The 102,926-nt window shown below is 70.6% G+C and carries 103 protein-coding genes, 4 tRNA genes and 1 pseudogene (1 of these 108 cut by a window edge); 59 read left to right on the top strand and 49 right to left on the bottom strand.

The window, feature by feature from the left end; genetic code table 11:
* Both D466_RS0108005 and greB read left to right on the top strand, forming a co-directional pair.
* Positions 1-487 (top strand): branched-chain amino acid ABC transporter substrate-binding protein (locus tag D466_RS0108005; RefSeq protein WP_018913195.1); only part of this gene is annotated, 487 nt, incomplete at its 5' end.
* Positions 488-600: 113 nt separating this feature from the next.
* Complete coding sequence (gene greB / locus D466_RS0108000) at positions 601-1,167, top strand: transcription elongation factor GreB (protein ID WP_018913194.1); 567 nt, start codon at positions 601-603, stop codon at positions 1,165-1,167.
* Between the two features lie 12 nt (positions 1,168-1,179).
* On the opposite strand, the gene D466_RS0107995 is transcribed toward greB, so the two are convergent.
* The 4 genes from D466_RS0107995 to D466_RS0107980 all read right to left on the bottom strand — a co-directional run bounded on the left by D466_RS0107995 (position 1,180) and on the right by D466_RS0107980 (position 5,431).
* A complete protein-coding gene (locus D466_RS0107995; protein ID WP_018913193.1) occupies positions 1,180-3,474 on the bottom strand; it encodes a bifunctional (p)ppGpp synthetase/guanosine-3',5'-bis(diphosphate) 3'-pyrophosphohydrolase in 2,295 nt (764 codons plus the stop codon).
* 83 nt (positions 3,475-3,557) lie between these two features.
* On the bottom strand, positions 3,558-3,761 hold the full coding sequence (rpoZ, locus tag D466_RS0107990) for a DNA-directed RNA polymerase subunit omega (RefSeq protein WP_018913192.1): 204 nt from the start codon (positions 3,759-3,761) through the stop codon (positions 3,558-3,560).
* A 10-nt stretch (positions 3,762-3,771) separates the two neighbouring features.
* Entirely contained in the window at positions 3,772-4,416 is a 645-nt protein-coding gene (gene gmk / locus D466_RS0107985) for a guanylate kinase (protein WP_018913191.1), read from the bottom strand.
* A gap of 55 nt (positions 4,417-4,471) precedes the next feature.
* Positions 4,472-5,431 carry a LysR family transcriptional regulator gene (locus D466_RS0107980; RefSeq protein WP_018913190.1) on the bottom strand — a complete coding sequence of 320 codons (960 nt, stop codon included), beginning with the start codon at positions 5,429-5,431 and terminating at the stop codon, positions 4,472-4,474.
* Positions 5,432-5,513: 82 nt separating this feature from the next.
* On the opposite strand from D466_RS0107980, the gene D466_RS0107975 reads away from it, so the two are divergent.
* Entirely contained in the window at positions 5,514-5,867 is a 354-nt protein-coding gene (locus tag D466_RS0107975) for a hypothetical protein (protein WP_018913189.1), read from the top strand.
* Between the two features lie 63 nt (positions 5,868-5,930).
* Positions 5,931-6,830: an MBL fold metallo-hydrolase gene (locus D466_RS0107970; protein ID WP_026285023.1), complete on the top strand. Its 900-nt coding sequence runs from the start codon at positions 5,931-5,933 to the stop codon at positions 6,828-6,830.
* 140 nt (positions 6,831-6,970) lie between these two features.
* Here D466_RS0107970 and D466_RS0107965 read toward each other — a convergent pair whose 3' ends face one another.
* On the bottom strand, positions 6,971-7,891 hold the full coding sequence (locus tag D466_RS0107965; protein ID WP_018913187.1) for a LysR family transcriptional regulator: 921 nt from the start codon (positions 7,889-7,891) through the stop codon (positions 6,971-6,973).
* Positions 7,892-8,048: 157 nt separating this feature from the next.
* Here D466_RS0107965 and D466_RS0107960 point away from each other — a divergent pair, with 157 nt between their 5' ends.
* Complete coding sequence (locus D466_RS0107960) at positions 8,049-8,873, top strand: alpha/beta fold hydrolase (RefSeq protein ID WP_018913186.1); 825 nt, start codon at positions 8,049-8,051, stop codon at positions 8,871-8,873.
* Between the two features lie 30 nt (positions 8,874-8,903).
* Positions 8,904-9,704, top strand: a complete 801-nt coding sequence (locus tag D466_RS0107955) for an MBL fold metallo-hydrolase (RefSeq protein ID WP_018913185.1) — start codon at positions 8,904-8,906, stop codon at positions 9,702-9,704.
* A 141-nt stretch (positions 9,705-9,845) separates the two neighbouring features.
* On the opposite strand, the gene D466_RS0107950 is transcribed toward D466_RS0107955, so the two are convergent.
* Positions 9,846-10,727 (bottom strand): YicC/YloC family endoribonuclease, encoded by an 882-nt coding sequence (locus D466_RS0107950; RefSeq protein ID WP_018913184.1) that lies wholly within the window; start codon positions 10,725-10,727, stop codon positions 9,846-9,848.
* Between the two features lie 109 nt (positions 10,728-10,836).
* Between D466_RS0107950 and D466_RS0107945 the strand changes: the two genes are divergently transcribed.
* The 8 genes from D466_RS0107945 (at position 10,837) to D466_RS0107910 (ending at position 16,517) form a co-directional block, all read left to right on the top strand.
* The gene (locus D466_RS0107945; protein WP_018913183.1) at positions 10,837-11,862 is read left to right on the top strand and encodes a serine/threonine-protein kinase; all 1,026 of its coding nucleotides are present in this window, start codon (positions 10,837-10,839) and stop codon (positions 11,860-11,862) included.
* 28 nt (positions 11,863-11,890) lie between these two features.
* The gene (locus D466_RS0107940; protein ID WP_018913182.1) at positions 11,891-12,817 is read left to right on the top strand and encodes a PP2C family serine/threonine-protein phosphatase; all 927 of its coding nucleotides are present in this window, start codon (positions 11,891-11,893) and stop codon (positions 12,815-12,817) included.
* Positions 12,818-12,834: 17 nt separating this feature from the next.
* On the top strand, positions 12,835-13,566 hold the full coding sequence (gene rph / locus D466_RS0107935) for a ribonuclease PH (protein ID WP_018913181.1): 732 nt from the start codon (positions 12,835-12,837) through the stop codon (positions 13,564-13,566).
* An 8-nt stretch (positions 13,567-13,574) separates the two neighbouring features.
* Positions 13,575-14,225, top strand: coding sequence for an RdgB/HAM1 family non-canonical purine NTP pyrophosphatase (gene rdgB / locus D466_RS0107930; protein ID WP_018913180.1), 651 nt, complete (start codon positions 13,575-13,577; stop codon positions 14,223-14,225).
* Positions 14,225-15,517, top strand: a complete 1,293-nt coding sequence (hemW, locus tag D466_RS0107925; protein ID WP_018913179.1) for a radical SAM family heme chaperone HemW — start codon at positions 14,225-14,227, stop codon at positions 15,515-15,517. Before rdgB ends, hemW begins: the two co-directional genes overlap by 1 nt.
* A 15-nt stretch (positions 15,518-15,532) precedes the next feature.
* Positions 15,533-15,620: transfer RNA gene (locus D466_RS0107920), tRNA-Ser, on the top strand.
* Positions 15,621-15,913: 293 nt separating this feature from the next.
* Entirely contained in the window at positions 15,914-16,210 is a 297-nt protein-coding gene (locus tag D466_RS0107915; RefSeq protein WP_018913178.1) for a DNA-binding protein, read from the top strand.
* A gap of 1 nt (position 16,211) precedes the next feature.
* Complete coding sequence (locus D466_RS0107910; RefSeq protein ID WP_018913177.1) at positions 16,212-16,517, top strand: DNA-binding transcriptional regulator; 306 nt, start codon at positions 16,212-16,214, stop codon at positions 16,515-16,517.
* 272 nt (positions 16,518-16,789) lie between these two features.
* On the opposite strand, the gene D466_RS0107905 is transcribed toward D466_RS0107910, so the two are convergent.
* The 7 genes from D466_RS0107905 to D466_RS0107880 form a co-directional block, all read right to left on the bottom strand.
* Positions 16,790-17,533, bottom strand: coding sequence for an SDR family NAD(P)-dependent oxidoreductase (locus D466_RS0107905; RefSeq protein WP_018913176.1), 744 nt, complete (start codon positions 17,531-17,533; stop codon positions 16,790-16,792).
* A gap of 195 nt (positions 17,534-17,728) precedes the next feature.
* The gene (locus D466_RS24735; RefSeq protein ID WP_231385676.1) at positions 17,729-17,986 is read right to left on the bottom strand and encodes a hypothetical protein; all 258 of its coding nucleotides are present in this window, start codon (positions 17,984-17,986) and stop codon (positions 17,729-17,731) included.
* Positions 17,987-18,028: 42 nt separating this feature from the next.
* Positions 18,029-20,095 carry an EAL domain-containing protein gene (locus D466_RS21065; RefSeq protein ID WP_018913175.1) on the bottom strand — a complete coding sequence of 689 codons (2,067 nt, stop codon included), beginning with the start codon at positions 20,093-20,095 and terminating at the stop codon, positions 18,029-18,031.
* 465 nt (positions 20,096-20,560) lie between these two features.
* Positions 20,561-21,031 (bottom strand): carboxymuconolactone decarboxylase family protein, encoded by a 471-nt coding sequence (locus D466_RS0107895; RefSeq protein ID WP_018913174.1) that lies wholly within the window; start codon positions 21,029-21,031, stop codon positions 20,561-20,563.
* Between the two features lie 37 nt (positions 21,032-21,068).
* Complete coding sequence (locus D466_RS0107890; protein ID WP_018913173.1) at positions 21,069-21,608, bottom strand: DinB family protein; 540 nt, start codon at positions 21,606-21,608, stop codon at positions 21,069-21,071.
* Between the two features lie 167 nt (positions 21,609-21,775).
* On the bottom strand, positions 21,776-25,036 hold the full coding sequence (locus tag D466_RS21060) for an EAL domain-containing protein (RefSeq protein WP_018913172.1): 3,261 nt from the start codon (positions 25,034-25,036) through the stop codon (positions 21,776-21,778).
* Positions 25,037-25,161: 125 nt separating this feature from the next.
* A complete protein-coding gene (locus D466_RS0107880) occupies positions 25,162-25,398 on the bottom strand; it encodes a hypothetical protein (protein WP_156004109.1) in 237 nt (78 codons plus the stop codon).
* 479 nt (positions 25,399-25,877) lie between these two features.
* Between D466_RS0107880 and infA the strand changes: the two genes are divergently transcribed.
* From infA to D466_RS0107845, 7 genes are all read left to right on the top strand, one after another.
* A complete protein-coding gene (gene infA, locus D466_RS0107875; RefSeq protein WP_018913170.1) occupies positions 25,878-26,144 on the top strand; it encodes a translation initiation factor IF-1 in 267 nt (88 codons plus the stop codon).
* Between the two features lie 82 nt (positions 26,145-26,226).
* On the top strand, positions 26,227-26,415 hold the full coding sequence (locus D466_RS0107870) for a hypothetical protein (RefSeq protein ID WP_018913169.1): 189 nt from the start codon (positions 26,227-26,229) through the stop codon (positions 26,413-26,415).
* Between the two features lie 100 nt (positions 26,416-26,515).
* Positions 26,516-28,570 carry an EAL domain-containing protein gene (locus D466_RS21055; RefSeq protein WP_018913168.1) on the top strand — a complete coding sequence of 685 codons (2,055 nt, stop codon included), beginning with the start codon at positions 26,516-26,518 and terminating at the stop codon, positions 28,568-28,570.
* A gap of 125 nt (positions 28,571-28,695) precedes the next feature.
* Positions 28,696-29,235, top strand: coding sequence for a hypothetical protein (locus tag D466_RS0107860; RefSeq protein WP_018913167.1), 540 nt, complete (start codon positions 28,696-28,698; stop codon positions 29,233-29,235).
* Positions 29,236-29,439: 204 nt separating this feature from the next.
* Positions 29,440-30,678 carry a molybdopterin-dependent oxidoreductase gene (locus D466_RS0107855; RefSeq protein WP_018913166.1) on the top strand — a complete coding sequence of 413 codons (1,239 nt, stop codon included), beginning with the start codon at positions 29,440-29,442 and terminating at the stop codon, positions 30,676-30,678.
* A 13-nt stretch (positions 30,679-30,691) separates the two neighbouring features.
* Positions 30,692-31,039 (top strand): cytochrome c, encoded by a 348-nt coding sequence (locus D466_RS0107850; RefSeq protein WP_018913165.1) that lies wholly within the window; start codon positions 30,692-30,694, stop codon positions 31,037-31,039.
* Positions 31,040-31,122: 83 nt separating this feature from the next.
* Positions 31,123-31,425: a hypothetical protein gene (locus D466_RS0107845; protein ID WP_018913164.1), complete on the top strand. Its 303-nt coding sequence runs from the start codon at positions 31,123-31,125 to the stop codon at positions 31,423-31,425.
* Between the two features lie 25 nt (positions 31,426-31,450).
* Here the strand turns inward: D466_RS0107845 and D466_RS0107840 are convergent, their stop codons facing one another.
* From D466_RS0107840 to D466_RS0107805, 8 genes and pseudogenes are all read right to left on the bottom strand, one after another.
* The gene (locus D466_RS0107840) at positions 31,451-32,242 is read right to left on the bottom strand and encodes a hypothetical protein (RefSeq protein ID WP_026285022.1); all 792 of its coding nucleotides are present in this window, start codon (positions 32,240-32,242) and stop codon (positions 31,451-31,453) included.
* A gap of 191 nt (positions 32,243-32,433) precedes the next feature.
* Positions 32,434-33,942, bottom strand: a complete 1,509-nt coding sequence (locus tag D466_RS0107835; RefSeq protein ID WP_018913162.1) for an amidase — start codon at positions 33,940-33,942, stop codon at positions 32,434-32,436.
* A gap of 16 nt (positions 33,943-33,958) precedes the next feature.
* Positions 33,959-34,606: pseudogene (locus tag D466_RS21050) on the bottom strand (FABP family protein).
* Positions 34,607-34,650: 44 nt separating this feature from the next.
* Entirely contained in the window at positions 34,651-34,947 is a 297-nt protein-coding gene (locus D466_RS21045) for a hypothetical protein (protein ID WP_018913159.1), read from the bottom strand.
* A 22-nt stretch (positions 34,948-34,969) separates the two neighbouring features.
* Positions 34,970-35,290 (bottom strand): YbjQ family protein, encoded by a 321-nt coding sequence (locus tag D466_RS0107820; protein WP_018913158.1) that lies wholly within the window; start codon positions 35,288-35,290, stop codon positions 34,970-34,972.
* 137 nt (positions 35,291-35,427) lie between these two features.
* Positions 35,428-37,155, bottom strand: a complete 1,728-nt coding sequence (locus D466_RS0107815; protein ID WP_156004107.1) for a hypothetical protein — start codon at positions 37,153-37,155, stop codon at positions 35,428-35,430.
* 97 nt (positions 37,156-37,252) lie between these two features.
* On the bottom strand, positions 37,253-38,473 hold the full coding sequence (locus tag D466_RS22735) for a diguanylate cyclase (RefSeq protein ID WP_018913156.1): 1,221 nt from the start codon (positions 38,471-38,473) through the stop codon (positions 37,253-37,255).
* 153 nt (positions 38,474-38,626) lie between these two features.
* Complete coding sequence (locus D466_RS0107805; RefSeq protein ID WP_026285019.1) at positions 38,627-39,655, bottom strand: LLM class flavin-dependent oxidoreductase; 1,029 nt, start codon at positions 39,653-39,655, stop codon at positions 38,627-38,629.
* Positions 39,656-39,761: 106 nt separating this feature from the next.
* On the opposite strand from D466_RS0107805, the gene D466_RS0107800 reads away from it, so the two are divergent.
* From D466_RS0107800 to D466_RS0107780, 5 genes are all read left to right on the top strand, one after another.
* Positions 39,762-40,598 carry a lipopolysaccharide assembly protein LapB gene (locus tag D466_RS0107800; protein WP_018913154.1) on the top strand — a complete coding sequence of 279 codons (837 nt, stop codon included), beginning with the start codon at positions 39,762-39,764 and terminating at the stop codon, positions 40,596-40,598.
* 256 nt (positions 40,599-40,854) lie between these two features.
* Complete coding sequence (ctaD, locus tag D466_RS0107795) at positions 40,855-42,483, top strand: cytochrome c oxidase subunit I (RefSeq protein WP_018913153.1); 1,629 nt, start codon at positions 40,855-40,857, stop codon at positions 42,481-42,483.
* A gap of 185 nt (positions 42,484-42,668) precedes the next feature.
* On the top strand, positions 42,669-43,907 hold the full coding sequence (locus D466_RS0107790; protein WP_081629878.1) for a patatin-like phospholipase family protein: 1,239 nt from the start codon (positions 42,669-42,671) through the stop codon (positions 43,905-43,907).
* Positions 43,904-44,644, top strand: coding sequence for an acetoacetate decarboxylase (locus D466_RS0107785; RefSeq protein ID WP_018913151.1), 741 nt, complete (start codon positions 43,904-43,906; stop codon positions 44,642-44,644). Before D466_RS0107790 ends, D466_RS0107785 begins: the two co-directional genes overlap by 4 nt.
* 56 nt (positions 44,645-44,700) lie before the next feature.
* Positions 44,701-45,483 (top strand): 3-hydroxybutyrate dehydrogenase, encoded by a 783-nt coding sequence (locus tag D466_RS0107780; RefSeq protein ID WP_018913150.1) that lies wholly within the window; start codon positions 44,701-44,703, stop codon positions 45,481-45,483.
* A 69-nt stretch (positions 45,484-45,552) separates the two neighbouring features.
* On the opposite strand, the gene D466_RS0107775 is transcribed toward D466_RS0107780, so the two are convergent.
* Positions 45,553-46,080, bottom strand: a complete 528-nt coding sequence (locus D466_RS0107775; protein ID WP_081629877.1) for a disulfide bond formation protein B — start codon at positions 46,078-46,080, stop codon at positions 45,553-45,555.
* Between the two features lie 57 nt (positions 46,081-46,137).
* Between D466_RS0107775 and D466_RS0107770 the strand changes: the two genes are divergently transcribed.
* A tRNA-Pro gene (locus tag D466_RS0107770) sits at positions 46,138-46,214 on the top strand.
* A 77-nt stretch (positions 46,215-46,291) separates the two neighbouring features.
* On the opposite strand, the gene D466_RS21035 is transcribed toward D466_RS0107770, so the two are convergent.
* On the bottom strand, positions 46,292-46,486 hold the full coding sequence (locus D466_RS21035; protein ID WP_196803444.1) for a CopG family antitoxin: 195 nt from the start codon (positions 46,484-46,486) through the stop codon (positions 46,292-46,294).
* Between the two features lie 299 nt (positions 46,487-46,785).
* Between D466_RS21035 and D466_RS0107755 the strand changes: the two genes are divergently transcribed.
* Positions 46,786-47,571, top strand: a complete 786-nt coding sequence (locus D466_RS0107755) for a thioesterase family protein (protein ID WP_018913146.1) — start codon at positions 46,786-46,788, stop codon at positions 47,569-47,571.
* Here D466_RS0107755 and D466_RS0107750 read toward each other — a convergent pair.
* Positions 47,555-48,727, bottom strand: a complete 1,173-nt coding sequence (locus D466_RS0107750) for a hypothetical protein (RefSeq protein WP_018913145.1) — start codon at positions 48,725-48,727, stop codon at positions 47,555-47,557. The two genes, D466_RS0107755 and D466_RS0107750, sit on opposite strands and share 17 nt — an antisense overlap.
* A 119-nt stretch (positions 48,728-48,846) precedes the next feature.
* On the opposite strand from D466_RS0107750, the gene D466_RS0107745 reads away from it, so the two are divergent.
* Entirely contained in the window at positions 48,847-49,467 is a 621-nt protein-coding gene (locus D466_RS0107745) for a YbhB/YbcL family Raf kinase inhibitor-like protein (RefSeq protein WP_081629876.1), read from the top strand.
* A gap of 53 nt (positions 49,468-49,520) precedes the next feature.
* Here D466_RS0107745 and panD read toward each other — a convergent pair whose 3' ends face one another.
* A complete protein-coding gene (gene panD, locus D466_RS0107740) occupies positions 49,521-49,868 on the bottom strand; it encodes an aspartate 1-decarboxylase (RefSeq protein ID WP_018913143.1) in 348 nt (115 codons plus the stop codon).
* A 185-nt stretch (positions 49,869-50,053) separates the two neighbouring features.
* On the opposite strand from panD, the gene D466_RS23230 reads away from it, so the two are divergent.
* From D466_RS23230 to D466_RS22730, 5 genes are all read left to right on the top strand, one after another.
* Complete coding sequence (locus D466_RS23230) at positions 50,054-50,320, top strand: DUF4404 family protein (RefSeq protein WP_026285017.1); 267 nt, start codon at positions 50,054-50,056, stop codon at positions 50,318-50,320.
* A 29-nt stretch (positions 50,321-50,349) separates the two neighbouring features.
* The gene (locus tag D466_RS0107730; RefSeq protein WP_018913141.1) at positions 50,350-51,480 is read left to right on the top strand and encodes an MBL fold metallo-hydrolase; all 1,131 of its coding nucleotides are present in this window, start codon (positions 50,350-50,352) and stop codon (positions 51,478-51,480) included.
* A gap of 69 nt (positions 51,481-51,549) precedes the next feature.
* Positions 51,550-51,626: transfer RNA gene (locus D466_RS0107725), tRNA-Arg, on the top strand.
* 316 nt (positions 51,627-51,942) lie between these two features.
* On the top strand, positions 51,943-52,170 hold the full coding sequence (locus tag D466_RS0107720) for a type II toxin-antitoxin system HigB family toxin (RefSeq protein ID WP_018913140.1): 228 nt from the start codon (positions 51,943-51,945) through the stop codon (positions 52,168-52,170).
* Positions 52,167-52,760, top strand: a complete 594-nt coding sequence (locus D466_RS22730; protein ID WP_018913139.1) for a type II toxin-antitoxin system HigA family antitoxin — start codon at positions 52,167-52,169, stop codon at positions 52,758-52,760. Before D466_RS0107720 ends, D466_RS22730 begins: the two co-directional genes overlap by 4 nt.
* 260 nt (positions 52,761-53,020) lie before the next feature.
* On the opposite strand, the gene D466_RS25115 is transcribed toward D466_RS22730, so the two are convergent.
* Positions 53,021-53,344: a 2-keto-3-deoxygluconate permease gene (locus D466_RS25115; protein WP_196803443.1), complete on the bottom strand. Its 324-nt coding sequence runs from the start codon at positions 53,342-53,344 to the stop codon at positions 53,021-53,023.
* On the opposite strand from D466_RS25115, the gene D466_RS24730 reads away from it, so the two are divergent.
* Positions 53,232-53,543 carry a LysR substrate-binding domain-containing protein gene (locus D466_RS24730; RefSeq protein ID WP_018913138.1) on the top strand — a complete coding sequence of 104 codons (312 nt, stop codon included), beginning with the start codon at positions 53,232-53,234 and terminating at the stop codon, positions 53,541-53,543. The genes D466_RS25115 and D466_RS24730 overlap by 113 nt on opposite strands.
* A gap of 26 nt (positions 53,544-53,569) precedes the next feature.
* On the opposite strand, the gene serA is transcribed toward D466_RS24730, so the two are convergent.
* Positions 53,570-54,841 carry a phosphoglycerate dehydrogenase gene (gene serA / locus D466_RS0107705; protein ID WP_018913137.1) on the bottom strand — a complete coding sequence of 424 codons (1,272 nt, stop codon included), beginning with the start codon at positions 54,839-54,841 and terminating at the stop codon, positions 53,570-53,572.
* 185 nt (positions 54,842-55,026) lie between these two features.
* Here serA and sufB point away from each other — a divergent pair, with 185 nt between their 5' ends.
* Genes sufB through fdxA form a run of 7 tightly spaced genes read left to right on the top strand, consistent with a single transcriptional unit; the run spans position 55,027 to position 61,164 of the window.
* Positions 55,027-56,472 (top strand): Fe-S cluster assembly protein SufB, encoded by a 1,446-nt coding sequence (gene sufB / locus D466_RS0107700; RefSeq protein ID WP_018913136.1) that lies wholly within the window; start codon positions 55,027-55,029, stop codon positions 56,470-56,472.
* Entirely contained in the window at positions 56,469-57,239 is a 771-nt protein-coding gene (gene sufC / locus D466_RS0107695) for a Fe-S cluster assembly ATPase SufC (RefSeq protein WP_018913135.1), read from the top strand. Before sufB ends, sufC begins: the two co-directional genes overlap by 4 nt.
* A 7-nt stretch (positions 57,240-57,246) precedes the next feature.
* On the top strand, positions 57,247-58,557 hold the full coding sequence (locus tag D466_RS0107690; RefSeq protein WP_018913134.1) for a SufD family Fe-S cluster assembly protein: 1,311 nt from the start codon (positions 57,247-57,249) through the stop codon (positions 58,555-58,557).
* Entirely contained in the window at positions 58,554-59,789 is a 1,236-nt protein-coding gene (locus tag D466_RS0107685) for an aminotransferase class V-fold PLP-dependent enzyme (RefSeq protein ID WP_018913133.1), read from the top strand. Before D466_RS0107690 ends, D466_RS0107685 begins: the two co-directional genes overlap by 4 nt.
* Positions 59,786-60,262 (top strand): Fe-S cluster assembly sulfur transfer protein SufU, encoded by a 477-nt coding sequence (gene sufU / locus D466_RS0107680; protein WP_018913132.1) that lies wholly within the window; start codon positions 59,786-59,788, stop codon positions 60,260-60,262. The genes D466_RS0107685 and sufU overlap by 4 nt, the downstream gene beginning before the upstream one ends.
* On the top strand, positions 60,243-60,794 hold the full coding sequence (gene sufT / locus D466_RS0107675; RefSeq protein ID WP_018913131.1) for a putative Fe-S cluster assembly protein SufT: 552 nt from the start codon (positions 60,243-60,245) through the stop codon (positions 60,792-60,794). The genes sufU and sufT overlap by 20 nt, the downstream gene beginning before the upstream one ends.
* A gap of 46 nt (positions 60,795-60,840) precedes the next feature.
* Positions 60,841-61,164, top strand: coding sequence for a ferredoxin FdxA (gene fdxA, locus D466_RS0107670; RefSeq protein WP_018913130.1), 324 nt, complete (start codon positions 60,841-60,843; stop codon positions 61,162-61,164).
* Between the two features lie 54 nt (positions 61,165-61,218).
* Here the strand turns inward: fdxA and D466_RS0107665 are convergent, their stop codons facing one another.
* Positions 61,219-62,424: an NnrS family protein gene (locus tag D466_RS0107665; RefSeq protein WP_026285013.1), complete on the bottom strand. Its 1,206-nt coding sequence runs from the start codon at positions 62,422-62,424 to the stop codon at positions 61,219-61,221.
* Between the two features lie 165 nt (positions 62,425-62,589).
* On the opposite strand from D466_RS0107665, the gene D466_RS0107660 reads away from it, so the two are divergent.
* Positions 62,590-63,111 carry an Rrf2 family transcriptional regulator gene (locus tag D466_RS0107660; protein ID WP_018913128.1) on the top strand — a complete coding sequence of 174 codons (522 nt, stop codon included), beginning with the start codon at positions 62,590-62,592 and terminating at the stop codon, positions 63,109-63,111.
* Positions 63,112-63,152: 41 nt separating this feature from the next.
* On the opposite strand, the gene D466_RS21025 is transcribed toward D466_RS0107660, so the two are convergent.
* The 4 genes from D466_RS21025 to D466_RS21015 all read right to left on the bottom strand — a co-directional run bounded on the left by D466_RS21025 (position 63,153) and on the right by D466_RS21015 (position 67,599).
* On the bottom strand, positions 63,153-64,805 hold the full coding sequence (locus D466_RS21025) for a methyl-accepting chemotaxis protein (protein ID WP_018913127.1): 1,653 nt from the start codon (positions 64,803-64,805) through the stop codon (positions 63,153-63,155).
* A gap of 150 nt (positions 64,806-64,955) precedes the next feature.
* Entirely contained in the window at positions 64,956-65,849 is an 894-nt protein-coding gene (locus D466_RS21020) for a crotonase/enoyl-CoA hydratase family protein (RefSeq protein ID WP_018913126.1), read from the bottom strand.
* A gap of 252 nt (positions 65,850-66,101) precedes the next feature.
* Complete coding sequence (locus D466_RS0107645; protein WP_018913125.1) at positions 66,102-67,322, bottom strand: beta-ketoacyl synthase; 1,221 nt, start codon at positions 67,320-67,322, stop codon at positions 66,102-66,104.
* Entirely contained in the window at positions 67,315-67,599 is a 285-nt protein-coding gene (locus D466_RS21015; protein ID WP_081629872.1) for an acyl carrier protein, read from the bottom strand. The genes D466_RS0107645 and D466_RS21015 overlap by 8 nt, the downstream gene beginning before the upstream one ends.
* Positions 67,600-67,790: 191 nt before the next feature.
* Between D466_RS21015 and D466_RS0107635 the strand changes: the two genes are divergently transcribed.
* A complete protein-coding gene (locus D466_RS0107635; RefSeq protein ID WP_026285012.1) occupies positions 67,791-68,846 on the top strand; it encodes an HD domain-containing phosphohydrolase in 1,056 nt (351 codons plus the stop codon).
* Positions 68,847-68,874: 28 nt separating this feature from the next.
* The gene (locus D466_RS0107630; protein WP_018913122.1) at positions 68,875-71,007 is read left to right on the top strand and encodes an ATP-binding protein; all 2,133 of its coding nucleotides are present in this window, start codon (positions 68,875-68,877) and stop codon (positions 71,005-71,007) included.
* Positions 71,008-71,041: 34 nt separating this feature from the next.
* Here the strand turns inward: D466_RS0107630 and D466_RS0107625 are convergent, their stop codons facing one another.
* The 4 genes from D466_RS0107625 to D466_RS21005 all read right to left on the bottom strand — a co-directional run bounded on the left by D466_RS0107625 (position 71,042) and on the right by D466_RS21005 (position 76,534).
* Entirely contained in the window at positions 71,042-71,995 is a 954-nt protein-coding gene (locus D466_RS0107625; protein ID WP_018913121.1) for an HDOD domain-containing protein, read from the bottom strand.
* Between the two features lie 96 nt (positions 71,996-72,091).
* Positions 72,092-74,071, bottom strand: coding sequence for an MASE4 domain-containing protein (locus tag D466_RS0107620; protein WP_018913120.1), 1,980 nt, complete (start codon positions 74,069-74,071; stop codon positions 72,092-72,094).
* 118 nt (positions 74,072-74,189) lie between these two features.
* Entirely contained in the window at positions 74,190-75,056 is an 867-nt protein-coding gene (locus D466_RS22725) for a hypothetical protein (RefSeq protein ID WP_156004105.1), read from the bottom strand.
* 35 nt (positions 75,057-75,091) lie between these two features.
* Positions 75,092-76,534, bottom strand: a complete 1,443-nt coding sequence (locus D466_RS21005) for a PLP-dependent aminotransferase family protein (RefSeq protein ID WP_018913119.1) — start codon at positions 76,532-76,534, stop codon at positions 75,092-75,094.
* 289 nt (positions 76,535-76,823) lie between these two features.
* On the opposite strand from D466_RS21005, the gene ahpC reads away from it, so the two are divergent.
* The 9 genes from ahpC (at position 76,824) to D466_RS0107565 (ending at position 89,958) form a co-directional block, all read left to right on the top strand.
* The gene (gene ahpC, locus D466_RS0107605) at positions 76,824-77,387 is read left to right on the top strand and encodes an alkyl hydroperoxide reductase subunit C (RefSeq protein ID WP_018913118.1); all 564 of its coding nucleotides are present in this window, start codon (positions 76,824-76,826) and stop codon (positions 77,385-77,387) included.
* 64 nt (positions 77,388-77,451) lie between these two features.
* Entirely contained in the window at positions 77,452-79,056 is a 1,605-nt protein-coding gene (gene ahpF, locus D466_RS0107600) for an alkyl hydroperoxide reductase subunit F (RefSeq protein WP_018913117.1), read from the top strand.
* A gap of 149 nt (positions 79,057-79,205) precedes the next feature.
* Positions 79,206-80,342, top strand: a complete 1,137-nt coding sequence (locus D466_RS0107595; RefSeq protein ID WP_018913116.1) for an acyl-CoA dehydrogenase family protein — start codon at positions 79,206-79,208, stop codon at positions 80,340-80,342.
* Positions 80,343-80,347: 5 nt separating this feature from the next.
* Complete coding sequence (locus D466_RS0107590; protein ID WP_018913115.1) at positions 80,348-81,502, top strand: CaiB/BaiF CoA-transferase family protein; 1,155 nt, start codon at positions 80,348-80,350, stop codon at positions 81,500-81,502.
* 77 nt (positions 81,503-81,579) lie between these two features.
* Positions 81,580-83,256, top strand: a complete 1,677-nt coding sequence (locus D466_RS0107585; RefSeq protein WP_026285011.1) for an electron transfer flavoprotein-ubiquinone oxidoreductase — start codon at positions 81,580-81,582, stop codon at positions 83,254-83,256.
* Positions 83,257-83,544: 288 nt separating this feature from the next.
* Positions 83,545-85,155: a CHAD domain-containing protein gene (locus D466_RS0107580; RefSeq protein WP_018913113.1), complete on the top strand. Its 1,611-nt coding sequence runs from the start codon at positions 83,545-83,547 to the stop codon at positions 85,153-85,155.
* 126 nt (positions 85,156-85,281) lie between these two features.
* Entirely contained in the window at positions 85,282-86,904 is a 1,623-nt protein-coding gene (locus D466_RS0107575; RefSeq protein WP_018913112.1) for a peptide chain release factor 3, read from the top strand.
* Positions 86,905-86,920: 16 nt separating this feature from the next.
* Positions 86,921-89,437: an ABC transporter permease gene (locus D466_RS0107570; RefSeq protein WP_018913111.1), complete on the top strand. Its 2,517-nt coding sequence runs from the start codon at positions 86,921-86,923 to the stop codon at positions 89,435-89,437.
* Positions 89,438-89,535: 98 nt separating this feature from the next.
* Positions 89,536-89,958: a group II truncated hemoglobin gene (locus D466_RS0107565; protein WP_038165658.1), complete on the top strand. Its 423-nt coding sequence runs from the start codon at positions 89,536-89,538 to the stop codon at positions 89,956-89,958.
* 21 nt (positions 89,959-89,979) lie between these two features.
* Here the strand turns inward: D466_RS0107565 and kynA are convergent, their stop codons facing one another.
* The 5 genes from kynA to radC all read right to left on the bottom strand — a co-directional run bounded on the left by kynA (position 89,980) and on the right by radC (position 94,586).
* Positions 89,980-90,849: a tryptophan 2,3-dioxygenase gene (gene kynA / locus D466_RS0107560; protein WP_018913109.1), complete on the bottom strand. Its 870-nt coding sequence runs from the start codon at positions 90,847-90,849 to the stop codon at positions 89,980-89,982.
* A 25-nt stretch (positions 90,850-90,874) separates the two neighbouring features.
* Complete coding sequence (gene kynU / locus D466_RS0107555) at positions 90,875-92,179, bottom strand: kynureninase (RefSeq protein WP_018913108.1); 1,305 nt, start codon at positions 92,177-92,179, stop codon at positions 90,875-90,877.
* A gap of 31 nt (positions 92,180-92,210) precedes the next feature.
* A complete protein-coding gene (gene kynB / locus D466_RS0107550; RefSeq protein WP_018913107.1) occupies positions 92,211-92,840 on the bottom strand; it encodes an arylformamidase in 630 nt (209 codons plus the stop codon).
* Positions 92,841-93,185: 345 nt separating this feature from the next.
* A complete protein-coding gene (locus tag D466_RS21000; RefSeq protein ID WP_018913106.1) occupies positions 93,186-93,893 on the bottom strand; it encodes a Smr/MutS family protein in 708 nt (235 codons plus the stop codon).
* 12 nt (positions 93,894-93,905) lie between these two features.
* A complete protein-coding gene (radC, locus tag D466_RS0107540; protein ID WP_018913105.1) occupies positions 93,906-94,586 on the bottom strand; it encodes a DNA repair protein RadC in 681 nt (226 codons plus the stop codon).
* A 58-nt stretch (positions 94,587-94,644) separates the two neighbouring features.
* Here radC and D466_RS23870 point away from each other — a divergent pair, with 58 nt between their 5' ends.
* The 4 genes from D466_RS23870 (at position 94,645) to D466_RS0107520 (ending at position 97,691) form a co-directional block, all read left to right on the top strand.
* On the top strand, positions 94,645-95,094 hold the full coding sequence (locus D466_RS23870; RefSeq protein WP_018913104.1) for a peptidylprolyl isomerase: 450 nt from the start codon (positions 94,645-94,647) through the stop codon (positions 95,092-95,094).
* Complete coding sequence (gene ispH / locus D466_RS0107530) at positions 95,091-96,068, top strand: 4-hydroxy-3-methylbut-2-enyl diphosphate reductase (protein WP_018913103.1); 978 nt, start codon at positions 95,091-95,093, stop codon at positions 96,066-96,068. Before D466_RS23870 ends, ispH begins: the two co-directional genes overlap by 4 nt.
* Before the next feature lie 124 nt (positions 96,069-96,192).
* Entirely contained in the window at positions 96,193-97,488 is a 1,296-nt protein-coding gene (gene serS, locus D466_RS0107525) for a serine--tRNA ligase (RefSeq protein WP_018913102.1), read from the top strand.
* 112 nt (positions 97,489-97,600) lie between these two features.
* Positions 97,601-97,691, top strand: a tRNA-Ser gene (locus tag D466_RS0107520).
* Between the two features lie 437 nt (positions 97,692-98,128).
* Here D466_RS0107520 and D466_RS23210 read toward each other — a convergent pair.
* Positions 98,129-98,419 (bottom strand): BrnA antitoxin family protein, encoded by a 291-nt coding sequence (locus D466_RS23210; protein WP_081629870.1) that lies wholly within the window; start codon positions 98,417-98,419, stop codon positions 98,129-98,131.
* Positions 98,397-98,675, bottom strand: coding sequence for a BrnT family toxin (locus D466_RS23205; protein ID WP_081629869.1), 279 nt, complete (start codon positions 98,673-98,675; stop codon positions 98,397-98,399). The genes D466_RS23210 and D466_RS23205 overlap by 23 nt, the downstream gene beginning before the upstream one ends.
* Before the next feature lie 134 nt (positions 98,676-98,809).
* On the opposite strand from D466_RS23205, the gene D466_RS0107515 reads away from it, so the two are divergent.
* Complete coding sequence (locus D466_RS0107515) at positions 98,810-99,415, top strand: bifunctional 2-polyprenyl-6-hydroxyphenol methylase/3-demethylubiquinol 3-O-methyltransferase UbiG (RefSeq protein WP_018913101.1); 606 nt, start codon at positions 98,810-98,812, stop codon at positions 99,413-99,415.
* A gap of 14 nt (positions 99,416-99,429) precedes the next feature.
* On the opposite strand, the gene D466_RS0107510 is transcribed toward D466_RS0107515, so the two are convergent.
* The 6 genes from D466_RS0107510 to D466_RS0107485 all read right to left on the bottom strand — a co-directional run.
* Positions 99,430-100,221 (bottom strand): gamma-glutamyl-gamma-aminobutyrate hydrolase family protein, encoded by a 792-nt coding sequence (locus D466_RS0107510; RefSeq protein WP_018913100.1) that lies wholly within the window; start codon positions 100,219-100,221, stop codon positions 99,430-99,432.
* A gap of 144 nt (positions 100,222-100,365) precedes the next feature.
* Positions 100,366-100,764, bottom strand: coding sequence for a YchJ family protein (locus D466_RS0107505; protein ID WP_026285008.1), 399 nt, complete (start codon positions 100,762-100,764; stop codon positions 100,366-100,368).
* A gap of 37 nt (positions 100,765-100,801) precedes the next feature.
* Entirely contained in the window at positions 100,802-101,593 is a 792-nt protein-coding gene (locus tag D466_RS0107500) for an SDR family NAD(P)-dependent oxidoreductase (protein WP_018913098.1), read from the bottom strand.
* 73 nt (positions 101,594-101,666) lie between these two features.
* Positions 101,667-102,074 carry a DUF4087 domain-containing protein gene (locus D466_RS0107495; RefSeq protein WP_018913097.1) on the bottom strand — a complete coding sequence of 136 codons (408 nt, stop codon included), beginning with the start codon at positions 102,072-102,074 and terminating at the stop codon, positions 101,667-101,669.
* Positions 102,071-102,805 (bottom strand): ABC transporter ATP-binding protein, encoded by a 735-nt coding sequence (locus tag D466_RS0107490; protein WP_018913096.1) that lies wholly within the window; start codon positions 102,803-102,805, stop codon positions 102,071-102,073. Before D466_RS0107490 ends, D466_RS0107495 begins: the two co-directional genes overlap by 4 nt.
* Positions 102,798-102,926, bottom strand: the 3' end of a protein-coding gene (locus D466_RS0107485; RefSeq protein ID WP_018913095.1) for an FtsX-like permease family protein. It continues 1,074 nt past the right edge of the window; the window shows 129 of its 1,203 coding nt (coding positions 1,075-1,203); the start codon falls outside the window, past its right edge; the stop codon is at positions 102,798-102,800. Before D466_RS0107485 ends, D466_RS0107490 begins: the two co-directional genes overlap by 8 nt.

The raw sequence follows: 102,926 nt of genomic DNA, 5'->3' as shown, positions 1-102,926 counted from the left end.
CAAGCCGGACGTGATTTTCTACGGCGGCATGTACAGCCAGGCCGGCCCGATGCTGCGCCAGATCCAGCAGCTGGGCATCAAGGCGCACTTCATGGGCGGCGACGGCATTTGCGCGCCCGAGCTGGCCAAGCTGGCCGGCGACGCGGCCGACATCACGATCTGCGCGGAAGGCGGCTCGCCGATCGCGCAGATGCCGGGTGGCGAAGCGTGGAAGAAGCGTTACGACGCCGAGTTCGGCGCGGCGGCCTTCCAGATCTACTCGCCGTACTCCTACGACGCGACCATGGTGCTGGCCAAGGCGATGGAGAAGGCTGGTTCGGTGGAGCCGGCGAAGTACCTGAAGTTCGTTCAGAAGATCGACTACAGCGGCGTGACCAAGAAGGACATCCACTTCGAGAAGAACGGCAACCTGGCCGATCCGACCATCACCCTGTCGGCCTTCGACCACGGCGCCAAGAAGGTGGTGGCTGTCGAACAGGTCAAGTAAATCTCGGGCTTCCCGAGGCTACGAGCCTGGGGCGCGCCGCTGCCGGAAGATCCCGGAAGCGGCGCGCCGAACCAACGCCCGCAAGCGGGCGTTTTTTTATTCCCGGTGCACGCATGAGCAAGGCATTCGTTTCCGAACGCGAGTCCGACGACGACGACGACGAGGAGGGCGCGCGCCTGCCCGAGTTGCCTGCCGGAACGCGTAACTACATCACCCCGGCCGGCTATGCCAGGCTGCGCGACGAGCTGCGCGAGCTGCTCGACGTCGAGCGCCCCAAGGTGGTCGAGGTCGTCTCCTGGGCCGCCTCCAACGGCGACCGCTCCGAGAACGGGGACTACCTCTACGGCAAGAAGCGCCTGCGCGAGATCGACCGCCGCATCCGCTTCCTGGGCAAGCGCCTGGACAAGGCCGAGGTGGTCGACCCCAGCGCCCAGTTCGGCAACGAAAGGGTGTACTTCGGCGCCACGGTGAGCTATGCCGAGGCCGACGGAACCGAGCGCGAAGTGACCATCGTGGGCATCGACGAGGTCGAGCCCGAGCACGGGCGCATCAGCTGGATCTCCCCGGTGGCGCGCGCGCTGCTCAAGTCCACCGTGGGCGACGTCGTGACCCTGCCCACGCCGGGCGGAGTGCGCAGGCTCGAGGTGCTGGAAGTGCGCTACCCCGAGCCCCGGCCCTGAGCAGGCCCGGCCTCAGGCGCGCGGCTTGATGCGCGCGGCGCGAGAGACGAACTTGTGCGCGCGCACCGCGCGCAGCACGTCGGCCAGGTGCTTGCGGTCGCGTACCGCGAGAATGAAACGCAGCTCGATCGTGGGCTGGCCGGCGTCGTCGTCCATGCGCACGTGGATGATGTCGGCGTCGTGTTCGCTGATGGCGGAGGCCAGCTTGGCCAGCACGCCCTTGCCGTTGGTGACCACCACCGACATGCCGACCTGGTACAGCCCGCTCACCGAGGGCGACCAGCTCAGGTCGATCCAGCTGCGCGGGTGCTTCACGAACAGACGCCGCGCCTGCGGACAGTCCTGCTGGTGCACGGTGAGGCCTTCGCCCTTGCCCAGGTAGCCCAGCACCGCGTCGCCGGGGATCGGGTGGCAGCAGTCGGCGTAATGCACCGAGGCGCCTTCGCTGCCGTCGAGTTGCAGCGAGCCGCGCGCGGCCGCTTCCGAACCGGGCGCGGCCGGCTCCTCGAGCGAGCGCTGGTCCAGCGCCGCGCGCTGCATCTGCACCCGCTTGGACACGATCTCGGCCACGCGCTTGCCCAGCCCGATGTCGGCGTACAGTTCTTCCTGGGTCTTGTTGCCGCTCCAGTGAAGCAGCCGGCTCCACTGCGTGCTGTCCAGGTCCTCCAGGCGCAGCTCGAGCTGCTGCAGCGCGCGCACCAGCAGGCGCCGGCCCAGGGCCTGCGACTCGGCCTGCTGCGAGACCTTGAGTTCGTGGCGGATCTTCGAGCGCGCGCGCCCGGTACGCACGAAACTCAGCCAGTTCGGGTTGGGGCGCGAATGCGGCGCGGTGACGATTTCGATCACGTCTCCGCTGAGCAGTTCGGTGCGCAGCGGCACCAGTTCACCGTTGACCTTGGCCGCCACCGTCTGATTGCCCAGGTCCGTGTGCACGGCATAGGCGAAGTCCACCGGAGTGGCGCCGCGGGGCAGGGCCAGGATGCGCGACTTGGGCGTGAACACGTACACCGCGTCGGGCGCCAGGTCGACCTTCACGGTCTCGATGAACTCCGCGGCGTCGCGGTTCTCGTTCTGGATGTCCAGCAGCGACTGCAGCCAGGCGGCGGTGGTGACCTGCGCGATCGCGTCGGCGCTTTCCCCGGCCTTGTACAGCCAGTGCGCGGCCACGCCGCTTTCCGCCACGCGGTGCATGGCCTCGGTGCGGATCTGGAACTCCACCGGCACCCCGGTCGGGCCGATCAGCGTGGTGTGCAGCGACTGGTAGCCGTTGAGCTTCGGGATGGCGATGAAGTCCTCGAACTTGCCCGGCATCGGCTTGTACTGGGCGTGCAGCACGCCCAGGGCGCGGTAGCAGTCCAGCACCTCCGGCACGATCACGCGAAAGCCGAACACGTCCTGCACATGGGCGAAGGAACGGTGCTTGCGCTGCATCTTGCGGTAGATCGAGTACAGGGTCTTCTCGCGCCCGTACAACTGCGCCTGGATGCCCGCGTCGCCCAGCGACTTGGTGGTGGCCGCCAGGATGCGGTCCACCAGGTCGCGGCGGTTGCCCCGGGCCACGCGCACGGCCTCGCTGAGCACCGCGTAGCGCATCGGGTGGCTGTGCTGGAAACCCAGGTCCTGCAGTTCGCGGTAGACCTGGTTGAGCCCCAGCCGGTAGGCGATGGGCGCGTAGATGTCCATGGTCTCGTCGGCGATGCGACGGCGCTTTTCCGGGATCATCGCGCCCAGGGTGCGCATGTTGTGCAGGCGGTCGGCCAGCTTGACCAGGATGACCCGGATGTCCCGCGCCATCGCCAGCAGCATCTTGCGGAAGCTCTCGGCCTGGTTTTCCTCGCGGTTGGAGAACTGGATCTTGTCCAGCTTGGTCAGGCCGTCCACCAGCATCGCCACCGTCGAGCCGAAATGCTCGACCAGTTCGGCCTGGGTGATGCCCTTGTCCTCGGCGGTGTCGTGCAGCAGCGCCGCCATCAGCGCCTGGGTGTCGAGCTTCCACTCGGCGCAGATCTCCGCCACCGCCACCGGGTGGGAGATATAGGGTTCGCCGCTGGCGCGGTACTGGCCCAGGTGCGCGGCGTCGGCGAAGCGATAGGCCCCGCGGATCAGTTGCAGGTCGGCTTCGGGCAGGTAACCGGACAGGCGCTCGAGCAGCCCGGCCAGGCTGACCGCCGCCGCGCGCTCCGGTGTCGCGGGCGCCACGCCCTCGGCCAGCGCGGCCTGCGCAGCGCGTTGCTGCGGCCGGCGGTGAACCGCGGGCCGCTTGCGTGCGGTGGGGGTGGATCCCGAGGGAGTGGGGCGGCTTTGCATGGAGCTGGGCAGGTCGGGAACGTGCCGGGCCGCCCCGGGAAAAGCCGCCCGCGCCCGGGCGCTGCGGCCGGGCGCGGCAAGACTCAGGCCGGTACGCGCTTGAGCATTTCCAGGCCGACCTGACCGGCGGCGATCTCACGCAGCGCGGTCACCACCGGCTTGTCGCGGGTCTCGATCTTCGGAGAGTGACCTTGCGCCAGCATGCGTGCGCGATAGGTCGCGGCAAGCACGAGCTGGAAGCGGTTGGGCACCTTCTCCAGGCAATCTTCGACGGTGATACGGGCCATGGTGGTTCCTTCAGTTGCGTTGCGCCGGGGCCGCCGCATCGATGCCGAGTGCCTCGAAGACCTCCGGGTGCACGCGGCGTTGGGCCGCGAGCCGCAGGCGCTGCGAGACCACGATCGACTCCAGCTCGCGCAGCGCCTCGTGAAAATGTCTATTGACGATTATAAAGTCGAAGTTCGGAGCCTGGGCGATTTCCACCCGGGCCTCGGCCAGGCGCCGCACGATGGAGGCGTCGCTGTCCTCCCCGCGCCGGCGCAGCCGGGCCTCCAGTTCCTCGTAGGAAGGCGGCAGGATGAAGATGCCGACGGAATTCGAGAAATGTCGCCGCACCTGCGAAGCGCCTTGCCAGTCGATTTCCAGCAGCACGTCCACGCCCTCGGCCATGCGGTGCTCCAGCCAGGCGCGCGAGGTGCCGTACAGGTTGCCGTGCACCTCCGCCCATTCCAGGAATTCGCCGTCGCGCACGCGACGCTCGAATTCCGAGCGGCTGACGAAACAGTACTCGCGGCCGTCTTCCTCCTGGCCGCGCGGCGCCCGCGTCGTGGTGGACACCGACAGGCGCAATCCCGGATCGCGCGAGAGCAATTCGCCCACCAGGCTGGATTTGCCGGCCCCGCTGGGCGCGGCCACGACGAACAGGTTCCCGGGAAAATCCATCGTTCGGAGTCTGATTCAGGCACGCGAACCCTGCCGCGCGGTGCGCGAGAGTCTATCAGCCGGGTCCACGGAGCCGGCGGCGGGTGCTGTTTGGCGATCGCGAGGCCATCAACTCCACGAAGGAACGAACCTTGGCAGTGCGGAAACGCGCTGCGGGAAATACGGCGTGAATGCCGCCGGATGGGAGGGTCCAATCGGGCAGGACCTCGATGAGCCGGCCCGAAGCGAGGTCGTCCGCGGCGGCGTAGTCCGGCAGCACGGACAAGCCTGTACCTTGGCAAACGGCCTCGCGAACCGCCAGGGTGGCGTCCAGGAAGATGGCCGGGTGGAAGTTCACCTCGCGCTGCTCCGAATCGCCGCGCGCGAATTGCCATTGCGCCGGATGGCGCAACGCGGTGTTGGCCACGAACGGCAGATCGCCGAGTTCTTCCGGGCCCGCCAGGCGCCGCACCTGTCGACGCCAGCCGGGCGCGGCGACCAGCACTTGCCGGAACGTCCCGATCTGGCGCGCCTGCACATGAAGCTCGGTCAACCATCCGACTCTCAGCGCCAATTCGACCTGTCCCGACATCAGGTCGAGGGATTGGTCCGTGAATGCCGCCTCCACCTTGCACTTCGGATATCGCCGGATGAATTCCGCGATGGCCGGCACCACGGCAATGATCCCGTAGTCGATTGGCGCAGTCAGCCGCAGCGTGCCCGATGGCTCGCCGGCAACGTCCGCCAGTTCGTCGAAGGCCTCGCCGGCCTCGCGCAGGATCGAGGCGCAGCGCTGGTAGAACGCCTTGCCGGCCTCGGTCGGAAGCACCGAGCGCGTGCTGCGCGTCAACAGCGTCGTCTGGAAATCCCGTTCCAGCCGGGCCACCTGCTGGCTCACCACGGCCTTGGTGATGCCCAGGCGATCCGCAGCGGCCGTGAACGTCCCCGCTTCGATCACCGCGGCGAAGTAGGCCAGGCGTTTGAGGTTGGCGAAATCGCCAAGACCCGGCCCTGACTCATTGTTTGCTTTTGCCATACAGAGTTTCTACATCATCGGCATTTATCTTTCAATCTTGCCTTCCTACGATGGCAGCACTGAACGACGACCGGAATCGCTGATGCGCAAGACCCTGTACTACGTGTTCGACCCGCTCTGCGGCTGGTGCTACGGGGCCAGCGGCACCGTGTCGGCGGCAGCCTCGGCCGACATCGACCTGCGCCTGCTGCCCAGCGGGCTGTTTTCGGTCGAGAAGGGCCTCGCCGAGCCGGGTGCCCGCCTGCACCGGCCGGATGCGGCACTGCGCATGGCCAACGACGCACGCGTCGCCGAGGCGCGAGCCTTGTTGCAGGCCTTCGATGCGCGCGGTGTGCCGAGCTTCATCGTCGAACGGAACGGTCGACGACACCTGCTGCAGGCCAGCACCGCCTCTTCCGATCCGCAAGCATTCCTCGACCAATTCGCCGCTGCGTAGCAGGGCGATCGTGCGCCCCTGACTCGCTTTCCCTCCACCTGCCACGACCCGACAAGGAAGACCATGATGACCCGCAGGGACTTCATCCAGACCGCCGCAGCCGCCGGCACGACCGCCGCGCTGGGCGGTGTCAGCCTGGGCGCACAGGCCGCCTCGCCGCTGGAGTGGAAACACTTCCCGGCCGGCGAGCACGGCTTCTACCGGGCGCCGGTGTTGCTGTCCGGTGCCAAGGAGGCGATCCTGATCGACGGCGGGTTCAGCCTGCCCGACGGGCGCGCGGTTGCCGAGGCCATCAAGGCCTCGGGCAAGACGCTCACCACCATCTACATCAGCAAGAGCGACCCCGACTACTACTTCAGCCTCGGCCCGATCAAGGCCGCCTTCCCGTCCGCCAAGGTCGTTGCCGCCTCGGCCACCATCGCCGCGATCAAGGCCAGCGTCGAGAAGAAGCTCGCGATCTGGGGCCCGCAGTTGAAGGAGAACGGCCCGCAGTCGCTGGCCGACATCGTGATGCCCGAGGCCTTCGACGGTCAGTCGCTGAGCCTGGAAGGCCACGCCGTCGACATCGTCGCGCCCGCGGGCTCGGCCGACCGCCGCTACGTCTGGGTGCCGTCGCTGCAGGCCGCATTCGGTGGCGTGATGGTGTTCTCCGGCCTGCATGTGTGGACAGCCGACACCGCCACCACCGCGTCGCGCGCCAGCTGGATCAAGGACCTGGAAACGCTCGCGGCCCGCAAGCCGGCCGTGGTGGTGCCCGGCCACATGGCAGAAAACGCGCCGCTGGGCCTGGCCGCAGTGACCTACACGCGGGACTACCTGTTGGCCTTCGAGCAGGAAGCGGCCCAAGCCGCCGACAGCACCGCCTTGATCGCCGCGATGACACGGCGCTACCCGAACGCGGGCCTGCCGGTGGCATTGCAGCTGGGCGCCAAGGTGGTCAAGGGCGAGATGAAGTGGGGGTGAGCGCCACGGCGAGCACGAACCTCGAGATGGAGCAAGTCGTGGACAGCCGATCAGTAGGCTGGCTTCGTGTATGAGGAGTGCGCGCCGGACAAAGGGCGGCCGCTTTCGAACCCGGCATCGGATACCCGCTGATCACAGGCTCATGATCCCCGCCTGAACCGATCCCAGGACGGTTCGTCCCCGAACATGCTGGCCAGCCGTTCCACCAGCAGCCGTACCTTGAGCGGCACGTGGCGAGCACTCGGGTAGACCGCCTGGATCGTCAGCTCGGACGGCCGATATGCAGGAAGCACTTCGACGAGGTCTGCCTGCGCGATGCGCTCGCCGAACACGAAGGTCGGCCCGTAGGCGATGCCTGCGCCGGCAAGGGCCGCGGCGAGCAGCATCTGCGTGTTGTTCGCGGTCATGCGCGTCGGGCCCTCGATGACGTGGGGGCGGCCGCGGCGGTCGACCAGTGTCCAGTCGCCGGCCGAGATGGCCTGACTGAACGCCAGCCGCTGCGCGCCGCGCAAGTCCTCGATCGTGCGCGGCGTTCCGTGTCGCTCCAGATAGGCCGGCGCGGCACAGACAACCATGCGACACGGTGCAACGCGCCGGGCCACCAAGCTGGAGTCGGTAAGCCGTCCGATGCGAATCGCCACGTCGATGCCGGCGGCCAACAGGTCCGTGTAGCGGTCATCGAGCGTCACCTCGACGTTGACCTGCGGATTTTCCTCGAGATATCGCGAAACGACGCTGCCCAGGTGCATGGCGCCAAAGGTCACCGGCGCGGCGACACGCAGCACGCCCCGGGCAATGGTCTGCGAATCGCTGGCCTCCCGGTTCGCTTCGTCGAAGGCATCGAGCAGTCGCTTGCAGCGCTGGTAGTAGTTCTGGCCGACGTCGGTCAGGCTCAGGCGGCGCGTCGTTCGCTGAAGCAGCCGGGCGTTCAGTTGCGCCTCCAGCGCATTGACGTACTTGCCGGCCATCGCCGGAGACAAGCCAAACCGTCGGCCGGCGGCGGCAAAGCTTCCGTCGTCGACGGCGGCGACGAACACGCCGATGCAGGTGAAGCGGTCCAAGAGACTCTCCCGTTATTCGATCGCGTGATTATCGAGTGATCATCGTCGCAGGTGGATTATCAATCCAGGGGGAGGTATCTACGATCACATCCATGGACTCGAGCGGCTGAGCCGGACGGGCCCGGTTCCAAGACGTCACCCACAGCAGGAAATCGACATGCATCTCCCATCGAACGGCATCCGCATCCACGTCGCCCAACAGGGCGAGGGCGACCTGGCGCTCGTGTTCCTCCACTACTACGGCGGCTCTTCGCGCACATGGCGCCTCGTCACGGGACAGCTGGCGGATCGCTACCGCACGATCGCCACCGACCATCGCGGCTGGGGCGAGTCGCAGGCGCCGGAAGGCGGCTATGGCATCGGCGATCTGGCCGACGACGCGCAGGGCATCATCGAATCGCTTGGCCTGAAGCGTTTCGTGCTCGTCGGCCACTCGATGGGCGGCAAGGCGGCGCAACTGCTGGCATCGCGACGGCCTGAAGGACTTGCAGGCGTCGTGCTCGTCGCGCCGTCGCCGCCGTCGCCGATGCAGCTTTCGGACGAGCAGCGCGCGGGGATGGCGGGCGCCTACACGTCACGGGAATCCGTCGGCTGGGTGCTCGATAACGTGCTGACGGCCAGCCGGCTCTCCGACGAGTTGCGCGAGCAGGTCATCGAGGACAGCCTGCGCGGTGCGCCGCAAGCCAAGTGGGCCTGGCCGAACGTCGCGATGCGCGACGACATCGCAGCCCAGGTCGCCGCCATCCACGTGCCCGTGCTCGTCCTGTCCGGCGACCGCGACCAGGTCGATCCCACGCAGACGCTGCGCGCGGAACTGCTGCCTCGAATCCCGGGCGCGCGTCTCGAGGTGCTGCCCGGCATCGGCCACCTGTCGCAGCTCGAAGCGCCTGGGTTGCTGGCCCGGGCGATCGATCACTTCGTGGCGGGGTTGCCCACGCCATCGCGCAGCGCCACCGCCCCTTCCGCCGTGCTGGTCAAGTAGCCCGGTTCCAACCCGACACGAAAGACGACCATGCACAAAAAGCCTCTCATCGTCACGATTCCCATCCTGCCTCTGGGAATGGTTCATTGCCACGCGATCATCGGGCCGAGCGGATGCATCCTTGTCGATACAGGCACGCCCGGCTCCGAGGCGAAGATCGAGCGCGCACTGAAGAATCAGGGCCGCGGATTCAGCGACGTCAAGCTGATCGTGGTGACCCATGCGCATACCGACCACGCCGGATCGGCGGCGCGCCTGCGCGAACTGACGGGCGCGCCGATCGTCGCGCATGCCGATGACCTCGACTACTACGAACGCCGCAAGGAGATGACCTACTGCGTTGCGCATTCATGGGGGCCGCTCTTCCTGCGCTCGGGCGTCCCCGGCGAGCCCTACCTCGCGTTCACGCCCGACATCCTGCTCCAGGATGACGCCACGTTCGACCTGCGCTCCTACGGCGTCGAAGGTTTCGCCAAGCACACGCCCGGGCATACATCGGGGTCGATCTCGATAGAACTCGCCAGCGGAGACGCACTGGTGGGCGACTTGGTTGCCTCCGGCGTTCTCCTTGGCGGTGTCATGCGCACGGGACGCGCCATCCGACCGCCCTTCGAGGACGACCCCGCGGCCGTCGGCGCCCAATTGCTCGAAATGGTGGACTCGGGCATCGAGCGGTTTCACATGGGGCATGGCGGGCCGCTGCCCGCAGGCGAGGTACGCCGGCACGCGCTCGCGCTGCAAAAGATCAGGCGCGGCCGCAGGTATGGATTGCGACCACTGGGCTGTGATTGTTCGAGGCGTGAAATCGTGGAGATCACCGACGCTGCTTGATTCGTGACCCCGGACTGAACGGCGGCTTGCTCACGACGGCCGCTCGGTAGCGATCTTCGCAAACCCTGTCATTTCGCGGTCTCCAGCGGGATGAGTGGGTTTTTTTGCCCGGACCAGGCCGGGCAGGCGTGGGGTTCGACCCTACTCGACGTTCTGCACCTGCTCGCGCATCTGCTCGATACACACCTTCATGTCCACGGCGATCTCGCTGAGTTCGAGCACCGCCGACTTGGAGCCCAGGGTATTGGCCTCGCGGTGGAGTTCCTGGATCAGGAAATCCAGGCGCTTGCCGGTCTCGCCGCCGCCGTGCACCACGCCTTGCAGCGCGTCCAGGTGGGAGTGCAGGCGGCCGATTTCCTCGGCCACGTCCACGCGTATCGCGAAACTCGCCGCTTCCTGCAGCAGGCGTTCGTGGGAGGCCTGGGCGTCGGCCGAGCCCCCCAACAGTTCCAGCGCCTCGCGGAAGCGTGCGACAAAGCGCTCCTGCATGCGCGCCACCGCCTGGGGCGCCACCTGGCCCGCCTGCTGCGCCAGATCGCGCAGGCGCGCGCAGCGCTCCAGCAGGAAGGCACGCAGGCGCTCCCCCTCGGCCGCGCGCGCCGCCTGCAGCGCGCGCAGCGCCGCCGCGGCCGCGCTGGAGGCGGCCGCCGCCAGGCTCTCGGCGCCGGCGCGCGGCGCCGCCTGCCCGCCGCCCATGCGCCAGGCCTCGGCCACGCTCAGCGGCTGCAGCTGCGGCCAGCGGCGCAGCAACTCGGCCTGCGCTTCCAGCAGCGGCTGCAGCGCCGCCGCCTCGGGCAGCTGCAGCGTCGCCGCGCTGGCTTCCACGTTCACCCGGCACTCCAGCTTGCCCCGGCGCAGCTCGCGCACCAGCAGCGCGCGCAGCCCGGCCTCGGCGGCGCGCAGCTCGTCGGGCAGGCGGAAAGAAATATCCAGGAAGCGGCCGTTTACGCTGCGCAAATCCACATGTACGCTGAGGGCGCCGGGCGCCTCGACCGCGGCCGAGGCTTCGCCGTAACCGGTCATGCTATAAATGGCTCCCACTGGGACCTCCCGGGTTCTGGGGTTCTTGATTCCTTCCAGCGCATTCTTCCACAGCCCGCCACCGCGCCGGCCCGCCGCGAACCGCTCCAGCATGTCGAACAAGAACAAGCCCGCGCCGCTCGAGCCGGACAGCCAGGTCGGCGGATACCGCGTGTTGCGCAAGCTCGCCAGCGGCGGATTCGGCGTGGTCTACCTCGCCGTGGGCGGCGACGGCCAGCGCGTGGCCATCAAGGAATACCTGCCGGCCTCGCTGGTCGAGCGCCTGCAGGGCGAGACCGTCCCGGTGGTGCAGCCGGAGAAGCTCGCGCTGTACCGGCTGGGTCTGAAGAGCTTTTTCGAGGAAGGGCGTTCGCTGGCCCAGATCTCCCACCCCAGCGTCGTGGGCGTGCTGAACTTCTTCCGGGAGAACGAAACCGTCTACATGGTGATGAACTACCTGGAGGGTTCGTCCCTGCAGGAATTCATCATCACGGCGCGCGACCTCAAGCGCAAGAAGATCTTCCGCGAGTCGACCATCCGCTCGCTGTACGACGAGATCCTGCAGGGCCTGCGCGTGGTGCACCAGCACAAGATGCTGCACCTGGACATCAAGCCGGCCAACCTGATCATCACCGACGACGACAAGCCCATCCTGATCGACTTCGGCGCCGCGCGCGAGGTGATCGGCCAGCAGGACAAGCGCTTCCGCCCCATGTACACCCCCGGCTTCGCGCCGCCGGAGATGTACAAGCGCGACGCCTCCTTCGGCCCGTGGACCGACATCTACGCGGTGGGCGCCTGCATCTACGCCTGCATGACCGGCTACCCGCCGCACGAGGCCACGCAACGCCTGGAGAAGGACCGCCTGGGCGCGCAACTGGCCAAGCTGCGCGGGGTGTACTCCGACAACCTGATCGAGATCGTCGAGTGGTGCATGTCGCTGGACCCGCTGGCGCGTCCGCAGAGCGTGTTCAACCTGCAGAAGGAACTCGGCGCCGAGAACCCGCGCCGCTACACCCAGCTCACGCTGAGCGAGAAGCTGCGCATGCAGATCGACGAGCTGGTCAACGACACCAAGGCGCGCGTGGACAAGGCCATCCAGGCCACGCGTTTCGGCAGCGGCGCGCGCCGGCATTGAAGGCGCGCGCGCTCCTCGGAGAATTGCCATGAGGTTTTCCGTCTACCAGGTCAGCCGCCGCGGCGGGCGCTCCAACAACGAGGATCGCGTCGGCTACTGCTTCACGCGCGACAGCGTGCTGCTCGGCCTCGCCGACGGCATGGGCGGGCATCCGCGCGGCGACGTGGCCGCGCAGATCGCGCTGCAGACCGTCTCGGCCATGTTCCAGCGCGAGGCGCAGCCAGCGCTGGACGACCCGCGGGCCTTCCTGCGCCGCGCCGTGCAGACCGCGCACGAGCACATCCACCGCTACGCCAGCGAGCAGCGCCTGGAGGACTTCCCGCGCACCACCATCGTGCTGTGCGTGCTGCAGAACGGCGTGGCGCAATGGGCCCACGTGGGCGATTCACGCCTGTACTACCTGCGCGAGGGCGCGATGGTCACGCGCACGCTGGACCACTCCCACGCCGAGCAGCGCCTGCTGCAGACCATTCCCGGCGCCTCGGCCGCGCAGGCCGCGATGCCGCGCACCACCAACCGCAACGTGCTCTACACCTGCCTGGGCTCGCCGCAGGCCCCGTTCATCGAGATCGGCGTGCCGCAGAACCTGCGCACCGGCGACCTCATCATGCTGTGCTCGGACGGACTGTGGAGCCAGATCGACGAAAGCTCCATCGTCAGCGTGCTCAGCGCGCGCGCGCTGTCCGACGCGGTGCCCGAGCTGGTCGAGCGCGCGCTGCGCAACCGTTCGTCCGAATCGGACAACGTCACCGCGCTGGCCATCGAATGGGAGGCCGACACCGAGCGCGACACCACGCAGGGCGTGAGCACGCAGAATCTAGCCCCGGGCGTGTTCGCCTCGACCTTCCAGGCCGAGCTGCGCGACCTGCCGGTGGACGACCTCGACGACGCCGCCATCGAGCGATCGATCGCGGAGATCAACGAGGCCATTCGCCGCGCCGCCGCCAAGAAATAATCCTTCACCCTTCCAAGATGTCCGATTCCCGTTTCGATGGACGCACGGCCGACCAGCTGCGCGAGATTCGCTTCACCCGTTCCTTCACCTGCCACGCCGAGGGCTCGGTGCTGGTCGAGTTCGGCCGCACCCGCGTGCTGTGCACCGCCAGCGTCGAGGAGAAGGTTCCTCCGCACCGGCGCGGCAGCGGCCTGGGCTGGGTGACCGCCGAATACGGCATGCTGCCGCGCGCCACCCACACCCGCAGCGAGCGCGAGGTCAAACGTGGGCGCCCGCAGGGGCGCACCGAGGAGATCCAGCGCCTGATCGGGCGCAGCCTGCGCAGCGTGTTCGATTTCTCCGCGCTGGGCGAGCGCCAGATCGTGCTGGACTGCGACGTGCTGCAGGCCGACGGCGGCACCCGCACCGCCGCCATCACCGGTGCCGCGGTGGCCGCCTGGGACGCCTGCGAGGGCCTGCTGCGCACCGGCGCGGTGTCGGCGCACCCCATGCGCGAACTCGTCGGCGCGGTCTCCGTGGGCCTGCTGGGCGGACGCGTGCTGGTCGACCTGGCCTACGAAGAGGACTCGCGCTGCGATTGCGACATGAACGTGGTGGGCACCGGCGCCGGCAACCTGGTGGAAGTGCAGGGCACCGCCGAGGGCGATCCCTTCAGCCGCGCCCAGCTCGACGCCATGGTGGACGCCGCGCAGGCCGCGCTGCGGCGCATCCACGAGTTGCAGCGCCAGGCGCTGCGCGACGCCGCCTGAGCCCCGCCATGCATCCCGCGGACATCGTGCTGGCCACCGGCAACCCCGGCAAGCGAGCCGAATTCCAGGCCCTGCTGTCGGGCCTGCAACTGGAACTGCACCCGCTCGACCCCTCGGTGCCCGAGTGCCCCGAGCCCTTCGGCACCTTCGTCGAGAACGCGCTGGCCAAGGCGCGCCACGCCAGCACCCATACCGGCAAGCCCGCGCTGGCCGACGATTCCGGGCTGTGCGTGCGCGCCCTGGGCGGAGCCCCCGGCGTGGTGTCGGCGCGCTACGCTGCGCAGCAGGGCCAGGCCCCGCTGCCCCGCGCCGAGCAGGATGCGCGCAACAACGAGCTGCTGCTGCAGCGCCTGCACGGCGTGGGCGAGCGCCGCGCGCATTTCGTCTGCGTGCTGGTGGCGCTGCGCCATGCCCAGGACCCCGAGCCGCTGATCGCCCACGGCTGGCTGCACGGCCACGTGGCGGCTGCCGTGGCCGGCGACGGCGGCTTCGGCTACGACCCGCTGTTCGTGCTGCCGCAGCGCGGCCTCACGCTGGCCCAGCTCGATCCCGCCGAAAAAAATCGCATCAGCCACCGCGCGCGCGCCGCGGCGCAGATGGCCCAACTGCTCGAGGCCTTCTGGGGCGTGGCGCCCAGCGCCCAGCACCAGGCGATCTGATGCCCGTCATCCCGCTGCACCCCGAGGGCGCCGCGCCGGGCGCGCCGGGGGACCACGAGCGTTCCCTGCAGCGCGCCGCGGCCGAACTGCCGCGCCACATGCGCGCGGGCACCCTGCAGTTGCGCGAGCTGCCGCCGCTGGCGCTGTACGTGCACCTGCCCTGGTGCCTGCGCAAGTGCCCCTATTGCGACTTCAACTCCCACGCGCGCCGCGAAGGCCAGGGCGCCATTCCCGAGCGCGCCTACGTGCAGGCACTGCTGCAGGACCTGGAGACCGCGCTGCCGCTGGTGTGGGGGCGCACCGTGCTCAGCGTGTTCCTGGGCGGCGGCACCCCCAGCCTGTTCGCGCCGGATTCCATCGACGAACTGCTGGCGGGCATCCGCGCGCGCGTGCGCCTGGCCGCCGACGCCGAGATCACGCTGGAGGCCAACCCCGGCACCTTCGAGCGCGAGCGCTTCGCCGCCTACGCGCAGGCGGGGGTGAACCGCCTGTCCATCGGCGTGCAGAGTTTCGACGACGCCATGCTCGAGCGCCTGGGGCGCGTGCACGACAGCGCGCAGGCCCGCGCGGCCATCGAGGAAGCCGCGCGCGTCGTGCCCAGTTTCAACATCGACCTCATGTTCGCGCTGCCCGGGCAGGACCTGGCCCAGGCGCGCGAGGAACTGCGCCGCGCGCTGCAGTTCCAGCCCCCGCACCTGTCGCTGTACCAGCTCACCATCGAGCCGCAGACGGCCTTCGCCCGCCGCCCGCCGCGCGGCCTGCCCGAGGCCGACCTCGCGGCCGACATGCAGCAGGCGCTGGCCGAGCAGGCGGCGGCGGCCGGCCTGCAGCGCTACGAGGTCTCGGCCTACGCGCGCGCCGGCCACGCCAGCCGCCACAACCGCAACTACTGGGAGTTCGGCGACTACCTGGGAATCGGCGCGGGCGCGCATTCCAAGCTGTCCTTCGCCCACCGCATCCTGCGCCAGACCCGCCACGCCCAGCCCGAGCGCTACATGAGCCAGGCCGCGCAGGGCCTGGCGGTGGACTCCGAGCACGAGGTGAGCCGGCGCGAGCTGCCCTTCGAGTTCCTGCTCAACGCGCTGCGCCTGGCCGAGGGTTTCGATCCGGCGAGCTACGTGGAGCGCACCGGCATGCCCCTGTCGAGCCTGCAGCCCGGCCTGGGCCGCGCCGAGCAACTGGGCCTGCTGCAGTCCAGCCCCACGCGCATCGCCGCGACGCCGCGCGGCTGGGAACTGCTCAACGAGGTGCTGGAGCTGTTCCTGCCCGAGGAACCGCGGCCGCCGGCATAGAATGACGGGTTCCCCGGAAGCGTGGCAGAGTGGTCGATTGCACCGGTCTTGAAAACCGGCGACGGGCAACCGTCCGTGAGTTCGAATCTCACCGCTTCCGCCAAAATCTCAATGCAACCATTGGGATAGGCGAACCATCCCACGATTCGCCCCACAAATTGGCCGGGAACCTCAACCAGGTGACCCGCAATAGGTCCGTGCCTGCGCTGCGCTCACCAACTTGAGCAGAGCAATGGGCTGCTGCCGGTTTCGTAGACACCTTCAACGTGCTGGTGAACCGCACGATGATCCTGCCGCCGTATCCAGGGCGGTAGAGGGCAGGGCAAGGCGTGCCGCATGGGGATATAGCGACCACGCGGCTGAAGCAGGACTACGGAAATCCCGTATAATTCAGTCGTGCGCACGGTCATCGAAACCCCGACGTTCCAGAAGCAGGCGGATCGCATCTGGGCCGAAGAGGATCGGCTGCAGTTCATCACATGGATCGCCGAGCATGCTGACGCGGGCGACGTGATTCCGGGGGCGGATGGAGCCCGCAAGGTGCGCTGGAAGCGCGCAGGCAGCGGCAAGTCCGGCGGGGTGCGCGTGATCTACTTCAACCTGACCGACGAGGAGGTCGTGCTGCTGGTGGCGGTCTACGCCAAGGCTGAGCAGGACAACATGCTTCCCAAGGACATCCGAAAGGTGGTGTGACATGGACGTGAACAAGATCGTCAGGGCTATCGAGGCCGACGCGGGCGAGCCACTGCCGGATCTGCGTCAGGCCCTGGACGAGGCGAAGGCGCGGGTGGGGCGCGTGACGACTGCCGAGCAGATTCTTGTGCGCAAGGCTCGAGAGGCGTCGGGATTGACGCAGGCGGCGTTCGCGGAACGCATCTCGACACCGGTCGCAACCTTGCGTGATTGGGAGCAGGGGCGTTTTGCTCCGCCTGGCGGCGTGCTGTGCCTGCTGCGCCTCATTGCACGTCACCCGGACCTGACGCAAGAGCTTGCCGTCTGAAGGCGCAAGGGGGCGCTTGAGAAATGCTTCAGAACCGACTTCTTCATGGTTCGGCACATGGCATCAACGCACGATTCTGATCGCCTGATCGCCGCCCGCCGGGCTCGCTGCCCGGCAAGGTTTTCGGCACGAAGAAGTCGCGGCTTCTTCAGCCGCAGGCGGATGGGAGGACCAGCGCCGCGCCTCACCGCGTGCAGGGCGTCTCGCGTGGCCATGTGCAGCGCAGGTGGGCCACCCGCCGCAAGTCCTTGAGCGGGACAGGACACTACTGGCTACGTCAGGTTCAATCCGCCGTCTGCAAGGACGACCTCGCCGGTGAGGTAGTCCGATGCGACCAGCAGCGAGACGATCTGGGCAATGTCCTCGGGGCGTGCCGCGCGACCCAGCGGGGCGCGGTTCTTCCAGAGCTGCTGTGCCTGAGTCCAGTCGGCGGTGAGGGGCGTGTCCACGAGCCCCGGGGCGACGGCGTTGACACGGATGTCCGGGGCCAGTGACAGCGCCAACAAGCGGGTCACATGGTTCAGCGCCGCCTTGGTCGCCGCATACGGTATCGACGCCCCTTTGGGCCGTATCCCTGCATGCGAGCTCACGTTGACGACACAGCCGAGCCTCCCTCGTCCAGCGGCGTTGCGCAGCGCGGACTCCGCCTCGGCGACCAGGCGGTACGGGGCGATTACGTTGACCTCATGGAGCTCTCGCCAGACTTCGGGCGTTGCGGCTTTCAGGTCCGAATGGGGAATCACATGGCTGATGCCCGCGTTGTTGACCAAGACGTCCAGGCGACCCCAAGCCGCGATGGCGTCCCGAACAAGGGCGATGCGCTGAGCATCGTCCGCGAGATCTGCCTGAAGGTAGATGGCGGAACCGAGCTCGCGCGCGAGGGCCGACCCGATCTCGTGGGAACGGCGCGAATGCAGGACAAGCGCGTAACCATCCACGGAGAGCCGCCGCGCAATCGCAGCGCCAATCCCCGAGGTGGAGCCAGTGACGAGCGCGACGGGACGTGCCTGGCTCATGGGCGATGCGAAAGCGCTAGCAGGGCGGAGTCCATCCTGTTCATGGGGTGCGATGTGCAAATGTGGCAACGTGCCCTTGTGACTTCGAGCCCGTTCGTGACAGAGCATAAACGCGCGCCGGGATGTCGCGGGCTTCGCAGGCCTGCTCCATGCCTCGCAGCCAGCCAGGTGGCCAGGTAGCCAGGCTCCTCGCGCTCATGCACGAAGGGCATCGAGCAGTTCATCGAGGCGCTCGAGGGTGGAGGCCAGACCCTCCTTCATGCCCACGTCGATGACCTTCTGCAGCGGCTTTCGTCCTTGTCCGCGGCGAAGTCGAATCGCAATGCAGCTTTCATGCGCTGCTCCCTGGAGTTTGTCCAACAGCTTGTCGAGGTTGTGGTACCGGTCTGCCCAGATGGCGCGTTGCTCTTCGAACCATCGCTCCGCCGCTGCCAGCCGTCTGCGTTGCAGCACGCAGGTTCGGCTCCGGCCCACCTTCCGGGACCGGCCCAGGCTTCAGGCCGCGGCGCGCCAGTGGTCGCGCAGCAGATTCAGCACCTTGCGGCGCGATTCCCTGTACAGGGTGGTGTGGGCGCCGCTGATCGCGATCGCGCGGTTTTGCGCGAGCGCGCGGGCGAGCGCGCTGTCGTGCAGCCGGTTGTGTTCGATGAAGCGGTCCAGGCAGGAAGGCAGGGCGAGGAAGGCCTCGCGCAGCTGCGGCCAGGCTTCGATGGCGTTGAATTCCAGGTCCCAGAGAAGGTGCCCCGCCATGGCTCCCAGGGCGGTGGTGACGGTGGGCGTGGCCGAATGCGTGTAGTCGCGCGTCCAGCGCAGGACCTCCGAGGCCGGCATGGGCCGGGCGATGGCATAGCCCTGGCCGTAGTTGGCGCCGAGCAGCGTGGCGGCCTCCACGAGACCGAGGTTCTCGAGTCCTTCGACGGTCACGGGGAGCCCGCGGGCATGGGACAGGCGGGTGAGGTGCAGGATGAATTCGAGGGCATGTTGCGGCTCGGCCATGGCGCCGCGCACCAGACCCTGGTCGATCTTGACCGCATCGAAGGCGAACTGCTCGAGGCGCAGCAGCGAGCTGTGGCCCGAGCCCAGATCGTCCTGCGCGATCAGGATCCCGGCGTCGCGCAGGCGGGTCAGGAAGTCGCGCACGCGCGTGTCGCTGGCCCCGAGGTCGCCGTGCTCGAGAATTTCGAGCACCAGCCAGCGAGGGTCGACGCCGCTGGCCGCGATGGAGGCGAACAGGGCCTCCTCGTAGCGGGGATTGACGAATCCCTCCGGCGGGAAGTTCAGCCCGACATGGATCGGCAGTGCCTGGGCGTCGAATTGGGCGCGCATCTGCAGCGCCTGCTGGATGCCCTGCTCGAACAGGCCCAGCAGTTCCTCCTCCCCGAAGGTGGGGAGGAACTCGCCGGGCGTCACGAGCCGTCCGTCCTCGCCGTCCAGGCGCGCCAGGGCTTCGAACTTGGCGATGCGCCCGTCCTTCAGGCCGACCACGGGCTGGAACACCATGCGCACGCGTCCGCGCCGCAGCAGGTCCAGGTACCTTCGCTGCTCCGCGAGCGCCACCACACGCGGTTGGGGGCGATGCTGGAGTCCGTGGCTCAGGATCTTCTGCGCGTGCGACAGAAAGTAGCGGATCCGCCGCGAGGAAAAGTAGCCGGGCCAGGTGCTGTACAGGTTGAACAGCGCGGTCGAGCGCCCGGCACGATCCAGCAGCGGAATCGCCGCGCCGGAGCGGAACCCAAGCCCCAGCCCGACTTCTCGCCACGGGCCCAGCGACGCATCCGCTGCCCAGGAGGGAACCAGCGCGATGGTGCCCGTCGCCCATGCGCGCTGGATGGGGGAGGGAGCCGCCCCCTCGGGCGCCCAGAGGGACTTTCGGGGTGCGTCCGGGGCCACGAGGGCCGCGTGGTACAGCTCGGCGCGCCGGCCGATGGAGGCCTCGATCTGCAGCACGCCGTCGGCGTCGGAACGTCCGAACAGTCCACAGACCTCGCCCTCGATCGATGCGATCGCGGCCAGCACGCCGTGCACGAGATCGGGCAGGTTGCTCGTCTGGATCGCGATCTGGTCGATGCTCGCGATGGCCGAGAAAATGCTGTCGTCGACCCGGCGGAAGCAGGAAATCCTGTACTGCATGTCCAGGAATATGCGGCTGCTGATCGCCCGGGTGGCGCGTTCCTGCAGTGCCGCATCGGCAGGGCTTTCGCCGATCGCCCGCGCAGCGGCTTCCTGCAGGCTGTTGAACACCTCGATGCGCCACAAGGTGTCGGCGCCGACCAGGGCGTGCTCGAGGCCGATGGCCATGGCGGCCGCCTCATGCTCTTCGGAGGTCCAGTCCGGGTTCTGCAACAGCAGGACGTGGCGCAGGTCCCGCTCGGCGAAGCAGCGCCACTCGTCCTCGGTCAGCTGCCGCAGCACGGGGTCGTGGCTCGTCGCCGCCCGGTACTGTTCGTCGAGCTTCGCGCCATGGCGCTCGAAAAGCCCGCGGAGAACCGGAGCCACGGCACGCAGCGCCTCGGCGGCCGGCGCGCCGTACGCGCGCGCCAGGTGATCCTCGTGGAGGGTCATGAAACGCAGCGGCGGCGCAGCGCCCGCGACCCTGGAACGGCTGGCGGCGCTTCGAGGCGCGCCGCACGCCGCGGCCGCCCGCGGACATGGCCGGCAGGGGGAGTGGGGTTAGCCAGGCGCATGGTCGCCCGCGGCCGCATCTGAACTACGGCTTCTCGCTGATCGGGTTGTCATTCTTGTGGGATCGAGGCCATCCTGAGGCCTGTTCCAGTCTACATTCACGCCCAGAGGCTGTGAATGATTCCGGGCTGAGGGCACGTTGCACATCCGGCGCGGGAGCGGGGCAGGGCATGGCGACCATTCTGTACTTCAGCGACATCCACATCGAGATCCGCGAGCAGCAAAGCGGGAGGGCGTGGACCAGCCGACATCCGTTGGGGCTGGGGCCGGACTTGCGCGCCCACGTCGGCCGGGTCGATCTGCGCGTGCTGGGCGCCAGCTGGAGTTCTGAAGCCGCCGGGGCGCTCAAGCGAGACCGGCCTTGTCCAGTCCGTAGACCTTGTCCTTCGAGCCCGGCGTGGTGCGGAAGGCGACGCTCAGGCGGTTCCAGCCGTTGATCGCCGTGATGCGGAAGGCCAGTTCGGCCAGCTCGGCCTCGGTGAACTCGGCACGGCCGAGTTCGTAGAGCTCGTCCGACAGGCCATGGGGGCCGATCTGGGTCAGCGCCTCCGTCCAGGCCAGCGCGGCGCGTTCCTTGGCCGTGAACAGCGGGGATTCGCGCCAGACGGCGACATGGTGCAGCCGCAGTTCGCGCTCGCCGTGCATGCGCGCCTGCTTGACGTGCATGTCCAGGCAGAAGGCACAGCCGTTGAGCTGGGAGGCCCGGATGTCGACCAGCAGCGCCAGGCCGTGGTCCATGTGAAAGGCCTGGCTGAAGGCCAGGTAGCGCTGGAACAGGTCCGCTCCGAGGCGCGCGTAGTCGAGTCGCTGGTTCATGGGGGCGTGGGAAGGGTGCGGGAGGGAGAGCAGGGAGCTAGCCCAGCTCGGGAAGCAGCGCGAGCAGGTCGGTGACCCCGACGTCGGCGCCGGCCTGGGTCAGCAGCGTGGTGGCCTGTCCGCGGTGGTGGGTCTGGTGATTGAACATGTGGAGCAGCAGGCCGTGCAATTCCCGGCAGTAGGGCTGGCCCTTGGAGTTGGCGTAGTGCAACGCGGTGTCCAGGTCCTCGTCGTGCAAGGCGCCCGTCCATTCCAGGATCCACGCGTCGAGCTCGCCGCGGTGCCGGCGCAGTTCCGGCAGCGTGGGGAACACGATGGCGTCCAGCGAGGCCGGAACCGGCAGCTGCAGCACCGGCGCGATCTGCGGCCACTGGCGCGGGTGGCGCGCGAAGCGCCGCAGCCACAGCGTGTCGGCGACCACGAGGTGGTTCAGGGTGCCGAGGATGGAGCCGAAAAAGGCGCCCCGGTCACGCGCGAGTTCCTCCGGGCCGAGGCGGGCCGCGGCCGCGTAGACCCTTTCGTTCATCCACCGGTTGTACTCGGCCAGCAGTTGCAGGTGCGCGATACGCGAGCTCATGCGGGTCTCCACGAGGACGGAGCTTGCAGCATAGGGCAGGGCGCGGCGCGGTGGCGCCCTTGCCGGCGCCGCGGCCGGCCTGCTCGCGTTCACGGTCTACACCCGGGGCGACGGGCCTTGAGCCAGGCCCGGCGGAGCCGGGAACGCCGCGCGCCGGTTCCGCGGACTCAGTCGGCGCCCGGCCAGGCGCGGCCGGGCGCGAGAAAGGCTTCGAACTCCTCCGCCGGAACCGGCCTGCCGTAGAGGTAGCCCTGCGCTTCGTCGCAGCCCTGCTCGCGCAGGAAGGCCAGTTGCTCGGCGGTCTCGACGCCCTCGGCAATGGTCTGCAGGCCCAGGTTCCTGGACATGCTGATGATCGCCGCGACGATGGCCCGGTCCTCCTGGTCGCTGCCGATGTCGCGCACGAAGGAGCGGTCGATCTTGAGCTTGTAGACCTTGAACTTCTTCAGGTAGTTCAGCGACGAGTAGCCGGTGCCGAAGTCGTCGATGGACATGCGGATTCCGCGCCGGTGCAGGTCGTCCATCACCTCGATGGCCTTCAAGGGGTCGTGCATGGCCGCGCCCTCGGTCAACTCGAGTTCCAGTCGATCCGCGGGGACGCCCTGTTCGTCGAGCAAGCGTGCGACCAGCTCCGGCAGGTTGGGGTGGCGGAACTGCACCGCCGAGAGATTGACCGCGACCACCATGGAAGGATGCCCCGCATCCATCCAGCGCCTGAGCTGCCGGATCGCGCTGCGCAGGGTCCATTCGCCGATCGGCAGGATCAGCCCCGACTCCTCCGCCACGGGAATGAACTCCGCCGGCGCCACGGCGCCCAGTTGGGGATGGTTCCAGCGCAGCAGGGCCTCGGCGCCCACCAGGCCCTTCGAGCCGATGGACAGCTGGGGCTGGTAGTGCACCTGCAACTGCTCGCGGTCGAGTGCCTGGCGCAGCGCATTGAGCAGTTGCATGCTGCGTGCCGCGCGCGCCTGCATCTCCGCGGTGAAGAAGCGGTAGCCGTTGCGGCCCTCGTGCTTGGCCCGGTACATCGCGGTATCCGCCTTGCGCGCGAGGGTCTCCATGTCCTCGCCGTCCTCGGGAAACATGGCCACACCGATCGAGGCGGTCAGGCTCAGCTCGTGGTGCCTGTGCGGGAAGGGCTCGGCGATGGCCTGCAGCAGGCGCTGCGCGAAGCCGGCGGCGCCGCGCGCATCGCTGCCAGGCAGCATGAGCACGAACTCGTCGCCACCCAGGCGCGACACGGTGTCCTCGGCGCGCAGCAGCGCCTGCAGGCGCCGGGCCACCTCGATCAGCACGGCGTCTCCCACACTGTGCCCCAGTGTGTCGTTGACGTCCTTGAAGCGATCGATGTCCACGAACATCACGGCCAGCAGGCCGTTGTTGCGCCTGGCCAGGTGGATGGCGTACTGCACGTGGTCCTCGAGCTGGGCGCGGTTGGGCAGTCCGGTGAGGGCGTCGAAATTGGCCAGGTAGCGGATGCGTTCCTCGTTGCGCCGCTGTTCGGTGATGTCGCGCGTGACGCCCAGCACGGCCTCGATGTGCCCCCGGGCGTCGCGCATCGGCGCGGCATGGGTCTCGAGCCAGCGCCGTGTTCCGCGCAGGCCCACGATCTCGAACTGGAGCCGGTCGCTCTGCCCCTGCAGCACCCGCCTTTGCAGGTCGACGAAGGCGTCGCGGTACTCCGGCACGAGGTAGTCGAGCAAGGGCCGCCGGCGCAGCTGTTCCACGCTGTCCGCTTCCAGCATGTCCAGGCCGGCGGCGTTCATTTCGAGCAGCTGGCCGTCGGCGGACAGCAGTTTCACGCATTCCGGCTCGGTCTCGACGATGGTGCGCAGGTGGCGCTCGCTGGCGCGCAGCGCAGCCTCGGCCTGCTCGCGTTCGGCCTCGAGCACGAAATGATCCAGCGCATAGTCGAGGTCCCGGGCCATCGCGACCAGCAGGGACTGGGTCTGGGCGTCGAAGGCATGGGGCGTGTCGGAATACAGGGTCAGGGTGCCCACCGGAATCCCCTTGCGGTGCAGGGGGATCACGGCCGAACTCCTCCAGCCGAAGGCCTGCGCGCGTTCGCGCCACGGGGCGCTGCCGGGATCTTCCTGGAAGTCCTGGCACCAGTAGAGGCGGTTCTCGCGCAGCGCGGTGCCGGTGGGGCCGCGGCCGGTGGCAAGGGCGCCGTCCACCGAGATGTCGATGCCCTGCAGGTACTCGGTGCCGATTCCATCGGCCGCCACCGGACGGATGCGCCCCGTGGCCGGGTCCAGCAGGCCGATCCAGGCCATGTTCAGGCCGCCTGAGCGCACGGCGGCCCGGCAGATGCGCGGCAGCAGCTCGGCTTCGCCGGCGCTTTGCACGATGGCCTGGTTGCATTGGCTGAGCGCGGCGTAGAGCTGCGACTGGCGCAGGGCGGCCGATTCAGCCTCCTTGCGCTCGGTGATGTCCACGATGGTGCCCAGCAGGATGTCCGCGCCTTGCTCCGCGTCGTGCTGGAGTTCGGCCTGCGCATGCACCCAGATCACGCTGCCGTCGGGGCGCCGGATGCGGTGATCGATGGCATAGGGCTTGATGCGCCGGATCGCCTGCTCCAGGCTGGCGCGCACCCGTTCCATGTCGTCCGGATGGACCAGCGCGGCGACGAATTCGGGGGTCGTGGGCAGGGCCCCGCGCTCCACCCCGTACAAGGCGTAGACCTCCTCGGAGCAGATGAGCTGCTGGGTCTGCAGATTCCATTCCAGGAAGCCCATGCGCGCCACGCGCTGGGCCTTCGCCAGGCGCGCCTCGCTTTCCAGGCGCGAACGCTCGGCACGCTCGTGGACGATGGCGATCGCCGCGACGTGCGTGGCCAGGGCGATGAGCTCCAGGTGGCGCGGATCGGGGCGCCCCGGCTGGGGGTAGTACATCGCGAAGGTGCCCAGCACCCGCCGCTGTTCGTCGAAGATGGGCGTGGACCAGGAGGCGCGCAGGCCGTGGCCCAGCGCCGCGGCCCGGTAGCGCTCCCACAGCGGGTCGGTGGCGATGTCCTCGACGATCACGGCCTCCTTGCGGAAGGCCGCGGTGCCGCAGGAGCCGGCGGCAGGCCCGATCGGCTGCCCGTCCACGGCGGCGATGAACGCGCCCGGCAGGCTGGCGGCGGCGCCATGGCGCACGTGCACGCCGTCGCGGTCGAGCAGCAGGATGGAGCCCAGCATGCCGGGGGATTGCTGCTCGATGAAGCGCACCAGCGCATCCAGCGTGGCCGCCAGGGGCTGGCCCGTGGCGATCATTTCCAGCAGGCGGTTGTGTCCGCCGAGCAGGATCTCGGCGCGCTTGCGCGCGGTGATGTCCTGCAGCAGGGCGCTCAGCTCCTGCGGGTGGGGGGATCGGGCCGCATGCGCGACGGGATCGCCCTGCGGCCGGGCGGCGACGTCCGTGCCGCGGGAATCGTGATCACGCATGGCTCCCCCGAGGTTCGTGGCCGGCCGCTGGTCGCGGCGGCCGGCCCATTATCTCCGCCGCCGGGGCCGCCGGGAATGGGGGCCTTGCACCACCTGCCGGCGGCCAGGCCCCGCGGGCTCGGAGCTCAGTGATCGGCCCGGGAGCGGGCCGGGGCGTCGGAGCGCCTGCCCAGCGCGAGCCGGGCGAAGCGCAGCAGCCTGCGTGGCCGGCTGCGGTCGCGCACATGCACCAGCAGTTGCGGGGCCGGCGCCTGCGCCGGCTCGCCCGTGTTCGCCTGCAGCGAGCCCAGGGCCCAAACACCGGGAGCTCGCGGGTCGAGTTCGCTGGAGTCCTCGACATCTTCGATGGGAATGGGGTGCATGGCCGTCTCCTCGGGGCAATCGTGGCCGTTCAGCCGCGTGGAATTCATGCTAGGCAGGGCGGCGCAGGCGGGCGTGCAACTATTTCACGGAAACCGGGGCAATTTCACGAGCGTGGCGGGGATGAAACCGTCCGCCGCCGGACCGGCGCCCGGCGGGGGGCGGGGCGGGGGCCGGCGGGACCCACTTCTGGTAAGATTGCGGTGGAGCGCTGCAGCTCGCTTACCTGTGCAGCGCCTTGACAGATTGCGAGCGCTTGCGCGCCGCATGTTCAGCAGCGCGGTTCCTCCCGTGGATTCGCCTGCACCCAGGCAAGCTTCGTCTGGGTCATGAAAACCGGGCAGCCGCCGTGTCGGCGCTTCTGGCCCCGTGACCTGATCTGTACAAACCGTGGGCGAGCGGGCGCGGCCGAGCGCCCGGCGGCGCATGCCCGAACGCGTGGCGCCCGCCCGCAACACGCCCCCCTAAGAGGACAACGATCATGGCCAAGGAAGAACTCATCGAAATGCGCGGAGCGGTGGACGAGGTGCTGCCCGATTCGCGCTACCGCGTCACGCTGGAGAACGGCCACGTGGTGGTCGCCTACACCGGCGGGAAAATGCGCAAGCACCACATCCGCATCCTGGCGGGCGACAAGGTCACGCTGGAACTTTCGCCCTACGACCTCACCAAGGGGCGCATCACCTTCCGGCACCTGGAACCGCGCAGCGGTCCCGGACCGGGCGCGCCCGCCCGCCGCCGTTACTGAGAATTCAGCTTACGACGACGCTGCGCAAGGCAAGGGTCGTCCCTGAGTCGCGCGCACGCGCTGGGCGCGCGACAATGCGCCCATGTTGCGCAAAACCATTCTTCTCGCATCGCTGCTGGCGGTGCTGATGGGCGCCACCGGACTGCGCATGTGGCTGGGCGTATCCGCCTGGGGCCTGTGCGCGTCCGTGCTGCTGGCCGCCGAGGACACCAGCACCGCGGCGATCGGTGTCTGGGGCTCGGCGGTGGTCGCCTTGCTGATCCTGAATTGAGCGCTGTCCTGGCGGGGGTATCCTCCCGCATGGGCGAAGTATCGGAATCGGCCGCGCCCGCCGCGCGGGGGATATCGGGCACAGCGAGAAGGACCTGGCCATGAGCCTGGGAACCGCGGACGAGCGGGTCTACGGCGCGGGCGTGGAAGCCTGCCTGCAGCCGGTGCAGCAAGCGGTCGCCTGGAGCGCGGAGCGCTTCACCGAGCGTTTCTACGACTCCGTCGGGCGCACCTCCGAGGGGGCGCAGGTGCTGCAGGCGCTGCTGCCCGAGGAGTTCGAGCGCCTGAAGGCTCGGCAGGCGGCGCATCTGCGCCTGCTGTTCTCCCCGACGCTGAGCCTGGCGGAGCATCAGGCGGCGGCGCAGCGCGCGGGCCGCGCGCATGCGCTGGTCGGCGTGGACCTGACCACGCTGATCGAGTCCTACGGCGCCTACCAGCAGGAGATCCAGGCGGAGATCCTGCCGCTGGTATCCGGCGAGTCGCGCGAGCAGGTCTCGCAGTTGATCAACCGGCGCATTTTCTCGGACCTGCAGGCGCAGGCGGTGAGCTACCGGCGCATCGAGGTGGAACTCGCGCTGGCGGTGTCGCAGATCGACGAGCTGATCCAGGGCACGGGCAATTTCTCCGACCTGGTGCGCGGGGTGATGGCGGTGATCGGCGACATCGACGGCGATCTCTCGGCCTTTTTCGCGCGCTGCGATTCCCAGGGGGAGTTGCAGATCGAAGCCTCCCAGGGCGCCTCGGGCCACCGCTACCACGAGGCGATGATGTCCGGCCTGGTGCCGCGCATCAGCATCGATCCGGCGCGCGAGGCGGGGCAGGGCCCGGGCGGGCGGGCGTGGCGCAACGGCCAGGTCATCATCTCCGAGGCCTGGGCCATCGAAGCGCGCAACAAGCCCTGGCAGGAGCTGGGGACGGAGCTGGGCTTTCGTTCCAGCGCGGCGGTGCCCCTGCTCGACGACTCGGGCACGACCATCGCGCTGCTGAGCCTGTACAGCGCGTGGCCGCGTTTCTTCTCCACCCTGCGCATCGGGAATTTCCTCAACCATGTGCAAAAGGCGCTGAGCCACGCGGTGCAGCGCCTGAACACCACCCCCGTGGTGCCCCTGCCGCGGCGCCAGATCTACCGGCGCTGGATCGCCGAGGGGCGGGTGCGTTTCCTGTACCAGCCGATCATCGACCTGCGCAGCGGCGAACTGGTGAAGGTGGAGGCGCTGGCGCGCCTGCTGGACGAGGAAGGCCGCCTGGTGAGCCCCGACCGATTTCTTCCCGCCTGCGGCAACGAGGAGCTGTTCCTGTTGCTGCAGTACGGGCTGGACCGCGCCTGCTCCGACGCTGCCCGGCTGCTGGACGCCGGCTTGCGCGTGGCGGTGGCGCTGAACTTTCCCGCCGAGGGCATCGGAGACGCGCGCTGCGAACGCGCCATCCTGCAGGCGCTGGAACGTTGCCGCCCGCGGGGCACCTGCCTGGAACTGGAGGTGCTGGAAAGCCACGAGGGGCCGGGCAGCGACGAGCGCCGCAACGCCTTCCTGCAGGGGCTGCGCGAGGCCGGCGTGCGCCTGGCCGAGGACGACCTGGGCTCGGGGCACAGCTCCCTGCTGCGCCTGGACCAGTACGCCTTCGACGACGTGAAAATGGACCAGGGACTGGTACGCGGATCCACCCGGCGTCCGCAGCGCGCGCTCGAATTCATGTTCTACCTGACCCGCCTGGTGCATGCCTTCGGCATGCGCCTGACGGTCGAGGGCCTGGAGCACCGCGGGCTGATCGAGAGCGCGGCCATCCTGGGCGCGGACCAGGGCCAGGGCTACGGCATCGGGCATCCCATGCCCATCGAGCAGATCGCCGACTGGCACCGGGATTTCCGCTACGACGTCGACCCGCTGCGCCCCCGCACGGCGCTGGGCGCGCTGGCCACCTACCTGCTGTGGGACATGCAGCTGGGTTCGGCCGCGGCGGACGGCCACGGCGGGCTGGCCCACGCGCGCGAGACCGTGCGCGGCTTCATCGCCGAACGCGGCTTGCAGGACTCGGAGCTGGCGCGCCTGCTGGACGAGCATTTCCAGGGCGGAGCCTCGGCGCGCCCGCGCATCCGGCACCACGTGATCGAGGGCTTCACCGCCATCTGGTGCGACGAACTGGCCGCGGCCTCCTGAGGGATTCCACGGCTCCGATGCCTGGGATTCGTAGCAGCGGTAAGCGGATGTGATCCGCCGTTGACGCTCGCCGCGCCGGCTTCTACGGTGTGAGCGCCAGATGCTGGCGTAGCCGGAGCGAAGCGATGCCGAAGATTCCCGATTGCCTTGCCCGCGCGCCGGGCCCGTTGCGCGCGGCCTGCGCCGCGGCGCTGTTCCTGTCCGCCGCGGCCTGCGCCTGGGCGGCGCCGGCGCCGCCGGTGTACGTGCACATGAACGGAGCGAACGAATTCCTGGAGAATGTCGTGGCCGTGCGCCCGGGCCAGCCCGTGGTGTTCGTGGACCAGGACACGGGCGCCCACACCATCGTCGGCTACGCCCCCGCCACCGGCGCGGGCAGCAAGCGCTTCGACGGCGCCGTCGCCGGCACGCCGGGGCCGGGGCATCCGGTGCACACCTACACCGTGCGCTTTCGCCACCCGGGGCTGAAGTACTACTACTGTTCGGTGCATGCGGAACTCGCCAAGGAACCCGGCGGCGTGACCCTGCCGAAAAAGCGTCCCACGGTGGGCGGCTACGGCACGCCGATGGCCGGACTGATCATCGTCACCACCGACCCGCACCTGCTCGCCGACAACCCGGCGAGCTCCTCGCACAGGATCCTGCCCGGCTTCTTCGGCGGGTAGGGCGCCCGCGCCGGGACGCAGGCCGCGCCACGCGCGGCCTGCGGGTTTGAACGGACATGAAGGAAGTCGCTGATTCAAATCGAAAGAATTCGTTTATCAATGTGACCCGCCCCTCCGATACTCCCGCCACAACAACGAATCCAGGTGGACGTATGAGTATCCGCCGGACATCCGAGCCAGGCTTGACCAAGGAGGAGAGGAGTGATGGGCACAGGGAACAAGGTTTTCGATTCGGCCTCGCGCCGAGACATCCTGCGGGCGGGCGCCTTGGGCGTCGGCTCCGTGCTGGCACCGGCGGCCTTCGCCGCGGGCAGTATCCGGCTGCCGTTGCCCGGCGGGCCTGACGAGCGCCGCCTGACCACCGACTTCCCCGGCAAGGGGGAGATGGTGCTGCAGCGCACGCGGCCCCCGCTGCTGGAGACCCCCTTCTCGGTCTACGACAAGGCAGTCTTCACGCCGGTGGACCAGTTCTACGTGCGCTGGCACTGGGCGGGCGTGCCCACGAGCGTGGACGCGGCCACACACACGGTGACGGTCAGCGGCCATGTGAATAACCAGGTCCGCTTCACGCTGGCCGAGCTGATGAACGGCTTCCAGCACGTGGAGCTGGCCGCGGTGAACCAGTGCTCGGGCAATTCCCGCGGCTTCTTCGAGCCGCGCGTGCCGGGCGGCGAATGGGGAAATGGCGCGATGGGCAACGCGCGCTGGGTGGGGGTGCGCCTGCGCGACGTGCTGGACGCCGCCGGCGTCAAGGCGGGCGCCGTGCAGGTGCAGTTCGAAGGGGCCGACCGCCCGGTCGTGCCGAACGCGCCCAACCTGAAGAAGTCGCTGTCGGTGGACCACGCCCGCGACGGCGAGGTGATGATCGCCTGGCAGATGAACGGCCAGTCGCTGCCGCTGCTCAACGGCTTTCCCTTCCGCCTGGTGGTGCCCGGCTGGTACGCGACCTACTGGACCAAGACGCTGCAGCACATCCGGGTGCTGGACCACGAGGACACCAATTTCTGGATGCACCCGGCCTACACCATCCCGGACAACTGGCCCCACGCCAACATGAGCCCGGGCGAGAAGGGCGTGAAGTTCGTGCCCATCAACCGCATGGTGCCGAGGTCGTTCTTCACCAACATGGCCGGCGCGGGCACGGTGCGCGCCGGGCACGCGGTGGAGCTGCGCGGCATCGCTTTCGGCGGCGACGCCGGGGTGCGCACGGTGCAGGTGTCCAGCGACGGCGGCCGCAACTGGCGCCCGGCGCAGCTGGGGCACGATTACGGGCGCTACAGCTTCCGGCAGTGGAAGGCGCAGGTGCAACTGCCCCGCGGCGAGCACACGCTGATGGTGCGCTGCACGAACACGGACGGGCTGAAGCAGCCGATGAAGCCCAACTGGAACCCGGGCGGCTTCATGCGCAACGTGGTCGAGTCCGTCACCGTCACCGCCGCCTGAGGGGAGCCAAGCCATGAACCACAAGCAATCGTCGCGCCTGCTGGGTGCCCTGCTGCTCGGCCTGGGCCTGTGCGCCGCGGCGCAGGCCGCACCGGCGGCGGATGCCACGCCGATGCGCAAGAGCATCGAGCTGCCGGTCAGCACCCGCGTGTTCCCAGGGGACAGCGCAGGCGCGAAAGCGGCCAATTCCTACTGCCTGATGTGCCATTCCTACGGCATGGTGGAGACCCAGCCCACGCTGAGCAAGGCGGCCTGGCTGGTCGAGGTGGGCAAGATGAAGAACGCCTTCAAGGCGCCGATCCCGCAGGATCAGGTGCAGGTGATCGCGGATTACATCGCCCAGCTCAAGGGCGCGCACTGAGGGCACCGTCCGCCCGCGGCTGCCGCCGCAGCTTCCTACAATCCTCCCCGTCGCGCCGCGTGGGCGCGCGGGGAGGATTTTTCATGCCGGGCAAGCTGCCGCCACCGCAGGCCAATGTGGACAACGTGTTGCCGGGCCTGCTCGAGGACATCCGCAGGCGCCGGGAGGCGCAGCAGGGTGCCTCCGCCGGTGCCACCGTTGCGGCTTCCGAGCCCGCGCCGGGCCAGGGCCCGGGCGGCGCACCGGCTCCGGCGGCGGCGCCGCCCCGGCCGGGCGAGCTCGATGCGCTGCGCGCGGAGCTCAGGCGCGTGCGCCGATGGGCCGGCCTGGCGCTGGCGCTCGCGCTCGCGCTGGCCATCGCATGGCTGTCCGGCTGGCACCCCTGAGGGGCGCCCACGCGCACGCACCGGGCTACTTGATGTAGTGGTAGCCGGCGGCCTGCAGCTCGGGAATGGTGGCGACCACTCCCGGCGTGAGCACGGCGCCCGGGATCAGGTGGTTGCTCAGCTCGGCGGCGAGCTGCTCGTGGCTGAGCTTGTCGGGATTGTTGCCCTTGGCGATCAGCGCCCCGCTGAATTCCCAGATGGCGTTGTGACAGGCCAGGAACACCACGCCGCGGCGTTGCAGCACCGTGACCGAGTTGTCCGCCGGGGAGAAGGCGCCGACCGGGTTCTCGAAATCCGAGGCCGCGGCCCCGGCGGCGGCCGGAGTGTCCAGGTAGCTGTTGCCGCCGGCCTTGGCGCCGATCAGCGCGGCGAGCTTGTACTTGGCCCACACATGCTCGTCGTACAGCGCCAGATGGGCCGAGCCGTGCGTGGCCGACACGGCCAGGAAGTCCGGATGGCCCCAGGACCAGACCTGGGCGTTGAGCGCGTTGCGCATCAGGTTCAGCCACGGACTTTTCACGTCGGTGTTGTCCCAGACCTGCTTGGGCCCGCCGGTATAGGCGCGCAGCAGGCGAAGGGCCTCGTCGTCCCAGTCGGCGCGATCGGTGAGGATCATGGGCACGGTCTTGAAATCACGCCGGCGCCTTGCGCGCTCGAGCTGGAGGTGCAGCGCCTGCAGGGTGGAGGCGCCGGGCTGGGCCAGGTCGAGCGAAGCCGAGGCGTGGGCGGCGGCACGGGCCGGGCCGGCGGCGAGCAGGCCGCCGAATGCGGCCGCGGCCGCGCCGGCCTGGACGAAGAGTTGACGACGTTGGGTCATGGGCATCAGGGGTTCGTGCGGGACTCCGGGCTGCGGAGCGGAAAGGCTGGCGAGCAGTTTGCGCCGGGGCGCCGCGCGGCGTCCAACGCATAGTTTCGATCCCGGACAGCTAAAAAATAAGTAAATAAGAATGTACTGATATGTCTCCCGCAAGGAAGCTGGCGTGGCGGCTGCTCCTCGCGCAGCTTCCCTCAGGCCGTGCCGACGGGCAGGCGCTGCGCCCATGGGCGCGCCGCCTCCAGCTGCGCGCCCAGCTGGAACAGCAGGTCCTCGCGTCCCCAGGGGGCAATGAACTGCACGCCCACCGGCAGGCCGTCAGCCCCCTGGTGCAGGGGCACGCTCATGGCCGGCGTGCCGGTCAGGTTGGCCAATTGCGTGAAGGGCGTGCGCGCGAGGTTGGCGCGCGCCAGCTGCTCGACCGTGCCGCTGTGGCGCAGCAGGCCGCCCAGCCCCAGCCCGAGCAGCGCGCGCAGCGCCGCGCGCTGCCATGCGGGAGCGTCGAGTTCGCCGATGCGCGCGGCGGGCTGGGCCGTGGTGGGAGTGAGGTACAGGTCATGGCGTGCATGGAAGGCCGCCAGCGCGCGCGCGAAGCCGTTCCAGCGCCGGCGCAGTTCGACGAAGGCCGGCGCCGCCAGGCTTTCGCCGATGGCCGCCAGGGCGCGCGTGTCCGGCTCGAAATCCCGCTCGCGCGCGCCGAACTCCCGCTTGCATTGACGCAGGTCGGCCGCCACGTGGCCGTAGTAGATGCCGAGGTAGCTTTGCGCCAGCTGCTCGCCGTCGATGGCTGGCGCAGCCGGCTCGGCCGCGTGGCCCAGCTCGCGCAGCAGCTCCACCGTGCGCAGCACCGCGGCCGCGTGCTCCGGGTGCACCTCGGTGCCCAGCGGAGACTCCACGCTGAAGCCGATGCGCAGGCGCGGCGGGGCGGCGAGGGCGTCGAACGCGTAGGCACGCGCCGGAGGCGCCACCGTGAAGGGGTCGCCCGGCGTGGAGCCCAGCACGGCATCCAGCAGCGCGGCGCTGTCGCGCACGCTGCGCGTGAGCACGTGGGTGGCGCTGGCGCCGTCCCAGAATTCGTCGGCCTCGGGGCCTTCGCTGACGCGCCCGCGCGAGGGGCGCAGGCCGAACAGCCCGCAGTAGGCGGCGGGAATGCGGATGGAGCCGCCTCCGTCGGAGGCCCCGGCCACCGGCACGATCCCGGCCGCCACCGCGGCGGCGGCTCCTCCCGAGGACCCGCCCGGTGTACGTTCGAGGTCCCAGGGATTGCGGCAGGGGCCGAACAGCGCCGGTTCGGTCACCGCCTTGAGCGCGAACTCCGGCAGGTTGGTCTTGCCGAAGGGCAGCAGGCCCGCCGCCTGCCAGCGCGCCACGACCCCCGAGGTGTCGCGCGCGAGCACCCCGGCGCGGGCCCGGCTGCCCCAGGTGGAGGGGCGCCCGCGCAGGTCCTGCCCCAGGTCCTTGAGCAGCAGCGGCACGCCGGCGAAAGGCCGGGCGCGCTCGGGCGCGGCGGGCGGCAGCGCGTCGAAGGCGCGCGCCTGCTCCAGCGCGCTGTCGCGCCAGTCGGACACGACGGCGCGGATGCGCGGATTGATCGCGTCCAGCCGGGCCAGCGCGGCTTGCAGCACCTCCACGCTGGCCACCTCGCGCCGCGCGATCAGCGCGGCCAGGGCCGTGGCGTCGAGCGCGGCGTATTCGGCGAACATGGGGCGGGCCGCCGGCTCAGGCGGCCGGCTGCGCGGCCGCCGCCATCGGGTTGGGCGTCGGTGCCTGCACGCGGCTGAGCAGGTTGCGGTCGGTGTGGTGGAAGGGCTCGCTCTGGCCGCGGATCATCATCACCGTGTCCTCGTCGTAGCTCCAGGTGCCATCGGCGTGGATGCTGACCCGGATGCGCTACTCGATGGTGCGGAAGGCGTGGTCCAGGAACGGGTTCGAACTGATGTTGGCGTGGGCATCGCCCAGGCGCGCCGCCAGTTCGAACTCGGTGGCGTCGGGCGCCGCGTGGCCCACCGCCATGGCGATCTGCCCGCGCGGAATCGCCAGGGTCTGGATCAGCGTGCCGGTGGCCGGCTCCCACAGCCAGTAGCCCACCTGGTCGTGGTAGGTCTTGACCTGGCCCGGCTTGACGATGTGGGTGTGATAGCGCAGGCCGTAGAACAACTGGGGGCCGTTGGTCTGCGGGTCGATGGGCTGCAGTTCGATGCGCTCGATGAAGGCCTGCTTGCGGGGGCCGTCGGCCTTGGGCTTGACGTCCAGGCCGCGCGGGCCTTCCCAGATGCCGGCCATCGGCGCCAGCGGGCCGAGGCAGCGCAGGGTGTCGAAATCGAGATTCGCGGGTTCGGTGTAGATGTCTTCGGGAAAGCTGCTCATCGAATGCGGAGGAACCTGGTTGGGGAAATCGGTGACGGCGCGCCTCAGGCGCGCCCGATCGGCACGTAGCGGCGCTTGCCGGTGCTGCGGTTCTGGTAGACGGCCATCGGGCGTCCGCTGCCGGGGTCGACGAAGGTTTCGTCGGTGCGCTCCCAGTCCGGCCCGGTGGGCGGCGCGTCGGATTCGCCGTAGCGCAGGCGCTCGAACAGGGTGCCCGCCAGCAGCAGCAGGCCCAGCACCAGCGCCTGCAGACCGGCGCCGCGCGGGCCGTGCACGAGCAGTTCCAGCACGCCGCCGACGCTGAGCGCCGCGCCCAGCAACAGCACGAACATGCGCAACATGGGAAGCAGCCCTCGCTCGGCCTCAGACGGGGTCGATCACCACGGCGGTGCCGTAGGCCACGATCTCGCTCATCGACTGGCCGAGTTCGGAGGAATCGAAGCGCATCATCACGATGGCGTTGGCCTTGCGCATCAGCGCGTTCTCCACCATGCGGTCGATGGCGTGGCGCCGGGCTTCCTCCAGCATCTGGGTGTACTCGGGGATCTCGCCGCCGACGATGGTGCGCAGGCCGGCCATCATGTTGCCGCCCAGGCCGCGGCTGCGCACGGTGACGCCGAACACCTGGCCCTTGACCTCGCGCACCGTGTGTCCGGGCACGTTCTCGGTGGTGACGATCAGCATGAAGGACTCCCTGGATTCCGTGTTGTCGGGCCTAGTGTTCTGTCCCGCTAATAACTGTCATTTCGCTGGGCCGTAGCCTAGAGCCTGGCGTTGCCGCTGGCAATCCTGGCGCCCCGGCGCGCGGCGACCGCGCGCGCTCAGGGAAGCCGGCTCGCCATGACGATGTCGCGCCAGCCGTTGTACTGCTGCCAGACCGCGGTGACGCTGCCCGCCGCGTCCACTGCCAGGGCGGGGAAGCTGGCCTGCACGGTGTCGCGCGGGTCCGACAGCAGCAGGGCCGGCTGCCAGCGTCGGCTGGAGGCGTCGAAGCGCGTGGCGAACACTTGCAGGCCCTGCGGTGTGTCCTGGTACCAGGCGCAGACCAGGTTGCCCGCCGGGTCGCTGACCAGCACCGGGTTGCCGGCATTGCGTTGCCCGGGCGGATCGATGCGTTCGCCCGGCTGGGGCGCCGGCGCGCCGCGCATCCAGCGCGTGGCTTCGATCACGTAGTCGCCCTGGGCGGAACTCTGCTGCTCCCAGGCCACCGCCGCGTCGCCGGCGGGGTCGAGCCCCAGGGCGGCGGAAACGGCCGGGCCCTGCAGGCCGGCGCCGCCGAGCAGGCGCGCCGGAGCGCCGTCCCAGTCCGGAAGGGCCAGCCGGCGCAGGGCCACGCGCCGGGCGTCGGCGTCGCCCTGGATCCACGCCGCCGCCAACTCACCCTGCGCGTCCAGCGCGAGCGCGACGCGGCGGCCTCGCACGCCGGGGGCGCTGAGCAGGCGCGGCGCCGACCAGCCGCGGCCGGTCCAGCGGCTGGCCGCGACGCGTTCGCGGCCAGCCGCTCCGCGCTCCCAGGCCGCCACGAACTGGTCGTCGCCCGCGCCGGCCACCGCCGGCGCGTAGTCGGGCGCGGGCGCGGAATCGAGGCGCCTCGCCGCGCTCCAGCGCCCCTGCGCGGCGCTCCAGTGCGCGGCCCAGGCCTCGGTACGCCGCGCCCCGGGCTGCTGCCACACAGCGACCGCATTGCCGGCCGCGTCGGTGGCCAGTTGCACGGCGGTGGGGCTGGCGGCCACCCGCGGGTCGTCCAGGCGGCGGGCGGGAGCGTGCGCGTCGTCGCCCAGCACGCGGGCGAACACCGCCGCGTGGCCGTGCAGGTCCTGCAGCCAGGCCGCCAGCACGCGGCCGTCGGCCAGCGTGGCCAGCGCCGGCAGCGTGGCGCCAGCGCCTGCGCGCAGGTCGATGCGCCGCGGGCCCTGCCAGGCGCCGGTGTCGGGGCTCAGACGGCTGGCCTCGATGGCGCTGCGCCGGCCGTCGCTCTGGAACCAGGCGGCCCAGGCTCCGCCGCCCGCGCTGGCGGCCACCTGCACGGCGTCCGCGCCGCGGTCAGGGCGCCGCGAGCTGCGCCGGTCGTCGATCTGTACCGGTTCGCTCCAGCGGCTGCAGGCCGTGGTGAACCCGACCTCCGGCTGCGCCGGGCCGGCCCCGCCAGGCGCCAGCCTGTAGTGCGTGCAGCCGGCCAGCGGCATGGCGGGTTCGAAGTTGATTTCGGCGCCTTCGACGCGCAGCACGCCCGGCACCGGCAGTCCCAGCGGCCCCAGCAGTTCCACCCCCGCATGCAGGGCCTCGCGCGCCTGCGCCGCCGAGGCCAGGCGAATCCGCGGTTGCACCAGCCTGTGCACGCCTTGCGCGCCGTCGGCCGGCTCCACCTGCAAAGCTGCGCGCGGCGCCGAGCTCTGCGCCAGCGCAGGGTGCGCCGCGGCCAGCGCGGCGGCCAGCCACAACGGGCCCGTGGCGGTGCCGGCGAGCCCGCGGAGGCAGGAGCGGCGGCGAGGGCGGGCGAGCAGGGCGGACGAGGCGGACGAGGCGGACGAGGCGGACGAGGAGGGCATGGGAGCAGGGCGCAGAGCTGCGGCGAGCGCAAGTATGGCACCGCCCGGCCGAGCCTGCCGGGCACGCGCAGCCCCCTTGCGCCACGTCGACAGCCGGCTAGCCGTGGCGCTCCAGATGCACCAGCTGCATGGGAATGGATTCCTGCAGCAGGGCGTCCACCCGCACGGCCGCGCAGCAGCGGTTGCGCCCGGCGGCCTTGGCGCCGTAGAGCGCCGTGTCCGCGCGTGCGATCAAGGTCTCGGCGCGGTCCGCAGGGTGGGCCTGGGCCACGCCGATGGACACCGTCAGCCGCAGGTGCGCCACCAGGGCCGACCAGTCCTGGCCTTCCACCAGTTCGCGCAGGCGCTCGGCGATCTCCATCGCGTCGAGTTCGCCGGTCGAGGGCATCAGCAGCACGAACTCCTCGCCACCGAAACGGGCCAGCCGGTCGCTGGCGCGCAGATGCCCGTGCAGCAGGTCCACCAGCGCGCGCAGCACGCGGTCTCCGGTGAGGTGGCCGCAGCCGTCGTTGATGCTCTTGAACCAGTCGATGTCGATCATCGCCACGCAGCTGTCGGCTCCATGGGCCCGCAGGCGCTCCAGTTCGCGCTCCAGCAGCGGAGCCAGGCCGTCGCGGTTGAGCGCCCCCGTGAGTCCGTCGCGCGTGGCGCGTTCGCGCGCCGCGGCCGCCTCGGCCGCGAGTTTCGCGGCCTCGCGCGTGGAGCGGGCGTGCAGCGCCATGGCCCGGAAGTTCAGCACCAGGCAGCGCAGCAGCAGCGTGGAAAAGCCCACGACCGTGCCCGCGCGCACCCAGGTGGATTCGCGCAGCGCCGGCGCCATGGCGCCCAGCGGCGGGAAACGCCACATCAGCAGCGCCAGCGCGCCGCTGGTGGCCGCCCACATCCACAGCGCCGAGCGCAGCGGCAGCCGCAGCGCGCCGAAGGAGAACACCACGAACATCACGCCGACGAAGTAGCCGGCCACCGCCGGCGCCCACAACATCGCGCCCACCTGCATGGCCAGCGCCCAGGCCATCTGCAGGCCGGTGAGGTTCGGGTGACGCATGCGTTCGGTGGCGCCGCTGAGTTGCAGCGCGCCGAACAGCACCAGGTGCGACAGGGCCAGGCCGGCGTACAGCGCCAGAAGGCTGCCCGGCACGGCGCCGCCGAGGCGGAACAGCGCCAGCACGGCCAGGTCGACCGCATAGCTCAGGCCCACCAGCGTGCTCATGTGGGCGCGGCGCCGGCGCAGGCGCCTGCGCTCGGAGGCGGCCATGGGCGCCGCGGCGGGCGCGGCTTCGCCGCCCGCCCACCATTCGTCCAGCCATGCGGCACCCATTGCTTCCCCCCGGGCCGCGCCAGCCCGCGAACCCCTCGCGGTGCCTCGCGGCTCCCTTGCGCAAAGCCTAGGAGACCGCGCCCGCGCTGTCCTTGTGCTGGCGCAAATCCGGCCGCCGCGCAGGCGCCGATCCTGGCGCCTGCGGCAGAGGTGTCAGGCCTCGGCGGGCAGGGCCTGCTGCGCCTCGCGCAGCACGCGCGCGCCGATGTCCAGGCTGCGCAGGCGCAACTCGGGGTCGAATACGTCGCTGACCAGGACGAATTCGTCCGCCCGCGTGGCCTCGGCCAGGGTCTCGAAACCGGCGCGGACGGTGGCGGGGCCGCCGATCACCGCGGCGCCCAGGAAGTCGGCGATGGCCGCGCGTTCCTGCGCGTGCAGCCCCTGCAGGAAACCCCGTACCGGCGGCGCCAGCAGGCCGCGCCGTCCGGTGACGATGCCCAGCACCCGTTGGTAGGTGCTGCTGGCCAGGAAATCGGCCTGCTCGTCGTCGTCGGCGGCGATCAGCGGCACGCCGACGGCCACATAGGGTTCGCGCAGGTGCTCCGAGGGCTGGAAGCGCTTGCGGTACAGCTCCAGCGCCGGCAGCAGCAGGCGCGGCGCGAAATGCGAGGCGAAGGCGAAGGGCAGGCCCATCTGCGCGGCCAGCGAAGCCGAGAACAGGCTCGAGCCCAGCAGCCAGATGGGCACCTGGGTGCCGGCTCCCGGCGTGGCGACCAGGCGCTGGCCCGGCGCGGGCGGGGCCAGCAGTTGCTGCAGCTCGGCCACGTCGCGGGGGAAGTCGTCCTCGGACTCGACGCGGTCGCGGCGCAGGGCGCGCATGGTCAGCGGGTCGGTGCCCGGCGCGCGGCCGAGGCCGAGGTCGATGCGTCCCGGGTACAGCTCGGCCAGGGTGCCGAAGGCCTCGGCGACGACCAGCGGCGCGTGGTTGGGCAGCATGACGCCCCCGGAGCCCACGCGGATGCTCTGGGTGCCGCCGGCGATGTGGCCCACCAGCACGGCGGTGGCCGAGCTGGCGATGCCCGGCATGTTGTGGTGCTCGGCGAGCCAGTAGCGCACGAAGCCGAGCTTCTCGGCGTGGCGCGCGGTGCGCAAGGCGACGGCCAGCGCGTCGGCGACGCTGCCGCCCTCGCGCACCGCGACCAGGTCGAGCATGGAAAGACGAATACGGGAAAGGGCTTGCATGATGACCGGATTGTGCAGCGCGCGGCGCAGCCTTGCAGGAGCGCCGGCGCAGGCCCGGCGCGGCGGCTCCCCGCTCGCCTAAAATGCAGCCCCGGAGGCCTCGTCCATGAAACTGTTGCGTCTACTGCTTTGCGCCGCCGCGCTGGTCGCGGGGTTGACGGCCGCCCAGGCGGCGCCGGCCGCGGTGCCCTCGATCCACGATGTGTACACCGCGGCCAGCACCGGCCACGCGGCGCAGGCGCGCCGCGAGATCGACCAGGTGCTGGCAGCCTACCCGGGCTCGGCCAAGGCGCACTACGTCTCGGCGCGGGTGGCCGCGCTGCAGGGCGACTGGCCCCTGGCCTCGCGCGAACTGGGCAAGGCGCAGAGCCTGGACCCGGGCCTGGGCTTCGAGCGCCGTGACACCCTGCAGGCCTTCACGCAGCAGGTGGCCGGCCACGCGGGCCGCGCGGCACCCGCGCGCCGCGGCTTCCCGATGGGGGCGCTGGGCATCGCGCTGGTGGTGCTGGCGCTGATCGTGCTGTGGGCCGTGTACCGGGCCTCGCGCCGCCCGCCCGTGCAGATGATGGCCCCCGGCTGGCCGGGCACGCCCGGTGCGCCGGGGCAGGCTCCCTATCCTCCCGGCTACCCGCCGCAGCCGATGGGGCAGGCGCCTTACGGCGCCTACCCGCCCGGCGCGCAGGGCAGCGGCATCCTGGGCGCGGTGGGCACCGGGCTGGCGGTGGGCGCAGGCATGGCCGCCGGCCAGATGGTGGTGGACAAGCTTTTCGACCGCGGGGGCTCCGCGCTGCCCGACGCCCAGGCGGCGCCGCCGATGGCGGACCCCGGCGCGGCGCTGCCGGACGACCAGGATTTCGGCATCAGCGATCCGGGCTCGTGGACCGATGATTCCTCCTCCGGTTCCTGGGGCGACGACTCCTCCGGATCGGACAACTGGAGCTGAGGGGCAGGGCATCGTCGCCGGGCTTGACCACCATCAGGCGGGATCCGGGTTAACCCTGAGCCCGTCGAGAGGCTTCGGGGCTACAAAGTCTCAGATTCGCAGCCGCGCGAAAACCGGTTCGTCGGTGCCGTCAGGTGTATGCTGCCGGGGTTGCGCGGGCCGCGCGCGGGATGCGCGAGCCTGGCGGGAATGAAACGAATCGCGCTTTCCGGTTTTTGATTTTTCGATATTTACAGCAAGCAAAAAGGAGTCTTCGATGAGCGTCGTGCTCGATCCAGTCCATGCGCCGGCACATGATGCCGACCATGCCCACGACCACCCGCATGGCTGGCGGCGCTGGCTGTTCTCGACGAATCACAAGGACATCGGCACGATGTACCTGGTGTTCGCGCTGTCCATGCTGTTCGTCGGGGGCCTGCTGGCGATGGGCATCCGCGCCGAGCTCTTCGATCCGGGGATCCAGTTCCTGAATCCCCAGATGTTCCTGTCGTTCTCGACCATGCACGGCCTGATCATGATCTTCATGGCCGTGATGCCCGCGCTGACGGGGCTGGCCAACTGGATGATCCCGCTGCAGATCGGCGCGCCGGACATGGCCTTCCCGCGCATGAACAACCTCAGCTTCTGGCTGCTGATCCCGGCGGCCATCCTGGGGGTGTCGGCCTTCTTCGTGCCGGGCGGCGCTCCGGACGTGGGCTGGACCCTGTATGCCCCGCTGACCGTGCAGCAGGGCATGAGCATGGACCTGACCATCTTCGCCGTGCACATCCTGGGCGCGTCGTCGATCATGGGTTCGATCAACATCATCGTCACCATCCTGAACATGCGCGCGCCGGGCATGACGCTGATGAAGATGCCCATGTTCACGTGGACCTGGCTGATCACCGCCTACCTGCTGATCGCCATCATGCCGGTGCTGGCCGGCGCGGTCACGATGACCCTGACCGACCGCCACTTCGGGACCAACTTCTTCAACACCGCCGGCGGCGGCGACCCCGTGCTGTACCAGCATCTGTTCTGGTTCATGGGGCACCCCGAGGTGTACGTGCTGATCCTGCCGTCCTTCGGCGTCATGAGCACCGTCGTGCCCACCTTCTCGCGCAAGCCCCTGTTCGGCTACAGCTCGATGGTGTACGCGACCGCGTCGATCGCCATCCTGTCGTTCATCGTGTGGGCCCACCACATGTTCACGGCCGGCATGCCGACCTTCGGCCAGCTGTTCTTCATGTACGCGACCATGCTGATCGCGGTGCCCACCGGCGTGAAGGTGTTCAACTGGGTGGCCACGATGTGGCGCGGGGCGCTGAGCTTCGAGACCCCGATGCTGTTCGCCATCGGCTTCATCGTGGTGTTCCTGATCGGCGGCTTCACCGGCCTGGTGCTGGCCATGGTGCCCATCGACACCGCCGTGCACAACACCTACTACGTGGTGGCGCACTTCCACTACACGATGGTCGCCGGCTCGCTGTTCGCGATCTTCATGGCCGTGTACTACTGGGGCCCGAAGTGGTCCGGGGTGATGTACGACGAGCGCGCCGGCCAGATCCACTTCTGGCTGTCGATGATCGGCTTCAACCTGACCTTCTTCCCGCAGTTCTTCCTGGGCCTGGGCGGCATGGTCCGGCGCTACGCCGACTACCCGCTGCAGTTCACCGACTTCAACCAGCTGTCGTCGATCGGGGCCTTCATCTTCGGCCTGGCGCAGGTGTACTTCCTGTTCGCCGTGGTGCTGCCGATGCTGCGCCACCAGGGCGTGAAGGCGCCGCAGCGCCCCTGGGACGGTGCCGAGGGCCTGGAATGGGAAGTGCCTTCGCCGCCGCCCTTCCACACCTTCGAGACCCCGCCGCGGCTCAACGAGGCGGCCACCCGCGTGCTGCACGACTGATCCGCGACTGATCCGCGCGAGTTCGCCCGCATCGACCCCCACGACCATGACGGCGTGGGGGTTTTTTCATGCCCGAGAGGATTCTGTAACACGGACGGCAGCGCCTCGCTGTTAACCTTGTGCACTGCAGCAGACACGACGCGATCCCGCGTTGCCTGCCGTACGAGCCCAAGAGCGAGGCGAACATGCCGACCAAGAAAGCAAGTACTTCCTCCAGCTCCTCCCGATCGTCCAGGCCCTCCCGATCGGCCCGATCCGCCCAGCCTGCCGTCGCCGAAACCACCGACCAGCGCTGCGCCGAGTCCGAATGCATCCTGGTGCTGCAAGGCGGCGGCGCGCTGGGGGCCTACCAGGGCGGCGTCTACGAGGTCCTGCGCGCGGTCCACCGCGACCCCGACTGGGTGGCCGGGGTGTCCATCGGAGCCATCAACGCCGCGCTGATCGCCGGCAACCCGCCGGGCAAGCGCCTGGAGCGCCTGCGCGAGTTCTGGGACGTGGTCAGCTCGCCGATGCCCGCCGGCCTGGCCCACGTGCTCGACGGAGACTTGCGCGGCGCCTTCAACGAGGCCAGCGCCTTGCGCGGCGTGCTATTCGGCGTGCCGGGCTTTTTCATGCCCCGCATCCCTCCGGCGGGCTGGCATCCCCGCGGCACCGACGGCGCGGTCAGCCACTACGACACCTCGCCGCTCCAGCGCACGCTCGAGCGCCTGGTCGACTTCGATCGCATCAACGACGGGCCGACCCGGCTTTCCGTGGGCGCGGTGAACGTGCGTACCGGCAACTTCGAGTATTTCGACTCCACCACGCGGCGCCTGGACGCGCGCCACATCATGGCCAGCGGCGCGCTGCCGCCGGGCTTCCCGCCGGTGGAGATCGACGGCGAGTCCTACTGGGACGGCGGCCTGGTGTCCAACACGCCGCTGCAGTACGTGCTCGACCAGCCGGCCGAGCGACGGCGCGTGGTGTTCCAGGTCGACCTGTTCTCGGCGCTGGGCCCCGTGCCCGGCACCATGGGCGAGGTGGTGGCGCGCGAGAAGGACATCCGCTTTTCCAGCCGCACGCGCCTGAACACCACCCACGCGCTGGAACGCCAGCGCCTGGCCCAGGCCGCGCGCAGGCTGCTGGACAAGCTGCCCGCGCAGCTGCGCGACGACCCCGACGTGCAGGCGCTGGCGCGCCTGCACCAGCGCCGCGCGGGCATGGACATCGTGCACCTCATCTACCGCAGCAAGGGCTACGAAGGCCAGTCGAAGGACTACGAGTTCTCGCGCCGCTCGATGGCCGAGCACTGGCAGGCCGGCGTGGCCGACATGACCCGCACCCTCGGCGATCCGAGTTGGCGCAACCACGATCCGGAGGCCGACGGCGTCCACGTATTCGACGTGCCCGCGGCCGACGAGAAACCAGGAGGACCCCAAGCATGAAGCTCGATGACGTACGACGCAATGCCTTCGCGATGCCCCTGACCAGCCCGGCCTTTCCGCCGGGGCCCTACCGCTTCGTCGACCGCGAGTTCCTGGTGGTCACCTACCGCACCGACCCCGACGCCCTGCGCGCGGTGGTGCCGGAGCCGCTGCAGATTCCCGACGAGCCGCTGGTCAAGTACGAATTCATCCGCATGCCCGACTCCACGGGCTTCGGCGACTACACCGAGTCCGGCCAGGTGATCCCGGTGCTGTACCAGGGGCGCAAGGGCAGCTACGTGCACTCGATGTTCCTCAACGACGAGGCCCCGATCGCCGGCGGGCGCGAGCTCTGGGGTTTTCCCAAGAAGCTGGCGGCCCCCTTGCTGCAGGTGCAGACCGACACCCTGCTGGGCACGCTGGACTACGGCAGCGTGCGCGTGGCCACCGCCACCATGGGGTACAAGCACCGCGCGCTCGACGCGCAGGCGCTGCTGCCGGGCCTGCTGGAGCCGAACTACCTGCTGAAGATCATCCCCCACGTCGACGGAAGCGCGCGTATTTGCGAGCTGGTTGAATACCATCTGGAAGACGTGGTGGTGAAGGGCGCGTGGACCGGCCCCGCGGCCCTGCAGCTGGCCGAGCATGCGTTGGCCCCGGTGGCCCGCCTGCCGGTGCTGGAAGTGGTGTCGGGCGTGCACGTGCTCACCGACCTCACGCTGGGCCTGGGCCGCGTCGTGCACGACTACCTGGCCTGAAGCCGCGCAACCCTCGCAACTCGCTCTACCAACCTACAACGACACGGAGATCAGCCATGAAACTCAAGGACAAGGTTTGCATCGTCACCGGCGCGGCCAGCGGCATCGGCAAGCAGATCGCGCTGACCTATGCGCGCGAGGGCGGCAAGGTGGTGATCGCCGACATCAACCTGCAGGCCGCGCAGGCGGTGGTGGACGAGATCCAGAAGGCCGGCGGCCAGGCCATGGCGGTGACCATGGACGTCACCAGTGAGTCCGAGGTGAACGCAGCGGTGGACAAGGTGGTGAAGGCCTGGGGTGGCGTGGACGTGCTGGTCAGCAACGCCGGCGTGCAGATCGTGCACCCGGTGGAGGAGTTCCCCTTCGCCGAATGGAAGAAGATGCTGGCCATCCACCTCGACGGCGCCTTCCTCACCACCAAGGCCTGCGTGCCCCACATGAAGGCCTCGGGGCGCGGCGGCAGCATCATCTACATGGGCTCGGTGCACTCCAAGGAAGCCTCGGTGCTCAAGTCGGCCTACGTGACCGCCAAGCACGGCCTGATCGGCCTGTGCAAGACAGTGTCCAAGGAAGGCGGCAAGCACGGCATCCGCGCCAACGTGATCTGCCCCGGCTTCGTGCGCACGCCGCTGGTGGACAAGCAGATTCCCGAGCAGGCCAAGGAACTCGGCATCAGCGAGGCCGACGTCATCGCCAAGGTGATGCTCAAGGAAACCGTGGACGGCGAGTTCACCACCGTGCAGGACGTGGCCGAGGTGGCGCTGCTGTTCGCGGGCTTCGAGTCCAACGCGCTGACCGGCCAGTCGCTGGTGGTCAGCCACGGCTGGTTCATGCAGTAAGCCCCGGGGCCCGCGCCGGCGCGCGGGCCGCATGCGCGCGGCCGCCCTCGCGCCGCGCGCGCGGCGGTGTCAGCGCCGCGAGCCCAGGCGCCGCGCGGCCGGCAGGCTGGCGCCCATCAGCACACCCAGGCCCAGCAGGCCGACGCCCGACAGCATGGGCAGGGGAATGCCGAACAGATAGGGAATGTCGCTGCACAGGCCGTCCGCGCGCAGCAGCCAGGGCGCGAGCGCCGTCACCCCCCAGGCATTGATGCGCGTGGCCAGCGGGTCCAGCCCGCAGGTCTGCTCGGGGTGATAGAGCAGCCACACGTGCTTGGCGGCGAAGATCACGCCGCCCAGCACCGCCAGCAGCCCCAGCCACAAGGCCGCGCGGCTCAGCCCCGGGCTACGCATGCCGAAGCCCAGCGCCGCCAGCAGGGAAAAAACCAGCACCCCCAGGTAGGCCATGCGCTGCAGCACGCACAGCGCGCAGGGCAGGGCGCCTTGCGCCTGCTGCACCCACACCGCGCCGCCCAGGATGGCCACGCAGGCCAGCGCCACGAGCAGGTTGATCACCAGGAACCACGGGGAAACGGAGCGATTTCGCGAGAGCTGCATGGGTGGAATGAGGCTTGGCAAGGGACGGGTACAAACCCTCGCCTAGAATACCAGCTTCGGGGTGTAGCGCAGCCTGGTAGCGCATCTGCTTTGGGAGCAGAGGGTCGGAGGTTCGAATCCTCTCGCCCCGACCAAATTTCATGTGTCCTGGAGCAAGGTCCGATTCCGCCGGGCCGCGGCCCGGCGCACCATCGGATGCCCGATGAGGCGATTAGCGTGACCGAGCGATATCGGCCTCCAGCAGCATCCGCACGTAACGCGAACAGGGCAGGCCCTTGCTGGCCGCCTTGGCCTTGATCGCATCCAGCCACGCCGCGGGGATGCGCATGTTCAGCGCCGCTTCCTTCCTGGCGATCTCGAATCGCATCGCATTGTCCCGGTCGAAGCCCCTGACCCGCTTGCCCATGTGCGGACCCATGTCTACCCATGAACAAGCGCTGCATCACGCCATGGGATCCACCGCGTCGCCACTGGCTGAACGCCAGCCCCAAAAAAAGAAACCCAGCGCCGGGGCTGGGTGAAGCTCGCTCGCCATCCAGAGCAGGAGCAGGGGAGACAACCTGGTGAGCAGCGTAGCCTCGACGTGTTGCTGGCGCATTGCCGCAACGTGAAGCCTTCCTGCGCGCCGCGCACGCGCCGGCGCCGACGCGGCTAGCATGGCCGGACCCCCATTCGTCGCGCGGCGCAGCCCGCCTGCCTGGTTCCATGGAACTTCCCGAAGCCTTCTATCTGCAGACCGGTGAGCAGGACTACGAGCCCACGGTGGCGGCGGTCGGCCCCTGGGCCCCGGAGCTGTTGCACGGCGGTCCGCCCATCGCCTTGCTCAGCCATGCGATCCGGGGCTTCGAGCCGCGCGAGGAACTGCAGATCGCGCGCCTGGGCGTGGAAATCCTCAGCCCCGTGCCGCTGGCTCCGTGCCGCGTGGAAGTGCGCATGGCGCGGCCCGGACGCCGGGTCGAACTGGTCGAGGCGCGCATGAGCGCGGGCGGGCGCGAGGTGTTGCTGGCCCGCGCCTGGCGCCTGCAGCGCGAGCCGGGCTGCGTGGGCGCGGTGCCCGAGCCCTTCGAGCCTCCCGCGTTGCCCGGGCCCCAGGCGCAGCAGTTGTTCGAAGGCGTCGGCAGCTTTCCCTACGGCGAGGCCATCGAGTGGCGCTTCACCCGCGGCGGCTTTGCCAGCCTGGGGCCGGCCACCGTGTGGGCGCGGCCGCGCATTCCCCTGGTGCGCGGCCAGGCCGAGTCCGGGCTGGAACGCCTGTTGCTGCTGCTCGATTCGGCCAACGGCCTGAGCGCCGAGTTGCCCGTGCATTCGTGGAGTTTCGTGCCGGTGGACCTGCAACTCAGCCTGCAGCGCGAGCCTCGCCACCCCTGGCTGGGCATCGACGCGCGCACGACCATCGACGATGCCGGCGTGGGCACCAGCCATACCACGGTGTTCGACGCCGACGGCGCCTTCGGGCGCAGCCTGCACACCCTGTTCATCCGCCCGCGCTGACTCCGGCCGAAGCCGCGCCGGGCAGCGCGAAATCGCAGCGTACGAAGGGATCCACCGCGCAGGCCACCAGGCTGGCCGTCTGCGCCACCTGGCGCGGCGTGGTCCACGCGATCGAACGCAGCAACTGCGCAGCCGTTCCCTGGGGGTGGAAATTCCACTGCGCCGGCGCGAGGATCAGGCAGCGCGCGATGCGCTCGCCGTGGTCGAGTTCCACACCATAGGCGAGCAGGCCGCGCGCGGAGTCGGCCAGGCCCAGGCCCGCGGCGGCCTTCATGGTCGGCGGCATGTCGGCCTCGCCCATCCAGGCCAGCAGGGTCTCGGCCAGTTCCAGCAGGCGCGCGGCAAAGCGCGCGACCAGCGGCGCCGCGGCCGGCGCACCGTCGCCGGCCAGGTCGCGCAGCAGCGCGCGCTGCTGCAGCCGCGCCCACGGCCCGGTCTCGCGGCAGCTTCCGTGCCACTGCGGATCGCTCTGGAAACGCCCCGTCGGGTCGCCGAGCAGCCTGGCCGCGAACTCGCCGGGCGGGGGCGTGCCCAGCGGCGGCGGCAGTGCGGCGGCGGCCAGCGCCAGCGGCTGATCGGCCAGCCAGGCGATGAAGCGCGCCGGGGTGAGGGTGTCGTGCTCGCGAGCCCAGCGCAGCAGGGCGTCGGCGCTGTCGATCTGCAGAAAGTCCCGCGCCGGCATGCCCAGGCTGCGCGACTCCACGAGTTCGCGCAGCGCGGCCAGCGCCTGGGGCTCGGCGCGCGGAGCGTCCAGCGAGCGCGCCACGGAGTCGATGTCCTGCAGCGTGCTCTGGGAAGGCGCCTGCGCCATGCACAGGGGCCAGTCGCGGTGCAGCGGCAGCAGGTGTTCGTGCAGGCGCTCGAGCAGCAGCGGGCGCTGGTCGATCCACACATTGCGCCCGTGGTCCGGCTGCAGGGTTCCGAGGGCCGCGGCAGCGGCCGCCCGGTGCGCCTTGCCGCTGACCGGAACCAGATTGGGAAGCAGGGCCAGCGCCTGTTGCGCGTTGCGCCCGATGAGCATGCGATGGGCCTGCGAGGGGCGCCGGGGCAGCGGCTCCACCAGGGTGAGCCCATGCCCGTCCGGGCGCAGCACCATGCGCAGACGGTGTTCGCTCAGCAGGGTGGCGGCCGCGGATGCGACGCCCAGTGCGGCCATCGAAAGGGTCTCCGGACGACGCGCCGGCGTGGCGCGGGGGGTATGCGTAGCATAATCGACCGTGCGGGCCTGCCCGTCGTGGGCCGGCCGCGATCGCATTCCGCCGGGGAGCTTGCGCGATGCCACCGAAACCAGGAATTGCCGCCTGCGGGCCGTCGCCGGCGCGGCGCGTGCGCGCGGGCGTGCGGGCGGGCCTGCTGGCCGGCCTGCTGATCGGCGGGGCCCTCGGCGTGGCGCCTGGCGCTGCGAAGGCGGGGGAGTTCCGCGTGTGGAGCCCCACGCTGCGCGACGGCGTGCCGGCGCAGCAGCGCTACGACGGCCCCGGATGCGGCGGCTCCGACGTGTCGCCGCGCATCGACTGGAGCGGCTTGCCGCCCGGAACCCGCAGCCTGGCGCTGACCGTGTTCGACCGCGACGCGCGCAAGGGCGCCGGCTGGTGGCACTGGGCCGTGGCCGATATCCCCGCATCGGCACCGGGGCTGGCGCTGGGCGCGGGGGCGGCCGGCGGCGCCGCGCTGCCGGCGGGCGCCCGGCAACTGCGCAGCAGCTTCGGCAACCAGGCCTACGGCGGCCCTTGCCCGCCGCCGGGCAGCGGCCAGCACCACTACGAGTTCACGCTGTGGGCGCTGCCCATGGCGCGACTGGATCTCGCGCCCGATGCCGACGCGGCGCAACTGGCCGAACGGGCGTCCGCCCAGGCCCTGGGCGTGGCGCGCATGCAGGCCGTGTACGGGCGCTGAGGCGCCGTCCGGGCTGGGGCGTCAGCCCGCTGCGCCGGCGCGGGCGTGCGTCTTCAAGCCTTCATCGACGCGATGCGGTTCTCGCCGTCCAGCAGCGCGATGCGCGGCCGGAAGGCGCGCGCGGTGGCGTCGTCCATGGCGGCGTAGGTGCAGATGATCAGCAGGTCGCCCAGCGCGGCGTGGCGCGCGGCCGAGCCGTTGAGGGTGATGTGCCCGCTGCCGGCGGGCTCGGAGATCGCGTAGGTGCTCAGGCGGGCTCCGTTGGTGACGTTGTAGATCTCGATCTGTTCGCCGGGCAGGATGTCGCAGGCGTCGAGCAGGGACTGGTCGATGCCGCAGGAGCCTTCGTAATGCAGGTCGGCGCCGGTGAGCGTGGCGCGGTGCAACTTGGCGCGCAGCATCACGCGGGCGGGAGGAGTGACAGGAGGCATCTGGTGGGGCCGCCGCGCCGTGCCGGCGCCGCGGGCTGGAAGCGAAAGGGCAGGGCGGGATCGTAGCAAGCGCCGCGCCCGCGCACCGCGGGCGATTGCGCGAGGCCGTAAGATGGGCCCTTCGACTTTCGACGCATGCAACGACGAGGCCCGCCGTGGAATCTTCCTCCTCCGTGAAGCAAAGCCTGGACCGCCTGCGCGAGGCGCTGGAATCGGGCGCCCCGCTCGATGCCGGCCTGCGCGCCGACCTGGCCGCGCTGGACGCCGACATCCGCCGCGCCCTCGGCACCGCCCAGGCCGAACAGGCCCAGGGGCTGGCGCAGCGCGTGCGTGAAATGTCCCTGCGCTTCGCGCAACAACACCCCACCGCGGCCGCGGTGCTGCGCGAACTCGGCGTGCTGCTCGAAGGCATCGGCGCCTGAAACCCGGCGGCGCGAGCCGCCCCAAGCCCATGGATTCCCGAAACCGCCCGAACGAGACGGCGTATCAGCCCGACTATTACGCGGGCACCGAGGCGCCCGCGCCCGGCGTGCCGGTGCCCATCGCGCCCGGCGTGCACTGGCTGCGCATGCCCATGCCGATGGTGCTCGACCACATCAACTTGTGGCTGCTCGAGGACGGTGACGGCTGGACCGTGGTCGACACCGGCCTGTGCAACGATGCCACGCGCGAGGCCTGGGAACAGGTGTTCGCGAACCACCTGCAGGGCCGCCCGGTGCGCCGGGTGATCTGCACCCACATGCACCCCGACCACGTCGGCCTGGCCGACTGGCTGTGCAAGCGCTGGAACGCCCCGCTGCTGATGACCCAGGGCGAGTACCTCAGCGCGCGCCTGGTCAGCGCCGGCATGGAACCCACCGGCACCGAGGGCCTGCTGGGCCTGTTCCGGGCCCATGGCGCCTCGCAGGAACACCTGCAGGCGCTGGCCGGACGGGGCAATTTCTACATGCGCATGGTGCCGACGCTGCCCCAGTCCTTCCAGCGTCTGGAAGCCGGGCAGCGCCTGCGCATCGGCGCGGCCGAATGGCAGGTGATCGAGGGCGGAGGCCACTGCCCGGAGCATGCGTCGCTGTGGTGCGCGGAGCACCGCGTGCTGATCTCCGGCGACCTGCTGCTGCCGCGCATCTCCACCAACGTGTCGGTGTACGCCATCGAACCGGATGCCGACGCGCTGGGCCGCTACCTGCGCTCGCTGGAGCGTTTCGACGCGCTCGATGCGAGCACGCGGGTGCTGCCCTCGCATGGTTTCCCCTTCACCGGCGTGCACGGGCGGGTGCGCCAGTTGCGCGAACACCATGCCGATCGCCTGCAGGCGGTGCTGCAGGCCTGCGCGCAGCGCGCGCTGAGTTCAGCCGAACTGATTCCGCTGTTGTTCAAGCGTCAGCTGGACACCCACCAGCTGAGTTTCGCGCTGGGCGAGGCCATCGCCCACGCCAACCGCCTGTGGGCCGTCGGCGCGCTGCGCCGCGAGGCCGACGCCGACGGCGTGCTGCGCTTCAGCACCGCGCAGCCGGCGCCGGCCCCGGCCACCGAGGCGCTGGCCCGCGCCGCCGCGGGCCTGGCGATGCCCCTGGCCGCCTGAGCCAAGGCCCCGCGCCGCGGCGCGCCGCGCGGGGCCCACTACACTTGCGACGCGCCCGGCGGGCGCATGCTGCCCGTAGCTCAGCTGGATAGAGCAACAGCCTTCTAAGCTGTGGGTCGGGGGTTCGATTCCCTCCGGGCAGGCCAAGGAAATCGTGTCCGTCCCTGAGAACTTCACCGCAATTCCGGAGAATCGGACGGTGGCGCCAAGCTCAACGCCGGGTAGCGCATGGGCTCGAGTCAAGGCGACCCCAAAGGGTCACAAATCGTCAGGCCAGGCACGGTCGCCGATGCGCGCCTGCAGGCGCTGGCCCTCAGTCTGACCCCAGTAGCCCGAACTCGAGCAAGGCTCGGCGAGCTTTGCTGTCAAGAACTATAGCGAAGTGCTATATTTGCTGTGCACGTGATCTCTCGCACTAGGCTCGCAGCCTTCTGGACGGCTCACTCGAAGGCCAAGGGGCCGATGGAGAAGTGGCACGCGGCCGTCGAGCATGCTCGATGGGGCTGCTTCGAAGACGTCCGCCAGACCTACCGATCCGCAGACGTCGTTGGCACGTTTGTCGTCTTTAACGTGAACAGCTTTCGGATCGTGACGAAGATTCGCTATCAGGATGGGAAGGTGTTCATCCGTGAGGTGATGACTCACCCGCAATACGACCGATGGACACCCAAGGAAGACCCGTGGGAATGAAGATCGATTGGCGCGCAGTTGCGGATGCATGGCAGACGCTCGAGACCAACCTGGGGCCGATCGGGCTGGCGTTCACGCCCGAGAATGCCGACGCAATGATGGCCCGCGTTGACTCTTTGCTGGACATGGCCGAGGCCCCGCGGGCGCCAGAGGCCCTCCATCGCTTGCTCGCGGCGCTGTCGGACTGGGTCGGCGAGTATGAGCGTATGAAGGTTCCAGTGCCAGGCATGTCCGGGCGGGAGTTGCTGCGCTACCTGATGGAGGAGAACGATCTGCGCCAGCAGGACTTGGCTGACCTAGTCGGAGGTCAATCGGTCGTAAGCGATCTGCTGCGCGGCCATCGTCAGATCAATGCACGCCAGGCGGTTGCCCTTGCGCATCGCTTTAGGGTGGATCCGGCAGCCTTCATCGTGGAAGTCGAAGAATCACCGCGCACCGCTGAAGAAATCGCGGACCTCAGAACTTCTACAGTTGGCGCTGCAGGGGCGTGTGTCGTGTTGTCGGACGACACGACGGCGGATACGGCGTCGGCCGAGATGATCGTATACGCGCCGTCGTATGGGTGGCTTTCGTGCGCCCCGCGGGTTTAGTGTCGATGTGATATCAGCATCAATGAGGTAAAGCATGAGCGACCAATCAGCGCACGATCCTGGTCCCGTTCAGTTGCCCCGAACGACACCACTTCATGAGTTTCAGTGGGAGGAAGTGGCGCGTGCGCTGTTTAGGGAGAGGGGCATTACGTCTGGCTTGTGGCACGTGGGACTTCGTCTTCAGTTTGCTGCAACAGCTGTGGGCCCTACGCCTGCAGAATTGCTTCCAGGCGCGATTGTTGGGGTTCAGACAGTAGCGCTCACGAAGGTCGAGCAGCCTGGCCCGTTGGTCTATGACGCCGGCGTACCAAGGCGACGTCGGAAAGGTTCGAGCGCCGGAGCAAGATAGGACCGGCGGCGCTCCCTCCCGGTACCAGGATGGCGGTCAGCACGACGGAGGCCGCGATTTCCACGGTGGCCTGCTGCACGAAGGGGTGACCGTGCAGATCGAGCGCGGCCACCGCGGCCGGGTTGGCGATCGAATTGCCGGAGGAACTGGATAGTGAATTGCAGGGACAGGCCCTGGACCGCCTGCACGGCTCGAAGGTGCTGACGGCGCATCTGGCTTCGGTGCTGCGCACCATGACCCTGGACGGCCGCGGCCTGGCGTGGCTGCCGCAACTGCTGGTCGGCGAGGACATCGAAGGGGGCAGGCTGGTGGTGGCGGCGCCCGAGGAGTGGTCCATCGATCTGGAGGTTCGCCTCTACCGGGGGCGTGCCGCGCTGGGCAGGGCCGCCGAGGCCTTCTGGCTCGCCGCCGAGGCGGCGGTCGAGGGCGCCTGAGCGAGTCCTGGCAGCGCTTGCGCAAGCTACGCGGTCTCGGCGTGGCCTCCGTGGGAGGCGGTGTCCCCGAGCAGCCTGCAGCGGATGGTTCCTTCCACGCCCGACAGCTCCCGCAAGGCGTCCGGGTCGCAGGTGCCCTCGACGTCCATGACCACGTAGCCGAGTTCCTCGTCGGTGCGCAGGTATTGCGCGGCCACGTTCAGGCCGGCCGCGGCGACCCGCTCGTGCAGGCCCGCCATCACGCCCGGGCGGTTGCGGTGCACGTGCAGGATGCGCAGGCGCCCGGCGTGGCCGGGTAGCGCGACCTGCGGGAAATTCACCGCCGACACGGTCGAGCCGTTGTCGGCGTAGCGTGCCAGCTTGGTCGCGACCTCGCGGCCGATGCTGGCCTGCGCTTCCAGGGTCGAGCCGCCGACATGCGGGGTGAGCAGCACGTTGTCGAAGCGCGTGAGCGGCGATTCGAATCGGCCGTCGTTGCCCTTGGGCTCGGCCGGGAACACATCGATGGCGGCGCCGGCGAGCTGCTCACGGTCCAGCGCGTCGACCAGGGCTTCGATGTCGACCACGCTTCCCCGGGAGGCGTTGATCAGGTGGCTGGCCGGCTTCATGCGCGCGAGTTCGCGGGCGCCGATGAGATTGCGGGTCTGGGGCGTCTCGGGGACATGCAGGCTGAGCACGTCCGCGGCCTGGAGCACGGCATCCAGGGTGTCGAGCTGCCGTGCGTTGCCGAGGGCCAGCTTGGCCTCGATGTCGTGGAACACCACCTGCATCCCCAGGTGCTCGGCGAGCAACCCGAGCTGGGTTCCGATATGCCCGTAGCCGACGATGCCCAGGGTCTTGCCGCGGACCTCGTGCGAGCGGGCCGCGCTTTTCATCCAGCCGTTTCGGTGCAGCAGGGCGTTGCGCTGCGGGATGCCCCGCATCAGCAGGATGGTCTCCGCCAGCACCAGTTCCGCGACGCTGCGGGTATTGGAGAAGGGGGCGTTGAACACGGGGATGCCGCGCCGCGCCGCGGCGCGCAGGTCGACCTGGTTGGTTCCGATGCAAAAGCAGCCGATCGCCAGCAGCCGGGGGGCCGACGCGAGGGCTTGCTCCGTGAGCTGCGAGCGTGAGCGGATGCCGACGAAATGCGCGTCGCCGATCGCCCGGGCGAGTTCCTCGCCGCTGGCCGCCCCGGGCAGCGCGAGCACCTGCGAGAAGCCGTCCGCGTGAAGCAGGTCCACCGCCGACGGATGAATTCCCTCCAGCAGCACGATCTTGATTTCCGGCTTGTCAAACAGGATGGGAAGATGGTTCATTGAGGCCTCTGTCGGCAGGGGGATGCATGCGCGAGGAACTCCATCCGCGCAAGGGATGAGCTGGTGGGTTGCGTATTTGCCTCATTGAACCAGGTGTTTCGGGTTCGGATGCCGCCGCCCGCGATGCCCTTGTTGACGACAGGCTTATTGATATCAAAGGGGCATCGTAGATGTACGATTGATCCATGAACCTCGATGCTTCCCTCGAACGATCGCTGTCGGCCCCCTATGCGGCCGGTTTCGTCACGGACATCGCCGCGGAGACCATCCCCCCCGGCCTGTCGGACGAGGTGATCCGCCTGATCTCGCGGCGCAGGAACGAACCCCCCTTCATGCTGGAGTGGCGGCTCAAGGCCTATGAGGCCTGGCTGCGCATGCGTCCTCCGCGCTGGGCAAACCTCGAACAGGCGGCCATCGACTACCAGGCCATTTCGTATTTCTCCCGCCCGCGCTCCGCCGGCGAGGCGCCGAAAAGCCTCGACGAGGTCGACCCGAAGCTGCTGGAGACCTACGAGAAGCTGGGAATCCCGCTGCACGAGCGCGCCGCCCTGGCCGGCGTGGCCGTGGATGCGGTGTTCGACTCGGTGTCGGTGGTCACGACCTTCCGCAGGCAACTGGCCGAGGCGGGGGTCATCTTCTGCAGCCTGTCGGAGGCCTTGCAGACCCATCCCGAACTGGTTCGGCAATACCTGGGCTCGGTGGTGCCGAGCGACGACAACTTCTACGCCGCCCTGAACTCGGCGGTGTTCTCCGACGGGTCGTTCGTCTACGTGCCCAGGGGCGTGCGCTGTCCGATGGAACTGTCCTCGTATTTCCGCATCAACGCGGCGAAGACCGGGCAGTTCGAGCGCACCCTGATCATTGCCGAGGAAGGCGCGTCCGTGAGCTATCTGGAAGGTTGCACGGCACCCAGGCGCGACGAGAATCAGTTGCACGCAGCGGTGGTCGAGCTCGTCGCGCTGGACGACGCACAGATCAGGTACTCCACGGTGCAGAACTGGTACCCCGGCGACGAACACGGTGTCGGCGGCATCTACAACTTCGTCACCAAGCGGGCGCATGCCCGGGGCAAGCGTTCGCGCATCACCTGGACCCAGGTCGAGACCGGCGCGGCCATCACCTGGAAATATCCCAGTTGCTGGCTGATCGGCGAGGGTTCCGTGGGCGAGTTCTACTCGGTGGCGCTGTCGAACCATCACCAGCAGGCCGATACCGGGACCAAGATGGTGCATATCGGCCGCGACACCCGCAGCACGGTGATCTCCAAGGGGATCTCGGCGGGGCACGGCCGCAGCACCTACCGGGGGCAGATCAAGGCGGCGCAGACTGCGTCGGGCGCGCGCAATTTCACCCAGTGCGACTCGCTGCTGCTCGGCAGCCGGTGCGAGGCCCACACCCATCCCTACATCGACAGCCGCAATCCCGGCGCCTGCTTCGAACACGAAGCCACCACCTCGCGGGTCAGCGACGAGCAGCTCTTCTACTGCCGGCAGCGCGGGCTGAGCGCCGAGGAGGCGCTGGCGCTGGTGGTCAACGGTTTTTGCAAATCGGTGTTCCAGCAGCTGCCGATGGAGTTCGCCGTCGAGGCGCAGAACCTGCTGAACGTGAGTCTGGAAGGAGCCACCGCATGACCCCCCCCGTGTTGCGACTGCGCAATCTGCGCGCCAGCGTCGGCGGCCGCCAGGTGCTGCGCGGTGTCGACCTCGACGTCGGCGCCGGCGAGGTGCATGCCATCATGGGGCCCAACGGCGCGGGCAAGAGCACGCTGGCCGCGGCCCTCGCCGGGCGCCCGGACGTCGCCGTCGAGGCGGACGCCGCGCTGTTCGACGGCGAGCCCCTGCTCGGGCGCACGCCGGAGCAGCGGGCCTGCAAGGGCCTGTTCCTGGGATTCCAGTACCCGGTGGAACTGCCGGGGGTGCACAACCTGCTTTTGCTGCGCAGCGCCCTGAACGCCGTGCGCCGCGACCAGGGCCTGGCCGAGGTGGACGCCTACGACTTCCTGCGATCGGCGCGCGCGCTCGCCAAGACCCTGGGTCTGGGGGAGGATCTGCTTCAGCGCGACGTCAACGACGGGTTCTCGGGCGGGGAGAAAAAGCGCAACGAGGTCCTGCAACTCGCGCTGCTGCAGCCGCGGCTGGCGATCCTCGATGAAATCGATTCGGGCCTGGACATCGACGCACTCAAGCAGGTCGGCGCCGCCTTGCAGGGCCTGCGCGACGGACGGCGCAGCTTCGTTCTCGTCACCCACTACCGGCGGCTGCTCGACCTGGTGCCGGTGGACCGGGTGCACGTGATGGTCGACGGGCGCATCGCCGCGTCGGGCGGCATCGAACTGGCCGAGCGCCTGGAGCGCCAGGGCTACGAGTGGGCCCTGCAGCCCGAGGCGGTGGGGGAGTAGCCGCACCATGGACGCATCCGATCTCTGCGCGGTGCTCGCGCCCTCCGACGAATCCGGGCCCGTCGCGCGCTGGCGTGCGCAGGCCCGCGAGCTGCTGGCCCAGCTGGGGCTTCCCGGCAACCAGGATGAACATTGGAGGCGCGCGGACCTGCGCTTCCTGGCCGGCGCGACACGCGGTGCCTTTGGCGCCGCGCCGGCGCGGGCGCCAGGGGGCGTGGAGGCCACGCCGGGCCTGGCACGGTTGCACGCCCACACCCACCTGTGCTTCGACGGCGGCCGCTTCGCGCCGGCGCCGAGTCGCCTCGGCGGCGACGACGCGGTATGCGCCGGCCGGCTCGGCGCGGCCACCAGCCCCGACGGCCCGGGATTGCCGGGGCTGGCGCCGCATCGCGGGCTCGCCGGCGACCTGCGCCTGGCCCTGCTGGGGCGTGCGGCCGGAGCCGACGGCGCGCAGATGCTGGTGCTGCGCGGGCGCACGCCGCGCCGCCCGCTGGTGCTCGAGCACATCGGCTCGCGCACGGGGGCCGCGACGGCCTGTGTGTCGCACCGGCTGTGTCTCGAGCCGGGCGCGTCGGCCATCCTGGTCGAGTTCCACGATGACCGCTCGGAGCCGGACTTCACCCTGCTCAGCGAACTGAGCATCGAGCTGGGCACGTCCAGCCGCCTGCTGCACCTGCGGCTGGTCGCGCCGACGCATCGCGCGCACCTGGTCGACACCCTTCAGGTGGAAATCGGCCGCGACGCCGAATATGTCGAGCGCAGCCTGATCGCCCCGGCCGGCGTGCTGCGCAGCACGCAGGCCGTGCGCCTCGCCGGCGACGGTTCGCGTGCCGCCTTGCATGCGGGCGCCTTCGCGGGCCTCGGCTCCGACCTCGACCTGCGACTGCTCGCCGAACACGAAGCCGACGCGACGCGCAGCGAACAAACCGTCCAGGTGCTGGCGGCACGCGCCCGCGCGACCGTGGATTCCGAGGTCATGGTGCCGCCGGGGAGGCGGCGCGTGGTTTCGCGGCAGTCCCTGCGCGCGGTGCTGCTGGAGCCCGGCTGCGACGTCGCGTTGCGGCCACGTCTGGCGATCCGCTCCGACGACGTCGACAGCAGGCACGGCGCGACCACCGCGGCCCTGGCGCAGGACCAGCTGTTCTACCTGCGCAGCCGCGGCCTGGACCTCGCCCAGGCGCGGCGCATGCTGGTCGCCGCGCAGTTGCGGCAGGCCTTTCCCGAGACTGGCGACGAGGCGCTCGACGCCCTGGTGCGAAGCCTGCTGCAAGGAGCGCTGGACCGCGCGCTCGGCGAGCCTGGAGGCGGCGCGCCATGAACCCTCGCGATCTCCCCGCCGCGCTGCCTGGGGCGGCCGCCTCCAGCTTTCCAGCGCTGGCGCAGACCGTGCACGGGCAGCGGCTGGTGTACCTGGACGGAGCGGCATCGACGCTCACGCCGCGCTGCGTGATCGAGGCGATCGCGCACTACCAGTCCTTCGACCATGCCAACGTGCACCGCGGCGTGCACGCCCTGGCCGAACGTGCGACGACGCGCTTCGAGGACGCCCGCGAGGCTGTGCGCGCCTTCGTGCATGCCTCGGCGACGCGCGAGATCATTTTCACGCGCGGCGCCACCGAGGCGCTCAACCTCGCGGCCATCGGACTGGGCGCGGGGCTGAGGCCGGGCGACGAAGTGATCGTCACGGCGCTCGAGCACCATGCCAACCTGGTGCCGTGGCAGATGGCCTGCGCGCGCAGCGGTGCGCGCCTTCGCTTCATCCCGGTGCGCGACGACGGCCTGCTCGCCGTGGAGGCTTTCGAGGCCCTGCTCGGTCCGCGCTCGCGCGTGCTTGCGCTCACCCAGGTGTCCAACGTGCTGGGTACGGTGGTCGACCTGGCCGCGCTGCTCGCGCGCGCCCGCGCCGCCGGGCTGGTGACGGTGGTCGACGGGGCGCAGGCGGTCGCGCATGCCGAGGTCGACGTGCAGGCGCTGGGTTGCGATTTCTACGCCTTCTCGGCCCACAAGATGTACGGCCCGACGGGAATCGGCGTGCTCTACGGCCGTGAATCCGTTCTCGAGCGCATTCCTCCCTTGTTCGGCGGGGGAGACATGATCGAGACCGTCACGCTGGAGTCCGCGACCTACGCGCCTCTGCCGGCTCGGCTGGAGGCCGGCACGCCCAACATCTCGGGAGCCGTGGGCCTGCACGCGGCCATCGCCTTCCTGGAGAGCTTCGACCGGGCCAGGCTGCTCCAGGCCGAGCACCAGCTGCTGGCGGCGATGGAACGCGGCCTGAGCGCGCTGCCCGGAGTGCGCGTGCTGGCCGCCGGCACGCCCAAGCAGGGAGCGCTTTCCTTTGTCGTCGACGGCGTGCACGCGCACGACGTCGGTACCGTCCTCGACCGCCGCGGCATCGCGGTGCGTGTCGGCCATCATTGCGCGATGCCCGTGATGCGGCGCTTCGGGGTGCCCGCCACCGTGCGCGCCTCGCTCAGCGTGCACAACACCCTCGAGGACGTGCAGGCGCTGCTCGATGGCGTGCGCGAAACCTGCGAGAGACTGCGATGAACGACGAACTCAGCCTGCTCTACCAGGACGTGGTGCTGGACCACAAGCGCCACCCGCGGCACTACGGTCCCCTGCCGGATGCCACCTGCGAGTCCCACGGCCACAACCCGCTATGCGGAGACACCATCACCTTGCGCCTGCGCACGCGTGGCGAGCGCATCGAGGACATCGCCTTCGAGGGCCAGGGCTGTGCGATCTGCATGGCCTCGGCCTCGCTGATGACCGAGGCGGTGCATGGCGCCAGGCTGGTCGACGCGCGCGTGGCCTTGCGGGCGATGCATCGCATGCTGACGCTTGACGGCGAGGTCGACGAGCCCGTGCTCGGCAAGCTGGCCCTGCTGCAGGGGGTGCGGCGTTTCCCGTCGCGCATCAAGTGCGCCGCGCTGGCCTGGCACGCGCTGGGCAAGTGCCTGGGCGAGCCGGCGGCCGGGACACAGGAGCGGGAGCAAGGCGATGAAGCCGGGCGCGCGTGAAGCCGTGGCGGTGCGGCGGCAGGTGAGGGCGCAGCAGGTGCCGTCGGGAGACTGGTACCTGCTCGAGCCCGGATTGGAGGGGGTGCTGACCCAGGCGCTGGGATCGAGCTACACCGTGCTGGCCGACGGCCTGTTGTGGCGCATCGACGGCAGCGACGGCGACGCCATCGGGATGCCGTGCCGCGAGGCGGCGCGGCGCCCGACCGAGCCCAGCGACGAGGAATTGCAGCGATGGGTGTGGGAGGAACTGGGGGAGATCTACGACCCCGAGATTCCCTGCAGCATCGTCGAGCTCGGCCTGGTGTACCGCTGCGACCTTCGCAGGCAGGATGACGGCCGCTTCGACCTGCGCATCGAGATGACCTTGACCGCAGCGGGCTGCGGCATGGGCCGGCAACTGGCCGACGAGGTGGCCGAGCGGCTGCTCGCGCTGCCGCGGGTGGCCCGCGCCGAGGTCGACGTGGTGTTCGATCCGCCCTGGAACCGCTCGATGATGAGCGAGGCGGCCCGGCTTTCACTGGGGCTGCTGTGAGGCGGCGGGCGCTGCCCGCATGCGCAGCCATGGAGACCCTTGCATCATGACCTACGTTGTCACCGAGGCCTGCGTCGCCTGCAAGTACACCGACTGCGTGGACGTGTGCCCGGTGGATGCCTTTCGCGAAGGGCCGAATTTCCTGGCCATCGACCCCGACGAATGCATCGACTGCGCCGTGTGCGTGCCCGAATGTCCGGTGGGCGCCATCTTCGCCGACGACGACGTGCCCGGCGACCAGCAGGAATACATCGCACTGAACGCCGAGCTGGCGCGCGCGTGGAAGCCTATCGTGAAGACCAAGCGGGCTCTGCCCGATGCGGACGAGTGGGCGGCCGTGCAGCGCAAGCGCGACAAGCTTCTGCGCTGAACCTCCATCCCGCGCGGCCCCGGGCCCGCGCCGGCCCTCATCGGGCGGCTCGGCTCAACCGTCGCGCCCGTCGAGGCGGGTCGCGAGCAGCCAGGGCGCGAAGCGCGCGAGGTAGGCGGCGAAACCGAGCATCCACAGAAGTCCTGAAGCCAGCAGCGCCGGCACGCTCAGCGCAGGCAGCAGCAAGGGGGCTGCCACCCGCACGAGGGCGGCGAGGAGCAGCGCCGCATAGGCGGCCACCTCGACCGGGCCCGCCTGCAAGGGGCGTGCGGTATGGCCGCGCGCGGTGCGGGTGAGCATGCCGATGATCAGTCCTCCCATCGAGCCCACGGTCAACGCGTGCAGCGCCGGCGACGCTGGAATCCATCCCACCTGCGCGGCCGCCAGCAGTGCCAGCCCGACCGGGATCCAGGCATACCCCAGGTGCAGCACCCACAGGATCGGGCGCCCCAGGCTGCGCCACGGTTTCCACGACAGCAGGCGCAACGCCTGCAGCACCGCGGTGGCGGCGAGCAGCACCGCGGTGGCGGTCGCCGGCGCTCCCAGGACCCAGGCCAGCAGCCCGATGCCGGTCACGGCGGCCGCCAGCAGTTCGCGCCGTGGCGACACCGCCAGTTGCAGACCGGGCACGGCGTTGCGGCTGAACTGCGGGATCACGCGCCCGCCGATGATGCACTCGAGCAGGACCACGAGGGCGATGGCCGCGTAGATGGCGCGCATCGGATCGATGGGTACGACCGCCAGGACGGCGAGATGGAACAGCACGTTGGCCAGGGCCAGCAGGGCCAGCAGGGCCAGCACGCCGCCGACCGCGGCATTGCGCCGGTTCCCCGCGCGCAGCAGCAGCCCCGCGAACACGGCGGCGACGATGATCAGGAAGGATCCATCGAGCAGGAAGAAGAGCATGTAGGGGCCGCTGGCCGCGGCGACGCGGCCGGCCGCCCACAGCGCGAACAGCGCGCCCAGCGCGGGCCCGCGCGGGGTCGACAGCTGGGTCCAGACCCGGCCGGCGGTGAGCAGGAAGCCCACGATCACGGCCACGACGAAGCCGTAGAGCATCTCGTGCGCGTGCCACAGCACCGGGCTCAGCCGCGGTGCGACCTCCATGCGACCGGTGAAGACGAGGAACCAGAGCCCCATCGCGAGCACGGCATAGGCCGACGCGCCCAGGTAGAAGGGCCGAAAGCCCAGGCGCAGCAGCGGCCATCCCGTGGCGGCGGGGTGCGCGGCAGTTTCCGCGGAAACCTGTAATCGAGCCACGATGGCCCTCCAAAACATTCATGTAGAATGTCTATTATAGAAAGGCGATCGTCGCTTGCAACTCCGGGCTCCGTACCAAGCACCCAGCAAGAAGCTGCGTCGCAGGCGCTTGTGCCCGGGGCAGGAATAAGATCACTTCCTGAGGAACGATAAGGAGACCACGCCATGCGGCTGACCATGCGCACCGACTATGCGCTGCGTGTTCTGATCTACCTGAGCCTGGAGCGCTGCGGCCAGGGCAGCGGCACCATCGACGAAATCGCCGATGCCTACCGGATCTCCCGCAGCCACCTGAAGAAGGTGGTCAACGAACTCGCGCACCATGGGGTGCTGGAAACGGCGCGCGGCCGGGCCGGCGGCGTGCGCCTGACCCGAGACCCCGCTTCGATCTCCATCGGGGAGATCGTGCGCATGGTGGAGAAGGATTTTGCCGTCGTGGAATGCCATGACGCGGCCGCGGAGCCCGATTGCGCGATCGCCCAGGTGTGCAACCTCAAGCGGGTGCTGCGGCGCGCGGTCGACGCCTTCATGTTCGAGCTCGACAAGGCGACGCTGGCCGATGCGGTCGCGGCGCCTTCGGTGGTGGCGAGCATCCTCGGAATCGGTGCGCCGGGCGACGGCGCTCAATCTGCGTCCGGGCAGCGGCGGCCGATCGCCGTGATTCCCGTCGATCCGTCCGGCCCCTGAACCCGGCGGCCCCGGGGGCTGCGGAGTCCTCGGCTAGAACACTAGAACTTGACGAACTGCTCCTGCGCCAGCGCCTGCGCGGCGGCGGGGCCGGCCGCTGGGGCCGAAGCCGGGCGCGCGGCAGCTTGCGTCGCCGCCCGCGGGACGTGGCCCTGCGCCGGGCGCAGCGCGCCGGCGTCGGACGCGACGATGCCCCCGGGCCCCGGCAGGCGGAACTGCACCACCTGCGACTGCAGCTCGGCCGACTGGCCGTGGAGCTGCTCGGCGGTGGCCGCCAGCTGCTCGGAGGCCGAGGCGTTCTGCTGGGTGGTGCCGTTGAGCTGGGACATCGCCTGGTTGATCTGTTCGATGCCCGTCGACTGCTCGGCGCTGGCGGCGTCGATTTCCTCGATGAGTTCGCTGGTGCGGGTGATGGCCGGCACCACCTGGTCCAGAAGTTCGCCCGCGGCCTCGGCCTGCCTGACCGAGCTGGAGGCGAGCTCGCCGATCTCGCGCGCGGCGACTTGCGCGCTCTCGGCCAGCTTGCGCACCTCGGCGGCCACCACGGCGAAGCCCTTGCCGTGCTCGCCGGCGCGCGCCGCCTCGATGGCGGCGTTGAGCGCCAGCATGTTGGTCTGGTAGGCGATGTCGTCGACGATGCCGATGCGTTCGGCGATGGCCTGCATGTCGTCGACGGTCTTGCGCACCGCGGTGCCGCCGTCGCGGGCCTGCTGCGCGGCCTGGCGGGCCATGCCCGCGGTCAGGCGCGCGTTGTCGGCGTTCTGCTTGATGGAGGCGGCCGACTGCTCCAGCGTGGCCGAGGTCTGTTCCACCGAGGCGGCCTGTTCGGAGGCGCCCTGGGACAGGCTTTGCGATGTGCTGGACACCTGCACCGAGGCCGCAGAAAGGTTGTCCGCCGCGGCGCGCACGGAGCCCAGCGTGACGGCGAGCTTCTCCACCATCTCGCGCACCGCGGCGAGCATGCTGCGGGTGTCTCCGGCGCGCGTGGGCACGTGCACGGTGAGGTCGCCGGCGGCGACCTTGCGCACGATGTCCGCGGCGATCGCCGGTTCGCCGCCGAGCTGGCGCAGCAGCGCGCGCACGATCAGCCAGCCGCCGGCGAGCAGCACCACGGCCAGCACGGCGCTGACCAGCAGGAAGCGCAGCATGCTGCTGGCCATGGCCTGCTGCGCGGTAGCGGCGCCGGCGTGGGCCTGCTTCACGTTGAAGTCGAAATGCGCGTCGATCTGCCTGGCCAGGCGGTCCGCGTCGGCGTTGTTGCCGGGCTGCAGCTGCTGGGTCAGGTCCATGTTGCCGCCCGCGATGGCGGCGAGGATCTGCGAAACGCTCTTGGAGTAGGCCTGCCAGGAGGCGCTCTCGGTCTGGAGCAACTGCTTGTCGCGCGGGTCGTCGGCGGTCCTGGCGTAGTCGGCCAGGGATTGCTCGACGATGCGCGAATCCTGCTGGATGCGGGTGCGCGCGTTGCGAAGCTCGTCGGGGCCGGGGCGGTTGACGACGTCGTTGGTCCAGCGGCGCACGCGCAGGAAATGGTCGCGCAGCAGGTCGAGGTCGACCAGCGCGGGCACCGTGTGGACGTTGGCGAAATTGGTGGACTCGAACACCTGGTGGATCTGCGAGGATCCGAAGCCGGACAGGCCCAGCAGGCCGGCGATCGCCAGTGCGATCAGGAGGTACAGGCGTTGGGCAACGGTCATTTCGTGTGGGAATGGAAGCGGATCGTCCGATGATCAGCCTAGTTCCGAGAAATGACAAAAGGGAGAATACGCATTCCCCACGGCGATGCAACGAATCGTTGCGAGGCAGTGCGGGGCAAGGCAGGGCGCGGCCGCGGCCGCGCCGCGGGTTCAGTGGGCGAACTCGGTGCGCTGCATGCGCACCAGGGTTTCCAGCACGCGGATCTCGTCATCGTCGAGTTGCAGCGCCGTGTCCACCCATTCGTCCACCACGGTGGCCAGCTCGGCGTAGTCCAGCGGCTGCATGCGCAGGCGTGCGCGCTGCAGGGCCATGCGCGCCTTGCGGCGCTTGGCGTGCTCGGCGAGGAATTCGCGCACCGCGGCTTCGCCGCGCCCGGTCGGGCAGATCTCGTCGATCACGCCCATCTCGAGCATCTCGGCGGCGGAGTAGATCTTGCCGCTGCGCATCAGGCGCTCGGCCGCGGCCACGCCGATGCGGCGCGCCAGCAGGCTCATGCCCCCGGAGCAGGGGAACAGCCCGAACAGGATCTCCGGCAGGCCGAACTCGGCCTGTTCCTCGGCGATGATGAAATCGGCGGCCAGCGCGGCCTCGAAGCCGCCGCCCAGCGCGCGGCCCTGCACCAGCGAAACGGTCGTGGACTTGCGGTTGAGCACGGTGGCCCAGCGGTAGATCATGTCCAGGCACTGCATCGAATAGCGCTGCAGGGCATGGCTGTCGCGGGCCCGGATGCAGTCGAGGAAATGCGCCAGGTCGCCGCCCAGGCTGAAGTACTCGGGGTGCAGGGAACGCAGGATCACGTAGTGCACCGCTTCCTCGCCGGTCTCGGTCTCCCAGCGCGGGCCCAGTTCGTCGAAATGCTCGGTGAGCGACTGCAGGGAGCCCAGCAGTTCGCGGGAGAAGTTGTGGGGCTTGCCCTCGCGCGGGACCATGGAGACCCACAGCGCGGAACTGGCGGCATCGAAGCGGGTCTGCACCAGCGCGCTCTCGGCCGGGGCCAACTGCGGCAGGTATTTCAGGCGGGACAGAGTCTGCTGCGGGATCATGGTCGGGGGATTCGCCGATGCGCCTCCACAGGCGCTCGGCATCCCTCAAGCAAGGACGATGCCAGGGGCCTTGCCCGGCTCCCTGGCAACCGCGCTCCCCGGGGCGTACCCGGTCCCGGGGCAGCGGCTGCCGTCAAGAATTTGACGACGCGCGGCCGCGTGGGGCCGCTTCGGCTCGCTGCGCGGCCCGGCGCGTCGGCTCCTTGGCGCGGGCCCGCGGCGTCCCGCCCTCGGCTCGCGGGGCCGAGGGGCTCAAGCCGCGCGGAGCACCAGCGCGGCGTTGATGCCGCCGAAGCCGGCCGACAGCGACAGCGCGCGCCGCACCGTGCCGGGCACGTTGGCCTGGGTGACGTGGTTCAGCCCCGCGCAATCGGGGTCGATCTCGTCCAGGTTGGCCGTCGCCGGCAGGAAGCCGTCGCGCATGGCCAGCAGGCAGGCCAGCATTTCCATGGCGCTGGCCGCCCCCAGCATGTGCCCGTGCAGCGACTTGGTGGAACTGACGGGAATGCTCGCGCTGTGCTCGCCGAACACTTCCTTGAGCGAGGCTACTTCCACCGGATCGCCGCCCTTGGTCGCCGTGGCGTGGGCGTTGATGTAGTCGATCTGCCCGGGATCCGCGCCGGCCTGGCGCAAGGCCGCGCGCAGCGCGGCGATCTGCCCGCGCTGGTGCGGCGCGCCGATGTGATAGGCGTCGGAGGCAAGGCCCCAGCCTTCGACGAAGCCGAGGATGTTCGCGCCGCGCGCCTCGGCGTGGGCGCGCGACTCCAGCATGAAGAACACGCTGCCTTCGCCGAGGACCAGGCCGGTGCGCTGGGCGGAGAAGGGCTTGCAGCTGCGCGAGGGGTCGGCGTCCACCTCGGCCAGCGCGCGCAGGCCGTCCCAGGCGCCGAGGAACACGGGCATCAGCGCCGACTCGGCCCCGCCGGCGAAGGCGATGTCGATCTCGCCGCTGGCGATGTGCCGGCAGGCGTCGGCGATCGCCGCGCCGGAGGAGGAGCAGGCCGAGGAATGGCAGGCGGTGGGCCCGAAGACCTTGTGGTGGATGGAGATGAAGGATGCGGCGGCATTGTTCATGCAGCCCATGATCACGTAGGGCTTGGTCGTGCGCCGTCCTTCGATATAGAACTGGCGGATTCCCTCCCATTCCGTTGTGCCGCCGCCTCGCACGGTGCCGTAAAACACCCCGGCACGTTCGCCAAGTGTGGAATAGTCCACAATTCCGGCACTTTCCGCGGCCTGGCGCGCCGCAACCAGGGCCAGTTGGGTTGTACGATCCAGGAAAGGCAGTTCGATTCGGCTGAAGCGGTCGCGGAACTGGGCCTCGACCGGGGCGACCGGAAAGGGGCGGGAGAGATCCGGAGATTCGAAAACACGAACCCCGGAACGCAGGTTCGAAAGGCTTTGGGACACCTCGGACGGGCTGTTGCCGATCGGCGAGACCACGCCGATCCCGGTGATGGCGATGTCACTCATTGGCGCGAGCCTCGACGTTGCGCGCGACCATGGCCGCGACGTCCTGCAGCGAGGGGTTCTTGGGAAGTTCGATCCGGCCTAGCTTGATTCCGATCGTGTCCTCGACGGTCATGATCACGTCCAGCACGGCCATGGAATCGAGTCCGATATCGGAAACCGAAGTTTGCGGAGTGGCGTCGGAGAGGTCGATGTCAAATGTATCGAAAACCGTCTTCTTCAGGAGTTCGATAATATTTTCTTCAGTCCATCTGGCGTCCATTGAATTTTCCTGTAACATGGTTTGCTCCAGCCTAACCGAAATGGCGTGACAAGACAAGCGCGGGCGCGCTCGGACGTTGATCCGGCAAGTGCCCGGTGCGGCTTCGCGGCGGTGCTTTGGTGCGCGTGTGGCGATGGTACGGCGGGCGCTCCCGTGGGTAGCCTCCCAACCTGTTGAAATCGAGGTGTGTCGCAATGGATCTTGGCAACGTGAGCGATCGCTGGGGGCGCAAGCCGGTGGTGCTGATCGTCGATGATCAGCCGACCAATTGTCACCTGTTGACGGAAATCGCGCGCGGCTTCTGCCCGGAGGGGCAGATCGTGGCTTTCTGCGACCCCTTCGCGGCCGTCGAATTCGCGCAGGGTCACGACGTGGACCTGGTGCTCACCGATTACCGCATGCCGCAAATGACCGGCGTCGAACTGGTGCGCGCGCTGAGAAGGCTGGAGCATTTGCACGAACCGCCCATCGTGTGCATCACGGCGGTGGAGGACGTGCAAATCCGCTACGAAGCTTTCGACGCCGGCGCGAACGATTATCTGAATCGCCCGCTGGATTATCGGGAATGCGCCGCGCGCTGCCGCAACCTCTTGAATATGCGGCGTTTCCAGCTGGCCACGCTGCAGCATGCCCAATCCCTGGAGCGCAAGGTGGAGCAGGTCGTGCAGGACCTGCAGAAGAAGAAGATGGACACGCTGCTGCGCCTGGCCAAGGTGGCCGAGCAGCGTGATACCGACACCGGCGCGCACCTGTCGCGCATCGGGCGCTACGCCTCCGTGCTTTCGCGTGGCCTGGGTTTCGACGACAACTATGCGTCGATGATCGAACTGGCTTCTCCGCTGCACGACATCGGCAAGGTCGCGATTCCCGACAGCATTCTGCTGGCCCGGCGCACGCTGACCGTGGAGGAATGGGAGGTGATGCGCACGCACACCATCATCGGCCACGCCATGCTGGCCGGAGGCGATTCGGAGCCCCTGATGGTGGCCGCGGAAATCGCGCGTTCGCACCATGAGAAATTCGACGGCAGCGGCTATCCGGACCATCTGGCCGGAAACGACATTCCGGTTTCCGCGCGCATCCTGGCGGTGGTCGACGTCTACGATGCGCTGACCTCGCGGCGCCCCTACAAGGAACCCTGGAGCTACGAGCAGGCCGAGGGTTATCTGCGCGAGCAGTCCGGGAAACACCTGGATCCGGATTTCGTGCAGGCCTTCCTGTCGCACAAATCGCGGATATTGACCATCCAGCGCACCTTCCAGTAAACCGGGACGCCGAAAGAGAGCGACAGACATGCAAAGGCCCGTCATCTTCGACCGCGTCGCCGCATTGCGCGGCCAGGTGATCGTGCGCCTGTTCTTCGGCGGCGCGATCATCCTGCTGGGGCTCGGCGCCTTTCATTTCACCCGCACGATGCCGCGCTACGCGGTGGCCGTGGGCATCGCGCACATGCTGTACGCGGGGGCCGTCTACGCGATCGGCCTGCGACGCAAGTTCCGCTTCCCGGACTGGCTGCTGCACGCCTGCGCCGTGGCCGACGCTGCGGTACTGACCGGCTGGACCCTGGTGCTGGGGCCCTATGCGCAGCTGGTGGTTCCGTTCTACGTGTTTTCGGCCATCGGCTACGGCATGCGCACGGGAAGCAAGGGCATCATGCACAGCTCGCAGGTCGCCTCGCTGGTGGGGCTGGCCCTGGGGCCGCTGGTCCCGTATTGGCGCGATCACCTCAGCTTCTGGCTGTCGTGCATGATTTCCATCGTGATCATTCCCGGCTACGTCGGGATCCTGATGGACAAGCTCTACCTGGCGCTGCGCTACGCGGAAAGCGAAAGCATGGCCAAGAGCGAATTGCTGGCACGCGCCAGCCATGAATTGCGCACCCCGCTGGGGGGAATCTCGAACGCCGCGGAACTGCTGCGCAACGAGATTCCGAACCAGCGCCAGAAGCGCCTGGCCGAGACCATCCTGTCGCTGAGTTCGCATCTGCTGGCGGACATCAATGCCTTGCTCGACCAGAGCCGCCTGTCGGTGGGCAAGCTCACGCTGTCGGTCGACACGGTGGACCTGGAGCAGCAGCTCGAGGTGGTGCGCGCCTCGGTGGAGATGAAGGCCCAGAAGAAGGGACTGGCCTTCTCGGCCACGCTGGATCCGCGCATCACCGACGCGGTGCTCGGGGATCAGCACTGGCTGGTGCGGGTCCTGATCAACCTGCTGGGCAACGCGGTGAAGTTCACCGAATTCGGATCGGTGGCCCTGCAGATCTCCATGCTGCAGCAGCATGACGACGCCTACACCATCCGCTTCAGCGTGCGCGACACCGGCATGGGCATCGCCAAGGAATTCCAGCAGCGCATCTTCGATCCCTTCGTGCAGGTGCCGGGGCAGTCGAATGCCCATGCCGAGGGGGCCGGGCTGGGCCTGGCGATCAGCAAGCAGGCGGTCGAACTGATGGGCGGCGACCTGCGCCTGATCTCGGAGATCGGCATGGGCAGCACCTTCTGGTTCGACCTGCGCATGCAGCGCTCGCGCAAGGCCAGGCCCGAGGAGCGCCCGGCCACCCTGGACGACGAGTTGCTGGCGGAGGACGTGGACCGCCGGCGCATCCTGGTGGTCGACGACAACCAGACCAACCGCTACCTGCTGGAGGAACTGCTGCAGCGCGAAGGGCATTCGGTGGTCACGGCGGCCAGCGGCGAGCAGGCGCTGGACATCCTCTCGGGGCCCGACCGTTTCGACCTGCTGCTGCTGGACTACAACCTCGGCGCGATGGACGGCAGCGTGTTGCTGCAGACCTATCGCTTCGGCCGGCACGACGCGGCGCCGGCCTATTTCCTGACGGCCGACGCCACCGTGGTGACGGGCGAGAAGCTGCGCAACACCGGCGCGCTCGGGGTGCTGACCAAGCCGGTGCGCCTGCGCGAATTGCGCGCGGCGATCCGCCAGGCCTGCGAGGACGCCGGCGACGTGGCGGCGGCACCCGTGCAGGGCGAGGTGGCGGCCGCCTCCGCCCAGGCGCCCGCGGCCGCCGCGGGGAGTTCGCACCTGCGGCCGGTGCCGGTGGTGTTCGTGGACCTGGCCGTCATCGACCGCCTGCGCCAGATCGGCACCCGGCAGGTGTTCATCAAGGAACTGCTGGACCGCGCCTCCGAGGACATCGAGGCCAACACGGAGCGCATCCTGGACGCGCTGGCTGCCGGCGACATGCAGGCAGCGCGCGACGCCGGGCACGCGCTCAAGGGCGTGTGCATGGAGACCGGCGCCATGCGCCTGATGAACATGGCGCTGGGCGTGATGCGCACCGAGGATGCCTACCTGCTGGAAAACCGCGGGCGCATCGCCGCGGACCTGCGCGACACCAGCACCCGCACGCGCGAGGCGCTGCACGGCATCGTGGCCGAAACCATGCAGCAGGCCGCAGGGTTCTGAAGGCCCCCAGGGCCGGGCCGCGCCGCGCCCCGGTTCAGGCCGCGGCGAGTTCGCGCGTGGCTTGCGCGTCGGCCTGGCGCAGGACATCGGCGAGGGCTTCGCGCAATTCCTCCAGGCTGCGCACGCGCAAGGCCGCGCCCAGGCGCGACAAGGCCTCGCTGATCTGCCACTGCTCGGCGCTGCAGCCGAACATGCGCTCGCTACGCCGGCCCAGCGCCAGCGCGAACTCGGCGCTGTAGCCGCTGGCGGTTCCCGCCGAGGGGCTGCGCCCGAGCGCCTTGAGCGCGCCGATCCAGCCCAGGTTGTGGGTGAGCCCGGCGAGGTAGGCATCGAAGGCGTCGACGCCGCGCTCGCCCGCCATCGCCTGGCACCAGTCGCTCTTGGTCTGCGCGTGGGTCCACAGGCGCGGCAGGGCCTGGCCGAGCAGCGGGTCGCGCATGCTGTCGAACAGCGGGCGCACCAGGCTGGCGCTGACCGTCCGGCGCACGCCGTCGATGCCCACGCGGGTCACCGCGCGTTCCAGTTCGGTGACCGGCGCGCCGTGCTGGTGGCGCGCCGAGTTGGCCAGGCGCAGGATCTCGGCGGCGAGGTAAGGATCGGCGCGGATCAGCGAGCAGGCCTCGCGCAGCGAGGCTTCGTCGTCGCGCAGGCAGGCCAGCAGGCGCGGCAGCACCGACGGCGGGCGCGGAATCCAGTTGGCCAAGGCGCGCGGCTTTTCCAGCGCCTGGTCCAGGGTGCGCAGCACCTCGCGTTCCTTCGCGCTCATGCCGCGCCCGGCCACGCAGGACTGGCCTGTCGCGTAGACGAAAAAGCGGCAGGCGTCGCCCGGAGCGGGAGGCATGCGTTGCGCGGCGGCGACGGCTGGCCCCGGAACGGGGCCGCGCGGGACGGCGGCTGCGGGCTGCGCGGGGGATGAGGCGACGGGCGGGTGGTCCGGCTGCGCGGCGCCGCGCAGGCCCAGACGGCGTGCAATGTCGAGCAGGCCCATGGTTTGGTGTCGATGTCCCCGTGTTTTCCCTGTGTGTTCAAGCGGCGCGGCGCGGGTGCCGTCCTGCCCGCGATACGCACTCCTCAGCTACTGTAATCAAGCATCCGGGGCGGCACAGCCACCGCTTCGCGGGGGCTCGGCCTCGGCCTCCGGCCTTGCCGCCTCGGCCAGCGGCAATTCGCAGCGCACCTCGGTTCCGCCGGCGGCGCGGCGGCGCACGTACAGGCGTGCGCCCAGCGCGTCGGCCCGGTAGGCCATGATGTGCAACCCGAGGCGCCCCCGGCGCGCGCCGGGGACCTGCACGCCGCGCCCGTCGTCCAGCACCTGCAGCACGATTCCGGGTGTGTGCGCCTCGAGGCGGATCTGCACCCGCGTCGCCTCGGCGTGGCGCAGCGCGTTGGCCACGCCTTCCTGCGCGATGCGGAACAGGTGGCGCGCCAGCGCGGCCCGCGGCAGTTCGAGTTGCAGCAGCCCCGCGTAGTCGCAGTGCAGTCCGGTGCTTTCGCGCACCCGTGCGGCCAGTTCGCGCAAGGCGTCGGGCAGGTCGTGGCGGTCGATGTCCACCGGTGCCAGGCCGCGTGCGAGTGCGCGCGCCTGCTCCAGCGTGGACTGCAGATGCAGTTGCAACTGCCCCAGGGCCTCGGCCTCGGGCTCGTGGCCGGCCAGCCGCAGCCGGCGCTGCAGGGCACCGGCCAGCATGGTGAGCGCGGTGAGCTGCTGGCCGATGCCGTCGTGCACCTCGCGCCCGATGCGCTCCTGCTCGGCCGTGCTGACTTCGAGGATCTGGCGCTGCAATTCCTTGCGTTCGGTGATGTCGCTGGCCACCGCGAGCACGCGCGGGTGTCCGTCGAGCTGGACCGGTGTCAACAGCACCTCCTCCCAGTAGTCGGTGCCGTCGGAGCGCTGGCTGCGCCACTCGATGCGGCTGGGCCCGGCCGCGGCGGCGCGGATGGGTGCGGCGGGCGCCGCGCAGGCGAAGGGCCACGAGCCTTGCGCCGGCGCCTGCTCCATGTCGCCGCCGCAGGTCTGCAGGGCGCGGGCGTTGGCCTGCAGCAGGGCGCCGGTGGCGGCGTCGTGCACGCTGATGGCCACCGTCGCGTGGTCGAACACGGTGCGAAAGCGCTGCTCGCTGTCCTGCAGGCGCTGGCGATTCGAGGCGTGCTCCCGGCGATGCTGCTCAGCCAGACGGGCGTAGAGCACGCTGTTCTCCAGCAGCAGCGCGAGCAGCACCGTGAGATCGGCCGCCAGGCTGCACAGCCGGCCGACGTACCAGCCCAGGTCGAAGCGGCCGTGGTTGAGCACCCCGGCCAGCAGCACGGCCAGCGCCCAGGCGGCGAGGGTCAGCTGCAGCCAGAGGTCCAGCACGGTGCGCGTGCGGCGGCGCCATGCCAGCAGCCCCAGCATCAGCGCTCCCGTGGCGAAGGCGCCGAGCGCGGCCCAGGTCCTCGCGGGAAGGTCGCTGTCGCCGCTCATCAGCGGCGGCACCCAGGCCGAGCCCACCGTGGCGAAGGCCGCGCAGCCCAGTGCGGCCGCGGCGGCCAGGCCCCAGGCCAGCGCCGCGGCGGCGGCCGGAAGAGGCGGCCTGCCTCCCGCCGGGCCCGTGCGCGCCGCCAGCGCGTAGCCGCCGATGCCCAGCGCGAAGCCGCCATGCCAGAGAAAGTACAGCCAGGCGGTGGTCTGTGCGTAGCCCTGCGCGAGCCAGGATCCTCCGCCCGTGCGCAGACCCGGGAAACTCAGCGCCAGCAGCAGGGCCATGGCGGCGGAGAAGCCGTAGCTCGCACTGAGCACGAGCAGCGCGCGCGAGCTCAGGATGCGGGCCTGCGCGAGCAGCAGCCAGCCGGTGAGCAGCGCCAGCAGGGCCATGACGGTCTGGTAGGCCGGAACCAGCACACGCAGCGGCGCCAGCGGCACGTGCAGCCAGGGCAGCGCCGCCGCGGCGAGCAGCAGCAGCGCGGCCAGGACCGCCGCGGCCGCCCGCCGTTGCGCGGAACTCGGCGGCAGGGTTGCGAGAAAGGGTGGCACGCTCGCCGCGGGCGACGGCAACGCGGCGGCGGGGCGGTCGATGGCGAAGGGCATGAAGGTCGGGGCGCGGACGGCGTGGGGTGGACGGCGTGATGCGCATCATGCGGCGGATTCTGGTGCCGGTCCTTGACCCATTGCAGGCGCTGAGCCCGCGGGGCCGCGGCCCCTGCGATCAGCGCAGCTGGAACCGGAATTCCTGCGTCACCGTGACGGCACGCCCGCCCAGATCCTCGCAGCGGTAGCGCAGCATGGCCTGGCGCACGGCGCGGTGGAAGATCTCCGGACCGGAGACGATGGTGACCGAGCTCACGCGCCCGTGCACCACCCGGGCCTGCGCCACCACCGTGCCGCCCACGCCTTCCTCGATCGCCAGCGCGGGCATGGCGGGGCGCACCTGCTGGCGGCAGACCAGTTCCGCGGCCAGCGGGGTGGAAGGGGCCGGCGTGCGCGCCGGGCCGGCCCGCGCCGCCGGCGAAGCCGTGCCCGCCGAAGCCTCGGCGCGCGCGGCGGGGGGAGCTTGCGCCGGCTCCCCGGGCGCGGCCGGGATTTCCGTGGCGGCCGTCGCCCCGGCGGTCACGCTCGCCGTCTCGCTGGGGGCGGTGCCCGCGTGGGGGGAGGCGTTGCCGCCGGCAGCCGCGGACGTCGAGCCCGCGGGCAAGGTGGCGCGTGCCGTGATGCGGCCTGGCGGGCGCGCTTGCGCGCCCGACGCCGGCGAGGGCTCGCGCTCCCGCGGCCGGGCGGCGCGCCGGAGCGGCCCGGTGCCGCTTGCGCGAGGCGGCTGGCTTCGCCGGAATTCGTCCGACGGCTGGAGCGCGGCCCCCTGCGGGGCCCGCGGTCGTGCGAGCCCGGCCGAGCGCCGCGCCGCGGACGACGTCTGGCCAGGGGCATGCGCGGGGCCGGCGGGCGAAGCGGCGGAAGGCTGCGTCTCGATGCGCACGAGCACCGCCGGGACCGGGGTGCGTGGCGCGGCCGCCTGCATGACCCGCAGCAGCCCCAGCAATACGGCCGCATGCAGCAGCAGCGCCGCCAGGGCGGCCATGGCGCGCCGCCTGGCTTCGCTGCCGCGCGCCGCGATCACGGCTTGCCGGCCGCCCGGCGCAATTGGTCGCAGGCCAGCGCGCCGATGTCGCGCAGCGCCTGGATGCGCGCCGGGGTGAAATGCTCGCCCACGCTCAGTCGCAGGCAATGCGCGTAGCGCGCCGACGCGCCGAACAGCGGGCCGGGGGCGATCACCACCTGGCGGGCCAGGCAGGCCTCGTACAGGCTCAGCGCGCAGACCGGTGCGGGCAGTTCCAGCCAGAGGAAAAAGCCGGCGTCCGGGTTGGTCACCCGGGTTCCCGCCGGGAAGCTCTCGCCGATCACGCCGCGCGCGAACTGCACCTGCCTGGCGAAAAAACCCCGCAGGCGCCGCAGCGCGGGCTCGTAGCCCCCCGCGTCGAGCATGTCGGCCAGGCCCCATTCGAGCAATTCCGCGCTGCCCGCGCTGTTGGCCGTCTTGCAGGCCAGCAGTTCGGCGGCGCGCGGGCCGGCGTCGACCCAGCCCAGCGCCAGGCCGGGCGCGAGGGTCTTGCTGAAGGAGCCGCACAGCATCACCCGCGCCGTAGGGTCGAAGCTGCGCACGGCGCGGCGCGCGTCGGCGCTGGCGGCCAGTTCGTTGCAGATCACGTCCTCGATCACCGGCAGGTCGCGGGCCGCGGCCAGCGCGGCCAGGCGGCGCTTGGCCGCCACCGGCATGATCGAGCCCAGCGGGTTGGACACCGTGGGCACGACCAGCAGCGCGCGCACCGGCTGCGTGTCCAGCGCGAATTCCAGCGCGTCCAGCGAGATGCCATGGCGCGGATGCGTGGGGATTTCCAGCGCGCGCAATTGCAGCGACTGCAGCAGTTCCAGGAAGCCGAAGTACGCCGGGGATTCGATGGCCACCACGTCGCCCGGGCGGGTCACCGCGCGCAGGCACAGCGCCACCGCCTCGCGGCAGCCGTGGGTGACCAGCACGTCGCGCCAATGCAGGTTGCAAGCCAGGGGCAGGGCGTGGCGCGCGATGGCCTGGCGCAGGGGCTCCGCGCCGGCGGGGCGCGGGTAGCGCCCCAGCGACGGCGCATGGCGCACGGCGGCGCGCGTGATGAAGCGGCGCATGCGTTCGTTGGGGTACAGGTCGGGGCTGGCCTGCGCGGCGCCGAAGGAGTGGTAGGCCGGGTCGCCGGCGGCTTCCATCACCACGCGGGCGATCGCGGGCTTGCCCACCGCGGCGGGTCGCGACGAGGGGCGCGACGGCAGCGGCTCGGCCGGGCTGCGCGCCGCGCGGCGCACGAAAAACCCCGACTTGGGCCGCGCCTCGATGACCCCACGGTCCTCCAGCGCCCGGTAGGCCTGCAGCACGGTGCTGATGGACACGCCTTGCTGCTGCGCATGGTTGCGTACCGAGGGCAGCCGCGTGCCCGCGCGCAGCGAACCGTTGCGGGCCTGGTGCTCCAGGCTCGAGGCCAATTGCAGGTACAGCGGCTGCTTGTCGTCCATGACGCCATCATCGCAGACTGCCACTGTGTTGTCCCAGTACAGCTGGTCGCGCTTGCGGGCGGTACAGATGCATGGCGCGGCCGGATGTACACCCTGCGATGCCTGGTGCTGGTGGAGTCGCACCGGCCGCGCGCCGCGGGCGGCTTCGAGGCACGCGCCAGCGTGGAAATCCGGGGCCCGGAGCCCCTCATAGCCTTGGCGCATGACCCTGATCCCAAAAATCAATTGGAACCATCGAGCGCCGCCGGATAGCATGAAACCTCTTCCAAACTGATGAGGAAAACTACCGATGTCGCTGATCAACACCGAAATCAAGCCCTTCAAGGCCAACGCCTACCAGAGCGGCAAGTTCATCGAGGTCACGGACGCCACCCTGAAGGGGCACTGGTCGGTGGTCGTGTTCTACCCGGCCGATTTCACCTTCGTGTGCCCGACCGAACTGGAAGACCTGGCCGACCACTACGCCGAGTTCAAGAAACTGGGCGTGGAGGTGTACAGCGTGTCCACCGACACCCATTTCGCGCACAAGGCCTGGCACGACACCTCCGAAGCCATCGGCAAGGTGCAGTACGTGATGATCGGCGACCCCACCGGCGCCATCACGCGCAACTTCGACGTGATGATCGAGGAAGAGGGCCTGGCGTTGCGCGGCACCTTCCTGATCAACCCCGAAGGCCAGATCAAGCTGTGCGAGATCCATGACAACGGGATCGGGCGCGACGCCTCCGAACTGCTGCGCAAGGTCAAGGCCGCGCAGTACGTGGCCAGCCACCCGGGCGAAGTGTGCCCGGCCAAGTGGAAGGAAGGCGAGAAGACCCTGAAGCCCTCGCTGGACCTGGTCGGGAAGATCTGATCTCCCGCCCCGCGGCCGCGCCGCCGGCGCGGCCGCAACGCCATCGCCCGTACAGGAAACGAACATGCTGGAAGCCGATCTCCGGGACGCGCTGCGCTCCCATTTGCAAAAACTCGAGCGGCCCGTGGAACTCGTGGCCTCGCTGGACGATGGCGCCAAATCCGCGGAATTGCGCGAACTGCTGCGCGAGATCGCCGAGCTCAGCCCGCTGCTGAGCCTGCGCGAGGACGGCGGCGACGCACGCAAGCCGTCCTTCCGCATCGTGCGCAGCGGCAGCGACGTCGAGGTGAGCTTCGCCGGCATCCCGCTGGGCCACGAGTTCACCTCGCTGGTGCTGGCGCTGCTGCAGGTGGGCGGCTACCCGCCGCGCATCGACCCGGAACTGGCCGAGCAGGTGCGTGCGCTCGAAGGCGATTGGCGCTTCGAGACCTTCATGTCCCTGTCCTGCCACAGCTGCCCCGACACCGTGCAGGCGCTGAACATGCTCAGCGTGCTCAACCCGCGCATCCGCCACGTCGCCATCGACGGCGCGCTGTTCCCGCAGGAGGTGGAGTCGCGCCAGGTGATGGCCGTGCCCAGCGTGTTCCTGGACGGCGAGCCCTTCGACCAGGGGCGCATGAGCGTGGAGCAGATCGTGGCGCGCCTGGACCGCGGCGCGGCGCAGCGCGAGGCGCGCGCGCTGGATGCGCGCGAGGTGTTCGACGTGCTGGTGGTGGGCGGCGGACCCGCCGGCGCGGCCGCCGCCGTGTACGCCGCGCGCAAGGGCATCCGCACCGGGATGCTGGCCGAGCGCATGGGCGGCCAGGTGGCCGACACCCTGTCCATCGAGAACCTGATTTCCGTGCCCTACACCGAGGGCCCGCGCCTGAGCGCCGCGCTGGAGCAGCATGTGCAGGCCTACGACGTGGACGTGATGCGCGGCCAGCAGGCGGCGCAACTGCTGCCCGCGGCCGCGCTCGGCGAGCCCATCGGCGTGCGCCTGCAAAGCGGCGCGACCCTGCGGGCGCGCAGCGTGGTGCTGGCCACCGGCGCGCGCTGGCGCAACATGAACGTTCCCGGCGAACAGGAATACCGCAACAAGGGCGTCACCTACTGCCCCCACTGCGACGGCCCGCTGTTCAAGGGCAAGCGCGTGGCGGTGATCGGCGGCGGCAACTCCGGCGTGGAGGCTGCCATCGACCTGGCCGGCGTGGTGCAGCACGTCACGCTGCTCGAGTTCGACGCCCGGCTGCGCGCCGACGAGGTGCTGCAGCGCAAGCTGCGCAGCCTGCCCAACGTGCGCGTGATCACGCAGGCCCAGACCACCGAGGTGGTCGGCGACGGCAGCAAGGTGCAGGGCCTGCTCTACACCGATCGCGCCAGCGGCGCCTCGCAGCGCCTGGAGCTCGAGGGCGTGTTCGTGCAGATCGGCCTGCTGCCGAACGCCGAATGGCTGCGCGGCGCGGTGGCGCTGTCCGCGCGCGGCGAGGTGGAGGTGGACGCGCGCGGCGCCACCTCGGTGCCGGGGGTGTTCGCCGCCGGCGACGTGACCACCACGCCCTTCAAGCAGATCGTCATCGCCATGGGCGAGGGCGCGAAGGCGGCGCTCAGCGCCTTCGACCACCTGATCCGCCTGCCCGCGCCGCAAGGCGCCGAGGACGCGGTGGAGCCCGAGGCCCAGGCGGCCTGAGTCCTCCCCCGCGGGCGGGGCCGCGGCCTGCCCCGGGGAGGCCGGATGCAGTATGTTCGCGCTGTCGCGGCCACCCGCCGCGGCGGCGCGCCGCCCTGTCCGACCGGGACGCGGGCGGCGGCGCCTGTCCATCCGCCGGAACGACCACCATGATGCTGACAGCCGAACAGGAAATGATCCGCGACTCGATGCGCGATTTCGCGCGCGAGCGCCTGGCCCCTTTCGCCGCCCAGTGGGACCGCGAGCGCCGCTTCCCGCGCGAGGCCTTGCGCGAGCTCGGGCAGCTCGGCGCGATGGGCGTGACCGTGCCCGAGGAGTGGGGCGGCGCGGGCCTGGACACCATGAGCCTGGTGCTCATGCTGGAGGAGATCGCCGCCGGCGACGGCGCCACCTCGACCATCGTCAGCGTGCAGAATTCACTGGCCTGCGGCATCACCCAGCGCTTCGGCAGCGAGGCGCAGCGCGAGCAGTGGCTCAAGCCTCTCGCGCGTGGCGAGGCCCTGGGATGCTTTTGCCTGACCGAGCCGCACACCGGCTCCGACGCCGCGGCCATCAGCACCCGCGCCGAGCGCGACGGCGACTCCTGGGTACTGCGCGGAGTCAAGCAGTTCATCACCACCGGCAAGCATGCCGACGTGGCCATCGTCATCGCGGTCACCGACAAGGCCGCCGGCAAGCGCGGCATCTCGGCCTTCCTGGTGCCCACCTCCACGCCCGGCTACGTGGTCGCCCGCCTGGAGGACAAGATGGGCCAGCATGCCTCCGACACCGCGCAGATCGTGTTCGAGGATTGCCGCGTGCCCGACTCCGCGCTGCTGGGCCGCCCCGGCGAGGGCTACCGCATCGCCCTGTCCAACCTGGAAGCCGGGCGCATCGGCATCGCCGCGCAATCGGTGGGCATGGCGCGCGCGGCCTTCGAGGCGGCGGTGGACTATGCGCGCCAGCGCAAGTCCTTCGGCAGCACCCTGATCGAGCACCAGGCGGTGAGCTTTCGCCTGGCCGACATGGCCACGCGCCTGGACGCCGCGCGATTGCTGGTGTGGCGCGCCGCGATGCTGCGCGACGCCGGCAAGCCCTGCCTGAAGGAGGCCTCGATGGCCAAGATGTACGCCTCCGAGATGGCCGAGTCGGTGTGCTCCGACGCCATCCAGATCCACGGCGGCTACGGCTACGTGGCGGACTTCCCGGTGGAGCGCATCTATCGCGACGTCCGCGTGTGCCAGATCTACGAAGGCGCCAACGACATCCAGCGCATGCTCATCGGGCGTGCCATCGCCGAGGCCTGAGCGCCATGGCCTCGGGCGGCCCGCTGCAGGGCCTGCGCGTGCTGGAGTTCGCCGCGCTGGGCCCGGCGCCGCTGGGGGCCATGCTGCTGGCCGACCTGGGCGCGCAGGTGCTGAGCATCGAGCGCGCGGCGCCGCCGGGGCGGGGCGCGCAGGCGGTGTTCGAGCCGGAGCGGGACGTGCTGCGCCGCAACCGGCGCGTGCTGCGCCTGGACCTCAAGCAGGCGCGCGAACTGCAGGCGGCGCGCCGCCTGGCCGAGGGCGCCGAGGTGCTGATCGAGGGTTTCCGCCCCGGAGTCATGGAACGCCTGGGGCTGGGCCCGGAGGACTGCCTGCGGAGCAACCCGCGCCTGGTGTACGCGCGCATGACCGGCTGGGGCCAGCACGGGCCCCTGGCCGCCAGCGCCGGGCACGACATCAACTACCTGGCGCTGTCGGGCATGCTGCACGCGATCGGCGAGCCCGGCGGCAAGCCCGTGGTGCCGCTGAACCTGGTGGCCGACGGCGGTGCCGGCGGCATGATGCTGGCCTTCGGCGTGCTCGCCGCGCTGACCCACGCCCGCGCCACCGGGCAGGGCCAGGTGGTGGACGCGGCGATGGCCGAGGGCTGCGCGCTGCTGGGCTCGATGATCCACACCCTGCGCGCCATGGGCAGCTGGAACGGCCGGCGCGGCGACAACCTGCTCGACGGCGGCGCCTACTTCTACGCCACCTATGCCTGCGCCGACGGGCGCCACGTGGCCGTCGGCGCGATCGAGCCGGAATTCCACGAGCGCCTGCTGCGCGGCCTGGGCCTCGACCCGGCCGAGTTCGAGGGCCAGCACGAGTGCGCGCTGTGGCCGCAGCGCCGGCAACGCCTCGCGGCGGTGTTCGCCACGCGCAGCCGCGAGGCCTGGTGCGAGCTCTTCGCCGGCAGCGAGGCCTGCGTGAGCCCGGTGCTGGACTTCGACGAGGCGCCGCGCCACCCGCACCACGCGGCGCGCGGCGCCTTCGTGGACCTGGGCGGCGTGCGCCAGGCCGCGCCCGCGCCACGCTTCGGCGCCACCCCGGCGCCCCTGCCGCGGCGCCCCGTGCAGGCCGACGCCGAGGCGTTGCGCGCGTGGGGGCTCGACGCGGCGTTGGCGTCCGAGCTGGCGGCCGATCCGGGCGGCGGCGGGGATTAAAATAGAACGATCGTTCTATTATTCGTGCGGCCCCCTACAATGCGCTCCACGACACGAACACGACGACGGAGACTCGAATGCCAACCCCGGAGCAGTGGCTTCAGCAGTACGGGCCCCGAGAGGCCATGGAATACGACGTGGTGATCGCCGGAGCCGGCCCGGCCGGCCTGGCCACCGCCATCCGGCTCAAGCAACTCGCCGCGCAGTCCGGCAGCGAGATTTCGGTGTGCGTGCTGGAGAAGGGCTCCGAGCCCGGCGCGCACATCCTGTCGGGCGCCGTGATGGACCCGCGTGCGCTGGGCGAGCTGCTGCCCGACTGGCAGCAGCAGGGGGCTCCGCTGCGCCAGCCGGTCACCGAGGACCTGTTCTGGTTCCTCAACGAGAGCGGCCACCGCGCGGTGCCCGCCGCGCTGCAGCCGGCCTGCTTTCGCAACCATGGCAACTACGTGATCAGCCTGGGCGAGCTCACGCGCTGGCTGGCGCAGCAGGCCGAGGCGCTGGGCGTGGAGATCTTCTCCGGCTTCGCAGCCGCCGAGCTGCTGTTCGACGAGGCCGGCGCGGTGCGCGGCGTGGCCACCGGCAACCAGGGCGTGGGCAAGGACGGCGAGCCCGGCGGCTCCTTCCAGCTGGGCATGGAACTGCAGGCCCGCTACACCGTGTTCGCCGAGGGCGCGCGCGGCCAGCTGGGGCGCGAGCTCATCGCGCGCTACAAGCTCGACGAAGGGCGTGATCCGCAGACCTACGCCATCGGCATCAAGGAACTGTGGGAAGTCCCCGCGGAGCAGGCCCAGCCCGGGCTGGTGATGCACGCCGCCGGCTGGCCGCTGGACAGCCGCACCTACGGAGGCGCCTTCCTCTACCACCTGGACGAGCGCAAGGTGACGGTGGGCCTGGTGGTGGGGCTGGACTATCGCAACCCCTGGCTCAGCCCCTTCGAGGAATTCCAGCGCTTCAAGACCCATCCGTCGATCCGCCCGATGCTCGAAAGCGGCAAGCGCATCGGCTACGGCGCCCGCGCGCTGACCGCCGGCGGCCTGCTGTCGCTGCCGCGCCTGGTGTTTCCGGGCGGCTGCCTGGTGGGCTGCGAGGCGGGTTTTCTCAACGCCTCGCGTATCAAGGGCAGCCACGCGGCCATCAAGTCGGGCATGCTGGCCGCCGAGGCCATCGCGCCGGCGGTGGCGGCCGACCGCCGTGCCGACCTGCTGGAGGCCTACCCGCGGGCCTTCGAGTCCTCGTGGCTGCACGAGGAACTGCACCGCGCGCGCAATTTCAAGCAGTGGTTCAAGAAGGGACGCACCGTCGGCACGCTGATGACCGGCGTCGAGCAGCTGCTGCTCGGCGGGCGCGTGCCCTGGACCCTGCACCGCACCGAGCCGGACTACAAGGCGCTGCAGCCGGCCGAGGCCATGCCGCGCATCGACTACCCCAAGCCCGACGGCAGGGTCAGCTTCGACCGCCTGTCCTCGGTGTTCCTGAGCAACACCAACCACGAGGAGAACCAGCCCGCGCACCTCACGCTGCGCGACGCCTCGGTTCCCGTGTCGGTGAACCTGGCCCGCTACGCCGGGCCCGAGCAGCGCTATTGCCCTGCCGGCGTGTACGAGTTCGTGCCGGCCGAAGGCGGCGGCGAGCGCCTGCAGATCAACGCGCAGAACTGCGTGCACTGCAAGACCTGCGACATCAAGGATCCCACCCAGAACATCGTCTGGGTCGCGCCCGAGGGCGGCGGCGGGCCGAACTACGTGGGGATGTAGGTTGCCCCCTCCGTCGCGGGGGGCGGCCCCCGCTCCGTCCCCCCGAGGGGGACGCACCCCGCCTTGGGGCGGCCCTGCGGCGGGTGTGCTCTGGGCAGCGGGGCGGGGTGCGTGGAAGTGAGGCTTTCAGGCGGGGGAGGGTGACGGCTCCCTCGGCCGCGGCTGCCGCTCGTGCGAGGTGGCTGCCGCGGGCGTTTGGGTGCGGTTGCGAGGATGGTGCTTGCGCCGGCGCAAGGTGGGGGCCGGTAGGGGTGGGCACAATGTCCGGGTTGCGACGGGGAGGCGACCATGGGGGTGGAGCGGGAGCTCAAGTTTTCGGTGTCGGAGGACACGGCGCGGGCGGTCGAGGGGCATGCCTTGCTGCTGCTGGCGGGAGCGCCGCGGCGGGAACTGTTGCAGAGCTGGTATTTCGATACGCCGGAACTGGATCTGGGCGCGGCGGGCATGGTGCTGCGCGTGCGCGATGCCGCGGGCGGCAGCGTGGTCACGGTGAAGGCGCGCGGCGCCGACGCGCTGGGGGCCGAACGCAGCGAATGGGAGTGGCGGGCGCTGGACAGCAGCGCGGCCGGCGGCCTGGGGCCGCGCGACCTGCGCCATGCGCTGCGCGCCACCGCGCTGGGCGGCGCCGCCGACGGACTCGGGCTGGATGCGCGGGAGCTGCGCCGGCACCTGGAGCCGCGCTTCGGTACGCGCTTCGAACGCGACACCTGGCAGCTGGAATGGAACGGGGCGCGCATCGAACTGGCCCTGGACCGCGGGGTCTGCCAGGCGCGGCGCGGGGATGGCATGGCCGATACGGCGCTGTGCGAACTCGAGCTCGAGGTGCTGGACGGGACGCTGGAGCCGGCCTGGGATCTGGCCTGGACCCTGGCGCAGGACCTGGCACTGCGCCTGAGCCCGGTGGACAAGGCTCGGCGCGCGGCCGCGCTGCTGGCCGGCGAACGCCCACGGGCGCTGCCGGAGCCCGGAGCGCTGGCGCGCGGCGCCACGCTGCGCCAGGCCGCGCAGGATTGGCTGCTGACGGCCTGCGCGCAGCTCGCGGTGTGGTCGGAGCGCATCGGCTCGGCCGACGAGGAGCGCGACGTGCACCAGTTCCGCGTGGTGCTGCGGCGACTGCGTACCGCGCTGCGCTGGCTGGCCCCGCAACTGGGCGCGCAGGCCGCGCGCTGGCTGCGCGCCGAACTGCGCTGGGCGCATCAGCTCGCCGGTCTGGTGCGCGACGCCGACGTGGCGCTGCACCTGCTGCGCCAGGTCGAGAGCATCGAGGTGGATGCGGCGGCGCAGGCCGCGGTGCTGGCCCAGCGCATCGAGACGCAGCGCACGCAGCACCGCGCCGCGCTGTGCGCCTATCTTGGGAGCGCTCGCTTCGGGCGCCTGCTGCTGGCGTTGGGCCGGTGCAGCGCGTGCACGGCGCAGCGCGAGCCCGCGAGGCGCGGGGGCCCGCACGCCGAGGCCGAGCGCGGGCGCGGAGCCTTGCGGCGCCTGGCGGCGCGCGCGCTGCGCGATGATTCCCGGGCCTGGCGCGCGGCTGCGCGCGCCTGCGCCGGTGCGTTGCGGGCCGCCGCGGACGGGCAGCCGCCGCAGGGCGAGGCGGCGGCGCGCCTGCACGCGCTGCGCATCGCCTCCAAGCGCCTGCGCCTGTCGGCCGAGCGCATGGCCGGGCTGCTGCAGCACGGGTCGCGCCAGCGCCAGCAGCATGCCGGCAAGCTGGCCGCGTCGCTGCAGACCCAGCTGGGAGACTGGCACGACGCCGAACGCCTGCTGCAGGAGGCGGCGCAGGCGGGTACGCCGATGCCGGCGCTGCGAGCCTGGCTGGAAGCCCGCGCGCTGGAAGCGCTGCGGACCGCGGCGGGCGGGCTGGCGGCGGGATCGGGGCGGATGGCGAGCCGGGTGGCATAGTGGCCGGGCCGCCGCACGCGGGCGCACGGCCGGGTTTATACTGAGCGGTTCCCCCGCATTGCCGGCGGCCGTGCATGGCCGCGCGCGCGCTAGGGCGGGGGCGCGATGCCCAGGAGAGGATTTCGCATGTCGAGCGGCGCGAACCCCGATGCAATCCGGCGCAGGAGAACCTTCGCCATCATTTCCCACCCCGACGCCGGCAAGACCACCTTGACGGAAAAGCTCCTGCTGTTCTCGGGAGCGATCCAGATCGCCGGTTCGGTGAAGGCGCGCAAGGCCAGCCGCCATGCGACCTCGGACTGGATGGAAATCGAGAAGCAGCGGGGCATCTCGGTGGCCTCTTCGGTGATGCAGATGGAATGGCGCGACTGCGTCATCAACCTGCTCGACACCCCCGGGCACCAGGACTTCTCCGAGGACACCTACCGCGTGCTCACCGCGGTGGACGCGGCCTTGATGGTCATCGACGCGGCCAACGGCGTGGAGGCGCAGACCCTGCGCCTGCTGGAGGTCTGCCGCGCGCGCAACACGCCGATCATCACCTTCGTCAACAAGATGGACCGCGAGGTGCGCGCCCCGCTGGACCTGATGGACGAGATCGAGCGCCATCTGGGCATGGACGCCGTGCCGCTGAGCTGGCCGGTGGGCATGGGCAAGAACTTCCACGGCGTGCTGGACCTGCGCCTGCAGCGCATGCGCGTGTTCCGCGCCGGCGAGGACCGCCTGGACGACACCGACGACGAGGTCATCGACGGCCTGGACAACCCGCAACTGGCCGAGCGCTTCGGTCCCGAGCACGCGCAGGCCAGCGAGGAGCTGGAACTGCTGCACGAGGCCACGGCCGAACTCGACCCGCAGGCCTTCCGCGCCGGGCGCCAGTCGCCGCTGTTCTTCGGCTCGGCCATCAACAACTTCGGCGTGCGCGAGGTGCTCGACGCGCTGGTGGACCTGGCGCCCCCGCCGCAACCGCGCCCCGCGGTGCAACGCGTGGTGCAGCCGGACGAATCGCGCTTCAGCGGCGTGGTGTTCAAGATCCAGGCCAACATGGATCCGGCCCACCGCGACCGCATCGCCTTCGTGCGCGTGTGTTCCGGGCGCTTCACCCGCGGCATGCGCCTGCGCGTCGGGCGCAGCGGCAAGGAGATCCGCCCGAACACGGTGGTGGCCTTCATGTCCCAGCGCCGCGAGCTGCTCGAGGAAGCCTGGGCCGGGGACATCATCGGCATTCCCAACCACGGCACGCTGCGCTTGGGCGACAGCCTCACCGAGGGCGAGAACCTGCAGTTCACGGGCCTGCCGTTTTTCGCGCCGGAACTGTTCCAGGCCGTGGAGATCGCCGACCCGCTGCGCAGCAAGCAGTTGCGCACGGGCCTGATGCAACTGGGCGAGGAGGGCGCGATCCAGGTGTTCCGCCCGCATTTCAGCGGCAGCCTGCTGCTCGGCGCGGTGGGCGCGCTGCAGTTCGACGTGGTGCTGCACCGGCTCAGCGGCGAATACAACGTGGCCGCGCGCCTGGGGTCCACGCCGTACCGCGTGGCGCGCTGGATCCACTGCGACGACGAGCGCGACCTCAAGCGCTTCATCGACGAGAACGCCCACCGCATCGCCTACGACGTGGTCGACGCGCCGGCCGTGCTGCTGACCCACGCCGCGGAGCTGCGCGTGCTGCAGGAGCGCTGGCCGCAGGTGTCCTTCCACGCGCTGCGCGAGCACGCGGGCCGGGTGTTCCAGACCGACCTGGCGGCCTGAGGCGGGGCGGCCGGCGATGCGCGCCCGCGGCTTCGCATCCCTGTTGCTGGCCGAACTGCGCTCCGCGCAGATGGGCCTGATCTGGCTGGCGCTGGTGCTGGCGGCCACCGCCTTGTCGGGCGTGGGCTTCGTCGCGCAGCGCCTGCACGCCGGCCTGCAGCGCGACGCCGCGCAACTGCTCGGCGGCCAGTTGCTGCTGCGCGGCGACCATCCGCTGCCGGCGCCCTTCGAGCAGCGTGCGCGTGCACTGGGCCTGCGCATGGCGCACAGCGAACTGTTCGCCAGCATGGCCCTCGGCCCGGGCGCGCAGGGGCGCACCCAACTGGTCGCGGTGAAGGTGGTGGGGCCGGGCTATCCGCTGCTGGGGCACGTCACGCTGCGCCCGGTGCGACCCGGAGAGGCCTTGCCGGCCACGCCGATCCCGAGTCCCGGAACCGTCTGGGTGTCGCCGCGACTGGCGCAGCGCCTGGGCGCGCCGCCGCAGGGCCCGATCCTGCTCGGCCAGCGCAGCCTGCGCATCGCCGCGCTGGTGACCGGCGAACCCGACCGCGGGGCCGGCATCCCCGGGCTGGCGCCGCGGGTGATGCTCAACCAGGCCGACCTGGACTCCACCGGGCTGATCCAGCCGGCCAGCCGCGTGGAATACGCGCTGGCGCTGGTGGGACCCCAGCCGGCCGTCGACGCCTACGCCGCGTGGGCGCGCGCGCGCATCACCGGGGAGGCGCTGCGCGGCCTGCACCTGAGCGCGCCGGACGCGGCGGGCAACGGCTTCGACCGCAACCTGCAGCGCGGCGCCGACTACCTGCGCCTGGTGGCGCTGCTGGCGGCGCTGCTCGCCGCGGTGGCCGTGGCGGTGGCGGCGCAGGATTTCTCGCGCCGGCGCCAGCAGGTGGTCGCCCTGCTCAAGGCGCTGGGCATGCCGCGGCGCGGCGTGCTGGCCCTGGTGGGCGCGGAACTCGCATTGCTGGGACTCAGCGCCGCGCTGCTGGGCAGCCTGGCGGGCCTGGGCCTGCAGGCCCTGTTGCTGGGCCTGCTGCATCGCCTGGTGGATGCCGGCCAGCTGGGTCCGCCCGGCTGGCAGCCGGCCGCGCTGGCGCTGCTGAGCATGGGCAGCCTGCTGCTGGCCTTTGCGCTGCCGGCGCTGCTGCGCCTGGCCGGCGTGCCCCCGCTGCGGGTGCTGCGCCGCGAGGCCGTGGCGGCGGGGGGCGCGGCGCGCCTGCTCGGGGCCGCCGGCCTGGCGCTGTTCGCGCTGGTCTGCCTGCTGCTGGGCGGGCGCGGCTGGCTGGGCTGGATCGCGCTGGGCGCCTTCGCCGCGGCCGCCGCGCTGCTGGCCGCGGCTTCGTGGGCGCTGATGCCCCTGCTGCGCGCGGCCGGCGAGCGCGGGCGCGGCGCGGCCGCGCTGGCGGCGCGCCAGCTGGGCGCGCGGGGCTGGGGCGCGGTGGCGCAGATCACCGCGCTGGGCCTGGCGCTGATGGCGTTGCTGCTGGTGGGCATGCTGCGCGACGGCCTGCTCGCGGGCTGGCAGGCCTCGCTGCCCGCCAACGCGCCCGACCGCTTCGTCATCAACGTGCAGCCCGCGCAGGGGCCGGCCTTCCGCGCGGCGCTGGCGCAGGCGGGCATCCGGGGCTACGACTGGTACCCGATGGTGCGCGCGCGCCTGGTGGCGGTGAACGGCCGCGCGGTGTTCGGGCGCGACTACCACGACGAACGCGCGCGCCGCTTGATCGACCGCGAGTTCAACCTGTCCACCGCGCAGTCGCTGCCGGCGAACAACCGCATCGTGGCCGGCCGCTGGGCCGCCACCGCGGGGCCCCGCGGTGGCGAGCTTTCGGTGGACCAGGGCATCGCCTCCACGCTGGGCCTGAAACTGGGCGACCGCCTGCGCTTCGACATCGCCGGCGGCACGCTGGACGCGCGCATCGGCAGCCTGCGCAAGGTGGACTGGGCCTCCATGCATGCCAACTTCTTCGTGCTGGCGCCGCGCGCGATGCTGGAGCGCCAGCCCTTCACCTACCTGGCCGCCTTCCACGAGGGGGCCGAGGCCCCGCCCGCGCTGGATGCGGATCTGGGGCGGCGTTTCCCGGACATCACCATCATCGACCTGGCCGAACTGCTGGCCCAGTTGCGCCACCTGCTTGTGCAGGTGGGCACGGCGGTGCAGTGGCTGTTCGCCTTCGCGCTGGGCGCCGGCCTGACCGTGCTGGTGGCCTGCCTGTTCATCGGGCGCCGCGAGCGCGAGCGCGAGACCGCGCTGTGGCGCGTGCTCGGCGCCTCCGACGGGCTGCTGCGCCGGGTCATGGCCGCCGAACTTCTGCTCGCGGGCGCGCTCGCGGGGCTGCTCGGCGCCGCCGGCGCCATGGCCGCGGCCTGGCTGCTGGCGCGCAAGGTGTTCGAGTTCGCCTGGGTTCCGTCGCCCGCCTGGCTGCCCGCCGGCCTGCTGGGCGGCGCGCTGCTGGCGCTGGCCGTGGGCTGGCTGAGCCTGCGGCGGGTGCTGCGGGTGCCGCCGCTGCGCCTGCTGCGCGCCGCCGATTGAGACTTCCCGCGACAGCAGGCCTTGCCTTGACCTCGCGCAACGCCGCGCATGCGCCGCGCGCGACAATTCCCTCCCTGTTCACCGACTCCCGCGCACCGATGTCCTCCGAAGACCAGGCCCAAGGCCCCACGCCCTATGAACAACTCGGCGGCGAGCGCGGCGTGCGCGCGCTGGTGGATCGCTTCTACGACCTGATGGACCTGGAGCCGCGCTTCGCCGCGCTGCGCGCGCTCCACCCCACCACGCTGGAAGGCTCCCGCGACAAGCTGTTCTGGTTCCTCAGCGGCTGGCTCGGCGGCCCCGACCTGTACCAGCAGCAGTTCGGCCACCCGCGCCTGCGCATGCGGCATTTTCCCTACGCCATCGGCGTGGCCGAGCGCGACGCCTGGCTGGACTGCATGCGCCAGGCCATGCGCGAGGAGGGGGTCGACGAGACCCTGGGCGCGCGCCTGCAGCAAGCCTTCGGCGGCACCGCCGACTGGATGCGCAACCGCGCCGAGCCGGGGCAGGGCGCCGCCTGAGCCGCGCCCGCGCCGCGCCCCTCACAGCTGGGTGCGCAGGCTCCAGATCTCCGGGAACAGTACGGTGTCGAGCATCTTGCGCAGGTAGCTGACCCCGCCGGTGCCTCCGGTTCCGCGCTTGAAGCCGATCACGCGCTCGACCGTGGTCACGTGCCGGAAGCGCCACAGGCGCATGGCGTCCTCGATGTCGGCGAGCTTCTCGCCCAGCTGGTACAGATCCCACCAGGCCTGCGGGTCGCGGTACACCTGCAGCCAGGCGGCCTCCACCTGGGGGTTCGCGGCGTAGGGCTGGGTCCAGTCGCGCTCGACGGCCTCGGGCGGCACGGCAATGCCGCGGCGCGCCAGCAGGCGCAGCGCCTGGTCGTACAGGCTGGGCGCGCGCCATGCGGCCTCCACCCGCGCGAGCAGCTCGGGGCGGTGCGCGTGGGGCTGCAGCATGGCGCGGTTCTTGTTGCCCAGCGCGAACTCGATGCAGCGGTACTGCCAGCTCTGGAAACCGCTGGAATGGCCCAGGTAGGGACGGATCGCCGTGTATTCGGGCGGGGTCATCGTCGCCAGCACGTCCCAGGCATGCACCAGCTGCTCGAGGATCTTGGACACCCGGGCCATCATCTTGAAGGCCGGAGGCAGCACGTCGCGCGCCAGGTGATCGCAGGCCGCGTGCAGTTCGTGCAGCAGCAGCTTCATCCACAGCTCCGAGGTCTGGTGCTGCACGATGAACAGCATCTCGTCGTGTTCGGGCGACAGCGGGCGCTGCGCGTCGAGCAGGCGGTCGAGCAGCAGGTAGTCGCCATAGCTCATGTCGCGCGAGAAATCGAGTTGCGCGCCTTCGGCGGCGACGACGGCCTCGCCGCGCGAGGGCGCGGCGGCATCGTGGTGGGGGCAGCTCATCGCAAGGACTCCGTCCGGCTGGGGTTCAGGTGACCGCGGCCTTGCGCGCGAAACGGGCTTCGCGCCAGGCCCCGGATTCGAGCAGCTCGGCGAGACGCTGCACGGCGTCGAACACGTCGACGAATCGCAGGTACAGCGGGGTGAAGCCGAAGCGCAGCAGGTGCGGGTGCTCCGCGCTGCCGTCGCCGGCGCGGTAGTCGCCGATCACGCCGCCTTCGATCAACGCCTGCATCAGCGCGTAGCCGTCGATGGACCCGTCGGCGGGCACCGCCAGCGAGACCTGGCTGCCGCGCCGCGCGGCCTGCTCGGGGCCGAAGGGGCGCAGGCCGCTGCCGGCCAGGCGCTCGCGCACCAGGTCGATGAACAGCTCGCCCAGTTCCACCGACTTCGCGCGCAGCGCCGGCATGCCGCCCAGGGCTTCGGCGGCCAGCACGGTGTCCACGCCGCATTCCAGCGCCGCCATGCCCAGCACCGGCGGCGTGCCGCACAGGTAGCGGGCGATGCCCGGCGCGGGTTCGTAGCCGGGCTGGAACACGAAGGGCGCCGCATGCCCCATCCAGCCCGACAGCGGTTGCCGGAAACGATCCACGTGGCGCGGGTGCACCCAGCAGAAGGCGGGTGCGCCGGGGCCGCCGTTGAGGTACTTGTAGCCGCAGCCCACCGCGAAATCCGCGTCCGCGCCGTGCAGGTCCACGGGAACCGCGCCGGCCGAGTGCGCCAGGTCCCACAAGGCCAGCGCGCCCGCCGCGTGGGCCTGCGCGGTGAGCGCGGCCATGTCGGCCATGCGCCCGGTGCGGTAGTTGACCTGGGTGAGCATCAGCACCGCCACGTCCTCGCCCAGGCGCTGCGGGATCTGGTCGATGTCCAGCAATTCCAGGCGCATGCCCCGCTGCTCGACCAGGGACTGGGCGATGTACAGGTCGGTGGGGAAGTTGCTGCGCTCGGACAGCACCACCTTGCGCGCGCGCGCATCCGGCTGCTCCTGCGCGATGCGCAGCGCCGCGCTCAGCACCTTGTACAGGTTCACCGAGGTGGAGTCCGCCACCACCAGTTCGCCCGCGCGCGCGCCCACCAGGCGGGCGATCTTGTCGCCCACGCGGCGCGGCAGGTCGATCCAGGCCGCGTCGTTCCAGCTGCGGATCAGGCCGCGGCCCCATTCGTCGGTGATCACCTGCCGCACGCGTTCCGCGGTGGCCGCGGGCAGAACCCCCAGGGAGTTGCCGTCCAGGTAGATGACGCCGGGGGGCAGGTCGAACTGGCCTCGCAGCGGCGCCAGCGGGTCGGCCGCGTCGCGCGCGGCGCAGGCGCTGCGGGTGAGGGGATGCTTCATGCTGGGGTTCCGGGTCGGGAGGATGGGAGGTTCACAGCGCGCGCAGCACCGCGCGCACCGGCGAGGCGCAGGCGCCCGCGAGTTTGAGCGGCAGCGCGATGAGCTCGTAGTCGCCCTCGGGCACCTCGTCGAGCACCAGGTTCTCCAGCACGCGCATGTCCAGGCGCAGCAGCGTGTGGTGGGCCTCCAGGCCCTTGCTGTCGGCCGGGTCCACCGAGGGCGTGTCGATGCCGGCCAGGCGCACCCCGCGCTCGCCCAGCCATGCCAGCGCCTGCGGGGCGTAGGCGGTGAAGCCGGGATCCCACACGGTGGGCGCGCGCCGGCAGGTGCGCACCAGCACGCGCGGGGGAAGGCCGCGTTCGGCGCGCTGCAGGTGTTCCACCCCCACCAGGGGCCCGCAGTCGATGGCGTGGATCACGCGGCAGGGGCCCAGGTAGGGCGCCAGGTCCACGGCCTCGATGGAAGCCGCGCCGTCGGCGTAGTGCAGCGGCGCGTCCGCATGCGCGCCCGCGTGCGGCGACAGCTGCACGGCGCTGAGGTTCACCGAGCTGCCGCCGGCAATGCGCGCCGTCCACTGCAGCGCGTAGGGCAGGTCGCCGGGGAACAGCGGCGCCGCCGGGTCGACGGTGGGCGAGATGTCGTAAAGGGCAGGGCTTCGCATCGCCGGAACCTTAGCAGGCTGTTGAAATACCGGAGGGGGTCGCGTTGGTGCAGAATCGGGATGATGGGCGTGCGCCGGATCGCAGCGCGGGCTGGACGCCCGCGCAAGATCCGGGGTGCGGCCAGCGCCCGATTCTGCACCAACCCTTCGGGCGCAGGCGCTGCGGGCGATCTGCGGCTGCCCCGAGCAGGCCAGGCGTCCAGCCTGGCCTTGGCTTGGGCGCCTTGCAGCTCATCCCGCAGTGCCTGCGCGCGGCCCCCTCCGGTACTTCAACAGCCTGCTCGGCCAGGATACGGCGCCGTGGTGTCGGTTATTCCCAACAGCGCGGCAGCGGCTCGGCCGGGCTCAGCGCGGGTGCCTCGGGCCCGGCGCCGGCTGCCCGCGCAGCAGCACGAGCAGCGAGCCGGCTCCGCCGTCGTGCGGGCCGGCCTGGCAGAAGGCCAGCACGTCGCGCATCTGCAGCAGCCAGCCGCGCACCTTGTGGCGCAACACGCCCTCGCGCCCCGGCGAGCCCAGGCCCTTGCCGTGGATCACCCGCAGGCAGCGCGCGCCGCGCTGCTGCGCCGCGTGGGTGAACTCCAGCAGCGCGGCGCGAGCCTCGTCGCGCCGCAGGCCGTGCAGGTCGAGTTCGGCCTGGATCACCCAGTGCCCGCGGCGCAGCTTGCGCAGCACGTCGGGGCCGATGCCAGGGGCGCGGTAGGACAGTTCCTGGTCGGTCTCCAGCAGGCTGTCCAGGTCCACGCTGTCGGACAGGGATTCGTGCAGCGCCGCGCGTTCGTCGCGCAGGCGCTGGCGCGGGATCGGCGGCGGGGGCGCCGGGCGCAGCAGCACGCGGTCGGGCTCGGGCAGCAACTGCGCGCCGGCCACCGCGCGAAGGAACAGGCGGGTCTCGTCGTTGCCCTCCGGGGAGGCAGCCGCGGCCTCGGCCGGAAGATCCGGCGGCTCCGGCTGCCGCGGAGCATCCGCGGCAGGCGCCACGTCGTCGGCCGCGGGCCGCGGCGTCACGGCGGGCACGGCACGGCTGCGCGAGCGGCGAGGAATCCGCGTGCTCATTCCGCCGCGCTCCTACAACAGCCCGTTGCGGGCGAAGGAGAAGGCCTGCGCGCGCGTGACCACCAGGTGGTCGAGCAGGGCGATGTCCAGCAGCCCCAGCGCCGACTTCAGGCGCTGCGTGACCTGGCGGTCGCAATCGGAGGGCTCGGCCACGCCCGAGGGATGGTTGTGGGCCACGATCACCGCCGCCGCGTCGTGCGCCAGCGCCAGCTTGACCAGTTCGCGCGGGTACACCGAGGTATGCGCCAGCGTGCCGCGCCACAGTTGCTGCGCGTGCAGCAGGCGGTGGCGGTGGTCGAGCAGCAGCGCCGCGAACACCTCCACCGGCGAGCCCCCCAGCCACAGGCGCAGATAATCCGCGACAGCGTCAGGGTTGTCGAACAGGCGGCGTTCGCGCATCGGCTCGGCCAGCGCGCGGCGGGCCATTTCCAGCACCGCGGCCAGCTCGGCGTACTTGGCCGCGCCCAGGCCCTTCACCGCGCGCAGGCTGGCCGCCGGCGCGTGCAACAGCCCGTGCAGGCCGCCGAAGGCGTCGAGCAGGCGCTGGCCGAGCTGCAGCGCGTTGCAGCCGCGCACGCCGCTGCGCAGCAGCAGCGCCACCAGCTCGGCGTCGGCCAGCGCCTGGGGGCCGCGCGCGAGCAGTTTCTCGCGCGGACGCGCGTCCGGGGGAAGGTCGGCGATGCGGGTGGACATGCTTCCCTACAATGGGGTTTGTGCGGCCCTGGCCGCCACGACACAGTGTATCGATACCGTGCCCAACGTTCGCCCCGACTCCCTGCTGACCCTTCACTACCGCCTGGCGGCCCCCGGCGGCCCCGCCTGGGTGGATACCTTCGGCCACAACCCCGCCACCCTGACCCTGGGCGAGCAGCAGCTCGCGCCGGTGCTGGAGCAATGCCTGATCGGCCTGGAGGAGGGCGCGCAGGCCCGCTTCGAGCTGGCGCCCGACGCGGCCTTCGGCATGCACGACCCGCAACGCGTGCAGCGCGTGCCGCGCAGCATGCTGCAGCAGTTCGTGCCCGACGACGTGCGCCTGAAGGTGGGCGACGCGGTGCAACTGGCCGGGCTGAGCTCGCCCAGCGGCGCCAGCGCAGCCGCCACCGTGACCGCCGCCGACGAGCAGGTGGTGGAGCTGGATTTCAACCACCCGCTGGCGGGCAAGCCGGTGGTGTTCGACGTGCACATCCTGGGGGTGCTGTGAATCCGACGCCGTCCAACGAGGCCTCCGAGGCCGGCGCGCTCGACGTGCTGCTGGCCAGCCCGCGCGGCTTCTGCGCCGGCGTGGACCGGGCCATCGACATCGTCGAGCGTGCGCTGGAACTGTTCGGCGCTCCCATCTACGTGCGCCACGAGATCGTGCACAACACCACCGTGGTGCAGAGCCTGCGCGCCAAGGGCGCGGTGTTCGTGGACGAGATCGACGACGTGCCGCCGGGGGCCACGCTGGTGTTCTCCGCGCACGGCGTGTCGCAGGCCGTGCGCGAGCAGGCGCAGGCCCGCGGCCTGAAGGTGTTCGACGCCACCTGTCCGCTGGTGACCAAGGTGCACGTGGAAGTGGCGCGCATGCGCCGCGACGGCCTGCACCTGGTGATGATCGGGCACGCCGGGCACCCGGAGGTCGAGGGCACGATGGGCCAGGCCGACGGCGTGCACCTGGTGCAATCCGAGGCCGACGTCGCGCATCTGCCCTTCCCGCAAGGCGACGAGGTCGCCTACGTGACCCAGACCACGCTGTCGGTGGACGACGCCGCCGCCGTGGTGGTGGCGCTGCGCGCGCGCTATCCGCGCCTGCGCGAACCCAAGCGCCAGGACATCTGCTACGCCACGCAGAACCGGCAGGACGCGGTCAAGTTCATGGCCCCGCAGGTCGACGTGGTCATCGTGGTCGGCAGCCCCAGCAGTTCCAATTCCAACCGCCTGCGCGAAGTCGCCGCGCGCCTGGGGCGTCCGGCCTACATGGTCGACACCGCGGCCGACCTGCGCGCCGAATGGCTGCAGGGCGCGCAGCGCGTGGGCGTCACCGCCGGCGCCTCGGCGCCCGAGCGCCTGGTGCAGCAGGTGATCGACCGCCTGCGCGAACTCGGCGCGCGCACCGTGCGCAATCTCGAGGGCGTGGACGAGACCCTGCGTTTTCCGCTGCCCAAGGGGCTGGGCCCGAAGACCCCCCGAAACTGAAACTCACCGGCCGGCCGCCCCGCGGCGGTAGCGCCGGCCCAGGCACAATCGCCATCGCGCTTCCCGCGGCCCTCGCACGCGCATCCGCGCAGCGCGCATTCCCCACGCATTCACTGGCCTTCCCATGCTGGACATCAACCTGTTGCGCAAGGACCTGGACGAGGTCGTCGCCCGCCTGAACACCCGCAAGCAGCCGCAGCCCTTCCTGGACGTGCCGCGGTTTCGCGAACTGGAATCCGAGCGCAAGCAACTGCAGACCCGCACCGAGGAACTGCAGGCCCAGCGCAACCAGATCTCGCGCCTGATCGGCCAGCGCAAGTCCAAGGGGGAGGACGCCTCCGCCGAAATGGCCCAGGTGGCGGCGATCAAGACCGAGCTCGACGGTTCCGCCGCGCGCCTGGAGCAGATCCAGGTGGAACTGGGCGAACTGCTGATGGGAGTGCCCAACCTGCCGTACCCCGACGTTCCGGTGGGGGCCGACGAGACCGGCAACCAGGAAGTGCGCCGCTGGGGGCAGCCGCGCAGCTTCGACTTCCCGGTGCGCGACCACGTCGACGTCGGCGCCGGGCTGGGCCTGGATTTCGAGGCCGGGGCCAAGCTCTCCGGCGCGCGCTTCTCCGTGCTGCGCGGGCCGCTGGCGCGCCTGCACCGGGCGCTTGCCCAGTTCATGCTGGACCTGCACACCGAGGAGCACGGCTACACCGAGGCCTACGTCCCCTACGTGGTCAGCGCCGAGACCCTGCGCGGCACCGGCCAGCTGCCCAAGTTCGAGGCCGACCTGTTCGCCGTGCCGCGCGGCGAGCTGGGCAACTTCTACCTCATTCCCACCGCCGAGGTGCCGCTGACCAGCCTGGCGCGCGACAGCATCCTGCCGCCCGAGCAACTGCCCATGCGCCTGGTGGCGCACACGCCGTGCTTCCGCTCCGAGGCCGGCTCCTACGGCCGCGACGTGCGCGGCATGATCCGCCAGCACCAGTTCGACAAGGTCGAACTCGTCTGGCTGTGCGCGCCCGAGCAGTCCGCGCTGGCGCTGGAACAGCTCACCGGGCATGCCGAGGCCGTGCTGCAGCGCCTGGAACTGCCGTACCGCACCATGCTGCTGTGCACCGGCGACATGGGCTTCGGTTCGGCCAGGACCTACGACCTGGAGGTGTGGCTGCCGGCGCAGAACACCTACCGCGAGATCTCCAGCTGTTCCAACATGGACGCCTTCCAGGCGCGGCGCATGCAGGCGCGCACCCGCGACGCGCAGGGCCGCACGCAGTGGCTGCACAGCCTCAACGGCTCGGGCCTGGCGGTGGGGCGCACGCTGGTGGCGGTGCTGGAGAACTACCAGCGCGCCGACGGCGGCATCGACGTTCCCCGCGCGCTGCAGCCCTACCTGGGCGGCCAGCAGCAGCTGATGCCCCAGGCGGGTTGAATCACGGCGCGGCACATCTTCCCGATCCGCCTCGCCGCTGCTACACTTGCACGTTTTGGCGCAGCGGACCGACCGCCGCTGTCGCGCAAGCAGGAACCAAGCAGGACACCCCGGAAAGGTGGCAGAGTGGTCGAATGCGCCGGACTCGAAATCCGGTGTACGGTTATACCGTACCGTGGGTTCGAATCCCACCCTTTCCGCCAAAGCATGCAATCAAGCCGCCCCCAGGGCGGTTTTTTTGTTTCCGTAAGTCGCAGATTTCCCTGAAGAAAGAGGGGTTTCTCGTCTCCCAGCGTCTCGGGCTGGCGCAGGGTATCTCGACGTTGCACCGGGTAGGAAACCGGGTAAAACTGAACGCTGTTTCACCGTGAGCCAGCCCTTCAGCCATGCCCCGCCTCACCGCTGCCCAGGTCAGGCAAGAAGCCTCCCGACGCCGTTGACCCTGATGGCTGGGCCCTTCTACCCGTCTGGCGACTGCCCGGGCGGCGGCATGCCGATGTTGAAGACCGTGGCTGCCATACCGGGCGACCACGTCGTGGTGACGCTCAGCGGCGTGTGGGTCAACCGCCGGGCTTCGACAGTCGGTACTGGGGACCGATCACCATCGCTGAGATCCGGCGAGTCGCCGGATCGTGCCGCTTCAGCGTGTGTGCGTCTTCACCCATTCACGCATGGCTTCATTCACGCGCGTCTGCCAGCCCTTGCCCGTACCTTTCAGTGCGTCGAGCACGTCAGCATCGAATCGAATCGTGGTTGGGATCTTGGGACTGGCCAGCCTGGGCCGACCCATTCGCCGCATGTGTGCGAACTCTGCATCCGTGACTTCGTGGGTGTCCGGGTCAGCCGCAATTCCTGCGTTGATCGCTGCGTCTTCTTCGGGCGTGGGCACGATCAGGGCGCGGCCACTCCTAGTTTTGATCGTTTGCTGCATAGAGCTTGACCTCTCTCAAATTCGCCTTGCGCAGGCTGATGATGCGGCGCCCATCGGTGCGATCCGTGAACACCACGCAAAACAGTCGCCCGGTTGCATCAGGAACGAACCCAATCACGCGCAACTCACCGTACTCGCGCCTGGAGTCCGGCTTGGCGAGAAGACCGCCCCAGTCCATCCGTTCTGCCAGTGCCAGGGCCAACCCATGTTTGGCCTGATCGGCTCGGTTTTTGTCTGGATCGAGCGTGATCCGCATGCCACTTATTGTATTAACAAATTCTCATCGTTGCACGGTGACGACCTTCGCCGCCAGCAAGAGCGCCGAGCCGCAGTGGCGCCCGGCTTATAGTCGGGGTGTACCCGCCACCAGCGCCTGCCCGCCGCATCTCCATGGACGAACTCACCGTTTCGACGTACACGCAGGGTGCCGATCATTTCGCGCAGGAATGGCTTGCGCAGCCGGAGCCCACGGACATGTACGCGCTGCTCGAGGAATTCTTCGTGCCGGGCGGGAGCACGGCGGACATCGGCTGCGGGGCGGGGCGCGACACCGCCTGGTTGAACGCACACGGCTTCCCGACTCTTGGCTATGACGCCTCGCAGGGTCTGATCGAACAGGCGCGCCTGCGCTACCCGTCCCTGAGCTTTCGCACGGCAGCGCTGCCGGAGCTCGAGGGCGTCGCGTCCCGTGCCTTCGACAATGTGCTGTGCGAGACCGTGCTCATGCACCTTCCTGTGCAGCAGATCGCCCGTGCCTGCGCCCGGCTGATGGACCTCGTGCGCCCGGGTGGTGTTCTCTACCTCAGCTGGCGGGTCACGGAGGGAGGCTCGGTGCGCGACGTGTATGACCGCCTGTACACCTCCTTCGATGCCTCCGTGGTCGGCAGCAGCCTGGCCGGGCAGAGCGTGTTGTGGGAGAAGGAGTCCGTCAGCGGATCCTCGGGCAAGCGCGTGCACCGCATGATCGTGCGACGGGTCGCCGCCTCCGGCGACTGACGGCCCCGGCGCGCTCACCAGCGGCGCTTGCGCACGTTGCGCAGGAACTCCTCGAGGATGGGGGTGCAGTCCAGCAGCTCCGGGTTCGACGGGTGATGGAACTCGGGGTGCCATTGCAGCCCGAGCAGGAAATTGCGGCCGGTGCCTCGGATGGCCTCGGGCAGGCCGTCGTCTGGGCTGATGGCGTCGACCACGAGGTCGCGCCCCAGGCTGCGCACGGCCTGGTGGTGCACGGAGACGACGTTGAGGCTCTTCGGGTCGACCTCCGGGTACAGGCGTGCGAGCAGTCCCCCCGTGACGAAGCGCACCGCGTGCTGGTTCTGGTCGTAGGTGTCGCTGAGGTGCGGGGTGTGGTGCTCGGGAAGCTGGGTGGGCAGGTCCTGGTACAGCGTGCCGCCCATGGCCACGTTGATGAGCTGCGCGCCGCGGCAGATGCCCAGCACGGGTTTGCGCACCTCGATGAACTCGTGCAGCAGTTCCATCTCGTAGCCGTCGCGCATGGGGTCGCCGGCCCATTCGGGCTGCAGCGGCTCCTCGCCGTAGCTGTTCGGGCTCAGGTCGGCGCCGCCCTGCAGGATGAGGCCGTCGAGCGCGTCGGCGTAGTCCGAGAGCCGGATGTTGCTGCGCACGATGCCGCCGCCGCTGGCCACCGTCGGCACCATGAATACCAGCACGTCGCGCGACATGGCCCAGTGCGCCACCGACTGCTCCAGGTACTGCAGGGTCTTGGCTCTCAGCCCCGCCTGCCCCGGATGGGGATGTTCGATGCGGGCCGAGATTCCGATCTTCAGGGGTTTGGTCGCCATGGTGTGGTCGCGGAGCAGGGTCGGGTGGGCGCAGGCGGGATGAGGACTTCCTCGGCTCAAGATTAGCCGCAATCTAAAAAGGGTCAAATGGGCCGCCATCGCGGGGCATCGGCGCGTGGCCCCGACTTGCCGGCTGCGGGCACGCTATTCGTGGAGATTCCCGTCCACGTAGAACCAGCGTTCGCCCTCGCGCAGGAAGCGGCTGGTCTCGTGCAGGACCTGCGCGCGGCCTCCGATCCTGCAGCGGGCGGTGAATTCCACCAGGGCTCGCGCAGGGTCCGGGGTCTCGTGCCGGTGCACGGTCAGTCCGATCCAGCGTGGCGGGGGCGCCTGCTCGGGCTCCAGGCTCGCGGGCCGGGTCGACGCGTGCCAGGTGGCCAGCAGGTAGGCCTGCGCCCCCAGCGCGAAGGCGGTGTAGCGCGAGCGCATCAGCGCCTCGGCCGTGGGCGCGGGGCGCGCACCCTCCAGGTAGGGCCCGCAGCACTCTGCCAGTGCCCGGCCGCTGCCGCAGGGGCAGGGCGTGGGCTTGTCGCGTCGGCTCACGGCGTGCCGCTGCCGCGATGCCCGGCCCGGGGGGCCGTCAGAACGCGCTCCTGACCACGCCGCCGTCCACGCGCAGGGCCGCGCCGGTTGTGGCCGAGGCCAGCGGGCTGGCCACGTAGGCCACCAGCGACGCGACTTCCTGCGGGGTGGCGAAGCGCTGGATCAGCGAGCTGGGGCGCACGTGCTCGAAGAACTCGGCCTCGATCTGCTCGGGGCTCTTGCCGCTGGAGCGTGCCAGGTCGTCGAAGAAGTCGCCGGCGCCGCGCGAGCGGGTGGGGCCGGGCAGCACGCTGTTGACCGTGATGCCGGTGCCGGCGACCGATTCGGCCAGGCCGCGCGACACCGCGAGCTGCGCGGTCTTGGTCATGCCGTAGTGGATCATCTCCGTGGGGATCTGCACGCCGCTTTCGCTGGAGATGAAGATGATGCGCCCCCAGTTCGCGAGCCGCATCGCGGGCAGCACCAGGCGTGCCAGGCGTACGCCGCTGAGCACGTTGACCTCGAAAAAGCGTGTCCAGTCCGCGTCGGGAATATCCTCGAAGGCCTTGGCCTCGAAAATCCCCAGGTTGTTGACCAGGATGTCGATGCCGGGGAAGCGCCGCACCGCTTCTTCGGCGACCGCGGCCTGGCTCATGTCGCCCGCGTGGCCGTGCACGGTCCCCCGTGTTTCGGCGCGGATGCGCTCCACCGCCTGGTCGACGGCCGCCTGGGTGCGGCCGTTGACGATGACCGTGGCGCCCTCCAGGGCCAGGGTGTGGGCGATGGCGTGGCCGATGCCGGCGGTGCTGCCGCTGACCAGGGCCAGCTTGCCCTTGAGTTGAAGATCCATGTCGATGCTCCTCGTAGCAGGTTGCGGGGCCGCCGCCGGGCTGCGCGGCGGCGCGGGAGGGTGGTGGCCGCGCTCAGCGTTGCGCCGAGTCGGCCACCGGATGGCGCTTGCGCAACGCCGGGTCGTGTTCGCAGGCCGCCAGCGGCCGCGCACGGGCGCGCAGGATGCGCCGGATCTCGTGGGTACGCGGGTCGTCGACGACTCGCAGGCAGGCGCAGCCGTAGCCATGGTGGCCGTTGGTGGACACCCAGCGGTCGTCGGAGAAATCGGGCCAGTCGCCGCGGGCCTGGTGGCCGCCCTGGATGCCCACGAGCCAGCGGCCCTGGGCGTCGGTGAGCCAGGCGTTGCCCGGCGTGGGGTTGTCGAACCAGCCGCAGCGCAATACCGGCGCCGACGAGGCGCCCGCGGTGGGCGCGGCCGTGGCGCAGGCGCAGGGCGACAGGGCCGCCAGCGCGAGCAGCAGGGGGGCGAGCGATCTCATGGCGGGGCGGGCGGCAGCTGGCGGTCGCCGACCAGGCGTCCGTCGACGAGGTCGAGAATACGCTCGCATCGCTGGGCCAGCCGCGGGTCGTGGGTGACCACCAGCACGGCGCAGCCGTATTCGCGGTTGAAGCGGCGCAGCAGCGCGAAGACCTCGTCGGCGCTGTGGGTGTCGAGATTGCCCGTGGGCTCGTCGGCCAGCACCAGGGGCGGACGGGTGAGCAGCGCGCGCGCGATGGCCACGCGCTGCTGCTGGCCTCCGGACAACTCGGAGGGGCGTTTGCCCGTGTGCGCCTCCAGCCCGACCGCCTGCAGCAGATCCAGCGCGCGCTGCTCGAGTTCGCGGCTGCGCCGCTCGCCCTGCACCAGCGCCGGCATCAGCACGTTGTCGAGCACGCTGAAGGCCTGGATCAGGTGGTGGAACTGGAACACGAAGCCGATGGAGCGGCCGCGCAGCGCGGTGCGCGCGCTGTCGTCCAGCGCCCGCGTCGGCTGCTCCTGCAGGTAGAGCTCGCCGTCGCTGGGGGTGTCGAGCAGGCCGATGAGATTGAGCAGCGTGGTCTTGCCCGAGCCGCTGGGGCCGACCAGGGCGGTGAATTCGCCGCGGCGCAGCTCGAAGTCGATGCCGTGCAGCACTTCGGTTTCCAGGGCGGTGCCGGCCTTGTAGGACTTGCGCAGTTGCTGCAGGCGCAGCACCGGCGGCTGCGGCGCGTGCTCGCCGGAGTCAGACATAGCGGATGGCCACCACGGGGTCCAGGCGCGCGGCGCGCAGCGCCGGCAAGGCGGCGGCCGCCACGCCGGCCGCGGTGGCCAGCAGCACGGCCTCCACCACCAGGCCGGCCGGCACCGGCAC

This window comes from Thiomonas sp. FB-6, assembly GCF_000377645.1.
In the GTDB taxonomy this organism is placed as follows: Bacteria; Pseudomonadota; Gammaproteobacteria; order Burkholderiales; family Burkholderiaceae_C; genus Thiomonas_A.
The sequence above is the reverse complement of the archived record's forward strand: the minus strand, read 5'-3'. Positions and strand labels throughout refer to the sequence as shown.

Bases quoted from the DNA above. Each gene is read 5' to 3' on its own strand.
- greB (WP_018913194.1), top strand. From the start codon at position 601: ATGAGCAAGGCATTCGTTTCCGAACGCGAGTCCGACGACGACGACGAC.
- D466_RS0107995 (WP_018913193.1), bottom strand. From the start codon at position 3,474: ATGCAAAGCCGCCCCACTCCCTCGGGATCCACCCCCACCGCACGCAAG.
- rpoZ (WP_018913192.1), bottom strand. From the start codon at position 3,761: ATGGCCCGTATCACCGTCGAAGATTGCCTGGAGAAGGTGCCCAACCGC.
- gmk (WP_018913191.1), bottom strand. From the start codon at position 4,416: ATGGATTTTCCCGGGAACCTGTTCGTCGTGGCCGCGCCCAGCGGGGCC.
- D466_RS0107980 (WP_018913190.1), bottom strand. From the start codon at position 5,431: ATGGCAAAAGCAAACAATGAGTCAGGGCCGGGTCTTGGCGATTTCGCC.
- D466_RS0107975 (WP_018913189.1), top strand. From the start codon at position 5,514: ATGCGCAAGACCCTGTACTACGTGTTCGACCCGCTCTGCGGCTGGTGC.
- D466_RS0107970 (WP_026285023.1), top strand. From the start codon at position 5,931: ATGATGACCCGCAGGGACTTCATCCAGACCGCCGCAGCCGCCGGCACG.
- D466_RS0107960 (WP_018913186.1), top strand. From the start codon at position 8,049: ATGCATCTCCCATCGAACGGCATCCGCATCCACGTCGCCCAACAGGGC.
- D466_RS0107955 (WP_018913185.1), top strand. From the start codon at position 8,904: ATGCACAAAAAGCCTCTCATCGTCACGATTCCCATCCTGCCTCTGGGA.
- D466_RS0107950 (WP_018913184.1), bottom strand. From the start codon at position 10,727: ATGACCGGTTACGGCGAAGCCTCGGCCGCGGTCGAGGCGCCCGGCGCC.
- D466_RS0107945 (WP_018913183.1), top strand. From the start codon at position 10,837: ATGTCGAACAAGAACAAGCCCGCGCCGCTCGAGCCGGACAGCCAGGTC.
- D466_RS0107940 (WP_018913182.1), top strand. From the start codon at position 11,891: ATGAGGTTTTCCGTCTACCAGGTCAGCCGCCGCGGCGGGCGCTCCAAC.
- rph (WP_018913181.1), top strand. From the start codon at position 12,835: ATGTCCGATTCCCGTTTCGATGGACGCACGGCCGACCAGCTGCGCGAG.
- rdgB (WP_018913180.1), top strand. From the start codon at position 13,575: ATGCATCCCGCGGACATCGTGCTGGCCACCGGCAACCCCGGCAAGCGA.
- hemW (WP_018913179.1), top strand. From the start codon at position 14,225: ATGCCCGTCATCCCGCTGCACCCCGAGGGCGCCGCGCCGGGCGCGCCG.
- D466_RS0107910 (WP_018913177.1), top strand. From the start codon at position 16,212: ATGGACGTGAACAAGATCGTCAGGGCTATCGAGGCCGACGCGGGCGAG.
- D466_RS0107905 (WP_018913176.1), bottom strand. From the start codon at position 17,533: ATGAGCCAGGCACGTCCCGTCGCGCTCGTCACTGGCTCCACCTCGGGG.
- D466_RS21065 (WP_018913175.1), bottom strand. From the start codon at position 20,095: ATGACCCTCCACGAGGATCACCTGGCGCGCGCGTACGGCGCGCCGGCC.
- D466_RS0107895 (WP_018913174.1), bottom strand. From the start codon at position 21,031: ATGAACCAGCGACTCGACTACGCGCGCCTCGGAGCGGACCTGTTCCAG.
- D466_RS0107890 (WP_018913173.1), bottom strand. From the start codon at position 21,608: ATGAGCTCGCGTATCGCGCACCTGCAACTGCTGGCCGAGTACAACCGG.
- D466_RS21060 (WP_018913172.1), bottom strand. From the start codon at position 25,036: ATGCGTGATCACGATTCCCGCGGCACGGACGTCGCCGCCCGGCCGCAG.
- D466_RS0107880 (WP_156004109.1), bottom strand. From the start codon at position 25,398: ATGCACCCCATTCCCATCGAAGATGTCGAGGACTCCAGCGAACTCGAC.
- infA (WP_018913170.1), top strand. From the start codon at position 25,878: ATGGCCAAGGAAGAACTCATCGAAATGCGCGGAGCGGTGGACGAGGTG.
- D466_RS0107870 (WP_018913169.1), top strand. From the start codon at position 26,227: ATGTTGCGCAAAACCATTCTTCTCGCATCGCTGCTGGCGGTGCTGATG.
- D466_RS21055 (WP_018913168.1), top strand. From the start codon at position 26,516: ATGAGCCTGGGAACCGCGGACGAGCGGGTCTACGGCGCGGGCGTGGAA.
- D466_RS0107860 (WP_018913167.1), top strand. From the start codon at position 28,696: ATGCCGAAGATTCCCGATTGCCTTGCCCGCGCGCCGGGCCCGTTGCGC.
- D466_RS0107855 (WP_018913166.1), top strand. From the start codon at position 29,440: ATGGGCACAGGGAACAAGGTTTTCGATTCGGCCTCGCGCCGAGACATC.
- D466_RS0107850 (WP_018913165.1), top strand. From the start codon at position 30,692: ATGAACCACAAGCAATCGTCGCGCCTGCTGGGTGCCCTGCTGCTCGGC.
- D466_RS0107845 (WP_018913164.1), top strand. From the start codon at position 31,123: ATGCCGGGCAAGCTGCCGCCACCGCAGGCCAATGTGGACAACGTGTTG.
- D466_RS0107840 (WP_026285022.1), bottom strand. From the start codon at position 32,242: ATGACCCAACGTCGTCAACTCTTCGTCCAGGCCGGCGCGGCCGCGGCC.
- D466_RS0107835 (WP_018913162.1), bottom strand. From the start codon at position 33,942: ATGTTCGCCGAATACGCCGCGCTCGACGCCACGGCCCTGGCCGCGCTG.
- D466_RS21045 (WP_018913159.1), bottom strand. From the start codon at position 34,947: ATGTTGCGCATGTTCGTGCTGTTGCTGGGCGCGGCGCTCAGCGTCGGC.
- D466_RS0107820 (WP_018913158.1), bottom strand. From the start codon at position 35,290: ATGCTGATCGTCACCACCGAGAACGTGCCCGGACACACGGTGCGCGAG.
- D466_RS0107815 (WP_156004107.1), bottom strand. From the start codon at position 37,155: ATGCCCTCCTCGTCCGCCTCGTCCGCCTCGTCCGCCTCGTCCGCCCTG.
- D466_RS22735 (WP_018913156.1), bottom strand. From the start codon at position 38,473: ATGGGTGCCGCATGGCTGGACGAATGGTGGGCGGGCGGCGAAGCCGCG.
- D466_RS0107805 (WP_026285019.1), bottom strand. From the start codon at position 39,655: ATGCAAGCCCTTTCCCGTATTCGTCTTTCCATGCTCGACCTGGTCGCG.
- D466_RS0107800 (WP_018913154.1), top strand. From the start codon at position 39,762: ATGAAACTGTTGCGTCTACTGCTTTGCGCCGCCGCGCTGGTCGCGGGG.
- ctaD (WP_018913153.1), top strand. From the start codon at position 40,855: ATGAGCGTCGTGCTCGATCCAGTCCATGCGCCGGCACATGATGCCGAC.
- D466_RS0107790 (WP_081629878.1), top strand. From the start codon at position 42,669: ATGCCGACCAAGAAAGCAAGTACTTCCTCCAGCTCCTCCCGATCGTCC.
- D466_RS0107785 (WP_018913151.1), top strand. From the start codon at position 43,904: ATGAAGCTCGATGACGTACGACGCAATGCCTTCGCGATGCCCCTGACC.
- D466_RS0107780 (WP_018913150.1), top strand. From the start codon at position 44,701: ATGAAACTCAAGGACAAGGTTTGCATCGTCACCGGCGCGGCCAGCGGC.
- D466_RS0107775 (WP_081629877.1), bottom strand. From the start codon at position 46,080: ATGCAGCTCTCGCGAAATCGCTCCGTTTCCCCGTGGTTCCTGGTGATC.
- D466_RS21035 (WP_196803444.1), bottom strand. From the start codon at position 46,486: ATGGGCAAGCGGGTCAGGGGCTTCGACCGGGACAATGCGATGCGATTC.
- D466_RS0107755 (WP_018913146.1), top strand. From the start codon at position 46,786: ATGGAACTTCCCGAAGCCTTCTATCTGCAGACCGGTGAGCAGGACTAC.
- D466_RS0107750 (WP_018913145.1), bottom strand. From the start codon at position 48,727: ATGGCCGCACTGGGCGTCGCATCCGCGGCCGCCACCCTGCTGAGCGAA.
- D466_RS0107745 (WP_081629876.1), top strand. From the start codon at position 48,847: ATGCCACCGAAACCAGGAATTGCCGCCTGCGGGCCGTCGCCGGCGCGG.
- panD (WP_018913143.1), bottom strand. From the start codon at position 49,868: ATGCTGCGCGCCAAGTTGCACCGCGCCACGCTCACCGGCGCCGACCTG.
- D466_RS0107730 (WP_018913141.1), top strand. From the start codon at position 50,350: ATGGATTCCCGAAACCGCCCGAACGAGACGGCGTATCAGCCCGACTAT.
- D466_RS0107720 (WP_018913140.1), top strand. From the start codon at position 51,943: ATGGAGAAGTGGCACGCGGCCGTCGAGCATGCTCGATGGGGCTGCTTC.
- D466_RS22730 (WP_018913139.1), top strand. From the start codon at position 52,167: ATGAAGATCGATTGGCGCGCAGTTGCGGATGCATGGCAGACGCTCGAG.
- D466_RS25115 (WP_196803443.1), bottom strand. From the start codon at position 53,344: ATGGTGCGCAGCACCGAAGCCAGATGCGCCGTCAGCACCTTCGAGCCG.
- serA (WP_018913137.1), bottom strand. From the start codon at position 54,841: ATGAACCATCTTCCCATCCTGTTTGACAAGCCGGAAATCAAGATCGTG.
- sufB (WP_018913136.1), top strand. From the start codon at position 55,027: ATGAACCTCGATGCTTCCCTCGAACGATCGCTGTCGGCCCCCTATGCG.
- sufC (WP_018913135.1), top strand. From the start codon at position 56,469: ATGACCCCCCCCGTGTTGCGACTGCGCAATCTGCGCGCCAGCGTCGGC.
- D466_RS0107690 (WP_018913134.1), top strand. From the start codon at position 57,247: ATGGACGCATCCGATCTCTGCGCGGTGCTCGCGCCCTCCGACGAATCC.
- D466_RS0107685 (WP_018913133.1), top strand. From the start codon at position 58,554: ATGAACCCTCGCGATCTCCCCGCCGCGCTGCCTGGGGCGGCCGCCTCC.
- sufU (WP_018913132.1), top strand. From the start codon at position 59,786: ATGAACGACGAACTCAGCCTGCTCTACCAGGACGTGGTGCTGGACCAC.
- sufT (WP_018913131.1), top strand. From the start codon at position 60,243: ATGAAGCCGGGCGCGCGTGAAGCCGTGGCGGTGCGGCGGCAGGTGAGG.
- fdxA (WP_018913130.1), top strand. From the start codon at position 60,841: ATGACCTACGTTGTCACCGAGGCCTGCGTCGCCTGCAAGTACACCGAC.
- D466_RS0107660 (WP_018913128.1), top strand. From the start codon at position 62,590: ATGCGGCTGACCATGCGCACCGACTATGCGCTGCGTGTTCTGATCTAC.
- D466_RS21025 (WP_018913127.1), bottom strand. From the start codon at position 64,805: ATGACCGTTGCCCAACGCCTGTACCTCCTGATCGCACTGGCGATCGCC.
- D466_RS21020 (WP_018913126.1), bottom strand. From the start codon at position 65,849: ATGATCCCGCAGCAGACTCTGTCCCGCCTGAAATACCTGCCGCAGTTG.
- D466_RS0107645 (WP_018913125.1), bottom strand. From the start codon at position 67,322: ATGAGTGACATCGCCATCACCGGGATCGGCGTGGTCTCGCCGATCGGC.
- D466_RS21015 (WP_081629872.1), bottom strand. From the start codon at position 67,599: ATGTTACAGGAAAATTCAATGGACGCCAGATGGACTGAAGAAAATATT.
- D466_RS0107630 (WP_018913122.1), top strand. From the start codon at position 68,875: ATGCAAAGGCCCGTCATCTTCGACCGCGTCGCCGCATTGCGCGGCCAG.
- D466_RS0107625 (WP_018913121.1), bottom strand. From the start codon at position 71,995: ATGGGCCTGCTCGACATTGCACGCCGTCTGGGCCTGCGCGGCGCCGCG.
- D466_RS0107620 (WP_018913120.1), bottom strand. From the start codon at position 74,071: ATGCCCTTCGCCATCGACCGCCCCGCCGCCGCGTTGCCGTCGCCCGCG.
- D466_RS22725 (WP_156004105.1), bottom strand. From the start codon at position 75,056: ATGGCCGCCCTGGCGGCGCTGCTGCTGCATGCGGCCGTATTGCTGGGG.
- D466_RS21005 (WP_018913119.1), bottom strand. From the start codon at position 76,534: ATGGACGACAAGCAGCCGCTGTACCTGCAATTGGCCTCGAGCCTGGAG.
- ahpC (WP_018913118.1), top strand. From the start codon at position 76,824: ATGTCGCTGATCAACACCGAAATCAAGCCCTTCAAGGCCAACGCCTAC.
- ahpF (WP_018913117.1), top strand. From the start codon at position 77,452: ATGCTGGAAGCCGATCTCCGGGACGCGCTGCGCTCCCATTTGCAAAAA.
- D466_RS0107595 (WP_018913116.1), top strand. From the start codon at position 79,206: ATGATGCTGACAGCCGAACAGGAAATGATCCGCGACTCGATGCGCGAT.
- D466_RS0107590 (WP_018913115.1), top strand. From the start codon at position 80,348: ATGGCCTCGGGCGGCCCGCTGCAGGGCCTGCGCGTGCTGGAGTTCGCC.
- D466_RS0107585 (WP_026285011.1), top strand. From the start codon at position 81,580: ATGCCAACCCCGGAGCAGTGGCTTCAGCAGTACGGGCCCCGAGAGGCC.
- D466_RS0107580 (WP_018913113.1), top strand. From the start codon at position 83,545: ATGGGGGTGGAGCGGGAGCTCAAGTTTTCGGTGTCGGAGGACACGGCG.
- D466_RS0107575 (WP_018913112.1), top strand. From the start codon at position 85,282: ATGTCGAGCGGCGCGAACCCCGATGCAATCCGGCGCAGGAGAACCTTC.
- D466_RS0107570 (WP_018913111.1), top strand. From the start codon at position 86,921: ATGCGCGCCCGCGGCTTCGCATCCCTGTTGCTGGCCGAACTGCGCTCC.
- D466_RS0107565 (WP_038165658.1), top strand. From the start codon at position 89,536: ATGTCCTCCGAAGACCAGGCCCAAGGCCCCACGCCCTATGAACAACTC.
- kynA (WP_018913109.1), bottom strand. From the start codon at position 90,849: ATGAGCTGCCCCCACCACGATGCCGCCGCGCCCTCGCGCGGCGAGGCC.
- kynU (WP_018913108.1), bottom strand. From the start codon at position 92,179: ATGAAGCATCCCCTCACCCGCAGCGCCTGCGCCGCGCGCGACGCGGCC.
- kynB (WP_018913107.1), bottom strand. From the start codon at position 92,840: ATGCGAAGCCCTGCCCTTTACGACATCTCGCCCACCGTCGACCCGGCG.
- D466_RS21000 (WP_018913106.1), bottom strand. From the start codon at position 93,893: ATGAGCACGCGGATTCCTCGCCGCTCGCGCAGCCGTGCCGTGCCCGCC.
- radC (WP_018913105.1), bottom strand. From the start codon at position 94,586: ATGTCCACCCGCATCGCCGACCTTCCCCCGGACGCGCGTCCGCGCGAG.
- serS (WP_018913102.1), top strand. From the start codon at position 96,193: ATGCTGGACATCAACCTGTTGCGCAAGGACCTGGACGAGGTCGTCGCC.
- D466_RS23210 (WP_081629870.1), bottom strand. From the start codon at position 98,419: ATGCAGCAAACGATCAAAACTAGGAGTGGCCGCGCCCTGATCGTGCCC.
- D466_RS23205 (WP_081629869.1), bottom strand. From the start codon at position 98,675: ATGCGGATCACGCTCGATCCAGACAAAAACCGAGCCGATCAGGCCAAA.
- D466_RS0107515 (WP_018913101.1), top strand. From the start codon at position 98,810: ATGGACGAACTCACCGTTTCGACGTACACGCAGGGTGCCGATCATTTC.
- D466_RS0107510 (WP_018913100.1), bottom strand. From the start codon at position 100,221: ATGGCGACCAAACCCCTGAAGATCGGAATCTCGGCCCGCATCGAACAT.
- D466_RS0107500 (WP_018913098.1), bottom strand. From the start codon at position 101,593: ATGGATCTTCAACTCAAGGGCAAGCTGGCCCTGGTCAGCGGCAGCACC.
- D466_RS0107495 (WP_018913097.1), bottom strand. From the start codon at position 102,074: ATGAGATCGCTCGCCCCCCTGCTGCTCGCGCTGGCGGCCCTGTCGCCC.
- D466_RS0107490 (WP_018913096.1), bottom strand. From the start codon at position 102,805: ATGTCTGACTCCGGCGAGCACGCGCCGCAGCCGCCGGTGCTGCGCCTG.